Raw genomic sequence first — 115,343 nt, forward strand, 5'->3', positions numbered from 1 at the left:
GTAGGGTTTAAGTCCGGCCGCGTGATGTTCAAAGACATCATGAGCCAGACGGTATCCGGAGTTACCGCACCGGTTGAAGATGCAAACGGCGGTATCAATGCCAAGCAAATCGGCCTTGGCTCGCAGATCGGCTCTATCGATACGATGCATACCAGCGGCAGTGCGATGACGACCAACTATCCGCTTGATGTGCGTATAAACGGAGATGGTTTTTTCATGGTCACAATGGGCGACGATGGCCCCGTTTTTCTAACAAGGGCTGGGGATTTCCATGTTGACGCACTGGGCCAGTTGGTTACTTCCGATGGTTTTCTGGTTTGCGGTACTGGCGGAGAAGCGCTCGGTGCTGTTGCTGGGGAAGGTGTGGTGTCCATTTCCATTTCTGCGGATGGTACGATCTTACAGAAAAATGCTGACGGATCGACCGGTACTGCCGGCCCAATTGGCCTCGCAATGATATCGAATCCCGAAGGGCTGGAAAAAGTCGGCGGCAATCTTTACCGTGTGACAGGAAATGCGATTGAAGACGGAGATCTTGAAGAGGCCTATGCGACCCCGAACAATAACGGCGCTGGAGCTCTAGTCCCGGGCCAACTCGAAATGTCCAACGTAGATCTAACCGGTGAATTTACCGAAATGATCGTCGCACAGCGCGGTTTCCAAGCGAACTCGCGCATCATCACGACTTCCGACGAAGTGCTGCAGGAAGTCGTTAACCTGAAACGTTAGTAAACGTCAGCGGGGGAGCGTAAGCTATGTGCCTCCCCCGCATCCCTAACTTTCCCGTTACCGCGTAGGAGGGGTACCATGATTTCAGTAACACGCCTAAACGGTTCGCAGATGTGGCTTAACGCCATCATGATCGAAACCGTCGAAGAAACGCCGGATACATATGTCACTCTCGTAACGGGCAAGCGGATTATCGTGCTGGAGAAGGCGGCCGATGTGATCGCAAAGATCGAGGAGTATTACCGGGATATCGGCATCCACGCAGCGACTATTAAAGTGCAACAAACGGAGGAATGGTCATGAAAAAAATGTTGCCCTGGCTAATTACGATTTTGCTTGCGATTACGTTGATTGTGATTGCCGCCGGCTTTTTGATGAACTTAATGAACAAACCGGATTCAGGCAACGCAGCGAAGGCAAATGTCGAAACAGTGGCAGAGCCCCAAATGATGTCGGCCGACGAAATCGTAAAAGTGACTTCGACGATCGATGACGTCAAGACGAATTTATCCGACCCGAACTACGTCGTCGTCATGAATTTTGCCTTCCAGTTGGATAAGGAAACGTCCAAGGCGGCGTTCGACAAGATCAAGGATTACAAAATCAAGCCGATTATCATCAAAACGCTTGCGGATACGAAGCCGGAGGATCTGACAGGGGCGCAGGGCAAGGACAATTTGAGCTCCAAGCTGCTGAACCTGATCAATAAATCGCTGCCGGAAGGGAAATTGATTCAAATCGATATTACCAATTTCATTATGCAGGCGATCTAGGCATACCCGAGCGAAACTGATTTTTCTAAGGGGGTGAGATGTTTGGTAGATGTATTGTCGCAGAACGAGATCGATGCGCTGCTCGCTGCATTGTCATCCGGTGAAATGGATGCCGAAGAACTGAAAAAGGAAGAAACGCAGAAGAAAATCCGCTCTTACGACTTTAAAAGAGCAGTGAGATTTTCCAAAGACCATATTCGCAGCTTAACCCGGATTCATGAAAATTTTGCCCGTTATCTCACCACCTACTTTTCGGCGCAGCTGCGCACCTTCGTGCAGATCAACGTGGTTCAGGTAGAACAGCTTCCTTACGACGAGTTCATTCGCTCCATTCCGAAAATGACGATTCTGAACATTTTCGAAGCGGAGCCGCTGGAAGGAAGAATGGTGCTTGAGGTCCACCCCAACGTTGCTTTTGCCATGCTGGACAGACTCCTTGGGGGGATCGGGACGGCGCCTTCGAAAATCAGCTCCTTGACCGAAATCGAAACGATCATCATGGAGCGGATTTTCAGCCGGGCCTTCGAAAGCTTGCAGGAAGCCTGGAAAACCGTCGTGGATATCAATCCGCGGATGGAGGGGCTGGAAACGAACCCGCAGTTCATGCAAATCGTTTCGCCTAACGAAACGATCGCGCTCATTTCGCTGAGTACCAAAATCGGAGACACCTCCGGGATGATCAACCTTTGTATCCCGCATGTGGTCATTGAACCGATCATGCCGAAGCTTTCGGTTCACCACTGGTTCGTCTCCCAGAAAAAGTCGCGTGTCCCCGAAGAGGTCGATGCGCTCCGCCACCGGGTCAATAAGGCGATGCTGCCGATTGTAGCGGAATTGGGGGAATCGCAAATCACCGTTCGCGAATTTTTGGGCTTATCGGTCGGCGATGTGATTTCCTTGAACAAACCGGTCCAGGAAGGATTGCAGATCCGGATCGGAGACAGATTGAAGTATATCGGCAGCCCGGGAACCATCAAGGACCGAGTTGCGGTGCAAATTAACGATATTGTCAGCGAAGGAGTTGAGGAACTTGACGAGTAAAGATTATTTGTCCCAAGAGGAGATCGACGCCCTGCTCAAACAGGCCAACCAGGAAACGGCGTCCGAGCCTACGGTGGACGACGTATTGACCCCGCTTGAGCAGGACGCGCTTGGCGAAATCGGCAACATTACGTTCGGCAGTGCGGCTACCGCGCTCTCGACGCTACTCAATAAAAAGGTGGACATTACGACGCCGAAAGTTTCCGTCATTACACGGGCTCAATTCGAAGCCGAGTTTCCTAAGCCGCATGTTGCCGTTCACGTTGAATACGTTGACGGGTTTGAAGGGATGAACTCCCTGGTGATCAAGACGAGAGACGCTCAGGTTATCGCCGATCTGATGCTCGGGGGGGAAGGAAATCCGGCCGAAGAGGAATTGAATGAAATTCATATCAGCGCCGTACAGGAAGCGATGAACCAGATGATGGGTTCCTCCGCGACGTCGATGTCGACCATATTCAACCGGTTTGTCAACATCTCGCCGCCTGGGATCGATATTTTGAACATGACCGACGGGCATGGGGTGGGAAGCCTGCCGCCTGCGGATCCGCTGATTAAAATATCGTTCCGGCTGACGATCGGCGATTTGATCGATTCCACGATCATGCAGCTTTTGACCGTAAAATTCGCCAAGGAGATGGTAAACAGCCTGATCAGCGGTTCGGCAACCGACTCGGGGTCCAAGGAGAGCGCCGCGGCGGCAGCCCCGACACCGGCAGCAGCTCCGCAGCCTTCGGCACCGGCTTATCACGAATCACCGGCAGCGCCTCAGCAATCGTATCAAGCGCCGCCGATGCATCAGCCGGATCCATATCAGCAGCCCTTCGCGTACGGACAGCCAGGTGCGCATCCTTATCCGCCGCAAGGCCAGCCTTACGGGGAACCGCATCATTACGGCGGCGTTCCGGGCCGGAATGTGAATGTGCAGCCCGTGCAGTTTGCGAACCTGGGAAGTCCGTCCTTCGGGCAAGTTGATGAAAATAATTTAAACTTACTGATGGACATTCCCCTTAAAGTGACCGTAGAATTAGGAAGGACCCAAAAGCAGATCAGGGATATCCTGGAATTATCGCAAGGCTCCATCATCGAGTTGGACAAGCTTGCCGGCGAGCCCGTCGATATTCTGGTGAACAACAAATTGATCGCCAAAGGCGAAGTTGTCGTCATCGATGAGAATTTTGGCGTTCGCGTAACGGATATCGTCAGCCAGTGGGACCGCATCCAAAAATTACAATAGTAGAAGTTTAGGGAGGATTTTAAATCAATGGCAAACCGAATTCTAATCGTAGACGATGCAGCATTTATGAGAATGATGATCCGCGACATTTTGACCAAAAACGGCTTTGAAGTGGTAGGGGAAGCACAAGACGGCGCGCAAGCGATCGAAAAGTACAAGGAACTGCATCCCGATCTGATCACGATGGATATTACGATGCCGGAAATGGACGGTATCGCCGCGCTCAAAGAAATTAAAAAGCTGGATCCCAACGCCAAAGTGATCATGTGCTCCGCCATGGGGCAACAAGCGATGGTTATCGATGCGATTCAGGCCGGAGCCAAGGACTTCATTGTGAAGCCATTCCAATCCGACCGGGTTATCGAAGCGATCAACAAAACGCTGGGACTGTAGGCCTATACGATGAATCCGAATCAGCCGGCTCCCCAGTTCGGTTCTGGGGATGCGAGTCTATGGGGGAACCTGATAACGGTCATCGTTGTCCTTGGCCTCATCCTGGTTTTAATCGTTGTATTGCTCCGTTTTATCGGCAAAAGAAATCGCATCATGTCCCAGAGCCGGTCGGTCCGCACTTTGGGAGCCGTGGGTCTGGGACCGAACAAATCGCTGCAGGTGATTGAAATCGGGGGCTCCATTTACGTCGTCGGAGTAGGAGAGGACATATCCCTGGTCGATAAAATCTCCGGCCCGGCTGAAGTCGAGGCGCTGCGGCAGGCCTTGGCGGAGGAAGAGACGGAGTTTGCCGGACTTTCTTCCATTCTGTCCGGCGTAATCTCCCGCTTCAAAAAGGAACCCCCTCAGGAAGAGGAGCTGGAAGGTACGGCTTTTCATGAGGTGTTCCAATCTCAGCTGCGGAAAATGCCAAACCGGAAACGGCAAATGGAGGAATTGTTGCAGGATCCGGAAGAACAATCTACAGATCGGTCGAGGGATTCATGAAGAAAAAAGTCATACTCGTCAGCTTGCTGTTGGCTTTATGTAGCGTGCTTGCCGTCTCCGTAGCTTCCGCAGCACCGGCGGATCCGATTCCGAACATCGGCATTCAGATCGGTGGCACGGGAGGGGAATCGGGCACCAGTTCGTTGTCCATTATTCTGCTCATCACCGTGCTCAGCCTTGCGCCGGCCATCCTGGTGCTGATGACGAGTTTTACGCGGATCGTCGTTGTGTTGGGTTTTGTCCGCAGTTCCCTGGGGACGCAGACGATGCCTCCCAACCAGGTGCTGATCGGGCTTGCGCTGTTCCTGACGCTGTTTGTCATGAGCCCGACGCTCTCCACGGTGAATGAGGTAGCGCTTCAGCCCTATATCAAAGGCGAGATTACCCAATCGGAGGCGCTGGAAAAAGCGGCGGTGCCGATGAAGAAGTTCATGTATACCCATACTCGAACCAAAGACCTTCAGTTGTTTATGGGTTACACGAAAATGGAAAAACCGAAAAGCTATCAGGATATCCCGCTTTCGGTCATGGTTCCGGCGTTTGCCATCAGCGAACTCAAAACGGCTTTCCAAATGGGATTTATGATTTTTATCCCATTTCTTATTATCGATATCGTCGTTTCCAGCGTGTTGATGGCGATGGGGATGATGATGCTGCCGCCTTCCATGATTTCGCTGCCGTTTAAAATACTGTTGTTTGTACTTGTAGACGGTTGGTATTTGGTCGTCAAGTCGCTGCTGGCAAGTTTCAATCCTTAGAGGCAGTTCAAAAAGTCATCTTTTGACCCTTCTCGGTGCTGAAAACCTGACTTTTTGAACTCGATTCGACTTATTTATAGGAGAGGAAGACGGTTTATGAGTTCGGAATTTATCATCGGTTTGGCCGGACAAGCCGTTTATACCGTTTTGAAAGTCAGCGCGCCGATGCTGATATTAGGGCTGGCCGTAGGTCTTTTGGTCAGTATCTTTCAGGCTACGACGCAAATTCAGGAGCAGACGCTGGCCTTTGTTCCGAAAATCGTCGCCGTTTTGGTCGCGCTATTGTTGTTTGGCCCCTGGATATTAACGACTCTGGTCGATTTTACTTACGGGATCTTAAACAACCTATCTAGTTTTATCGGTTAGGCCGTATAGATTATGGATACTTTATTGCACGGATTTTCTGTCTTTTTGCTTATTTTTTGTCGAATGACAGCTTTTTTTGTAGTTTCACCGGTGTTTTCATCGCGAGCGGTGCCGACAACGTTCAAAGTCGGTTTAGCGGGCATTCTCGCTTTTATGGTTTTATTTATCATCGGTCCGGGTCAACCCGTTCCCGGCGATCTGGGATACATATTGTACATCCTCCGCGAGGTGCTGGTAGGACTTTTGATGGGGTATGTCGCGTTCCTTATTTTTTCCGTCATTCAAATGGCCGGGTCCTTTATCGATCTGCAAGTCGGCTTCGGGATTGCGAACGTGCTTGATCCGATGACGGGGGCGACGGCACCGGTATTGGGGAACCTCAAGTACGTTGTGGCGATGCTGGTGTTCCTCAGCATGAACGGGCATCACTACTTGCTGGATGCGATCATTCGCAGCTATGACTGGGTTCCGTTGTCCAACGATGTGTTTCAGCGGATCTACAACGGAAATTTGGCGGATTTTTTGGCTCAAACGTTCGGACAAGCGCTGCTGCTGGCGTTCCAGATGTCGGCCCCGTTAGTCGTCGCCATATTTATCACCGACGTAGCCCTCGGCTTATTGGCTCGTACGGCTCCGCAATTCAACATTTTTGCCGTCGGGATTCCGGTGAAGATTATCGTCGGGCTGCTTGTGATGCTGTTGCTTGTGCCTAGTTTCATTTATGCTTTTCAAGCTTTGTTCGAGGTGCTGTTTGACGCGCTGCACGACCTGCTCAGCACGATCGGGCAAAGACCGACGTAGGATGGGGGATTGAAGGTGGCGTATCGCTATTCGCTTGACTTGCAGCTTTTCGCCGGCGAGAAGACGGAAAAAGCCACGCCCAAGAAGCGGCAAGATGCCCGCAAAAAAGGTCAAGTGGCCAAAAGCCAGGATCTGTCGGGAGCGCTCGTCCTATTATCGGGGTTTTTATGTCTGCTTTTTTTCGGCGGATTCATTAAGGAACGGCTGGTCGGATTGTTTGTGGACGTGTTCTATAATCGGCTTACAGCCGAGGTGACGAAAGAGAACGTCATGACGATGCTGGGCGATTACGCGGTGCAGATCTTACTGCTGATTGCTCCGATCTTGCTTGTCGTTATGGTCGTCGCGGTCGCCACCAACCTGGCGGAAGTCGGTTTTATGGTGACGGGCGAGCCGCTTAAGATGAAGCTTAGCAAGCTCGACCCCATCAAAGGGTTCAAACAAATTTTCTCGATGCGGTCGCTGGTTGAATTCGCAAAAACATTATTTAAGCTCACGGTGATCGGTTATATCGTATATTCGACGATTTGGGGCTTAAGGGGAAGCATTTCCGCACTGGCGCATCTTCCGGCGGAGGGGATTTTTCATTTTGCCGCGGAGATGACGACGAACCTCGGAATCAAGATCGCCGCCGCCCTGCTTGTACTTGCGGTGCTCGATTACATGTACCAGAAATACGAGCACGAAAAAAGCCTAAAAATGTCCAAACAGGACATTAAGGACGAGTACAAAAACCAGGAAGGCGATCCGCTGATCAAAGGAAAAATCCGCGAGCGGCAGCGTCGGATGGCGCTGCAGCGGATGATGCAGGAAGTGCCGAAAGCCGATGTCATTATTACGAACCCGACGCACTTCGCGGTGGCTTTAAAATACGACAACTCGAAGATGGATGCTCCCCAGGTCGTCGCCAAAGGCCAGGATTACGTGGCCTTGCGGATTAAAGAGATCGCCAAGGAGCACGGCGTCATCACGATGGAAAACAAGCCCCTCGCGCGGGCGCTGTTTCAAAGAACGGAAATCGGCGACACGATTCCCGCCGATCTGTTTCAGGCCGTCGCCGAAGTGCTGGCCTATGTATATAGAATAAAAGGCAAAGTGAAATAAGGAAGGGACGGAGGGAACTCCCCGTGAAAAAGTATAGAGATTTATTCATTCTTGTTGGCATTATCGGCATCGTTCTGCTCATGATCGTCCCGATCCCGACGTTGCTGCTGGATATTCTTCTGATCGTAAATATTTCTTTGGCTCTAATCATTTTGCTGGTCGCGATGAACACGAAGGAAGCATTGCAATTTTCCATCTTCCCGGCAATGCTGCTGATTACGACATTATTCCGGCTGGCGCTGAACATATCTACCACCAAGCTGATTCTGGGACAGGCCAAAGCCGGCGACGTTGTCGCCACGTTTGGCTCATGGATATCGCAGGGACAACCCGTGGTCGGCTTTGTCGTCTTCCTGATTCTGGTGGTTGTGCAGTTTATCGTCATTACCAAAGGTTCGGAGCGCGTGGCCGAAGTAGCGGCCCGTTTCACCTTGGACGCGATGCCGGGGAAACAGATGAGCATCGACGCCGATTTGAACGCCGGGCTGATCAATGAGCAGCAGGCCAGGGAGCGGCGCTCCAAAATCGAACGGGAAGCCGACTTTTACGGCGCGATGGACGGTGCGAGCAAATTCGTGAAAGGCGACGCCATCGCCAGCATCGTCATTCTCCTGATCAATTTGATCGGCGGTTTTATCATCGGGATGTCGATCCATGGCATGCCGTTTGGCGAAGCGTTGTCAACTTATTCCATACTGACGATCGGGGACGGTCTGGTCAGCCAGATTCCTGCGCTGCTGATTTCCACGGCGGCCGGTCTGATCGTGACGCGGGCTTCTTCCGAAGGCAACCTGGCCGAAGATATCACCGGGCAGTTGTTCCATTATCCGAAGCTGCTTTATATCGTTGCCGGAACGATCGCCATGCTCGGCCTGTTTACGCCGATCGGCATTTGGACCACGTTCCCGTTTGCGGGACTGATGATTTTTGCGGCCATACGGATGCAAAAAAATATGAACCGCAAGCAAATCGAGCAAGAGCAGCAAGAGGAAGAACAGCAGATCGAAGAAGTCCGCAGTCCCGAGAGCGTCATCAACCTGCTGCAGGTCGATCCGATCGAATTCGAGTTCGGCTACGGGCTTATTCCATTGGCCGATACGAGCCAAGGCGGGGATTTGCTGGACCGGATCATCATGATCCGGCGCCAGTGCGCGCTTGAAATGGGGCTCGTCGTTCCGGTTATCCGCATTCGCGACAATATTCAACTAAAACCTAACGAATATGTCATCAAAATAAAAGGAAATGTCGTAGGCGGCGGTGAATTATTACTTAATCACTATTTGGCGATGAGTCCGGGGATGGATGACGAGTCGATCACGGGTATTGAGACCCGGGAACCCGCCTTCGGACTTCCGGCCCTTTGGATCGACGAAACGATCAAAGACCGGGCCGAATTGTCCGGGTACACGGTCGTGGATCCGCCTTCCGTCGTAGCCACGCATTTGACGGAGCTGATTAAAAAGCATGCGCACGAACTGCTCGGACGGCAGGAAACAAAGGCGCTGGTCGACAACCTCAAGGAACATTACGCGGTTCTTGTCGACGAGCTGATTCCGTCGATCCTGTCGATCGGGGATGTGCAGAAAGTGCTGGCCAAGCTGCTCCGCGAAAAAATTTCCATCCGCGACATGGTCACGATTTTCGAGACGCTGGCGGATTACGGGACTTACACCAAGGACCCCGATGTCTTGACCGAATATGTCAGACAGGCGCTGTCGCGTCAGATTACGCAGCAGTTCACCCGGCCGGGCGAAACGATGCGGGTCATTACGGTAGGTCCGTCGCTGGAGAAAAAAATCGCCGAAAGCGTCCAGCAAACGGAACAGGGCAGCTACTTGACGATGGATCCCCAATCGACGCAAACCGTGTTCCAGAAGCTTACGGAACAGATCAACCGGCTTGTGCAGATGGGGCAGCAGCCGATCTTGCTGACCTCCCCGACCATTCGCATGTATTTGCGGCAAATCATTGAGCGCAGCATGCAAGATATCCCGGTATTGTCCTACAGCGAGCTTGAACCCAATGTTGAAATCCAAAGTGTCGGGGTGGTGAATTTATGAGAGTGAAGCGCTATATCGTCGACGCAATGCCTGACGCGATGCTGAAGATCAGGAGCGAGCTTGGGGCGGACGCCGTTATTCTGAGCACCAAAGAAATGAAGGTCGGGGGGTTCCTCGGATTGTTCGGAAAGAAGAAGATCGAGGTCATCGCCGCGACGGAGGGGAATGAAGCCCCCTCCCCCAAGGCCAAAACGGCTAGGCCAACCCCAGTGGCGCCTGCTCCGGTGGCAAGGGGGGCCGTTCCCGAGGCGTATCGTAAAACTTCGCAGCTCGGATCGCCGGCGGCAAGTCCGTCTTTGTCATCCGCGGCAACCGCGGGCCTCGCGGCCATCGCATTGCAAGAGCGGGAGGAACCGCCGGTCATCGGAACCTCTCTTCCAGCCGCTCCCGAGCGGACGCCGTTCTCCCCGCCGGCGGCGCCTGCCGCCGATGCCTGGCCTGCCGCGGACGTGCCGAATCACGGCGCACAGCCTGCCCGGCTGAGCCCGGCTTTGGAGCACACAAGTCCGGCCGCCGCTTCGGCCGCGGACTCCAAGGAGGAACGGCTGCTTGAAGACATCCGGCAGATGAAGATGTGGCTCAGCCAGCTTGCCAAAAACCAGGAAGGCGGCCGCGAGCTGCCGCAGGCCCTCCTGTCGATTCAGAATCAGCTGTTCGGCCAGGAGGTGTCGGCCGATCTTTGCGATTCCTGGATCGAGGAAGTGTATCAGGAGTGGAGCGAATCCGGAAAGTCGCTCAGCGACGAGGAGCTTACCGCACAGTTCCGCGGCAAAGCCGGCGCGTTTTTGGAGGGGCGGATCGGCTCAGGGATCGAAGAGGGGACGCGCATCGTCTATATTGCGGGGCCGACGGGCGTCGGCAAAACGACGACGATCGCCAAACTGGCGGCCGATCAGATTTTCCGGGCCCGCAAAAAGGTCGGTTTCATCACGGCGGATACTTACCGGATATCGGCGGTCGAGCAGCTTCGCACCTACGCCACGATCCTGAACGTGCCGCTTGAAATCGTACAATCTCCTGGGGATGTGCAGCGGGCGATGCAGCGGCTTGAACATTGCGATTTGATTCTGATGGATACGGCCGGCCGGAACTATTTGAACGAAATTTTTGTGGCGGAGCTGCACAGTTTGCTTGCGCCTTCGGATGTCAGCGAAATGTATCTGGTGCTCAGCTTGACGTCCAAAACGCAGGACATGAAAAAAATAACCGAGCATTTCAGCAAATACGGCCTGGATAAAGTGATTTTCACCAAGTTGGACGAAACGGAAAGCGTCGGGCCGATTTATAATTTGCTGAATGCTTATCCGCTCAAGGTTTCTTACATTACCAACGGCCAGAACGTCCCGGATGATCTGCTTCAAGCGGACCGGGAGCTGCTGGTCGACATCCTTATGGGGGAACGGAAGATATGAATGATCAGGCCCAGTCACTCAGACAACTGGTTTCGTCGCGGGATGATTCTGCGGAATCGGTCCCCAGAAAAGGTTCGGCCCGGATCATTACCGTCAGCAGCGGCAAAGGCGGGGTCGGCAAATCGAATTTTACGCTCAATTTTGCCTTGGCCCTAAAGTCGTTTGGAAGCAACGTGCTGCTGTTTGACGCCGATATCGGCATGGCCAATATCGACGTATTGATGGGCGTGAGACCGAGGTACAACTTGTACCATCTGCTCAAGGGCGAAAAAAGCATCTCGGAAATTATTGAACTGGGAACTCATTCATTGCCGTTTATTGCCGGGGGATCGGGATTGGCGGATCTGTTCGCGTTATCCGATGCGGATTTGAACTACTTCACCTCGCAAATCGAATCCGTCTCGGAGGGGATGGACTACATCATTTTCGATACCGGTGCGGGCTTGTCCAAAGAAACGTTGAAATTTATCGCCGCCGCCGACGAATGCCTGGTGGTGACGACGCCCGAACCGACGTCGATCACCGATGCGTACGCTTTGATCAAAGTCGTGCACGGCTTGGACGAACATGTGCCGTTCCGGTTGGTGATCAATCGGGTTACCGGGGAACGGGAGGCCCGTCAGGTTGCCGATAAAATATCGCTGGTAACCCGCCGTTTTTTGGGGATGGACATCCCTACTCTTGGGTTTCTGAGCGACGATGCGCGCGTCGTGCAAGCGGTCAAGAAGCAGGTGCCCTTTACCATCGCTTTTCCGGGCTCTGCGGCGGCGCGCGATATTGAGCGTTTGGCTATCGCTTATATGAATGTTCCACAAATCAAGCCAAGGGATTCTATGTCAGGAATCAAGGGATTCATGCAAAAGTGGTTGAAACTAGCAAAATGATTCTGGAACAGGAGTGGAACAATCGATGCCTTATCGAGTATTGGTGGTAGACGATTCAGCGTTTATGCGGAAAATCGTGTCCGACCTCGTCGAGCAGGATCCGGATTTCAAAGTGGAGGCTACGGCCAAAAACGGCCGGGAAGCGATCGAACAAATCGCGGGGCTGAAGCCCGACCTCGTCACCATGGATGTGGAGATGCCGGAGATGAACGGGCTGGACGCGCTCAAAGTGATTATGAAGGAGCATCCGCTCCCGGTCATTATGCTGTCGGGAATCAATGAACAGGGAATGAGGGAAACCATCATGGCCCTGGAGCTGGGGGCTTTCGACTTTATCCGCAAGCCGTCGGCCTCGACCAGCTCGCACGACATCGCGCAGGTTGGGCGCGAGCTGCGGGAGCAGATGCGCGGCGCGATGCTGGCTGCGGAGCGGAAAGCGGCCCGCGAGGAAGCGCTGCGCTCGGCCATGGCGCCGCCTGCGGGCGGCAAGGCGGGCGCGGACGCGGGCAGTAAGGCGGCTGCGCCAGGCCGGACGAAGCCGGCCCGGCCGTCGGCGGCCCCTGCCGGCAGCGCCGCGTCCGCGCAGGCGCCCGCGCCCGGGGCGCCGGGCAGCGGCAGCGAAGGCGCGCGCCGCCCGGAGGCGCGCCTGCCCCGGCCGCAGCCCGGGCGTGCCGCGACGCAGCCCCCGGCCGCGCCGCACGCCGGCCGGGGCGAACCGGACCGGCGCCCGCCGCAGGACGGGGACAGCGCGCGCCCTGCGGGCGGGCCGCCGCGCCGGGAGCCGCAGGCTTCGCCTGCCGCGGCAGCGCGGCCGGCAGCGCGCGCGGCCTCCGCGCGGCAGGACGCGCCTGCGGCGCCGCCGAAGCCGCCGCTGGAGCCGGCTCAGGCGGAGACCGCGGCGGCCCGGGAAGCGGCCGGCGGCAGCGCCGCACGGTCCCGCCCGCGGAACGCCGCCGCCAAGAGCTTTACCGATCTGGTTGCGATCGGTACGTCGACGGGCGGCCCCAAAGCGCTGAAAGCCGTGCTGGAGAAAATTCCGGCGGATTTTCCGGCCCCGATCGTTATCGTGCAGCATATGCCGCCGAATTTCACCAAATCGCTGGCCCAACGCCTCAATAGTTTGAGCGAATTGAACGTGGTCGAAGCGGAAGAGGGCATGGAGCTGCTCGGCGGTACGGCCTATATTGCTCCGGGAGGTTTCCATTTAAACGTGGTGCCTGGTCCGGCCGAAAGCTACAGATTGCATCTGTCGCAGGAAGAGCCCTGTAACGGACACAGGCCGTCGGTGGATGTCTTGTATAAATCGCTGTTCCCGCTGGAATCGCTAAAACGGCATATCGTGCTTCTCACGGGAATGGGCAGCGACGGGGCGAAAGCCATGAAGCGGCTGTATGACGCCGGCGTGACCTCCACCATTGCCGAGAGCGAAGAGACCTGCGTGGTGTTCGGCATGCCGCGCTCGGCAATCGAACTGAATTGCGTCAGCCACGTTTTGCCGCTGCATGAAATCGGCCCCAAGCTTGTACAAGTTGTGAAATAAACGGAATCTCTTGGAGGAGGTGCCTCACCATGGACATGAATCAATATTTATCCATGTTTATCGATGAGTCGAACGATCATTTGCAATCACTGAACGAAAAGATGCTGGAGCTGGAAAGCAACCCGGACGATATCAGCATCGTCCAGGTTATTTTCCGGTCGGCGCATACCTTAAAAGGGATGGCGGCAACGATGGGGTTTGAGGATCTGTCATCCCTCACCCACCAAATGGAGAACGTGCTCGATTTGGTTCGCAACGAGAAGCTGAAAATGCAGGAATTCATTTTCGATACGCTGTTCCGCGGCCTCGATGCTTTGCAGTCGATGGTTGAGGACATAACCCAGGGGGGCGAAGGGAAGGCCGACGTCAGTTCCATCGTGGCCGATCTGCAGTCGATCGTGCGCGGCGATTTTGGGCAGGGCGGCGGCTCCGACGCCAAACCGGCGGCGGAAGCTCAAGGAGCGTCCGCTGCCGGTGCGATCCAATTGGACCAGTACCAATACTCCGTTTTGGAGCAGTCCATCGCCGAAGGGCACCAAGTGCTGTATGTCGAAGTCGCGATTTCCGAGGATAGCCAGTTGAAGGCGGCGCGAGCTTACATGGTGTTCGACCTGCTGGAACGCTTCGGGGAAATCGTGAAGGCTTACCCTTCGGTGCAGGATATTGAACAAGAGAAATTCGACCGCAGTTTCTCGCTTTATTACATAACGCAGAAAGAGGCTGCTGAAATCCAAAGCATGATTCTGAATCTCTCGGAGATCGGTTCGACTCAGGTTGCGGCATTGGATCACGAGACGCTCGCCCAGCTTGCGGCCGGCGCCAAGGAAACGGCGGCATCCGCCGCGCCTGCGCCGGCTCCGGAGACGAAAGCAGCCAATCCCGCGCCGGCAGCAAAAACGCCGGCGCAGCAAGGGGAACATAAAAGCGGCGCTCGCGCCGGCGGCGGTACCCCCGCTCCGTCGCGGACGATCCGCGTCGATATCGACCGGCTGGACGTGCTGATGAACCTGCTCAGCGAGCTGCTCATCGACCGCTCCCGCCTGGAGCAGTTGGCGAATGAAGTAAAACGCGCCGATTTAACGGAAACGGTGGAGCACATGAGCCGGGTCGGCAGCGATTTGCAAAATATCGTGCTGAAGCTGCGGATGGTCCCGATCGATACCGTATTCAACCGGTTTCCGCGGATGGTCCGCGATCTGGCCAAATCGCTCGACAAAAAAATCGATCTCGTCATCGTGGGAGCCGAAACGGAGCTTGACCGGACCGTGATTGACGAAATCGGCGATCCGCTCGTCCATCTGCTGCGGAACGCCGTCGATCACGGAGTCGAGCCGGTGGCCGAACGGGTGGCCGCCGGCAAACCGGAGACGGGAACGGTCAACCTCCGCGCTTTCCACAGCGGCAACCACGTGTTTATCGAAATCGAAGATGACGGGCACGGCATCGACCGTGACAAAGTGCTGAAAAAGGCGCTCAAAAACGGGGTCGTCAAGGAGAGCGAGGCGGCTTCCATGACCGATGAACAGGTGTACATGCTGTTGTTCGCTCCAGGCTTCAGCACGGCGGAAGTGATTTCCGACATTTCCGGACGCGGCGTCGGCCTCGATGTCGTCAAATCCAAAATCGAATCGCTCAGCGGGGTGGTTTCGGTACAATCCAAGCTGGGCGCTGGCACCAAATTTTCGGTTCAGATGCCGCTGACCTTATCGATCATATCCGCGATGCTGATCAAGGTCGGGGCGGAGAAATACGCGATTCCGCTCTCCTCTATCGTCGAAACCGGACTGATCAAGCGGGAGCAGGTCCGCGAGCTGCACGGCTACATGATGATTCCGTACCGGGACACGCATATTCCGCTGATGTCGCTGGCGCAATTGTTCGACATTCCGGGCTTTTCGGAAAGCGATGAGGAAGAGACGGAAATCGTGGTCATCCGCAAAGGCGACCGGATGGCCGCGCTTGCGGTGGAGAGTTTCATCGGACAAAGCGAAATCGTCATCAAGAACCTGGGCAAATACCTCCCTGCGATTCAGGGCGTGGCCGGGGCCACCATTTTGGGAGACGGGCAAGTGGCGCTAATCATCGATCCAAATGCATTCATTAAATAAGGTTTGAATCATTAAGGAGGGATTTCCACATGGGACAGGAATTGAAAGTCATCGTTTTTAAGTTGGGGCATGAGGAATACGGCATCGAAGTGGACAAAGTGCAAACGATCGAGCGGATGATGCCGATCACGCGCGTGCCTAAGACGTTTTCCTTCGTTAAAGGGGTTATCAACCTGCGCGGCGTCGTTATTCCCGTTATCGATCTTCGCGGCCGCTTCGGTCTGCCGGAAACCGAGTACACCGATCAGACCAGGATCGTCATCGTTGCGGCCAACGATTTGGAAGTCGGCTTTATCGTCGATTCCGCCAACGATGTCATCGATTTGGATTCCGATTTGATCGATTCGCCGCCGGATGTCGTCGGCGGAGTCAAAGCCAAATACCTGGACGGAGTGGCCAAAATTTCCGAGGAACGTTTGCTCGTGATGTTGAACCTTTCCGAAGTGCTAAGCCGGAAAGAAATCATCCAGCTGGAAAGCTTAGAGGACTAGATCGTGGAGCTCTTTAAAGACTTTGAGGATTTGAAGCTTGACATTTTAAAAGAAGTCGGCAACATCGGGGCGGGCAACGCGGCGACCGCGCTGTCGAAGCTGCTGGACAAGCCGATCGATATGGCGGTGCCGAAGGTGCAGATGCTGCCTTTCGAAGCGGTAGCCGAACGCGTCGGCGGCGCCGAAAATATCGTGCTTGCGGTATTTTTCCGCGTGGAGGGCGAAGCTCCGGGAAACCTGTTTTTCATTCTTAGCCCGGAAGCGGCCAAAAAATTGCTGCATCGCCTGGCGGGGATCGAAGTGGAAAGCGAGGACAGCTTTTCGGAAATGGAATGGTCGGCGCTTTCGGAAATCGGCAACATTTTGGCGGGCTCTTATTTGTCCTCGCTGGCCGATTTTACGTCTCTGTCGATGGCGCCCACGGTACCTGCGCTGGCGCTGGATATGGCGGGGGCGATCCTGAGTTACGGGCTCCTGCAGTTTGGTGAGATGGGAGACTCCGCCCTGCTGATCGATACTACGTTTATCGAAGGACACCATGAGGTAGAGGGACAGTTTTTCCTGATTCCCGATCCGGATTCATTCGCCAAAATTTTCACTGCGTTGGGAGTACCGGCCCAGCATGATTGATGAACAACGTGTCGTAAAAGTGGGCATGGCCGAGTTGAACGTCATAACGCAGCAGGGATTGATACGTACGACTGGGCTAGGCTCCTGCGTTGGGCTTACGCTATATGATCCGCAATTGAAAGTGGCCGGCTTGGCGCACGTCATGCTGCCCTCATCGGAGATCGCCCGGGAAGGGGCTTTGAACGTTGCGAAATACGCGGATACGGCCATTCCTGCGCTGTACCAGAAACTAATCGGTCTCGGAGCCTCTCCATCCCGGCTGGTGGCCAAAATGGCCGGAGGCTCCCAGATGTTTTCCTTTGGGGGGAACAGTGATTCGATGCGAATCGGTCCGAGAAACGTGGAATCTTGCAAGTTGCAATTGGAAGCATTGAAGATCCCCTTGTTGGCGGAGGATACCGGAGGAAATTACGGCAGGACGATCGAGCTGGATAACGAAACGGGGATATTATATGTGCGAAGTGTACAAATGGGGATAAAGGAATTGTAGCCATGGCAGGAAAAACGCGATATTACTTGTTGTTGGGCTTTATCGGTTTTCTTATTACATTTGCGGTATCGGCGGGGAACAATTTGTTTATGACCAGCTTTATCCGGGGACTAATCGCCTTTGTCGTCTGGTTTGTGCTTGCCTTTGCGTCAAGCTGGATGTTCGGTTTTCTGAAGGAGCTTCCGGGAAACGGAACGGTCGAGCCGCAGGAAGCCTTGCTTTCTGAACAGGGGAAAGGGGGCAATCTCGACTTGACGACGCCGGACGAAAGCGAGCAGCTTAATGAACTGCTGAAGCCGCCCTCGAATTCGCCGGGCGAAGCCGCGGATTTTACGCCGCTGAGTCCGCCGAAACTCGTGAAAACACCTGACGACAAAGATCCTGAAGAGCTGGCCAAGGTCGTTCGTCACCTGACAGAAAAATAAGGAGGGTGAAGGCAATTGAACGAGCGGAAGACATCAACTCTGAATTATGCCGAGGTTTGGGAAAGATGGAAAGAGCACGGCGATTTGGAGGCCAAGAAACAACTTATCGAAAAATATCTGCATATTGTCGACTACGTTTCGGGACGTCTCGCCGTTGGCCTTCCCAAGAACGTTTCCAAAGATGATTTAGCCAGCAATGGGGTGATGGGGCTGATCGATGCGGTCGAAAAATTCGACTACAAACGCGGCCTTCAATTTGAAACCTATGCATCCTGGCGGGTACGGGGAGCGATTCTGGACGGCCTTCGGCAGGGGGACTGGGTTCCCCGTTCCGTGAGAGAGAAAGCCAAAAAAATCGAAGAAGGCTATCAGCACTTGGAACAGAAATATCTCCGCTCCGTAACGGACGCCGAGATGAGCGCCTACTTGAATATCAGCGAGAAAGAGTTTCAGAGCATGCTCCAAGAAGTCGCCGTCATGACACTTTGTTCCCTTGAGGACCCGATTCGCGAAGAAGAGTCGGAAACTCGTCTCACATTACTCGTTGACGAAAAAGCAAAAAACCCGGATTATAAAGTCAGGGAGTTTTATTTAAGGGATTCATTGGCAAAAGGAATCGAAAAACTGACCGAAAAGGAAAGAACGGTCGTCTCCCTGCTTTATTATGAAGATTTATCGTTAAGCGAAATCGCGGAAGTGATGTCGCTTTCGCCTTCGCGAATTTCCCAGCTTCACTCCAAAGCGATTTTACGGCTTCGCGGCAGTTTGGAGAAGCAGCGGGAATTGCTGATGTGCGAAGACTGACGGGTAAATCATGAACGAGTGAATCGGAAGAGAGGAGGAACGACTTCTTGGAGCTTATGGACGATTTAAGGCAGATCTTAAGCGTCACGTTAAATGATGACAAGACGGTAGCCTACCTGCAGTTTTTAAAGAAGGAAGACGATTTTTCCTGTACGGAGGACGCGCTGCGTCAATTTTTACATAGCGAAGGGCTTAAATTCGGGCTACAGGAAGACATCGTCAGACGTTTTGCGTCGAATCCGAAGGAGTACTTTTTCAGTAGAACGCCGATTGCCATCGGGCAAGAGCCGGTGCACGGGCAAGACGGTTCAATCCGCTACGCGCTTTCCCTCGATGACGACAACCGCCATCAACCGGCGGAAACCGAAGACGGCAAAGTGGACTTGAAAGATATTACGAGGCTGAACAATATCCGTAAAGGCCAAATCATCGCCGAACTTGTCCCTCCTGTGCCCGGACGCCCGGGAACGGCCGTGACCGGGGAAGTGATTCCCTGCAAAGACGGGAAAGCCGCCCGTTTCAAAATCGGGAAGAACGTCGTCCTGAACCCGGAGCAAACCGCCCTGTATGCGGCGATTGACGGTCTGGTGACGCTTACCGACAAGGGGAAGCTAAACGTATTCCCGGTATACGAGATCAACGGGGACGTCGATTACAGCATCGGCAATATCGATTTCGTAGGAACAGTCGTTGTCCGCGGTAATGTACTGACCGGCTTTAGGATCAGTGCGGCCGGGGACATTCGCGTTGTTGGCGGGGTTGAAGGGGCGGAACTGTACGCCGACGGGTCTATCGAAATCACCGGCGGGATCATCGGTTACAACAAAGGTTTGGTCAAAGCCGGGCAAAACGTGAAAAGCTCGTTTATTCAGGACGGAAACGTTCAGGCGGGGGAGGACGTCATCGTTTCCCAAAGCATTATGCACTCCAATATCCGCGCCGGGCGCGACGTTTTGTGCAGCGGGGCGAAAGGGCTCATCGTCGGCGGCAGCGTCCAGGCCGGGGAAAAAGTGATCGCCCGGATCATCGGCAACCCGATGTCGACGACGACCTCGATCGAGGTGGGGGCGCTGCCGGAGCTGCGCAACGAGCTTCAGGAATTACGCCAGCAGGTGAAGGATCAGCTGGCGAATCTCGACAAAACCGAGAAAGCGCTGACACTTTTGGATCAACTCGCCTCGCTCGGAAAGCTGACGCCGGACAAGGTGGCGATGCGTTCCAAACTGAATTTGACTAAAAAATCGAATATGCAGGAATTGGATTTGATGAAAGAACGCATGCTTGCGATCGAAAAAGCGCTGGAGGATACCGGCAAGGCGCGCGTTGACGTACTGAAAATGATTTACGGCGGTTCCAAAATCGTGATTGGCCGCTATACGAAATATATCAAAGAGCCCATTTCGCGCATGTCTTTTTACTACAGCGAAGGGGATATTTCCATGTCGGCTTACATCTAACAACGGCTCCTATTAGGAAGGAATCCTGGTTCTTATCGAAGTATTTTCCTTCATTTCGGATGAGGTGATCCCATGAATATGAAACCCGTGGAATTGCAAATCGCGGTCCCGCGTACCAGCGAAGCCGGCCGCGTTCAGCATGATCAGCAGCATCGCCCTCTTCTCGATCAGAATCTGCTTTCGCAGCAAGCCGTCAAAACCGGGGAAGCGGACCGCCAGCGGACCGCTGAAATGGACGAGAGCAACCGCAATAAGAATGTAAGGCGGGAAGGAAATGGCTCCTCCGGCCAGGAGCAGGAACCGGAACGCGGGTCCGGCGGCAAACCGGATGAGCCGGAGACGAAGCCGGAGCACTTGGCCGAGCATCCGTATAAAGGGCGGCATATCGATTTCTCTCTGTAATTCGGGGAACTTACTTCAGGGATCGGGCGAGGATGCAAGCCGGCCTTAAGTTAGGCACTTCAATTCAACAGCAAAAAGGTGAGGATTACATTGTCATTTGGAGACCCCTGGTTCTATGTTGTACTTCTGGGGGCGGCGGCGCTTGTATACGCCCTGCTATTGCCGGGACGCCAAGCCTCAAGCCCGAAGAACGACGCGGCGAAAGAGATGGAAGCCACGCTGGAACAATACATGTCGGAAATCGAAAGAGAAAATCAGGAGCTTATCGATTTGGTGTCCCAGATGAAACAGGAGTTTGCCTCCAAACAGCTGGCCCAGCAGGAGCAGATCGCCGAGCTGCGCAAGCGGCTTAGCGATGTGGAGTTTTCGGCCCGGCAGAGCGAAGCGCGCTTGGAAAGCTTGGCGACTTCCGCAGGGGAGAACGTCTCCGCCGTTTCCGTTCCGGCAGCAGCCGCGGCGGAAGCAAGCTTGACGATCGCAAGCGCCGCCGTTTCCGGACAAGCTTCCGAACCGGCCGCGCTTGCGGCCGGGCCCGCCCCGGAACCGGCGTCTGCACCGGAGGATGACGGAGATCATGTCCGCGGCAGGTATCCGGAACTGTTTGACTTATATGAAAAAGGAAAGTCGATCGACATGATCGCAAAGTCGACGGGACTTCAACGGGGCGAGGTGCAGCTCATCCTGCAGTTGGCCAAAAAGGAGGAGTCCCGATGATTAAAAACCGCCATTTTATGCTGGGGCTTGGCTGCGGTCTGATTGCCGGAGCGCTCCTTTTGCAGTTGATGATCCTTGGACAAGGGGGCGGCAAGATTTATACGGCGGAGCAGGTGAAGCAAGCCGCCGAACAACTCGGCCTGAAAGTTGTCGCTGCGGATGAAGAGTTGCTGACCGAAGAGCAGTGGCAGGAGAAAGCCGGCACCGGCCAGGAGGATGGGGGAGAAGGAGTTGAGCCGGATGTTCCGGCGTCACCCAAGAATCCCGATGCTCCGCAAGCTCCGGCCGCGCCGGCCAAGCCGAGCTCGGCAGAAAACAAGCCGCCGGCAAGCGCGGATGCGGAGAAGCCGCAAACGCCCGCTAAGCCGGCCAAGCCCGCGGCGGTTTCCGTCGAGTACAAAATCGCTTACGGCAGCACGCTTGCCGGCGTGGCGGAAGGCTTGTATAAGGCCGGCGTGATTACGGAGAAGGAAGCTTTTTTGAAGGCGGCCAAAGCGAAAAAAATCAATAACAAAATCCGAACCGGAACGTACACGTTTACCGAGGGTGAAGATTACGACTCGATTATTGCCAAAATTTCGCCAAAGGCTTCGGGAAAATAAACCGGAGCCCATCCGCAAGGCACCGAAAGGTGCCTTTTTCGCGTGTACTCGTCCGAAAGGCGAAATAAGGGAAACATCGGTTGCATCCGTTTTTCACTTATGGTATATTAATTGACGGTGTTATAACGCACGCCGGCTGATTTCGACAAGGGTGCTCTCTCAATAAAATGTGTGTTCAAAAAGGTTGGTTTTCAGCACCGAGAAGGTTGGATGAAGCCAGGGACGAAAGGAGCGGAGCGTACGTTTTGGGTACGTGAGCAACGGAAGGCCCGGCTGAATTCAAGATTCGACGTCGAATCCGCTTCTTGACCTTCTTCGTGATCAAAAGCGGACTTTTTGAACTACCTCTTTAAGCAAGGGAGTCTTGTCGGGAAATGAAACCTGCGGAGGAAGCATCATAAAAAAACCAAACTTAGGAGGTGCGTGAAGATGGCAGTAATCTCCATGAAACAACTGCTTGAAGCAGGCGTTCACTTCGGTCACCAGACTCGTCGCTGGAACCCGAAAATGGATCGTTATATCTTCACCGAAAGAAACGGCATTTACATTATCGACCTGCAAAAAACGGTCAAGAAAGTCGAAGAAGCTTACAACTTCGTAAAAAGCATTGCGGAAGAGAACGGAACCATTCTGTTCGTGGGCACGAAGAAACAAGCTCAAGATTCCGTGAAAGAAGAAGCGGAACGCGCTGGCCAATTCTACATTAATCAACGCTGGCTGGGCGGTACTTTGACTAACTTCCAAACGATTCAGAAACGGATCGACCGTCTGAAACAATTGGAAACTTGGGAAGAAGACGGTACGTTTACCGTATTGCCGAAAAAAGAAGTTATCATTCTCCGCAAGGAGAAAGAACGTCTTGAGAAATTCCTCGGCGGGATCAAGAACATGAAAGGCCTGCCAAGCGCTTTGTTCGTCATCGACCCGCGCAAAGAGCGCATTGCGGTTGCGGAAGCCCGCAAACTTGGCATCCCGATCGTAGGTATCGTTGATACCAACTGCGATCCGGACGAAATCGACTACGTCATTCCGGGCAACGACGACGCGATCCGCGCGGTTAAACTGTTGACCAGCAAAATGGCGGACGCCGTGATCGAAGCTAACCAAGGCGAACAAACGACGGCGTAAGCGGCTAATTGCCGACAATAAGCGATAAATTAAATGAAAAGGGTGGTTGGTAGGTGTCAAACCTCTCACTACCCTTTTTTTAAAGAGGAAGTTTAAAAATCGGATTTTGATCACGAAGATATTTCGTGGGAGAGATTTCGGCGTCGAATCTTGAACTTGGGCCGGGATCTCCGGTGCTCACGTAGGCCTTACCTACGCTCCGCTCCTCAATCCCTGGTTTCGTCCAACCTTCTCGGTGCTGAAAACCCGATTTTTAAACCTTGATTTTAAAGAGAAGTTTAAAATCGGCTTTTGATTTTTATAACAATAACGGAGGGAATTAAACAATGGCTGTTGACGCTAAAACGGTTAAAGAACTACGTGAAAAAACGGGCGCAGGGATGCTCGATTGCAAAAAAGCGCTGGAGGAAGCCGGCGGCGATCTGACGAAGGCGATCGAGTTGCTTCGCGAAAAAGGTCTTGCCGCTGCCGCCAATAAAGCTGGCCGCATCGCTACGGAAGGCGTGGTTGAGTCTTACATACACGCCGGCGGACGGATCGGGGTTTTGGTGGAAATCAACTGTGAAACCGACTTCGTTGCCAAAACGGATCAATTTAAAGATTTCGCCCGCGATATCGCCATGCATATCGCTGCGATGAGCCCGCGTTACGTTCGCCGTGAAGAAGTGCCGCAGGAAGAAATCGAAAAGGAAAAGGAAATTTTAAAGGCACAAGCCCTTAACGAAGGCAAACCGGAAAAAATCGTGGAAAAAATGGTGGAAGGCCGCATCGGCAAATATTTCGAAGAGTTCTGTTTGCTGGAGCAAGCTTTCGTTAAAGACCCGGACAAAACGATCTCCCAGCTGGTTAATGAAAAAATCAGCACGATCGGCGAAAACATTTCCATCCGCCGCTTCGTTCGTTATGAACTTGGCGAAGGTATGGAGAAGAAAGTGGACAACTTCGTAGAAGAAGTAATGTCCCAAGTAAATAAATAATCTAAAGACCAATCATAAACGCAAGGAAAGTTGGAACACGCCGTGTTCCTTCTTTTTTAAGATCAAAGGCGTTGGTAGACGTTTTTCTTTATTGTTTGTCGCGAATGAGTTCGATGTGGAGGTATACATTTGGAACAGCCAGTGTTTAAACGTGTTGTATTAAAGGTCAGTGGGGAGTCGCTTGCCGGTCAAAACGGGTACGGTATCGACGCCGACACCATTTCATCCATCGCCGAACAGGTCAAGGAAGTGGTGGAACTGGGCGTTCAGGTAGCGATCGTTTGCGGCGGGGGCAATATTTGGCGCGGAATTGCCGGGAGCGCCAAGGGCATTGACCGGGCTACGGCCGATTACATGGGCATGCTCGCGACGGTGATGAATTCCCTGGCCCTGCAGGACGCGCTGGAGCAGATCGGGGTTCCGACCCGGGTGCAAACGTCCATCGCGATGCAGCAAATCGCCGAACCTTATATCCGGCGCCGGGCGATTCGTCACTTGGAGAAAGGCCGGGTCGTCATCTTTGCCGCCGGCACGGGCAATCCGTTTTTCTCTACGGACACGACTGCTGCGCTGCGCGCCGCCGAGATCGAAGCGGAAGTGATCCTCATGGCGAAAAATAAAGTGGACGGTGTTTATTCCGCCGATCCGTTTGTAGATCCGAATGCGGTGAAGTACGAATCCCTCACTTATTTGGATGTGCTGAACAAAAACTTAGGTGTTATGGACTCCACGGCTTCATCGCTGTGTATGGACAATGACATTCCGCTGATCGTGTTTGCCATTACGGAACAAGGAAACATTAAGCGGGTCGTGCTCGGTGAAAAAATCGGGACGATCGTTAAAGGGAGTGTTGAATAATGCCACAGTCAGTTAAAAAGCATGCCGAAGAACGCATGGACAAAGCAATCCAGGCGCTGAAAAGAGATCTTGCGACGCTGCGTGCGGGAAGAGCAACTCCATCGCTTTTGGATCGCATTCAGGTGGAGTATTACGGGGCGCCGACTCCGGTCAATCAATTGGCCAACATCAATACGCCGGATTCCCGGACATTGTTGATCCAGCCTTGGGACAAATCATCGCTGTCCGATATCGAACGCGCGATCCAAAAATCCGATCTCGGGCTGACCCCGGCGAATGACGGATCGTCCATCCGGTTGACGATTCCGCCGTTGACGGAGGAACGCCGCATTGAACTCGTGAAGATGACGAAGAAGCATGGAGAAGAGGCGAAAGTCGCCATCCGCAACATTCGCCGCGATGCCAACGACGAGATCAAGAAGCTGGAGAAAACGGATATTTCGGAAGACGAGTCGCGCCGGCATCAAGAGGATATTCAGAAAACGACGGATAAATACATCGCGGAAGTAGATAAGGTTCTTGCTGCGAAAGAGAAAGAGATTATGGAAGTTTAAGAGACGATAAGCGGCCCCTCCTTTTACGGTGGGGTTTTGTCTCTTTTTCATCATCGGCTGGAGGAAAAGGAATGATCAAGTTATTTCAACCCTGGTGGAAAAAAAAGCAGCGTCCGGCGTCTGTTGTTTTAGCTCCCGACAACATTCCAAAGCATGTGGCCATCATTATGGACGGGAACGGGCGTTGGGCGCGCAGGCTTGGTTTGCCGCGAATCGTCGGACATCGTACAGGTATGAAAGCCGTCAAGCGTGCGACGATTGCGGCTGACGAACTTGGCATTTCCGTTTTAACGCTGTATGCTTTCTCGACGGAAAATTGGAAACGGCCGAAGGATGAAGTCGATTTTCTAATGTCGCTTCCGCAGGAATTTTTGGCGATTGAGCTTGACGAGTTGATTGAAAAAAATGTCCGGGTGCGAATGATGGGATACACGGACATGCTGCCTCCCCATACGATAGCCGCCATGGAAGAAGCGACCGAGCGTACAAAACACAATACCGGACTTATTTTGAATTTTGCCCTGAATTACGGCGGCCGCCGCGAAATTGCCGAGAGCGTCAAAGCCGTTGCCAGGCTTGTGCAGAACGGTGAGCTGTCTGTGGAAGACATTACCCCCGATTCGATTGATAGCCATTTGCTATCGGCGGGGCTGCCTGAGCCGGATCTGCTCATCCGGACCGGAGGCGAACTGCGGCTCAGCAACTTTATGCTTTGGCAAACGGCTTACAGCGAACTGTGGTTCACGGATGTTTACTGGCCGGAATTCAAGCAGGAGCATTTGATCGAAGCGGTGGCCGAATATCAGCGGCGCACGCGGCGCTACGGCGGATTAAGCTAGCGATGGAAGGTGTAAACTCTTGAAACAGCGGTTGATAACAGGGATCGTCGCCGGCGTTTTTTTTCTGGGCATGTGCTGGCTGGGCGGACTAACCTATCATGTACTCATCTTAATAATGGCTCTGATCGGCTACTATGAATTCGTCCGTATGACCGGGCTGCCGGCGTTTGGCGGAACCGCCGTTTTGGGATATTTGAGCGTTTTGTATTTGGGTTTTCCTTGGACTCTTTTACAAATCCCCATGCCGCTCCCGACCTTGGCGATCCTATGGCTGCTGATGCTTCTGTTTTTGGCGGTGACGGTGACTTCCAAAAACGAGGTTCCGATCGCTCAAGCCGCGCTGCTGTTTCTGGGCGCCGTTTACATCGGAATCGGGTTTGCATCGATCGCTGAGACGCGCAGCACGCCGGACGGCCACGGGCTGTTTTGGACATTGCTGCTGCTGGCTGCGATTTGGAGCAGTGACGCCGGGGCTTATTTCACCGGCCGCCGGTTTGGAAAGAGCAAGCTGTGGCCGGCTATCAGTCCGAACAAGACGGTTGAGGGAGCGCTTGGCGGAGTAGCGTTGGCGGTGATCGTTGCGGTCGTTTTTGCCGTGATTTCCGGCGGCTTGTTAAGTATTGGACGAGCTGCGGCGGTTGGGGTATCCGCCGCCGTCGTCGGACAATTCGGCGATTTGATTCAGTCTGCCTACAAACGTGTATACGGTGTTAAGGATACGGGGAAGCTGCTGCCCGGTCATGGCGGGATTTTGGACCGCTGCGACAGTTGGATTGTGGTGTTCCCATTCATACATATCCTTTCTCTCCTCCCGTAGAGGTAGTTTAAAAATCGGCTTTTGTTTACGAGGCAAGAACTAGTAGACGGTTCTGAGAAATAACGTCAGTATGATGGTAAGTGAAGAATTGAGAAAACGGCAAAATAGTCTTTTGAAAATCCCGGGGACAACATAAAGGAAAAAAAGGGCGCTATTTCAGCCGATGTCCCCCATGTTGCGTGAAATAGAGGAGTTTTATGGCGCTATTTTCACGATCTAGTGGCAAAAGGCAGCATTTTCGACCTGTTCATCGGAAATAAGACCCAAAAGTTCCCTTATGGTGATGAATTGGCTCAAATTCGGGAAATAGGCCCCTAAAGTTCCTCTATTTTATGGGGACGATGCTGAGCACAAGACTAATGTAGAATAAAGTGATCCATGGCCCCTGTCCGCAGATAAGCTATATTATTTCCGGATCATTCTGCTAGATGATGATTCGATATCGAATCTTGAACTCAGCCGGGCTTCCGTTGCTCACATAGGCTTTACCTATGCTGCGCTACTCAGTCCCTAGTTTCGCCCGACCTAAAGCGGTTTGAAAAAACGCACATCGGAAGCATATGCTTCGGTGCTGAAAAGCCGATTTTTAAACATTGATTGAAATGAGTTTGAAAATCACAAAACTCCATTGTTTAGAGGTGCGAGATGAAAAAAATAGCGTTGATCGGATCGACGGGGTCGATCGGTACCCAAACGCTGGATGTCGTACGGCAGCATCCCGGGCAATTTGAAATTACGGGGCTTGCGGCCGGCGGAAATATCGGGCTGTTTGCCGAACAGGTAAGCCGGTTTCGGCCGAAAAAAGCTTCGGTGGCCACGAAAGAGCTGGCCGAGCGGGTACGCCCTCAGCTTCCGGAAGATGTGCAGCTGTATTACGGGGAGGAAGGACTGATCGAGGTGGCTGCGGGGACGGAGGCGGAAACGGTAGTCACCGCCATCGTGGGCAGCGCCGGCCTCCCGGCGACGATCGCGGCGATTGAGGCCGGAAAGCATATTGCGCTGGCGAACAAGGAAACGCTGGTAACGGCGGGCCATCTGGTTACCGAAGCGGCGGGGCGCAAGGGCGTCGCTTTGCTGCCGGTCGACAGCGAGCATTCCGCTATTTTTCAATGTTTGAACGGGGAGCGAATCGAAGAGGTGCGCCAAATTACGCTGACGGCTTCCGGCGGCTCGTTCCGCGATTTAACCCGTGAAGAGCTGCGAAACGTTACGGTCAAGGATGCGTTAAAGCATCCCAATTGGTCCATGGGCGCCAAAATTACGATCGATTCGGCCACGATGGTCAACAAAGGACTGGAGGTCATTGAAGCGCATTGGCTGTTTGGCCTTCCTTACGAACAGATCGGAGTGCTGCTGCATCCCGAGAGCATTATCCACTCTTTCGTTGAATATCGTGACGGCAGCGTAATCGCCCAATTAGGAACACCGGATATGCGGGTTCCGATCCAATACGCGCTTTCCTATCCGCGCCGCTGGCCGTCCGAAGCCAAAAGGCTGTCTCTGGCGGAAGTGGGCAAGCTGCATTTCCGGGAGATGGACTACAACCGGTTCCCTTGTTTAAGACTAGCCTTCGAGTGTGGTAAAATAGGGGGGACAGCCACTTGTGTTTACAATGCTGCCAATGAAGTGGCCGTCGCCCGCTTTCTAAGCGGAAACATTTCGTTTCTGCAGATTGAGACGATTATTGAAACGGTGTTGTCCAAACACGACGTTCAGGAGGAGCCGGATCTGGAAGGGATTCGCTCCGCCGACCGCTGGGCCCGGAACATGGCCGAATCTTTATAGAGCCCGCCCGCTTGGGCGGAACCTCTATAAAATTCCTCTTTTGCACCGGAAAAGTCCGGCGGCGGTATTCTCTTGTGCCTGATCGGAGAATAATGTTAATCTAAGAAGACGCCCTAGGACGATCCGTGGCCAAAAGGAGGATGCTTACGCTTGGAATTGCTTAAAATCATATTTTTGACGGTGCTCATGTTCTTCATCATCGTCACGGTGCACGAATGGGGGCACTATTACTTCGCGAAACGCGCAGGTATTTTGGTGCGTGAATTCGCGATTGGCTTTGGACCGAAACTGCTTTCTTTCAGAAGAGGAGAGACGCAGTTTACATTGCGCCTGCTTCCGTTCGGCGGGTATGCCCGCATGGCGGGGGAAGAGCCCGAACTGGTCCAGATCGCCGAAGGACAAACCGTCGCGCTGCGCCTGGATGGCGATACCGTACGTAAAATTTATTTGGACCGGCTGGACAGCCGCAAAAATGTTATCCGCGGCGAGGTGCGGCACGCTGATTTGCAGGACGATCTTGCAGTTCGTCTGGATGTGGATGGAGAGGTGGTCTCTTACCCCGTTCATCCGCAGGCGATGCTGGTGACCAAAGGCAAAGAAACACAAATCGCGCCGAGGGATCGGCAATACGGAAGCAAGACGGTCGGGCAGCGGGCGTTGTCGATCTTCGCCGGGCCTTTTATGAACTTTGTTTTGGCCTTTGTGTTGTTTGCCCTGCATACGCAAATGGCGGGGATTCCGCTGGAAACGCCAAGCCATCTGCAGATCGGCGAAGTTGTGAAAGGGATGCCGGCGGCGGAAGTCGGGCTTCAGCCTGGAGATATTATCGAGACGATCAACGGTCAGCCGGTCGGCACCGATGCGAACGCAATGATCGGGAAGATTCAAGCTTCCAAGGGCAAACCGATGCAATGGACGGTCAAACGCGGCGAAGAAACGCTGAGCTTTACGATTACCCCGCGCGGAGCCGAAAATGAAGACGGAAAAGTGGGCAGCACGATCGTGACGGTTTTCCCGACCCGCAGCGCCTCCTTCGGCGAGACGTTCCAGGTGGCCGGACAGAAAATGGTGTCCACGACCGAGGGGATTTTTCTCGGCTTTAAGCAGTTGATCAACAAGTTTTCCATGGACGATCTGGGCGGGCCGGTGCGCACGTTTGAAATGACGGGGCAAATCGCCAAACAAGGGTTAGCCCAGCTTACGTATTGGGCGGCAATCCTGAGCCTTTACCTTGGCATATTCAACCTGCTGCCGATTCCGGCGCTGGATGGCAGCCGCCTCGTGTTCCTTGGAGTCGAGGCACTGCGCGGCAAGCCGATCGATCCGAACCGCGAAGGCATGGTGCATTTCATCGGCTTTGCGATGCTGTTCCTGCTGATGATCGCGGTCACCTATAATGATATATTGCGTTTGTTCCACGGCTGACCGGTTGCCCGAACCGTGCGAATCACGCGGTGAAATAAAAATTGTTGTTTTTTAACGGGAGGACAAGGGTTCTTATGGCAAAAGAGGAGAAACAATTCGTTACGGAGATTACCCCGCAGGGAGAAGACTTCTCCAGATGGTACATCGACGTGATTAAAAAAGCGGATTTAATGGATTACTCGCCGGTGCGCGGCTGTATCGTTTTTAAGCCGGACGGTTACGAAATCTGGGAACACATTCAGGAGGAGCTGGATCGCCGTTTTAAGGAAACGGGGCATCGCAACGCTTATTTTCCGCTCTTCATTCCGGAAAGCTTCTTCCAGAAGGAGAAGGAACATGTCGAAGGCTTTAACCCGGAGCTGCCTTGGGTAACCGAAGCCGCCGGCGAGAAATTGGAGGAGCGGCTGGCCATCCGTCCGACCTCGGAAACGATGATCGGGCATATGTATGAGAAATGGATTCAATCCTACCGGGATTTGCCGGTGCTGATCAACCAGTGGGCGAATGTGGTCCGTTGGGAGAAACGGACGCTGCCGTTCCTGCGCACTAGCGAATTCCTTTGGCAGGAAGGCCATACCGCCCATGAAAACGAGCAGGACGCGCGGGAAGAGACGATGCGCATGCTGGAGATTTACCGCGATTTTGTCGAGAACTACTTGGCGATTCCGGTCATTGTCGGGCAAAAAACGCCGTCCGAAAAATTCGCCGGCGCGGTGGACACCTATTCTATCGAAGCGATGATGAAGGACGGCCGCGCCGTGCAAGCCGGAACCTCTCATTATTTGGGGACGAATTTTGCTTCGGCCTTTAATATTCAATATTTGAACCGGGAGAATGTCCGGGAATATGTGCATACGACTTCCTGGGGGGTAAGCACCCGGCTGATCGGCTCGCTGATCATGGTTCACGGCGACGACCGCGGCCTTGTTCTGCCGCCGAAGGTTGCGCCGAAGCAGGTGATGATCATTCCGATCGGCCCGCCGAAAACGTGGGACGCGGTGGTGGGAAGAGCCGACGAATTGTTCGCTGAACTGAAGCAGGCGGGGATTCGCGTCGGCATCGACGACCGCTCCGATCTTCGTCCGGGGTGGAAATTCAACGAATACGAAATGCGCGGCGTGCCGGTGCGCCTGGAGATCGGACCGCGGGATATGGAGAACGGCGTGTGCGTACTGGTTTCCCGCATCAGCGGCGAGAAAAAAGTCGTGCAGCAGGCCAATCTGGTCGTAGAAGTCCGGGCGATGCTCGAGCAGGTGCATCAGGAAATGTACGATCGCGCCAAGGCGTTCCGCGAGGAGCATTTCTACTCCGTGGACACGCTGGATGAAATGAAGGCGAGCATTGAAGAAAAACGCGGCTTTACGCTGGCCGGCTGGTGCGGTTCGGAGGCTTGCGAACGCCAGGTGAAAGAGGAAACCGGCGCGACCAGCCGCAACATTCCATTTGAACCGAAAGAGAAGAAGCACACTTGCCTTGTTTGCGGGGAACAAGCCAAACATACCGTCGTTTTTGCCAGAGCCTATTAAAACTTGAATTATTTGTCCAAGCCATAAGAGGTTGATCAAAAAGCGATAAAGCCGACTTTTTGAACACGCATGATACGGGGAAACCCCTGTGCGGGCAAACCAACACAGCCAAAAGAGGGCTTTCGGCAGTAAATTGTCGGGCAGGTTCATTGCCTGCCGGTTTTCTCGCCGGAAGCCTTTTTCATGCAAGCGGACGTGGAGTCATCGACCTGGCTTTTATAACGGAGCGTTCCAAAAGTCGGGTTTTCAGCACTTAGATGGGGGAGGAAGACATGACGGAGACTCAGGACAAGAGAAACCGGCTTGAACTGTTGATGAAGCAGGCGGAGCTTCCCGCCTCGTTAATCGATCCCTATTTTCTCGAAGGTTATATCGAGCGGGTTGAGGTTAGCCGCAGCAACAAGGAATGGAAAATCACGATCAGGAAGGATACGTTGGTGCCGGCTCAGGCTTACCGCACTTTTTGCCTTCGCATCAAGGAAAAAATGGAGCACATCGCGGCAATTTCCTTTGAATTCAGGTACGGCGGCGAAGTGTCGGCCAAAGATATCGTTGGAGAGTATTGGAAGTTGTTTTTGGAATGGGTGCAGCGTCAGGTTCCTTCCGTCAACGGCTGGATGGTCCGGGCCGGATTTGAAGTCGAAAACGATCTCGTTACCGTAACGTTGGGCGATTCTACCGCACTGGAGCTGGCCCGCAAGAAAAATATCGACCGGGCGATCGTGACGTTTTACGAAACTTATTTTGCTCTGCAGCTGCGGGTCAAGCTGCAAACCGGCGAAACGAGCGCCGAAGCGTTCGAGGAGTTCCAACAGCGGATCGTGGAGGAAGAACGCGAGGTCATCCAGAAAATGATGGAAAGCATGACGGTGGAAGCGCCGCCTGAAGAGGTGGACGGCGAAGTCGTCAAACTGCAAATCGGATACGACATCAAGGAGCCGCCGGTGCCGATTCAGGACATTCAGGATGAAGAGAAGAAAATCACGATCCAGGGAACGATTTTCGGTCTGGACCGCAAGGAGCTGCGCAACGGAAATACGTTGTTTACGTTCAATTTGACGGATTTTACCGACTCGCTGGCGATGAAGCTGTTTGCGAAAAACAAGGAAGATTTGAAAGTGATGGGCCAGCTGGCCAACGGCAAGTGGGTAAAAGCCCGCGGCAAAGTCGAATTCGACCGCTTTATGCAGGTGCCCGAGCTGGTGATGATCCCTTCCGATCTGACGGAAATTACGGCGCCTCCGGGACGCAAGGACAATGCTCCCGAGAAGCGGGTCGAATTCCATCTGCACACGACGATGAGCACGATGGACGCCGTCACCCCGATCGGCGATTACGTGAAGATGGCCGCCAAATGGGGGCATAAAGCGATCGCCATCACCGATCACGGCGGGGTGCAAAGTTACCCCGACGCGGCTAAGGCGGCGAAGAAAAACGGCATAAAAATGATCTACGGCGTTGAAGCCAACGTGGTGAACGACGATGTCGCCGTGGTGCTGAACCCGCGCGGGGACGATTTGAAAGACGCTACATATATCGTATTCGATATCGAAACCACCGGTCTCTCCGTCACCCAAAACAAAATCATCGAGCTTGCCGCCGTTAAAATGCAGGACGGCAAAGAAGTGGACCGTTACGCTACCTTCGTCAATCCGCATGAACGGATTCCTTACAATATCCAGCAGCTCACCAACATCAACGACGAAATGGTCAGGGACGCTCCGGATGTGGAACCCGTGCTGCGGCGGTTCGTGGAGTTTGCCGGAGACGCGGTGCTGGTCGCCCATAACGCCCGGTTTGACGTCGATTTCGTCAACGCGAAGCTGAAAGAGCTGGGCCTGCCGCAGATGAACAACCCGGTGCTCGATACGCTCGAACTAGCCCGGATGCTGTTTCCGACCCTGAAGAATCACCGGTTAAATACGCTTGCCGCCAAATACAAGGTGTCGCTGGAGAACCACCACCGGGCGATCGACGATACGCTGGCGCTCGGGGAAATTTTGAACGGCCTGCTCGAAGATGCGATCAAAATCGAAGGGTATACGACGCTGGACCGGCTGAACGATAAGGTCGGCAAAGATCTGTCCAATACCCGGCCGTTTCATTGCGGCGTCTACGCGCTCAACGCTACGGGCAAGAAAAATCTGTTTAAGCTCGTGTCCCTGTCGCACACCGACTATTTCAAACGAGTGCCCTGCATTCCCAAATCGAAGCTGGTGGAAATGCGCGAAGGCCTGCTCATCATGTCCGGCTGCGAAAAAGGCGAGTTTTTCGAAACGGTGCTCAACAAATCGGTGGAGGAAGCGGAAGCTGTGGCCGAGTTTTACGATGTGCTGGAGATCCAGCCGCTGACGATGTATATGCATCTGGTGGACAAAGGATTGGTCGGCAGCGTGGCCGAGCTGGAGACGGCGATCCGCAAAATCGTCGAGATCGGGATGAAGCTGAATAAGCCGGTGGTGGCTACCGGCAACGTGCACTATCTCGATCCAAAGGACAAGCTGTTCCGCGACATCACGATTCACGGCATCACCGGGTTTAGCCCGCTGAAGGATATACGCAAGCCGGATGCGCATTTTCGGACGACGGAGGAAATGCTGGAGGAATTCGCTTTTCTCGGCGGGGAGAAGGCTTACGAGGTAGTCGTTGCCAACACCTCCAAGCTGGCCGACGAATTTGAGGAATACGAGCTGTTTCCGGATAAGCTGTTTACGCCGATCATCGAAGGCGCGGAAGAGGAAATCCGCCGGACTTGTTACGATACGGCCAAAAAGATTTACGGCGAGGATCTGCCGGAAGTCGTCGTCAAGCGGCTGGAGAAAGAACTCGAGCCGATTATCAAATACGGGTTCTCGGCGAACTATCTGATCTCCGAACGTTTGGTCAAAAAATCGAACCAGGACGGGTATCTGGTCGGTTCCCGGGGGTCCGTCGGCTCCTCGGTCGTCGCCATGTTCCTCGGCATCTCCGAGGTCAACCCGCTGCCGGCGCATTATATATGCCAAAACCCGGAATGCAAGTACAGCGAATGGTTCCTTGACGGCAGCGTGCCAAGCGGTTTCGACCTTCCGGACAAGACGTGCCCGAAATGCGGGCAAACGCTGAAGGGCGAGGGGCACGACATCCCGTTCGAAACGTTCCTTGGGTTTAAGGGCGACAAAGTTCCCGATATCGACCTTAACTTCTCCGGGGAATATCAGCCGCACGCCCATAACTACACGAAAGTGCTGTTCGGCGAGAAAAACGTGTTCCGCGCCGGCACGATCGGCACCGTGGCGGAAAAGACGGCGTACGGTTTCGCCAAAAAATACGAGGAAGAGCATCACAAGCATTGGCGCGGAGCCGAGCTGAGCCGGCTTGCGGCGGGGTGTACCGGCGTCAAGCGCAGCACGGGCCAGCATCCCGGCGGGATCGTGGTCGTGCCGGACTACATCGAGGTGGAGGATATCACCCCGGTGCAGTATCCGGCCGACGACACCGAGGCGGAATGGAAAACGACGCACTTCGATTATCACGCCTTTGACGCGAACCTGCTGAAGCTCGATATCCTCGGGCACGATGATCCGACGATGATGCGGATGCTCCAGGATCTCACGGGCGTCGATCCGACGACCATCCCGATGAACGATCCGAAGGTGATGAGCATTTTCAACTCGACGGAAGCGCTTGGGGTGACGCCGGAACAGATCCGCACGCCGGTCGCCACGTACGGCATTCCCGAGATGGGCACGAAGTTCGTCCGGCAGATGCTGGTGGAATCGCAGCCGTCGTCGTTTGCCGACCTGCTGCAGATTTCCGGCTTGTCGCACGGAACGGGCGTCTGGCTTGGCAATGCCCAGGATTTGATCAAAAACGGAACCTGCAACATCAAAACGGTGATCGGCTGCCGTGACGACATCATGCTGTTTTTGATTTACAAAGCGGGTATGGACGCCGGCCTCGCCTTCAAAATCACGGAAAGCGTACGGAAAGGGAAAGGGCTGACGCCGGAATGGATCGAGGAGATGAAGAAATGCAAGGTGCCGCAATGGTACATCGACTCCTGTCTGAAGATCCAGTACATGTTCCCGAAGGCCCACGCCGCCGCATACGTTATTTCCGCGGTGCGCACCGCCTATTTCAAGCTCTACCATCCGATCGAATTTTACGCGACATATTTCTCGGTTCGCGGCGAGGATTTCGACATCGAGCTTTGCTGTCAGGGATATGAGGCGATTCACCGCAAGATCGAAGAGATCGAGCAGAAAGGCTTTCAGGCGCTGCCTAAAGAGAAAGCGATGCTGCCGATTCTGGAAATGGCGCTGGAGATGACCGCGCGCGGCTTCCATTTCAAACCGATCGATTTGTACCGTTCCGACGCGACGAAGTTCATCGTGGACGGCGATTCGCTGATTCCGCCGTTCTCGGCGCTGGCCGGGATCGGGGAGAACGCCGCCAAAAATATCGCCGCGGCCAAGGAGCAGGGCGAATTTCTGTCGATCGAGGACTTCCAGCAGAAATCGAAGGCGAGCAAAACGATCGTCGAGCTCCTCGGCAACATGGGCTGCTTCCGTGGACTTCCCGAAAGCAACCAGTTGTCGCTATTTTAAGTGTGAGTTTAAATATAAGTTCAAAAATCAGGTTTTCAGCACCGAGAAGGTTGGATGAAGCTAGGGACATAAGGAGCGGAGCGTACGTTTTGGGTACGTGAGCACCGGAAATGTTTCCGTAGGAAACATGCTTCGAAAGCATATGCTTGGCCCGGTTGAATTCAAGATTCGACGTCGATTAAGCTTCTTAACCTGCTTCGTGATAAGAAAAACTCTATCGATGAACAATCAAAGAAGACAGACATGCCCTAAGATGAAGTTTTTCTTGCGATTTTAAGGAAGAGAGACTCCGGCGACTATTCATTCTTAAATCTTCAAAAGCTGATTTTTTGAACTACCTATAGTAGTAAAGGTGTTTTACTTGTCACTGTTGGCGGACTATGTTATAATTTTTTTGGCAATCATGAAGATAGAACCGTTGTTTAAAGAGTGGGGAAACCCACTCTTTACTCTTTGGTATACAGGAATGAACGCGATGGAGGGAATGTACGCTTGAGCACACCGAAGATCAAAGCGACCGTAGAGCAAATGGTCACGCCTTATTTGGAGGAACACGGCTTTGAATTGGTTGACGTGGAATACGTCAAGGAGGGAAGCAACTGGTTCCTTCGCGTATTCGTCGACAAGGACGGCGGCATCGACATCGATGACTGCGGCCGGATCAGCGAATACCTTAGCGAAAAGCTCGATGAGAATGATCCGATTCCATCGGCTTATTTTCTGGAAGTGTCCTCGCCGGGCGCGGAGCGTCCGCTCAAAAAAGCCGAGGATGTATCGAAAGCCGTCGGCAAAGACGTATTTGTCACTACATACGAACCGGTAGGCGGCCTGAAGGAGTTTGAAGGCCGGCTTCTTTCCTTCGAGAACGGCGAATTGGTCGTTGAAGTCGGAAAGAAGAGTCACACGATTCCATACAGCAAAGTAGCCAGCGCAAGGTTGGCCATTATTTTCTAGAACAGCGGATGTTTGGTTAAGCGTGACCTGCAGGGAACTATGAAAGGGGGAACTCGAGGCAAATGAGTATGGATTTTATCGAAGCCTTGAATGAATTGGAAAGGGAAAAAGGAATCAGCAAAGATATTTTGTTCGAAGCGATTGAAGCCGCGCTCATCTCCAGCTACAAGCGGAACTTCAATACGGCGCAGAACGTTCGCGTGGATATGAACCGCCATACCGGCGCGATTAAAGTATACGCCCGCAAGCTCGTCGTGGAAGAAGTGCTGGATCCGCGCACGGAGATTTCGCTGGCGGCCGCGCGCGAGATCAACCAGAACTATCATCTTGACGATATTACCGAGATTGAAGTTACGCCTCGCGATTTCGGCCGCATTGCCGCGCAAACCGCCAAACAAGTCGTGACCCAGCGGATTCGCGAAGCCGAGCGCGGACTGATCTACAACGCCTTTGTCGAGAAGGAAGAGGATATCGTAACCGGCATCGTGCAGCGTCAGGATCTGCGCAACATCTATGTCGACCTCGGCAAAATCGAAGCGCATCTGCCCTTGAACGAGCTGATGCCAAACGAGAAATTCAAGCATGGGGATCGCATCAAGGCCTACATTACGAAGGTGGAAAATACGACGAAGGGGCCGCAAATTCTGCTGTCCCGCACGCATCCGGGCCTGTTGAAACGCTTGTTTGAGCTGGAGGTGCCGGAAATTTTCGACGGGGTGGTGGAGATCCGTTCCGTCGCCCGCGAAGCGGGATTCCGTTCCAAAATCGCGGTATACTCCCGCAACAGCGAGGTCGATCCGGTCGGCTCCTGCGTAGGGCCGAAAGGCACCCGGGTGCAAACGATCGTGAACGAGCTGCGCGGAGAGAAGATCGATATCGTCCGTTATTCGGAGAATGTCGAGGAATATGTGGCGAATGCGCTCAGCCCGTCCAAGGTGCTGGAAGTGCAGGTGTTTGAGGCCGAGAAGATGGCGCGCGTCATCGTGCCGGATTACCAGCTTTCGCTGGCGATCGGCATCAAAGGCCAGAACGCTCGCCTGGCGGCCAAATTGACCGGTTGGAAAATCGATATCAAGAGCGAAACCCAAGCGGAAGAGGAATTCGGAAGAGAAAAAACCGATCAGGACGAAATGCCTCAGGATTCCATCTCCGTAGATTGATCGGGGGCGGTTGAAGGATGAAACAGAGAAAGGTACCGCTGCGCAAATGCGTGGCCTGCCAGCAAATGATGCCCAAGAAATCGCTGATCCGCATCGTCCGTTCGCCGGAAGGCGAGGTGTCGATCGACCTCACCGGCAAAAAATCGGGGCGCGGAGCATACTTGTGCGGTAAGGAAGCTTGCTTCAAGCTTGCCCACAAAACCAAAGCGCTCGACCGCGCGCTGAAAGCGCCGGTCAGTCCGGAGGTTTACGAGCAGCTTGCCCGCGATTTTTTGAAAGTGGAAGAGGAGTTCCGCGCCGGCCAGGGGCGTGAAGGGGATGGCGATGAATAAAGCGTTGTCCGGGCTTGGCCTTGCCATGCGGGCGGGCAAGCTGGTGACGGGGGATGAAGTCGTGCTGAAGGCGATCCGCTCCGCGGAAGCCAAACTGGTGATTGTAGCCGGCGATGCGTCGGCCAATACGCAAAAGAAGTATCGCGATAAATGCGGTACGTACAAAGTTCCTTTGATGGTCGGATTTGACAGGGATATGCTCGGATCGAGCGTAGGAAAGCCGGAACGGGTCGTTCTGGCCCTTACCGATCAGGGGTTTGCCGATATGGTTCGTAAAGCGATCGCGAAAACGTCGGAGGTGGAGTATATTGAGTAAACAAGAAAAACAAGATAAGCTCAGGGTATATGAATATGCAAAATCGCTCAACATGAGCAGCAAAGAAATCATTACGATTCTTAAGCGACTTAATATCCCGGTGAATAACCATATGAGCGTGATGGAGAATGATGCCGTAACGCGCGTGGAGCAATTTTTCAAGGATATTAAGACGAACGCTGCCGCCAAGCGGGAAAATTCGGGCCGCGCCGAAACCCCGTCCAAATCGCCGGCGCCGGCTTCCGCAGGAGGAAGCCAGGCTGCGAAAAATCCGGCCCCGGAAGGGGCGGGAAATCGCGGAGAACAAGGCCGTGAGGCGAAGATTCACGGAAATCCCGGCGGTCAATCCAAAAAAAATCAACATGAAAAGCAGGTAAGTATGAATAATAAACCTAATCAAAACCAAAACGCAAAAGGCGGAACTACCGCTGTACAGGAAAGAAACCAACGTCCAAACGGAGGCCATCAGCAAGGCCCGCGCGCTTCTGCGCAAAACGCCGGCAATGCCGGAGGCCGCAACCCTCAAGGAAACCGGGGGCAAGGCCAAACCGGGGGCGATTCGCAGCGCCGTGACGGCGGCGGCAACCGCCAAGGAAACGGTCAAGGAAACGGCGGAGCAAACCGCGGCGGGCAAGCGCCAAACCGCAATTTTGTTTCGGCCGGAAGCAATAATAACAATGGCGGAGGCAAAGGCCAAGGTCAAGGCAGAAAAGGCAATCATGGCGGGAAAAATCAAAAAGGTTTTGACGACAACCGTAGCGGCAACTTTAAAAACAACAACCGCGGCGGCAAAGGCGGCCGGGGGGGCCGTGGCGGATATCAGCAGCCGCCGCGCGAAAAAATCGACAATACGCCGAAGAAAATCATTGTCCGCGGCACGATGACCGTTGGCGAAACCGCGAAACTGCTGCATAAAGACGCTTCCGAGGTGATCAAAAAGCTGATGCTGCTCGGGGTCATGGCCACGATCAACCAGGAGCTCGACATCGAGACGATCCAGCTTTTGGCCGGCGATTTCGGCGTTGAAGTCGAAGTGAAAATTCCGGTCGAGGAAGACCGTTTTGAAACGATCGAAGAGGTTGACGATGAGGCGGATTTGAAAGAGCGTCCGCCGGTGGTGACGATTATGGGGCACGTCGACCACGGGAAAACGACGCTGCTGGACGCGATCCGTTCGACGAACGTGACCGGCGGCGAAGCCGGCGGCATTACGCAGCATATCGGCGCTTATCAGGTCGAGATCAACGGCAAGAAGATCACGTTCCTCGACACGCCGGGTCACGAGGCGTTTACGGCGATGCGGGCGCGCGGAGCGCAGCTGACCGACATTACGATCATCGTCGTTGCGGCTGACGACGGCGTGATGCCGCAGACGGTTGAAGCGATCAACCACGCCAAAGCGGCGGGGCTGCCGATCATTGTGGCAGTCAACAAAATCGACAAACCGGAAGCCAACCCGGATAAAGTCAAGCAGGAATTAACAGAATATGAGCTTGTACCGGAAGAATGGGGCGGCGATACGATTTTCGTCAACGTGTCGGCCAAACAAAAAATGGGTCTGGAAGACCTGCTCGAAATGATCCTGCTCGTGGCGGAAGTCAACGAGTACAAAGCCAACCCGGACAAACGCGCCCGCGGTGCGGTTATCGAAGCCGAGCTAGACAGAAACCGCGGACCGGTGGCCCGCGTACTGGTGCAGCACGGCACGCTGAAAGTCGGCGACGCTTTTGTGGCCGGCAACTGCTTCGGCCGCGTCCGCGCAATGGTGAACGACCGGGGACGCCGCCTCAAGGAAGCGGGGCCTTCGACGCCGGTGGAAATTACCGGCCTTACCGAAGTGCCGCAGGCGGGCGATCCGTTTATGGTGTTTGAGGACGAACGCAAAGCCCGCTCCATCGCCGACAAACGTGCGATTACGCAGCGCCAGTCCGATCTGGGCGCGAATACGCGCGTGACGCTCGACGATTTGTTCCGCCATATTAAAGAAGGTGAAATCAAAGAGCTGAACGTGATCATCAAAGCGGACGTTCAAGGTTCGGTGGAGGCGCTGAAGGGCGCGCTCGAGAAAATCGACATCGAAGGCGTGCGCGTGAAAATCATCCACAGCGGCGCCGGGGCGATTACCGAATCCGACGTTATTTTGGCCGCGGCTTCCAACGCGATCATCATCGGCTTTAACGTACGTCCGGACAACCAGACGAAAGCGACCGCCGAGCAGGAAAAGGTCGACATTCGTCTGCACCGCGTCATTTACAATGCGATCGAGGAAATCGAACAAGCGATGAAAGGGATGCTGGATCCGGTATACAAGGAGTCCGTCATCGGGCATGCCGAAGTCCGCAATACGTTCAAGATCAGCAAGGTCGGCACGATTGCGGGCTGCATGGTCACCTCCGGCAAAATTACCCGTTCGGCGGAAACGCGCTTGATCCGCGACGGCATCGTTATCTACGAAGGCAAAATCGATTCTTTGAAGCGGTTCAAGGATGATGCCAAAGAAGTTGCGCAAGGGTACGAATGCGGGATCACCCTCGATAACTACAATGATATTAAAGAAGGCGACGTGATTGAGGCCTTCATCATGGAAACCGTTGAACGGAAGTAAGGTGGTGTCATAAATGGCCAAAAATCGGACCGGCCGCGTAGGCGAACAGATTAAAAAAGAACTCAGCGTTCTTATCCAGAAGGAACTGAAAGATCCGCGCATCGGTTTTGTCACCGTGACCGGGGTGGATGTGACGAGCGATTTGTCGCAGGCCAAAGTCTACTTGAGCGTTTTCGGGGATGATGAGAAGAAAAGCGAATCGCTGAAGGGGCTGGAGAAGGCAAACGGATTTTTGCGCACCGAGCTCGGCAAGCGGATCCGGCTGCGCCATACGCCGGAGCTGATCTTTAAAATCGACGAATCGATCGCTTACGGTAGCCGGATCGAGCAGCTTCTGGGCGAAATTACGCACGAGCACGACAAATGAATTAAAATAGGGATCAAAAAGTCAGGTTTTCAGCACCGAAGCTTATGCTTCCGATGTGCGTTTTTTCAAAACGCTTTAGTTGGATGAAGCTAGGGACGCCAGGAGCGGAGCGTACGTTTGGGGTACGTGAGCACCTGAAATGTTTCCGGAGGAAACATGCTTCGAAAGCATATGCTAGAGCCCGGCTGAATTCAAGATTCGATGCCGAATTTATGTCATGATTTGCTTCGTGATCAAATTCTGAATTTTTGATTACCTCTAAAAGGAGACCGGCAATGCAATATGAACGGGAGCTGCGTCAGAGCCAGGCTTTTTTGACGGAGCATGATGATTTCCTCGTGGTGGCGCATGTTCAGCCGGACGGAGACGCAGTCAGTTCCACCCTTGCGGTGGGCTGGCTTCTGTCATGTCTGGGTAAAAAATACGTAATGGTCAACGAAGGGCCGATTCCGAAGCGGATGGGTTATTTATGGCAGGCGGATCAAATTCGTGACCTGTCGGCAGAGCCCTTGAATCGGAAATTCGACAACGTGATCTGCGTCGATTGCGCCGATTTCAAACGGGTCGGGATGACCAAAGAGCTGTTTGCGGAAGGAGCCAAACTGCTGAACATCGATCACCATCCGACCAATGACGGATACGGCACGGTCAATTTGATTGTCCCCTCTGCCGCAGCCACGGCGGAGATTTTATTCGACCTTATCCAATTTATGGGTCTGGAGTTGAACGAGGCGATCGCTACGGCGCTATACACCGGACTGCTGACCGACACGGGCGGGTTCCGCTATTCGAACACGTCGCCCAAAGTGATGGCAACCGCCTCCAAGCTGCTGGAGTACGGTGTTGAAGGACCGGGCTTGTCCGAACTGTTGCTGGAGCAAATGACTTTGCCGCAGCTGCGCCTGCTGACGAGAGCCTTAAACGGGCTGCAGCTGACCGAAGACGGTAAAATCAGCTGGGTGGTCGTGACGGACGAAGACTTGAAATCCGCCGGGGCGGTTCATGAGGATATGGAAGGCATCGTCAACTATCCCCGCAATATTCAAGGGGTGGAGGTCGGCCTCCTGTTTAAGGTGATCGATGAGCAAGCCGTAAAAGTGAGCATGCGTTCCGCCGGCAAAGTGGACGTGGCCAAGGTGGCGCAAAGCTTTGGCGGGGGCGGGCACGTCCGGGCCGCGGGAGCGCGCGTTGAAGGAACGCTGGAGGCGATCGTGCCCCGCGTGGTGGAGCAGGTGAGGCTGCAGCTATGACCACGTATGAAGGCATCCTGCCGGTTTTGAAACCCGCCGGTTTTACCTCCCACGACGTTGTGGCCAAATGCCGCGGCATCCTCAAAATGAAGCGGATCGGCCATACGGGCACGCTCGATCCGGCTGTCACCGGAGTGCTTCCGCTTTGCTTGGGACGGGCTACCCGGATGGTCGAATATTTGCAGGAGCTGCCCAAGGAATATGAGGCCACGCTGATTTTGGGGGTGGCCACGGACACCGAAGACATGTCGGGTACGGTCGTGGAGCGGCTGGATCAAGTTTCGGTGACGGAAGAGGCCGTAAGGCAGGTGCTTCAGCGATTCGTCGGCACGATTTCCCAGGTTCCGCCGATGTATTCCGCCTTGAAGCACGATGGAAAGCGCCTCTACGAGCTGGCGAGAGAAGGAAAAACGGTCGAACGCAAAGCCCGCGAGGTGACGATTTATGGGCTGGAGCTGCTGTCCTTTCAACCGGAGGGACCGCATCCGAAGATCAAGTTCCGGGCGCTCTGCTCGAAAGGAACTTACATCCGCACGCTTTGCGTCGATATCGGCCGGGCGCTTGGCGTGCCGGCGGCGATGGGGCAGCTGAAGCGGACGGTGTCGGCCGGGATCGCGGAAGAGAGCTGTTTAACGCTGGAAGAAATCGCCAGGCATGCTGCGCAAGGGGACCTGGCTTCCTATTTGCTGCCGGTCGACCAGGGAGTCCGGCATCTGCCGGCACATACGATCGCCGGGGACAAAGTTAAGGCGGCCCTGCAAGGTCAGCGCCTGCCCGCCGCCGCGGTACATCCGCGGGCAAACCGGGGGGAACTGATCCGGCTTTATGATCCGCAGCAGCGGTTTTTGGGGATATTCCAGGCGGATGAAGAAATGCCTGCCGTGAAGGCGGTCAAGGTGTTCCTTCCCGACTGAATCATATGAACGATTGTGCCAATCCGAGGGAATTGCAGGTGAGACTTTAGATGGAAACGATAAGCTTATCATACCCTTTAACCGAACAATTTATTGCAACGTGCGCGAGGCCGCAGGTGCTGGCCATCGGCCAGTTTGACGGCCTCCATCTAGGGCACGCCAGCGTGATTGAGACGGCCGTCAAGCTGGCGGCCGAGCTTGGTCTGCCCGCATCCGTCATGACTTTTCACCCTCACCCGAAGGAAGTCATGAAAAAAGGCGATTACGACGGATATTTGACTCCGCCCCGGGAGAAGGAACGCCTCCTTCGCAGCATGGGCGTGGATTTTGTATATATTGTCGAGTTTAACGACTCGTTCTCGCGGGTGAGCCCGCAAAATTTCGTCACCGGCATTTTGGTTCCCCTGCAGGTGCACACCGCTGTGGTCGGGTTTGACTTCCGCTACGGCTACCGGGGAGAAGGGCACGCCGGAATGCTGCGCGAGCTGAGCGATAACGTCCTGGACGTAAGCACGGTTCCGCCGTTCCTGATCGACGGCGAGAAGGTGAGCAGTTCGGGCATCCGCAAAGCGCTCCAGGAAGGCGACATCCGCTTGGCCAACCGCTGGCTCGGACGAAGCTATTCGCTGAAGGGCGCGGTCATGCACGGGGAAAAGCGGGGGAGATTGCTCGGCTTTCCCACAGCCAACCTGAAGCTCACCGAGCATTATGTGATCCCTGCGAGCGGCGTTTACGCCGTGCGTGCGCATCACGGCGGCCACTCCTACGAAGGCGTGATGAACGTTGGGGTCAAGCCGACCTTTCACAACGATGCGACCGTCCCCTCGTTCGAGGTTCATCTGTTTGACTTTTCCGGAGAAATATATGATGAAAGCCTGTCCGTCGAAGTGGTTCATTTCCTCCGCGAGGAACGCAAATTCGGCTCGATCGATGAGCTGATCGCGCAAATAACCAAGGATGCCGAAACCGCCAAAAGCTTGCTGAAAGCGGAAAAAGCGTAAACGGGAAAGCGGCATTTACTTTTATCCGGGTTGTATGGTATACTGATCTACGTTGTTATGCCCATGGGTTTTCTTTCCGGGCGTCAACTATAACCTTGGCTTGGTTGTGCGGTTTCACCGCCGGCGACGAGGCTAACGGCGATTGAGGAAAAGGAGGTGAACAGGATGGCATTGACTCAAGAACGTAAGCAACAATTGATCGAAGAGCACAAAACTCATGAGTCCGATACCGGATCCCCAGAGGTGCAAATTGCTATCCTTACGGAGAACATTACGAACTTGACGGAACATTTGCGCACGCACAAGAAAGACCATCATTCCCGTCGCGGTCTTTTGAAAATGGTCGGTCAACGCCGTAAGCTGCTGGCTTACTTGAAGAACAAAGACGTGAAGCGTTACTCCGCATTGATCGAAAAACTCGGATTGCGTCGTTAATTTGACATCTTTACGAAAAAGCAGCCTGGTTGCCGTCGGACGCTTTCAAGCGAACGATGTGCCGCCGGGTTGCTTTTTACAAATGAACGGGTATTTCGGCGGTGTTTTGAATAGCGTAAACGAAAGGCTCCGTCAGGAGCTTTTGTTGTGAAGGGACAAGTTCATTGCTCCTTAATGATTTAAGATAAAGCAGGAAATAATGAACTTTGTACCGAACTTTTAATGTGATAAGGAGGGATTACATGGAGAATCATGTGAAAATGGATCTGGGGGGAAGACCTCTTATCCTCGAAACGGGCCGATTGGCCAAGCAAGCCAACGCAGCGGTCATGGTGCGTTATGGGGATACGGCTGTGCTGTGCACGGTAACGGCCTCCTCGGAACCGAAGGACCTGGACTTTTTTCCGCTTACGGTCAATTATGAAGAAAAGCTGTATGCGGTCGGAAAAATTCCCGGCGGCTTCATTAAACGCGAGGGCCGTCCCAGCGAAAAGGCCATTTTGGCCAGCCGGTTGACGGACCGTCCGATTCGTCCGCTGTTCCCGGAAGGGTTCCGCAATGATGTGCAAATCGTCAATCTGGTCATGAGCGTGGATCAGGACTGCGAGCCTGAAATCGCCGCGATGATCGGAACGTCGGCCGCGCTGAGCATTTCGGATGTTCCGTTTAACGGGCCGATCGGCGGCGTGGCGGTGGGACGGGTGAACGGCGAATTTGTGATCAACCCGAATATAGCCCAGCAGGAAGCCAGCGATATTTACGTCGTGGTGGCAGGGACGAAAGACGCGATTATGATGGTTGAGGCGGAAGCGAACGAAGTTCCGGAAGAAGTTATGCTGGAAGCCATCATGTTCGGCCATGAGGAAATCAAAAAAATCGTTGCCGTAATCGAAGAGCTTGTCCAAGTTGCCGGCAAAGAGAAAATGCAGGTGAAGCTGCACGCGGTCGACGAAAACGTGAACCAGGAAGTTCGCGCCTATGCCAAGGATCGGCTCGTGGAAGCCGTAAAGATCGCCGAGAAGCATGCGCGGCAGGATGCGATTGACGCCATCAACGAGGAGACGGTTGCTTATTTCGAAGAGAAATACATAGAGTCTCCGGAGCTCATTGCCGACGTCAAGGAAGTGCTGCACGATATCGTTAAAGAAGAAGTCCGCCGCTTGATCACGCATGAGAAAATTCGTCCGGACGGCCGTAAGCTCAGCGAAATCCGGCCGATCGAATGCGATATCAGCCTGTTGCCGCGTACCCACGGTTCCGGTTTGTTTACGCGCGGCCAGACGCAAGCTCTAAGCGTTTGTACGCTCGGCGCGCTGGGCGATGTGCAAATTCTCGACGGCATCGACCTGGAAGAGTCGAAACGGTTCATGCATCATTACAACTTCCCTCCGTTCAGCGTAGGCGAAGCCCGTCCGCTGCGGGCACCGGGCCGCCGCGAAATCGGTCACGGCGCGCTTGGCGAACGGGCGCTTTCCAAGGTCATTCCGCCGGAATCGGAATTCCCTTACACGATCCGCCTCGTGTCGGAAGTATTGGAATCGAACGGTTCGACGTCGCAAGCCAGCATTTGCGCCAGCACTTTGGCGATGATGGACGCGGGCGTGCCGATCAAAGCGCCGGTAGCCGGGGTGGCGATGGGCCTGATCAAAGACGGAGAGCATGTCTCCATTTTGACGGACATTCAAGGGATGGAGGATCATCTCGGAGATATGGACTTTAAAGTGGCCGGAACCGCGGAGGGCGTAACCGCCATTCAAATGGACATCAAGATCGACGGCATCGACCGGCAGATTTTGACGGACGCTTTGAAGCAGGCGAGAGAAGGCCGGATGTTTATTTTGGCCAAGATGATGGAGCGCATCCAAAAGCCGAAGGAGCACTTGTCTCCGTATGCGCCTAAGATCCTCATCATGAACATCAATCCGGACAAAATCCGCGATGTTATCGGGGCCGGCGGCAAGATCATCAACAAGATCATCGAGGAAACCGGCGTGAAAATCGATATCGAACAGGACGGCCGCGTCTTTATCGCTTCGGCCAACGAAGAGATGAACAACAAAGCCCGTTCGATTATCGAAGGCATCGTGAAGGAAGTGGTTGTCGGCGAAATATATGTCGGCACTGTAAAACGGATCGAAAAATTCGGCGCTTTTGTGGAAATTTTGCCGGGCAAAGACGGGCTGGTGCATATCTCCCAGCTTTCGACGGAGCGTGTAGGCAAAGTGGAAGACGTCGTCGCCATCGGCGATACGGTAACCGTCAAGGTGACCGAAATCGACAGCCAAGGACGGATCAATCTTTCCCGCAAAGCGGTTTTGACTGCCCAAACGGAAAAAGCTCCTTCATAAACGATGAACGGCTGCATGTGAACTTAAGATGTGCGGGAAAAGAGACAGAATGAATCAATTCTGGCTCTTTTTTAATGCGCATGCCCCGATGGGCCGTTAAAAGGTGCATAATCCGGGTCTTGTCTACATATGATGGGGACAAAAACCGGTTGAAGGGATGAACCTGGCATGGGGCGGAACAAATTTGTGATCATTGCGGTCTGTATCGCATTTGTCGTGATTCTCGGGCAATTGGCGGGAATTCGCACATTTGTCGAGAACGGCGGCGGGCAAGACGGAAGTTTTGCCTTCCGTCTGTTTAGCGACTTTTATGAAAGCAATGAGTTGGGTCAAGACGGGAACAAACAAGACGATCTGCTGCTAAAAATACGCGAGGAAGCCGCCAAAAGGCGGATCGAGCCGGTCAACGCCACCGTCGATCGCGTCTGGAAGGCGATTCCGGGATATAATGGACGGGAAGTGGACATCGAGCGCACTTATCAGAAGGCGAAGCTGCTGCCGGCCGGAGCGGAGATCGAATACATATACCGGGAAATTAAGCCGCAGGTGAGCCTTGATGATTTGGGGGCGCAGCCCATTTATCGGGGGAATCCGAACAAACCGATGGCGGCGCTGATGATCAATGTGGCTTGGGGAGAAGAGTACCTCCTCCCGATGCTGGACACGCTTGACGAAGCGAAGGTGAAAGCGACTTTTTTTCTGGACGGAAGCTGGCTCAAGAAAAATACGGAGCTCGCCGCGGAAATTCAAAAACGGGGGCATCTGTTGGAAAATCACGCCTATTCCCATCCCAACATGAGCCAGCTCGAGGCGTCCCGGGCCCGCTTGGAAATCTCCAAAACGAAAGGGTTGCTGAAAGAGAAGCTGGGCGTAAACAACCGCTGGTTCGCCCCGCCTTCGGGAGATTATAACAGTCAAACCGTCAAGCTGGCCGCGGAGCAGGGCCTTAAAACGGTGCTGTGGACAGTGGACACGGTGGATTGGAGGAAGCCTCCGGCCTCAAGTATTGTAAGCAAGATCGCCAACCAGGTAGGTCCGGGCTCATTGATTCTCATGCATCCGACGGCGCCAACCCGGGACGCGCTGAAGGACGTGATCCGGGTTATCCGCGGCAAAGGCCTGGTTCTCGGCACGGTGGAGGAGACGCTGTCGCCGAATCGGGTGGAAGTTCCGGAGAGTTGAGCGGAGCGCCTTTTTTTGGTAGGATAGGAACTGCGTTTATTGAAATTTTAGGAGGGCCTTTCGTGAAGAGAACGCAATTAAAAAACGGCCTCCGGGTGGTTATGGAACAGATTCCGACCTGCCGCTCGGTCTCGTTTGGCATTTGGGTCAAGACAGGCTCGCGCAATGAACAACCCGAAGTCGGCGGGATTTCGCATTTTATCGAACATATGCTGTTTAAGGGGACGGATCGCTTCAGCGCCAGGGATATCGCCGAGCAATTCGACGCCATCGGAGGCAACGTAAACGCGTTTACGTCCAAGGAATACACATGTTATTATGCGAAGGTGCTCGACGAGCACTTGCCGATCGCGGTGGATGTTTTGGCGGATATGTTTTTCCGTTCGCTGTTTGACGCCGAGGAGCTGCGAAAAGAGAAAAACGTCATCGTCGAAGAAATTTCCATGTACGAAGATACGCCGGACGACATGGTGCACGATCTGGTGTCGCAGGCCGCTTACGGAGACCATCCGCTGGCTCTCCCGATACTGGGAACGGAGGAAAAGCTCCGGGCTATGGAATCGGACCATTTGCGCGCGTATATGCGCGAGCATTATACGATCGAAAATACGGTGATCAGCGTAGCCGGCAATATCGATGACCAAGTGGTCGAGCTGCTGGAAAAATATTTCGGCGATTTCGCGATTCGGGGAGACCGGGGTTCGCTGGCCGCGCCCGATTTTCTCGGAGACCTCAAATTTTACCGCAAAAAAACGGAACAAAATCACATCTGCTTGTCCTTCCCGGGGCTGCCGATCGGCGACGAGAAGCAGTATGCCATGACCCTGCTGAACAACGCGCTTGGCGGCGGCATGAGCTCGCGGCTGTTTCAGGAGATCCGCGAAAAACGCGGCTTGGCCTATTCCGTCTACTCCTATCACAGCTCACATGCCGATAGCGGGTTGTTTACCGTGTATGCCGGTACGGCGCCGCGGCAAACGAAAGAGGTTCTGGAGCTGACGAAGGAGATTCTGCACGATGTGTCCGTCAACGGGATTAACGAAAGCGAACTCGGCAAAGGCAAGGAGCAACTCAAGGGCAGCCTGATTTTAAGCTTGGAAAGCACGGGCAGCCGCATGAACCGGCTGGGTAAAAACGAGCTGATGCTTGGCCGGCATTATACGCTGGATGAAATGATCGCCCGCATCGAGGCGGTGACGATGGACGATGTGAACGACGTGCTGGGGCGCATGTTCAGCCGGCCGTTCGCACTGGCGATGGTCGGCGGGGCCGATCGCGCCATTACGGGATTAAGGAGAGATGAACTTGTCATTTGAAGTACAAATCAAACGTTTTGCCGGAAATGAAGATATTGAACTGCCGCGTAAGATGTCGGAACTGGCTTCCGGCTTTGATCTGTACGCCGCGGTAACGGAGGACCTGGTCTTGCAGCCTGGGGCGAGGGCGCTTGTCCCGACCGGGATCGCGATTGCGATGCCGGGCGGTCTGGAGGCCCAGATCCGCCCGCGCAGCGGCCTGGCTCTGAAGCATGGCATCACTTGTCTCAACACGCCGGGCACGATCGATGCCGATTATCGCGGCGAGATCAAGGTGCTGCTCATCAACCTTGGCCAGGAGCCCTTTGCGATTAAACGCAATGAGCGCATCGCGCAAATGGTCTTTCAAACCGTGCCGGAAGTGGCTCTAACCGAAGTGGACGAGCTTTCCGAAACCGAACGTGGAGCCGGCGGTTTTGGCCATACCGGCACGAAATAAAACGGCAAAGCCCGGATACTTTTGAGATTTCGCCCAGGTGTTCTAATCGAAACTATCGTCCGTCTGGAATCTAACGGTTGCAGCAGCTGTTATTTTACGAAAAAAGATTTGACAACTGGCTTTTGGAACAAGAAATGCCGTCTTCCTGCAAAATAGCGGAACTTTATGTTCTTATAATCCGAAGACTAGTATGTTTATCCCCAATAGTGGAATATTTTGTCCTTATTTACCTGCGAACGCTCCTGAATACGGGCATTTCCTTGCAACGGGGGAAAATAGCGCCATGAATTTCCTCTATTTGTCTCAAATGGACGGATACCGCCGGAATAACGACGTTTTTTGCCCTTATAATTTTCGCTGGAGTCAAAGACCACCCGACATATTTGATCGGGTGGTCTTTCCTGCTTGATAGGGGGAATTTAATTCCCTTCAGGTGGCCTTTTACATCCTTCATGAATGACGTTTCGTCTCTTTTCACCACTTTTTAGGCTGCGGCATAAGATGGTCTATACTGTGTTGCTTGGAAGGAGTGCCGTCTAAGAATGCTGACGGGAATCACGATTGTATTCCTTGGTGGAGACGCCCGCCAGGTGGAGGTCATCGACAAATGTTTGGAGCTGGATGCCACGGTGCGCATCGTCGGCTTCGACCGGTTGGATATGCCGCTTCCCGGAGTCTCGAATGAAGCGCTGACCCCCGGCTTGCTGGCCGGGGCTGATATCATCATCCTTCCGGTAATCGGTTGCGATGATCACGGTGTCGTACCGGCCCCGTTCTCTGCGGAAGAGCTTGTCATCAAGCCGGAAGGGTTTGAAGCTGTACGAAAAGATACGTTGGTATATACGGGAATCGCCAAAAGCTTTTTGAGGCAAATGGGAGACAGGGGCGGGTTCCGGATTATTGAACTGCTGGAGCGCGACGACGTAGCGATCTACAACTCGATACCGACGGCGGAAGGGGCCGTGATGATGGCGATCCAGAATACGGACATTACGATTCACGGATCGACCTGCATCGTGCTTGGGATTGGCCGTACGGGATTTACGCTGGCAAAAACACTGCAGGGTTTGGGAGCGACCGTGAAGGTGGGAGTGCGCCGGGAAGACGATATGGCCAGGGCGGTGCAAATGGGCTGGAAGCCTTTTGCCACAAGGGATTTGGCCGCTAATGTCGGCGATGTTGACTTGATTTTTAATACGATACCGACTATGATAATCACAGCGCAAATCATCTCAAAACTGCCGCGCAGGGCGGTTATTATCGACCTTGCGTCCGCTCCCGGCGGGACGGATTTCCGTTTTGCCGAGAAGCGCGGCATCAAGGCGATCCTTGCCCCCGGCCTCCCCGGTATCGTCGCTCCCAAAACGGCTGGAATCATCATGGCCAATACGATCTGTCAGTCGATTTTGGATGAGTTTCAAATACGGGGGGATGAAGAGTGAATTGGCAGGGCAAAACGGTAGGATACGCCATTACGGGCTCGCATTGTACGTTCGCTGAGGTGATGCCTCAGATTGAGCGTTTTGTCGATGGAGGTGCTAAGGTCATCCCGATCATTTCCCAGTCGGTGCTGACGACGGATACCCGTTTCGGAAAATCGGAGGATTGGCGGAAACAGTTGAAAGATATTACGGGGAATGATATTATTTCTTCAATTGTCGAAGCGGAGCCGCTGGGACCCAGCAAATTGCTCGATGTGCTTGTCATTGCTCCTTGCACAGGCAACACGACAAGCAAGCTGGCGAATGCCGTCACGGACAGTCCGGTGCTTATGGCCGCCAAAGCCCAGCTGCGGAACGGGCGCCCGCTCGTGATTGCCGTGTCGACCAATGACGGCTTAGGCTTCAATCTGGCGAATATCGCCAAGCTGATCGTAGCCAAAAACGTATATTTCGTTCCGTTTGGTCAGGACAATCCGACGGGGAAACCGAATTCGCTGGTGGCCAGGATGGAACTGGTGCCGGAAACCTGCTATGCGGCGCTGGAAGGCAAGCAGCTGCAGCCGCTGATTATCGAGCGTTTTCATGGATGAGCCCGCCTGCTGGCGGAAACATACTCGTATTTTAGAATATAATCGTTCGATTTAAGAGGTTGTTCAAAAAGTCATCTTTTGATCACGAAGCAGGTCAGGAAGTGGTTCTCGACGTCGAATCTTGAATTCAGCCGGGTGGGGCTTATTCTTCCGAAGCATGTTTCCTACGGAAACATCTCAGGTGCTCGCGTACCCAAAACGTGCGCTCCGCTCCTCAGGCCCTAGCTTCATTCAGCCTGAAGCGTTTTGAAAAACGCTCATCGGAAGCATAAGCTTCGGTGCTGAAAAGCCGACTTTTTGAACACGCACTTTAAGAGAATGGGAGACTTGCTGGATGAGCAAGAGAGAACGGAACGTCGCTGATCCGTCGGAAATCGTTTTGGATCATTTGCTCAAGGCGCGTCATGGAACGCTTTGCAATTCGCGGAGAGGACTGCAGTGAAGGTTTAGCTTCCGGCTTTTCGTCCGCTCGGGGTGCCCGGGCGATGGATAGGAGTTAAGCTACACTCCGCATTTACTTAACTGGAGGAATACCCATGCGCATTTTGGTGCAAAAATTTGGCGGCACATCTCTATCGACCGCGGAAGCGAGAGATCATGTCGTCTCACACATTCGCCGGGAACTGGAAAATGGTTTCCGGCTCGTCGTGGTGGTTTCGGCCATGGGCCGGAAGGGCGATCCATACGCCACGGATACTTTATTGGAATTGGCTTCTGCAGGAAGCGGCCTTTTACCATCGCGCGAACAGGACTTGCTGATGGCTTGCGGCGAAATTATTTCCGCGGCGAAGCTGTGCAGCCTGCTCGCGGAAAGCGGCATTTCTTCGGTCGTTTTAACCGGCGCCCAAGCCGGGTTTCGAACGGACAGCCACTTTGGAAATGCCAGAATTTTGGACATCGTGCCCACGAGGGTGCTTGAAGGGCTCGAGCAGGACAAAGTGGTCATTGTGACCGGGTTCCAGGGCCAAAATCAAATCGGTGATTTCACTACATTGGGGCGCGGCGGCAGCGATACTTCGGCAACGGCGCTGGGTGCGGCCCTGCATGCCGAAATGGTAGACATTTATACCGACGTGAACGGGATTTTAACCGCCGATCCCCGAATCGTGGAGGACGCAAAGCCTCTGGAATATGTAAGTTATGCGGAGATTTGCAACATGGCCCATCAGGGAGCCAAGGTGATTCATCCCCGGGCGGTGGAGATCGCCATGCAATCGGGGATACCGGTGCGCGTACGTTCCACCTTTTCGGAAGGAGAAGGGACGCTGGTGGCCAATCCCGAAGGCTTTAAAGACGTTCAGTTGGGCATTGTGGACCGCTACGTGACTGGGATTGCTTATGTGGCGAACGTGACGCAGATTCGCGTCGAAGCCGCCGGCAAAGGGGCCGACAACCTGCAGCTTCAGGTCTTTAAAGCGATGGCGGGAAACGCGATCAGCGTTGATTTTATTAATGTGACCCCGACGGGCGTCGTTTATACGGTATTCGACAAAGATGCGGCGAAAGCCGAAGCGATTCTGAACGACTTGGAGCTGTCGCCGGAGATTTTGTCCGGCTGCGCCAAAGTATCGGTCATCGGCGGGGGCATCAACGGGGTTCCGGGCATTATGGCGAAAATCGTCGAGGCTTTGACGGAGCAAAATATTCAAATTCTGCAATCCGCAGATTCGAATACAACGATCTGGGTGCTGGTCCATAAGGACGACATGGTTCAAGCGCTTCGCGCTTTGCACGACAAATTCGAACTCGGCAGGTAAATCGAACGCGCGGAAAATGGGAGGAGGATAAAGTGTGGCAGAGTTTGGAAGATTGATCACAGCTATGGTAACGCCTTTTGACGAACAAGGGAATGTTGATTTAAACGGAACCGCTCGCTTAATGGATTATTTGATTGAGGAGCAAAAATCCGATGCTTTGGTCGTTTGCGGAACGACGGGGGAGTCCCCTACTTTAAGCGATGAAGAGAAGCGGGATTTATTCGAATTTGCGGTGAAGCACGCCGCGGGCCGCTGCAAAATCATCGCCGGCACGGGGAGCAACGACACGGCCCATTCCATCCGTTTGACGCAGGAGGCCGAGCGGTGCGGCGCGGACGGTGTTTTGCTGGTCGTTCCCTACTACAACAAACCGAATCAGGAAGGGCTTTACCGGCATTTCGAAGCGATCGCGGCTTCGACCTCCTTGCCGGTTATGCTGTATAATGTGCCGTCCCGGACCATCGTCGGCATCAGCGTGGAAACGACTCTCCGGCTGGCGCAAATTCCGAATGTTGTGGCGACCAAGGAATGCGCGTCCCTGGACCAGGTGGCCGGAATTGTGAGCGGCGCTCCGGACGGATTCCGCGTGTATTCGGGAGAAGACGCGGCAGCGCTTCCGGCGATGGCCGTTGGCGCCCACGGGGTCGTCAGCGTGGCCAGCCATCTGGCCGGCAGCACGATGAAGGAAATGATCGAGCTGTTCCTGAGCGGCCGGGTCGGCGAAGCGGGCAAGCTGCATCGCCAGCTGCTGCCGCTGTTTAAAGGCTTGTTCGAATGCCCGAATCCGGTTGCGGTGAAATACGCGCTGAATGAAATCGGCTGCCGGGTCGGAACGGTACGGCTGCCGCTTATTCCGCCGAATGCGGAGGAAGCGGCGCGGATACGCGAACTGTTGAAGTAAGCGTTCAGCCAAATATGCGCTCAATTTCCAAAAACCGATGCCTCGTTATGAGGCATCGGTTTTTTTGCTGCGGCGCAAGGTAACGTTAAAAGCGCGTAAAACGCCTGACTTGTTTTTTGCCAATTTAATCATGTATAATGATCTCAAGTGACTGGGTGCGGTGATTTTTTTAAAAAATAGCAATATTGAGAAACGGCTGGACCGTCCGGCGAGGCGGTCGTTTATTCCTGCGAAACATATGTGGTCTGCAGTGATCGGAGCCATTTCCATATGAAAAATACGACGTCCAAACTTATAGGAGGGTTAGATTCACTTGTCCAAAAAAATGAATAATGAAAAATTGACGATCTTTGCATTGGGCGGCGTCGCAGAAATCGGAAAAAACATGTATGTCGTTCAATATGCCAATGATATCGTTGTCATCGATTCCGGGCTTAAGTTTCCGGAAGAGGCTATGCTCGGCATCGACATCGTCATTCCCGATATCACTTACTTGACGGAGAACCGCGACAAAGTAAGAGGTATCCTGCTTACGCACGGCCATGAGGATCATATCGGCGGATTGCCTTATGTGCTCAAGAACTTGAACGTTCCGGTTTACGGGACGAAATTGACGCTTGGCCTTGTCGAGAACAAGCTGAAGGAAGCGGGGTTGCTCGGCGAAACGAAACGGGTGCTGATCAACGCCGATTCGGAAATCGAGCTGGGCTCGACGCTGAAGGCGACGTTCTTCAGGACCAATCACAGTATTCCGGATTCGGTGGGCGTGTGCATTGAAACGCCGGAAGGAAATGTCGTTCATACCGGGGACTTCAAATTTGATCATACCCCAGTCAATGATCAATATGCGGATTTGCATCGGATGGGCGAAATCGGTAAAAAAGGCGTTCTAGCTCTTTTGTCCGACAGCACCAACGCGGAAAAACCCGGCTTTACGCCATCGGAAAGAAATGTAGGACTCGTGCTTAGCGATATTTTCCATAAAGCGCAGCAGCGCGTCGTGGTGGCAACGTTTGCTTCCAACGTGCACCGGATTCAGCAAGTGATCGATGCGGCCTACGAGACCGGACGCAAAGTCACGATCATCGGCCGCAGCATGGTGAACGTGGTGACGATCGCCGATGAATTGGGTTACTTGAACGTGCCGGACGGTATTTTGATCGAGCCGGAAGAAGTCAACAAAATGGCTGCGGATCGCGTGGTGATTTTGTGCACCGGCAGCCAAGGCGAGCCGATGTCGGCGCTGACGCGGATGGCCCGTTCGACGCACCGCAAGGTCGATATTTTGCCGGGAGACACCGTCATTATCGCGGCGACGCCGGTTCCGGGCAACGAGAAGTACGTGGGACGGACGATTGACGAGCTGTTCCGCCTCGGAGCGGAAGTCATTTACAGCGGCTCCAATTCGGGCGTTCACGTGTCCGGGCACGGCAGCCAGGAAGAGCTGAAGCTGATGCTGAACCTGATGCGGCCGAAATATTTCATTCCGATCCACGGCGAATACCGGATGCTGCGCAAGCATGCGCTGCTTGGCGAATCGGTGGGCGTGGAACCCGACAATATTTTCCTGATCGACATCGGGGAAACGATCGAGATTCAGAACGGCGTTGCCCGCAAAGCCGGCAAAGTGCCGGCAGGCAACGTGCTGATTGACGGCCTAGGCGTCGGCGACGTCGGCAACATCGTACTGCGCGACCGTAAGCTGCTGTCTCAAGACGGGATCCTGGTTGTCGTCGTCACGCTTAGCAAGCAGGACGGCACGATCATCTCCGGTCCGGACATTATTTCCCGCGGGTTCGTGTATGTCCGCGAGTCGGAAGGTTTGCTGGACGAAGCGAACCGGATCGTCTCCAGCACCTTGGAGAAATTGATGAACGAAAACGTCAACGAGTGGGCGTCGCTCAAGACGAACGTCAAAGACGCGCTCGGCCGTTTCCTGTACGAGCAAACGCGCCGCAGACCGATGATCCTGCCGATCATTATGGAAGTATAAAAGACGAATAGCACACAGTCGCCCCTTTTCCCGCAGGCAATAATTGGACGGTTCCTGACGGGGAAAGGGGCTTTTTTTATTTTTTGAGACCGGACACGTACTTTATGGGTTTTTGCATAGACCAGCGAAGGTTGTCGGCATACTAGTTGTATGCTTAAAACCGAAAGGATGGCTATAGCGATGAACAAGGATTCCAGCAAAACGCCCGATCTCCGCGAAAATGCGGAACTGCCTCCGAACCAACAACCGGATTCCGAAAAAAAAGAACCTACCGTGCCCGACGTCATTCAGCAACTGGGACAAACGGCCGTGCCTACTCCGGGCGAGTCGAATGTGTATTGCCTGACGATCATCGGGCAAATCGAAGGCCATTTGGTGCTGCCGCCGCAAAATAAAACGACGAAATACGAGCATTTGATCCCGCAGCTGGTAGCTGCCGAGCAAAACCCGCGGATTGAAGGCCTGCTCATCATTTTAAATACGGTGGGCGGCGACGTAGAGGCGGGGCTGGCGATCGCCGAAATGATCGCATCGTTGTCGAAGCCGACCGTCACCGTCGTTATCGGGGGAGGACACAGCATCGGCGTCCCCATCGCCGTGGCTTCGGATTATTCGCTGATCGCCGAAAGCGCCACGATGACGATCCATCCGATCCGCATGACCGGCCTTGTCATCGGCGTTCCGCAGACCTTCGAATATATCGAAAAAATGCAGGAAAGAGTGGTGCGGTTTGTCACCACCCACTCGCGTATCTCGGAGCAGCAGTTTAAGGAGCTCATGTTCAAAACCGGAGAGCTTAACCGGGACATCGGCACCGCGGTGGGCGGCACCGATGCGGTGAAATACGGTCTCATCGATGCGATCGGCGGGATCGGCGAAGGCTTGAGCAAGCTGAATTCGCTGATCGAATCGCGCCGCAGTGAGAAAACGGCGGGAGGGATCACGCAGTGACCCATTATACCATATTGCCTGATGGAATCTACTGGGAACAAGAGGAACATGAGGAGTCTTACGGTGAGATCGAGCTGGGCGGCGTCCTGATGCAGGTCCGGCTTGAGCCGGGAAACCGGGCGACGATCGTGAGGCTGCTCCGCTGCAACCTGGAAGATTACTTAAATCCGGATTTCGCTCCGGGCAAGCAAATCACCTTTTATCCCGCACTGCTGAAATAACCATTGCAAAAGTTAGCAGGTTCGTAAAGCTAGGCCCCCCTTTGGTGAATATGGTATAATATTCATCTAGGGGGTGTTTTCGTTTGGCACGCAAACGGAAGAAAAAGAAGGCTGCCCTCGGCAGCATGCTCAAATATGAAATCTACGGAATCATCCTGATCACTTTATCGGTTATTGCCTTGTCCGGGGAAGCGGCGGTGGGAAGAACGTTATCGAAAATGTCCGCGCTGATCCTCGGCAAGTTTTATTTTGTGATCCCTTTGATCGGCATCTACATAGGCCTGGCCGTTATGATCAACCGGAAATGGCCGTCCCGGTGGAATTCGCGGCGCAGCGGGCTGCTGCTTGCGGTGCTGGCCTTTTCGCTGATGAGCACGATTTCGGCGGTGCAGCACAAGCTTGTTCCGGCCGTTTCTTTATCCGCGGGCAATATTTTCGGACAAATCCAACGCGATCTGCAGGGAGCATTGTTTCAGACGGCTGCGGGCGACGCCGGATTCAGCCTGCTCGGCATGGACATCAGCGGCGGTTATATCGGCGCGCTGGAATTCGTCCTGCTGTATTCCTTGTTCGGCATGGCCGGGGCCAAGCTGATTATGATCGTGATGCTGGCGATCAGCTTCATGCTGGTAACAGGGCTGTCGTACGTCGACCTGTTTCGCTTGCTCCGCTCCAAATTGGGCGGGCTCAGCGAAAGCTTCGGCAGAAAAATGCGGCTGCTCCGCCCGGTGCCGGTGCGGGGCAAAGGGAGACGGCCCGAGCCGAAGATTCCCGCCGTTACGGAATATGATGCGGCGTATGATGCCGGCGAGTCGGAAGAGGAGGAGCTGCCCGAACCTTCCGCAAAGCCGCGAAAAAAGCCGGTGTTCTTTCAACTGCTCGGGTATAAGGGACGTTCCAAAGAACCGGCCGCGGAAGTGCCGGAACCTTTCGGCCCGGATGACGAAGCCGACGATTACAATGAATCCCCGGTAGCAAGCATTAACTGGAACGAACTGGATTACACCGGCCGCGGAGCGGACGGCGGCTCCGTGGGCGTACCGCACGGCAGCGGCGAGACCGCGGCGGATACCGGGCCGATCATCCGCGATTTCTTCGACCATATTCAGCGGGAAGGGCTGGGTGACCGGGAGGACGAAGACGAGAACGAGAGTCCATTATATACGGCCGCGGATGATGCGGACGCTGCCTACGGGGGGCGGGGCGAATCCGGGGTTGCGGATGACCTGCGCGGCGCTGCGGACGGAGAGCCGGATATGCCGCCGGGAAGCGGAGCGTCAGGTGAGGAGGGCGCCGACGGCGCCGCGGCTGGAGTTCCGAATGACGGCTCCGAAGCGGCGGCGGAAGTGCCGGCGGCCCCGCCGAAACCGGCCCCGAAACCGTACAAGCTTCCGCCTTTCCGGCTGTTGGCCAAGCCGGCGGGGGCCGGCAAATCCGGCGACCAGGCCGATTATATGCAGACGGCCCGCAAGCTGGAGGCTACGCTGGAGAGCTTTGGCGTAAGGGCAAGGGTGCTTGAAGTCGTCCGCGGTCCGGCGGTGACCCGCTACGAAATTCAGCCGGACATCGGGGTCAAGGTTAGCCGGATCGTCAATTTGACGGATGATATCGCTCTGGCTTTGGCCGCCAAAGACATCCGCATGGAAGCCCCGATTCCGGGCAAATCCGCGATCGGCATCGAGGTGCCGAACAACGAGGTTTCGCTGGTGACGATGCGCGAAGTGATGGAGACGCCGACGTTTATGGAGGCCGAATCCAAGCTGTCGATCGCTTTCGGCCGCGACATTTCCGGGCAGACGATCGTCGGCAATCTGGCGAAGATGCCCCATTTGCTCGTCGCGGGGGCGACGGGTTCGGGGAAATCCGTCTGCATCAACGGCATCATCACGAGCATTTTGTTCAAAGCCAAGCCGGATGAAGTTAAGTTTATGATGGTCGACCCGAAAATGGTCGAACTGAACGTATACAACGGGATTCCGCATTTGCTCACGCCCGTCGTCACCGATCCGCGAAGAGCCTCGCTGGCGCTGAAGAAGATCGTCGTCGAAATGGAGAAGCGGTACGAGCTGTTCTCCAAATCGGGGGCCCGCAATGTGGAAGGGTACAATCAGATGATGAAGGACAATCCGGAGGCGATCCTCCCGTATATCGTCGTCATTGTGGACGAGCTTGCCGACCTCATGATGGTCGCCGCAAGCGATGTGGAGGATGCGATTGCCCGCCTGGCGCAAATGGCCCGGGCCGCCGGCATCCATCTGATCATCGCCACGCAGCGGCCGTCGGTCGACGTCATCACCGGGGTGATCAAAGCGAACATTCCGTCGCGGATCGCCTTTGGCGTTTCGTCCCAGGTCGACTCGCGGACGATTCTCGACATGGCCGGCGCGGAGAAACTGCTTGGCCGCGGTGACATGCTGTATATGCCGATGGGGGCTTCGAAGCCGACCCGGGTGCAGGGGGCGTTCATGAGCGACCAGGAAGTGGAGACGATCGTGAATTACGTTCGCGCCCAGGGGCAAGCGGAATATGACGAAAGCCTTGTTCCGGAAGTCGACGATGAGGTCCAGGAACCGGAGGAAGAATTGGACGAGCTGTACGATCAAGCCGTGCAAATCGTGCTGGAAGCCAAGCAGGCCTCGGTATCGCTGCTCCAGCGCCGCATGCGCGTCGGATATACCCGGGCGGCGCGGCTGATCGATTCCATGGAGGCGCGGGGGATCGTCGGTCCGTACGAGGGAAGCAAACCGCGCGAGGTGCTTATGTCCATAGAGCAATACAAAATGGGAAGAATATCTTCATGACCTTTGCGGTCAAGGGATGTTCTTCCCTTTTTTTCGGCCGTATCCGGCGAGCCAGGCCTTGAAACTTTAGGGTGCATAGGAAGGGAGTCCGCTTGTCATACTAAAGTTACCCATCCTTGTTAATCCACTAAAGAAAGGTAGAGCTAAACGTATGAATAAAACTAAGATATGGTTTGCCGCCGGTTTAGTGCTGCTTTTGTTGGGAATCGGTTACGGGGCCAACGTACTCCGGCATTCGCTTGACGTCGAGAACAAGGAGGCTCCGGACAAAGCCAAGGCCGTATTCAGCGAGCAAGTCATCGATTACGGGGCTTTCGGCAAAGACGTATACGAATTGCAGGGCCGGCTTGCTTTTCTCGGTTTTTACCACGGAAAGCTGGACAGCTATTTCGGTCCGAAAACCCGCGATGCGCTGAAATGGTTCCAATCGGAGTTCGGGATGAAGGCGGACGGGTTGGCCGGGCCAAAAACCAAGCTTAAGTTATATAATGCCACCAAAGATTGGAAGCCTGGCATGGAATACGTCAACGCGGACCAGGGAAACCAGCAGACGAACGCCGGAAACCAGCAGACGAATACCGGAAACAAGCAAAATACCGAAGCCGCGAAAAACAATTCGGATAATCTGGCCCCTTCCAACAGCATGGGCTTAAGCGAAAACGATCTGCGCATTATGGCCAACGCCGTTTACGGGGAGTCCCGGGGCGAGCCGTTCGAAGGGCAGGTGGCGGTCGCCGCGGTGATTTTGAACCGGGTCAAATCGCCGAGCTTCCCTAATACCGTTTCCGGCGTCATTTTTCAACCGGGCGCTTTTACCGCAGTGGCTGACGGGCAAATCTGGCTGGAGCCTAACGAGACGGCCCGCAAAGCTGTGCAGCAAGCGTTGAACGGCTGGGATCCGACCGGCGGCTGCATCTATTATTTCAACCCGAGAACGGCAACCTCCAAATGGATCTGGTCCCGCCCGCAGGTGAAAACGATCGGGGAACATATTTTTTGCATGTAAATATGATTTGGATGAAGGAGCAGCCGCTGGTGTCAGGTTGCTTCTTTCCTTTGGATTGGTATAGAATGGAACGCAGGAAATGAACGCGCTATTCAAAAAGTCTACTCGCAAAGGAGTTTTGGTTTTGAACAAAACGGTATTTGAGCGCGGCAGCGTGGGCCAAATCCGCATTCACGTGCTGCCTACAACCCGATTCAAAACATTTGCCGTTTCTCTCTACGCAGGTTTGCCGCTGGGCGAGCAAACGGTTACGACTACGGCGCTGACCCCTTTTGTGCTGCGGCGGGGCACCGCGTCTTATCCCGAAACGACGTTGTTCCGGGAACAGCTCGAGCATCTGTATGGCGCCGGCTTCGGCTTTGACGTCTATAAACGGGGCAATTACCAGATTGTCCAGTTCCGCATGGATACGATCAACGATTCTTTCGTGCAAAGCGACGATTCGCTGCTCGGTCAAACGTTCGCTTTTCTCGGCGAAGTCGTCACGAAACCGGCCACGGAGAACGGAGTTTTCCGTTCGTCTTATGTGGCTTCGGAACGCGAATCCGTACGCAAAAAGCTGGAAGGGATCATCAACGATAAAATCCGCTATGCGGCCGAGCGCTGCATGGAGGAGATGTTTAAGAACGATCCGTACCGGCTGCACCCGCTTGGGGAACGCGCCGATCTTGACGGCATCACGCCGCAGTCGCTTTTTGCCGCTTATCAGAACTGGCTGCAGCAGGCGAATTTGGACCTGTACGTGGTGGGAGACACATCGCTTGCCGAAGTGGAGGAGCTGGTCGCAAGGCAGTTCAGCTTAAACCGGACGGCTTCCCCGGAATATAAGCCGGAGCACGTCGAAATGAAGACCGCGGAAGTGCGCACCGTCAAAGAGGCGCTCGACGTCAATCAGGGCAAATTGAATCTCGGTTTGCGCACGCCGATTACGTACGGGGACGACCGCTACGCGGCCGCTTTGGTGTATAACGGCATTTTGGGCAGTTACCCGCATTCGAAGCTGTTCATGAACGTGCGGGAAAAAGCCAGCCTGGCTTATTACGCCGCTTCCCGGTTCGATGGGCACAAGGGGATCGTGGCGATTCAATCGGGAATCGAAATCGAAAACTACGACAAAGCGCTGGAGATTATTCAGGCCCAGCTGGCCAGCTTGCGGTCGGGGGAGATCAGCGAGCTGGAGATGTCGCAGACCAAAGCGATGATCCGCAACAGCCTGCTGGAAATGCAGGACTCGGCCTTCGAAATGATCGCCTACGATTTCAACCGGGTGCTGTCCGGCAAGGACCGTCCGGCCGAAGAGTTGCTGCGCCAGGTAGAGCGGGTAACCCCCGGGGACGTTGTGCAGGCGGCGGAAACGGTGCAGCTTGATACGATTTACTTTTTGACAGGTAAAAAGGAGGTTTAGCCGCTTGGAAACGCTTCGCTATGATGCTTTGCAGGAAACGTTATACCGCGAAACGATGGATAACGGGCTTCAGGTGTATGTGCTGCCGAAACCGGGTTTTCAAAAGACATACGCCACGTTTGCCACAAAATACGGTTCGATCGACAACCATTTCCGGGTCGAGGGTCAGGAGGAGATTTCCGTTCCGGACGGGATCGCCCATTTTTTGGAGCATAAAATGTTCGAGGAGCCGGAGGGCGACATTTTCGCCACGTTTGCTTCCCATGGGGCTTCGGCCAACGCTTTTACCAGCTTTGATCAGACCGTGTACCTGTTCTCCGCGACCGAAAACATCGCGCTTAATCTGGAAACGCTGATCAATTTCGTGCAGCATCCGTATTTCACCGACCAGAACGTCGAGAAGGAAAAAGGCATCATCGGCCAGGAAATCGGCATGTACCGCGACAATCCCGATTGGCGGGTTTATTTCGGCCTGATCGAAGCGATGTACAAGGTGCATCCCGTTCACATCGACATCGCCGGTACGGTCGAATCGATCGGCACGATTACGAAGGAGACGCTGTACACGTGCTACAACGCGTTTTACCACCCCAGCAATATGCTTCTGTTCGTCGTTGGCGGGGTGGATCCGGAAGAGGTGATTACGCTGGTTCGGAATAATCAGGCGAAGAAGCAGTACGGCAAGCAAGGCGCGATCGAGCGGTTGTTTGACCCCGAGCCCCGCGAAGTTCATGAGCAGCGGCGGGAGTCGCGGCTGCCGGTATCGCTGCCGAAATGCCTGTTCGGATTCAAGGAAACGGATCTTGGGTTGACCGGTGAAGCTTTGCTGCGCCGGGATTTGACGACGAAACTCGCGCTCGATCTGCTGCTTGGGCCCAGCACGAAGTTGTATCAGAAGCTGTATGACATGGATTTGATTTCCGACAGCTTCGGGCATGAGTACAACAGCAATCCGAATTACGCGTTTTCGGCGATCGGCGGGGACACGCCCGACCCGGACCGGATGCTGGCGGTGATCAAAGAGGAAGCGAAGGCTGTGCTGGCCGCAGGTTTCCGCGGGGAAGATTTTGAACGGGCGCGGAAGAAAAAAATCGGCGGCTACCTGCGGATGCTTAACTCCCCGGAAAATATCGCCCACGAATTCACGCGCTTCCGCTTCCGGGGCAGCGATCTGTTTGCGGTGCTGCCGATGTACGAATCGATGACGCTGGACGAAGTGAACGCCCGGCTGAGCGAGCACTTGAACTGGGAGCAGATGGCCGTGTCGGTCGTGGTGAGCCCGTAACATGAACGAAGAGCATGGGATTGGAAAAAACATTGCGGACATGACCGTACTCATTACCGGAGCAAGCCGGGGGATCGGCGCGGATACGGCGCTGCGGTTTGCGGCGGTGGGCATGAACGTGGTTATTCACTATAGGAACTCGCTTGAAGCGGCGAATGAGGTGGCCCGCAGATGTCTGGAGGTTGGGGGCAAAGCCTATACGGTGGCGGCCGATCTGCGCAGCAAGGAGCAGATTTTGCGCATGAAGGAACGGCTGGACCATTACGGGCTGCATCCCGACATTCTCGTCAACAATGCGGGGATTTCCCATTACGGGCTGCTTTCGGACGTTACCGAAGAGGAATGGGACGACGTGATGAACGTCAATTTGAAAAGCGTTTTTATGTGCAGCCAGCTGTTTATGCCCTACATGATCCGGCAGCGCTTCGGGCGGATCATCAACGTATCCTCCGTATGGGGCATTTCCGGCGGCTCCTGTGAAACGGTTTATTCCGCCGCCAAAGGCGGGGTCAACGCTTTTACGAAAGCGCTGGCCAAGGAGCTTGCTCCGTCCGGGGTGACGGTAAACGCGGTAGCCCCGGGAGCCGTCCGGACCGAAATGATGGAACGTTTCGACGAGGGGGAACTAAAGCAGCTGGAGGAAGAAATTCCCGCTGGAAGGCTCGCCTCCCCGCAGGAAATTTCTTCCCTTATTTATTTTCTCGCCCTGCCGGAATCGGGCTACATCACCGGTCAAATCATCAGCCCCAACGGGGGCTGGATTACCTGAAAATTTCCGGTCGGGCCCGGGGGAGTCTTTCGCTTTGCCCGTCAGGAGCGCATAAAACCCGCGCAAACTTCACATATTACGACTGTTGATTTTAAATCGCCAAGCAAAGGAGGATTTAAGGATGTCAACCGTACTCAAAAATTTTGATACATGGAAGAAGTTTTTGGGCGACCGTGTGGAGCATGCGGAAAAAGCGGGATTCAGCGAAGAAGCGATCACCAACCTGGCTTATGAAATCGGCGGATTTCTCGAAGATAAGGTCGATCCGCAAAACGATTCCAACCGGGTACTCAAAGAGATTTGGGAAGTAGGCAGCGAAGACGAGCGCAAAACGATCGCTCGCCTGATGGTAAAGCTGGCGAAGAAAAACTCATAGTTTTTGCTTGAAAAGCTCCCGCGTTATGGGAGCTTTTCAGCCATTTTCCGCCAGCTGCTTGCCTTTCATTTTCATTTTATATATCATAAAACACATATGATTATTGTCGGGCTAAGGAAAGGGTACTAAACTTTTTGAAGCCGTAAGAAGGATTCAAGGTTATTTTGTCGAAAATGGGTGAGTAGGATAGAGAAGGTGTCTTCGGATGGAATTAAAACAATGGTATTTGGAGTACAAAATACATAAAAACCGCCCGGGACTATTGGGCGATATCGCCTCGATGCTGGGGATGCTGGAAATCAACATTTTGACGATCAACGGTGTCGAAGGCAAAACCAGGGGGCTGCTGCTGGAAAGCGATGACGACGGAAAGATCGACCAGGTCAGCAAAATGCTCAGCAAGGTGGACAGCATCACCGTTACGGCGCTGCGCTGTCCGCGGCTTGTCGATCTGCTGGCCGTAAGGCACGGAAGGTACATCGACCGCGATTCCGACGATAAGAAGACGTTTCGCTTTACGCGCGACGAACTTGGGATTTTGGTGGACTTTCTCGGCGAAATTTTCAAGCGGGAGGGCCATCAGGTCATTGGTCTTCGGGGGATGCCGCGCGTCGGCAAGACGGAATCGATTATCGCCGGCAGCGTCTGTTCGATGAAGCGCTGGACGTTTGTGTCCTCCACGCTGCTGCGCCAAACGGTAAGGAGCCAGCTGTCGGAGGATGAAATGAATCCGCACAATGTTTTTATCATCGACGGTATTATCAGTACGTTGCGTTCGAACGAGAAACATCATCAGCTGCTCCAGGAATTGATGTCGATGCCTTCCACGAAGGTGATCGAGCATCCGGATGTTTTCGTCAAGGAATCCGAATACAGTTATGACAATTTTGATATTATTATCGAATTGCGTAACAATCCTGAGGAGCAAATCGTTTATGATACGTTTACGACGATTTACACGGACGATGTGTAATTCGATAAAGCATAACCAATAAACACAGGAGGTGATGGTCATGTCGGAATTGGGCCAGAAGTTGAAGGAAGCCCGCCTTGCCAAAGGTTTGTCGTTAGATGACATACAGGAAATGACGAAAATTCGCAAACGATATCTGGAAGCCATCGAGTCGGGAGATTATAAAGTGCTTCCCGGGAGTTTCTACGTCCGGGCTTTTATTAAGACGTATGCCGAAACGGTGGGCGTGGATGCGGATGAACTCCTCGCCGAGCACCGACAGAACGTGCCTGATGCCGTACCGGAGCAAACGATGGAGCCCGTGATACAAAAACGCCGCAGCCGCCAGCACGCCGAGCGCAATTCGAAGTGGCTCTCCACCACGCTGATGTGGTCTTTTGCCGTGCTGATCCTGATCGTCATTTACATGTATTTTACGATTTGGGGGAAAACGAACCAGTCGGCCGGAGAGAAGCCGGACCCGACGCCGGTAACGCCGGCCACGCAAGCGGAAGGACAAGGGACGAACGGATCGGGGAACGCCAAAAACGGCGGACAAAGCGGCCCCGGAAACAATCAAACCGGCACGGGCGACGCCGTGAACGGCGGCAGCAACACGGGAAATGCCGGAACAGGGAGCAATGCCGGAACGGGGGCAAATACCGGTGCTGGCACGGGCGCTAACGGTGGGACGGGTACCGATAACACCGGCGGAACGGCCAGTCCGCAAGACATCGTAGTCGTTCCCGACGGCAAAGAGGGCAGCACCACGAAGTTCAAGGTGCAAAATGCCGGCGGCCAGCCGGTGCAGGCTGTCATTACGGCTTCCGGCGAAAGCTGGGTCGAGGTTCGCAAAGGCGGCAGAAAGGGCGACAAGCTTTACTTCGGCAAAACGTCCGACGGCGATGTGCTGACGTATGATATCGCGCCGGAGGGACTGTTTATTTTGTCGGGGGCTTCCAACAAAACGGCGATTACGGTAGCCGGGCAAACGGTGGAAGACGGCAAAGCAACCTCGCGGATTTTGCTTACCCTGGATGACGGCACCGGTGCGGATACCGGTTCCGCGGGCGACGCCGGCGCAGGCGGAGATACATCCGGAGACAATGTCGAGAGCGTCGAGAGCGGAAACGGAACAAGCGGGCAGTAAGGATCGGCTTTGTCCGCTTGGGCCTCTGTTAAAGGCGGGATTTGGACCTGACAAGGGTTTGGATCTCGCCTTTTTCGCATCTTTTACCCGCCGCGGTTATGGCTTGGAAACAGCTCGGAAATGGCGGGTTGGCTCGACTTCGGGAAAACTATTACATATAATGAGTGATAGAAGAAAAGATTGGGAACCAGAAAGGAACGTGAAGTATGGCTTCGGAAAGTTCATTTGATATCGTCTCGAAAATGGACATGCAGGAATTAAACAATGCGATCGATCAGACGGAACGGGAGATCGCCAGCCGCTTTGATTTTAAAGGAAGCAAAAGCGAACTTAAACTGGAAAAGGACGTGCTGGTGATCGTGGCGGACGATGAGTATAAGCTCGGCGCCGTGATCGATATCCTGCAATCCAAAATGATCAAGCGCGGGCTGCCGATCAAAAATTTGGATTACGGCAAAGTGGAGCCCGCTTCGATGGGTACGGTGCGGCAGCGCATCAGCTTGAAACAGGGCATCGACCAGGAGAACGCGAAGAAAATCAACGTGCTGATCCGCGACTCCAAGCTGAAGGTTAAAAGCCAAATCCAGGGCGATCAAATCCGCGTCACCGGCAAAAGCAAGGACGATTTGCAGCAAATCATTCAGCTGTTGCGCAAAGCCGATTTGTCGCTCGATTTGCAGTTTACGAACTTTAAATGACTCCGGAAAGGTCTCCTGCGGCGCTTCCCGCGCCTGCTTGAGACCCTTTTCATATTTTTGACAGCCGCCTTTTCCGAATATTATACTTGTAGAGGCTGTTCAATCGATGAACAATCACGGCTTGAATTATGGGGGAAATCGTCATGACTGAAAAGGTGAAAATCGTTACACTTGGCTGCGAGAAAAACTTGGTTGACTCCGAAATCATGTCGGGGCTGATCGACCGGCGCGGCTATTCCTTGGTGGACGACCGCGATGACGCCACGGTCATCATCGTCAATACGTGCGGTTTTATCGACGCCGCCAAAGAAGAGTCGGTAAACACGATTCTGGAGCTGGCCGAGCTTAAAGAAAGCGGAAAATTAAAGGCGCTGATCGTGTCGGGGTGTCTGACGCAGCGCTACAAACAAGCGCTCATGGAGGAAATGCCGGAGATCGACGGAATCGTCGGAACGGGCGATTTCCATAACATCACGCAGATCGTCGATGAGGCGGTGAAGGGCAAGAAGCCGGTATATGTAGGCAATCCGGTGTTCAACTACGAGCAGGTGCTGCCGCGCAAGCTGTCGACGGCCCGTTATACGGCGTATGTGAAAATCGCCGAGGGCTGCGACAACAACTGCACCTTCTGCAGCATCCCGCTGATGCGGGGCAAATTCCGCAGCCGTTCCATCGAATCGATCGTGGAGGAAGTCAAAGGCATGGCTGCGCAAGGGGTCAAGGAATTCAGCCTGATCGCCCAGGATTCCACCAATTACGGCACCGATCTGTACGGGGACTATAAACTGCCTGAGCTGCTGGACCGCGTCAGCCGGGTGGACGGTGTGGAATGGGTGCGGCTGCATTATGCGTATCCGGGCTTTTTTACGGATGAATTGATCGATATGATCGCGTCCAATCCGAAGATTTGCAAATACGTGGATATGCCGCTGCAGCATAGCGAGGACGCGATCCTGAAAAGAATGCGGCGCCCCGGACGCAACCGGGATATCCGCGAACTGATCGCCAAAATCCGCTCCCGCATCCCGGACGTTTCTTTGCGCACGTCGCTGATCGTGGGATTCCCGGGCGAAACCGAGGAAGATTTCGAGCGGCTATGCGATTTCGTCCGGGAGATCAAATTCGACCGGCTGGGCGTGTTTACATACTCGCAGGAAGAGGATACGCCGGCTTCGCGGCTGCCGGATCAGGTCGCCGAGGACGTCAAGGAATGGCGGGCCAATACGTTGATGGAGATTCAGCGCACCGTGGCGAACGAAAACAGCGGCAAATACATCGGCAAAGTGCTGGATGTCCTTGTGGAGCGCTACGATGGGCGGAGCGACGTTTATGTGGGGCGCTCGCAATTCGACGCGCCCGAAATCGACGGGGAAGTGTTCGTGACGAACTGCTCCGGGAATATCGGCGATATTGCCAAAGTGCGGATTACGCACGCATTTGAATATGATTTAACCGGGGAGGCTGTCCTGTGAATTTGCCCAACCGCATTACACTGACGCGTATTTTTATGATTCCGGTGATGCTGCTTTTTTTGCTGCTGGATGCGGGCTGGCTGTCTTATGAGCTCGTTGCGGGCACATACGCGCTGCCGGTCCATCAGTTGATTGCCGCGGTGCTGTTCATCGTCGCCGCCAGCACGGACGGAATCGACGGATACATCGCCCGGAAATACAATCTGGTGACGAATCTGGGCAAACTGCTCGACCCGCTTGCCGACAAGCTGCTGGTGGGCACCGTGTTGATCGGGCTCGTGTCGCTTGGCAAATGCAACGCCTGGATCGCCGTCATCATTATCGCGCGCGAATTTGCGGTAACCGGCCTGCGGGAGGTAGCGCTGCTCGAAGGTTCCGTGATCGCCGCCAGCAAATGGGGTAAAGCGAAAACAATCATCCAGATCATCGCGATTACCGTGCTGCTTCTGAACAATTTCCCGTTTGCCTGGCTGAACATCCCGTTTGACGATATCGCGATCTGGCTGGCGGCGATCATTACGATTTATTCGGGCATCGACTATTTCGTCAAAAATAAAAGCGTGCTTTCTTTTTCGAAAATGTAGTGCCTTGAGTGCGATGCTTGGGGTGTGATCCATTGAGTGTGATCCTTGGGGTGTAATGCTTTGAATGCGATGCTCTGAGTGAGATGCTTTGAATGCGATGCTTTGCGTGCTATATGTTTTGAAGCGAAGTATTTAATGCTCAGGCAGAGGCTTGTTTTGGATTGCCGGAAGGAGACGTGAAAGCAAATGAAAGCGGAAATTATCGCGGTGGGGACGGAGCTGCTGCTCGGGCAAATCGTAAACACCAATGCGCAATATTTATCCCAGGAGCTGGCCGCGCTTGGGATTGACGTATATTTTCAGACGGTGGTCGGCGACAACCGGAAGCGGTTTGCCCAAGCGGTGGAGACGGCGGCTGCCCGCGCCGATTTGCTGATTTTTACCGGGGGGCTCGGGCCGACGCAAGACGATTTGACCAAGGAGGCGCTGGCCGAGGTGCTTGGGCGGCCGCTCTATGTCGACCCGGAAGCGATGGCGAATGTCGAACGCTTTTTCAAGGACAGGGGCGTGCTGATGACGGAAAACAACCGCCGCCAGGCGCTGGCGATTGACGGCGGGACCCCGCTTCCGAACGAAACCGGTCTGGCGGTTGGGGATGCGGTTGCGGCCGGCGGCAAGTTTTATATCGTTTTGCCCGGTCCGCCGAAGGAAATGAAACCGATGTTCGAGCGCCAGGCGAAGCCGTGGATTTTGAAGCATGCGCTATCCGAGGAAATGCCGATCTATTCGAAAATGCTCAAGTTTGCCGGGATCGGCGAATCGGCGCTGGAGACGAAGCTGCTCGATTTGATCAAGGAGCAGTCGGACCCGACCGTGGCCCCTTACGCCAAGGAAGGCGAGGTCACGATCCGCGTTTCCACCAAGGCGGCGAGCGAACGGGAAGCGATGGAGAAGCTGGGTGCTATGGAGCGGGAAATCGCTTCCCGCTTGCCGGAGCATCTGTACGCGAACGTCGATGTGCCGATCGAGCAGAAGATTTTGGAGCTGATGGCCCAGCGCGGGCTGACGCTCAGTGCGGCCGAGAGCTGCACCGGCGGGCTGCTGATGGAGATGATCACCGCGATTCCGGGGAGCTCGGCCGTGTTTATGGGCGGCATCGTCTGCTATTCCAACGCGATGAAGGAGAAGCTGCTGAACGTTCCGCATGAACTGCTCGAAGGCGATGGCGCTCCTGGCGCCGTCAGCGCGGAAACGGCGCGGGTGCTGGCTGAGCAGGTGCGGCTGACCGCCGATACCGACTTTGGCCTTTCGATCACCGGCGTTGCCGGCCCAGGCGCTTCCGAACGCAAGCCGGCCGGGCTTGTCTATATCGCGATCTCCCGCCGCGGCGGGGATACGGCCGTATACGAGCTGAACCTGAAAGGCAACCGCGATGCCGTCCGCATGCGCTCGGCCAAAACGATTTTGTACCGGTTGTGGAGAGCGTTGATGGAGTCGTAAGCTTAGTGCATGTGCATGTGCATGTGTGAGAGCGATGAGTTCCCGCAGCTTAATTGACACCGCGTTCTGATTGGAGTTATCCAATAGAATTGAAATTTAGCGGCAAACCCGGCAGTTTGATTGGATATTTCCAATTGATTAGATTCAGCAGGAGCATAACGGGCGATTTTGAGCGCGATCTATTGGATATTTCCAATGAGAACTCCAAAAATCGAGCGAGTTCCGACAATCTATTGGATTTTTCCAATGAGTGGTGAAGGGACAACCGGATTGCAGAGGCTCTGGTCGTATGGCGCACGATGCTCACCGTCTCAGCATGCTTCTTGCACTTTTCGGCCGCTTGGCATATAATCAAGACACGGAAGAACCGTAGCAAACGAACAGTTGTGCTGCGGTTCTTTTTTTGTTTGGAAATTTGTTTGGGAGGAGGAGCGAAGTTGTACGTTTTGGCGAACGTTGGGTCGATGTCTAGTTGTGTCTAATCAATTGACTAGTTAAAGCCCTGCACCGAAGTATAGCCGAATCCCGGAGGGAGAGCGGCTGCAAGCACAAAAGTCACTATAGGAGCACCAAGCAAGGGATAAACAAGCTAAAGCCTTGCGCCAAAGTAAAGCGAATCCCGGAGGGAGAGCGGCTGCAAGCACAAACATTGCAGAATAAACAGCTTACGTAGCAGTTCACCCCCGCAGGAGCGCCATAAGCAGAGCGTGCCCGAAGGGCGACAAGCGGCAGTCTTCCCCATAGCTACCCGGGTGCACGTGAAAGCAGCAGTGCCTGCAGCGTGTTTTCAGGTAGCCCTGGAGCACCAATAGTAAGACGTACCCCGAAGGGGAGAAAAGCGTTCCAAGCACGAAGTAAGCGAATCCCGCAGGGAGAGCGCCAAGGGAGCGCCTCAGAACCTCCCGCGTTAGTTCAATTTGAGGGAATCCAAAGGGCAGCAGGCTCTTGGGGCCCTCCCTTACGGTAAGGGAGGGTTTGGGAGGGTTGAGATCCCGGTTTGAGAGGGTTGAAAATTTACGCGAATATATGTTCGAAAAAGTGCTTGGCAAACATTCCAAAACAAGGTACAATTATAGACGTTGGAAGTAATCGTGTTATTATCTCATTTAAGGATGTGAGCTGATTGTCAGATCGTAAAGCTGCGCTGGAAATGGCGCTTCGGCAAATAGAAAAACAATTCGGTAAAGGTTCGATCATGAAACTGGGCGAGTCGACGCACATGCAAGTGGAGATCGTCCCAAGCGGATCGATCGCTTTGGATATTGCTTTGGGTACCGGGGGATTGCCCCGCGGCCGTATTATTGAAGTGTACGGACCGGAGTCTTCGGGTAAGACGACGGTAGCGCTGCACGCGATTGCGGAAGTTCAGAAAATCGGCGGACAAGCCGCATTTATCGACGCGGAACATGCTCTGGATCCTTCCTATGCAAGCAAGCTTGGCGTAAACATCGACGAGTTGCTTTTGTCCCAGCCGGATACGGGCGAACAAGCGTTGGAAATCGCCGAAGCGCTCGTGCGCAGCGGTGCGGTTGACATCATCGTTATCGACTCTGTTGCCGCGCTCGTACCTAAGGCGGAAATCGAAGGCGAGATGGGGGATTCCCACGTCGGTTTGCAAGCCCGCTTGATGTCTCAAGCGCTGCGGAAGCTGTCGGGGGCGATCAGCAAATCGAAAACGATCGCGATCTTCATTAACCAGCTTCGCGAGAAAGTCGGCGTAATGTTCGGGAATCCGGAGACAACGCCGGGTGGACGGGCCTTGAAATTCTATTCGACGATCCGTCTGGACGTTCGCCGCGTGGAAACGATCAAGATGGGCAACGATATGGTCGGAAACCGGACGCGGATTAAAGTCGTGAAGAATAAAGTCGCTCCGCCGTTCAAACAAGCCGAAATCGACATTATGTACGGCGAAGGTATTTCCAAAGAGGGCAGCATCATCGACATCGGCGTGGAATTGGATATCGTGGATAAGAGCGGTGCATGGTATTCGTTCGCGGGCGAACGCCTCGGTCAAGGCCGGGAGAACGCGAAACAGTTCTTGAAAGAGCATACGGAAATCGCCAATTCGATTGAACAAAAAATCCGGGAATCGAGCAATTTGACCACTGCGGTTGCTCCTGCGTCGCCAAGCGAACTGGAAATGGAACTCCAAGAGGAGCAAGCGCTTTTCGGAGATGAATAAGGCAGCAGCCATGAAGCGCTCTGACCCCGTCGGTAAATAGCCGGGGCAGGGCGCTTTTGCAGTTTGGGGGCGGTTGGCCGAAAACGGTAAAAATACAGCTTGACCTAAAAATCCGTGTTGACAGCTGGCTACTGGAACGACAGAGCGTCGGCATTCAAAATAGCGGCACTTTATGTGCTTATTATCCTGAGTCAGGCATGTTCATCCTCATTAGCGGCATTTTTTGTACTTATTTTTCTATGAATGGCCCAGAACGTGAGGATTTCCTGGCGACTCGAGAAAATAACGACATAAATTGTCTCTATTTCCCTCAAATGGACGGAAATCGCCGGAATAACGCCATTTTTTACTCTTGTGTTTTTCGCTGGAGTATACCAGGCAGCCTGGGTTTGCAGGTTTTCTTATAGTTTTATCGAGCGGCGTATTTTTTTGGACACACAAAGCCGAATCTACACCTGGTACCAGTCCGGTCCGGGTGTGACACAGGAGGAACGCAGTTGAATCAATGGGAGAAAAGCCGTGGAAAAGATCAAAGCGGCGGGCACGATATCGTTGACATATCCGATGAGATGTTTTGGCAGGAAAGATTGCGGACGCCTGACCGAAAGGGATTCAGACAACTGGAAGGATCCAGACAAGTGGAGGGATCCAGGCAAGTGCAGGATTCCGTCCAGGTAGAGGACTCCGTCCAAGTGAAGGAATCCGGATTATCCGCTTTTCCGGAAGACGCGGAGCTGGTCATTACTTCGGTGCAGGTGCTGAAGCGGCCGAAACATCGGTACCGGATTTTTTTCGGAGCGTACGCGTTTGAGGTTCATGAGGATGTCATGATCAAATACCGCATGATCAAAGGGGCGGTTTTCACCAAAGCGGAGCTGGAGGAGATCGTTTCGGCGGATGAGCGGCAGCAGGGGTATGCGGACGCTCAGACGTATTTGAGCCGGAAGCCGCGGACCGCGTATGAAATCTCCATGCGCCTAAAGGAAAAAGGCTGGGGAGAGGAAACGATAAACGATGTTATCGGCCGGCTGCAAGCCGAAGGTTATCTCGATGACGCCGCATATGCGCAGGAATGGGCTGCACAGCGGGTGAAACTGCGGGGGAAGGGAAAACTATGGGTGCGCCACGAACTGCGCCAGAAAGGGGTCTCCAAGCCTCTGATCGAGGACGCGCTGGGCGAAGTCAGCGAAGACGACGAATTCGCGAGCGCGATGCTGCTGGGGGCCAAGAAATGGCGCGGTACTTCCGGCGAACCGTTAGATAAAAAACGCAAGACAGGAGCTTTTTTGCAGCGCAGAGGTTTTTCCGGAAAAATCGTCTCAAAAGTGCTTCGGGAGCTCGGCCGCGAAGACGGAATGAGCGCTGAAGACGAGTGGGACGCGGAATAGCCGGACAAGACCGGAACGGGAGGGAACTCTTGTCATTTGCTTGACAATTTCTTTCATCAAATAATAAAATGATACTTGAATCCATATCGCTGAAGTCCCTTTTTTTCCTTCCAAAATTATGGGCTCCGAATGTGATTCTTGTTCTCCAATCATGAGGCCGATACTTCCGTATTTTCTGCGGAACCGTCATGCATAAGCATGAACCAGCTGAACTGAATGGGCATGTCATGTATTCTTAGTACGAATGATGAATGAGAAAAGTAACTAACAACTGCAAACATCCCAAGGAATGCCTTGGAGGAAACAACGGGGAGGTGAACAGATGAATCCTGTAATCTGGTTCGTTCTCGTTGCAGCCGCTTTATTCTTTGGGTTCGTGATCGGGTATTTTATTCGCAAATCTCTTGCAGAAGCTAAAATTTCCAGTGCGGAACACGCTGCAAGCCAAATCTTGGAAAACGCGAGAAAGGAAGCAGAGGCACTGAAAAAGGAAACGGTTCTGGAAGCGAAAGATGAAGTCCATAAGCTAAGAACCGAAGCTGATAAAGACATTCGTGAACGTCGGAATGAAATTCAACGACAAGAAAGACGATTGTTGCAAAAAGAAGAGTCGCTGGATAAAAAATTAGAATCGCTTGAACGTAAAGAAGAGCAAGTGGTCAGCAAGGAGAAACGGATCGAAGAAACCCAGCAGCAAATCGAGTTGATTTACAAAAATCAGGTTCAAGAATTGGAACGCATCTCCAATCTGACGATGGAAGATGCTCGCACGATTATTTTGAACAACGTTGAGCAGGAAGTCCGCCACGAGACGGCACAGATGATCAAGGACATCGAACAGCAGGCGAAGGAGGAAGCGGACAAGAAATCCCGCGAAATCATCACGCTGGCGATCCAACGCTGCGCTGCCGACCATGTGGCGGAAACGACGGTGTCCGTCGTGACCCTGCCGAACGAAGAGATGAAGGGACGGATTATCGGACGCGAAGGACGTAATATTCGTGCGCTCGAAACGTTGACGGGAATTGATCTCATTATCGACGATACGCCGGAAGCGGTGATTCTGTCGGGCTTTGATCCGATACGCCGCGAAATTGCCCGCACCGCGCTGGAGAAACTGGTGGCGGACGGACGGATTCACCCGGCGCGCATCGAAGAGATGGTCGAGAAGTCGCGCCGGGAAGTGGACGAACGCATTCGCGAATATGGCGAACAGGCTACCTTCGAGGTCGGCGTGCATGCTCTTCATCCCGATTTGATCAAAATCCTGGGACGCCTCAAGTTCCGGACAAGCTACGGTCAAAACGTGCTGAAGCACTCGATGGAGGTTGCGTACCTGGCCGGATTGATGGCCGGAGAACTCGGCGAAGATATCGCGCTGGCCAAACGGGCGGGCTTGTTGCATGATATAGGTAAAGCGCTTGATCATGAAGTGGAAGGATCTCATGTCGAAATCGGCGTGGAACTGGCTAAGAAATACAAGGAACATCCGGTGGTCATCAACAGTATTGCCTCTCACCACGGCGATTGCGAAGCGACTTCCGTCATCGCCATGCTGGTTGGCGCCGCAGACGCTTTGTCGGCGGCAAGACCGGGGGCGCGGCGCGAGACGCTGGAAACGTACATTCGCCGTTTGGAGAAACTCGAAGAGATTTCCGAGTCGTTCGAAGGCGTCGAGAAATCGTTTGCCATTCAGGCGGGCCGCGAGGTTCGCGTGATGGTGCAGCCTGATAAGATCGACGATGCGGAAGCGTTCCGCTTGGCGAGAGACATTACCAAGAAGATTGAAAGTGAGCTGGATTATCCGGGTCATATCAAAGTTACCGTCATCCGCGAAACGCGGGCGGTTGAATACGCCAAGTAAAGGATATGCTGAAAAGTGGCCCCCTGGGGGGGCCGCTTTTTCATTGCTTGACAACGCGGCTTGCGTTGCGCAAGGCATTCGGAGATTTTATCGCAAGATGGCGAACGCCGGATGCTGCATAGGGGTAGTCATGCCTAAGGAGGGAGCATTATTAAAGTTCTGTTTATCGGAGATATCGTAGGGAATACGGGGCGAAAGGCGTTGAAGGCGACGCTGCCTCATCTGAAGTCCAAGTACAATCCGCACATCATTATCGCCAACGGCGAAAACGCGGCGGCCGGCCGGGGAATCAACGCCAATATCGCCAAGGAATTTTTTGAGCAGGGCATTCACGGATTAACGATGGGCAACCATACGTGGGACAATAAAGAGATTTTCGATTTTATAGACGAGGAGCCGCGGATGATTCGTCCGGCCAATTATCCCCCGGGCACGCCGGGCCGGGGCTCGATGGTCATCAAGGCGGGCGGCAAGGAGCTGGCGGTCGTAAACCTGATGGGCCGCACGTTTTTGCCGCCGCTGGACGATCCGTTCCGCAAGGCGGACGAAATCATCGGGCAGTTGTCCAAGAAGCACAAATGCATTCTGGTCGATTTCCATGCCGAAGCCACTTCGGAGAAGATCGCCATGGGCTGGTATTTGGACGGCCGCGCTTCTTTGGTGGTCGGCACGCACACGCATGTGCAAAGCAACGACGACACGATTTTGCCCCAAGGCACCGCTTATTTGACGGATGCCGGCATGGTCGGCTCCCGGGAAGGGATTCTCGGCATGGAGCGGACGGCCGTGCTGCGGAAATTTACCACCCAACTGCCGGTCCGGTTTCAAGTATGCGAAGGCAAATGGCATTTTCACGCCGTGTTCGTGGAACTGGACGAAGCGACCGGCCGGGCGCTGAAAATCGAAAAAATCCGTTTGCTCGAAGACGAGTGGCGGATGGATTGAAACCGGCCGATCAAGGCCTCCCAAAGTACAGCAAGGGAAAAAGAAGGAATTATTTGAGCTCTCACGAATATGTTCTAAGTAGTGGAATCAACCGATTATTCCCAGGGAGGTACTTGACCATGGAAGTATTAAAAGTTTCAGCAAAATCCAACCCCAACTCCGTTGCCGGGGCGTTAGCTGGAGTTCTTAGAGAACGCGGCGCTGCTGAACTTCAAGCCATTGGGGCTGGTGCACTAAACCAAGCCATTAAAGCTGTAGCGATCGCCCGGGGATTTGTCGCGCCAAGCGGTGTAGACCTCATTTGCATTCCGGCATTTACCGACATCGTGATCGATGGTGAGGACCGTACCGCTATTAAACTTATCGTAGAACCCAGATAAATGAGAGTTATGATGACATGATGCCTGTTTACGACGTAACCCGACGTAGACAGGTTTTTTTGTTATTTTCAGAAAATGGGACAGGAGGAATCCGCTTTGAAATATCCGGTGATTGACTTTCATTGCGATGCTTTAAGCAAAATGATGCTTGACCCGGCGCTTGATTTTGCCAGCGATGAACGGCTGGACGTCAATTTGCGGCGAATGAAGGACGGGGGCGTTGCCCTGCAGTGCTTTGCGATTTTTCTTTCCGAACGTTTGGGGACACCGAAAATGGAGCATGTCCTGGGGCAGCTTGACCTGTTTCGGCAAAAAATAAAAACCCTAGGCGTGTCCGAGATCCGTACGGCGGAAGAGTTTGAGGCATTGGAGCGGAAAGGCGGAATCGGCGGCTTTCTGTCGCTGGAAGGAGCCGACGGGCTGGAAGGCAACCTGCATTATCTGCGAATATGCTATGAGCGCGGGGTTCGGTTTCTCGGCATTACGTGGAATCATGCCAATTGGGCGGCCGACGGCATAATGGAGCCCAAAGGCCGCGGGTTTACGCCGCAAGGCCTGGAGTTGGTCAAGGCCTGCCATGAACTTGGAATTATCCTCGACGTATCGCATTTGTCGGTCAAGGGGTTTTGGGAACTGGCGGAGCTGGCCGATCGGGCGGGAAAACCTTTTATCGCTTCGCATTCGAATGCTTATAGCGTCTGCGGGCATGCGCGGAATTTGCGCGACGATCAGATCAAGGAGATCGTCCGACTCCGCGGACGGATCGGAATCACCTTTGTTCCCTGGTTCGTCAAAGAGGGCCGAAACGTTTCGAGCCGGGATATTTTGCCGCATCTGGACCGGATTTGCTCGCTTGGGGGAGCGGGGACGATCATGTTCGGCTCCGACTTCGACGGCATCGAATCGCATTTGAGCGATCTGCGGCATGCCGGACATTACGCCCAATGGCAGGAAACATTGCTGAAATATTACCCGGAGGAGCTTGTCCGCGGATGGTTGTACGGCCATGCGGCCGCGTTCCTGCGGGCCTGGCTGCCCAAAGGCGAGAAAGCGCTTTAATCCATCCAATTGCGAGATCGAATTAATCGAAAACTACTATACGAAAAAGTCGAGAAAACGCTTGCTTTTTGTCCGGTGGAGACATAAAATTGACATGACTCTGAAACAGAATGTTCACAAAATGCGAGGCCAACAGTGAGGTCTCACACGTCTACATTCTATGAGTGTGATTTATAATTTTAGTTTCCATTGCGATACGATTAAAGGGGTGGGCGATCTTGATTAGTCAATTGTCTTGGAAGATCGGTGGACAGCAAGGCGAAGGGGTTGAAAGTACGGACCGGATTTTTTCGACGGCCTTAAACAGGTTGGGTTATTATTTGTACGGGTACCGTCACTTCTCGTCCCGTATCAAAGGCGGACATACAAACAACAAAATCCGGATCAGTACCAAGCCGATTCGTGCGATTTCCGACGACTTGGACATCTTAGTCGCTTTTGACCAGGAAAGTATCGACTTGAATGCCAAAGAACTGCGCAGCGGAGGGGTTATCGTTGCCGATGCCAAATTTAACCCCACCGTTCCCGAAGGCGTGGATGCCGGATTGTTCCCGGTTCCGATTACGAGCATTGCCGAAGAACTCGGGACTTCGCTAATGAAAAACATGGTGGCGTCGGGCGCATCCTGGGCGCTGCTCGGACTTCCGCTCGAGGTGTTCAACAAAGCCGTGGAGGAAGAATTCGGGCGCAAGGGGCCGGCCATTGTCGAAAAAAATATCGAAGCGGTTAAACGGGGCGCGGACTATGTGCTGGAACTGGCCGGCGGTCCGTTGGAAGAATTTAAGCTGGAGCCGGCCGACGGCAAGCAGAAACTGTTCATGATCGGCAACGATGCGATCGGCCTCGGCGCCGTAGCCGCGGGGTGCCGGATCATGAGCGCGTACCCGATTACGCCTGCTTCCGAAATCATGGAATATTTAATCAAGAAATTGCCGAAATTCGGCGGCACCGTCATTCAGACGGAAGACGAAATCGCGGCCATTACGATGGCGATCGGCGCCAGTTATGGCGGCGTGCGGGCGATGACGGCCTCGGCCGGACCGGGCTTGTCTCTGATGATGGAGGCGATCGGCCTCGCCGGCATGACGGAAACGCCGGTCGTGATCGTCGACACGCAGCGCGGCGGTCCAAGCACGGGCCTGCCGACGAAGCAGGAGCAAAGCGATATCAACGCGCTGATCTACGGCACGCACGGCGAAATTCCCAAAATCGTGCTGGCGCCTAGCTCCATTGAAGAGTGCTTCTACGATACCGTTCAGGCCTTCAATCTGGCGGATAAATATCAAGTGCCGGTCATTTTGGCCACGGATCTGCAGCTGTCGCTCGGCAAACAGTCCTGCGAGCTGCTCGATTACAACAAAATTACGATCGATCGCGGCTACCTGGTCAAGGACATTCCGGACCGCGAGGATTCGAGCATGTTTAACCGGTACGCCTTTACCGAAAACGGCATTTCGCCGCGGGTTCTGCCCGGGGAGAAAAACGGCATCCACCATGTGACCGGGGTGGAGCACGACGAGGCGGGACGCCCGTCGGAAAGTCCGGTCAACCGGAAAAAGATGATGGAGAAGCGGCTGCGCAAGCTGGCGAAGGTGGAAGTGAGCGATCCGATTCACCTGCAGGCCCCGCACGCCGAACCGGATCTGCTGATCGTCGGCATGGGTTCGACCGGCGGCACGATCGATCAAGCGCGTAAACAGCTTGAAGCGGAGGGCATCAAAACGAATCACATGACGGTTCGCCTGCTGCATCCATTCCCGACGGAGCTGGTGCTGCCGCAAGTCGCCAAAGCGAAAAAAGTCGTCGTGCTGGAAAACAATGCGACAGGGCAGCTGGCCAATCTGATCAAACTGCATGTCGGCCATCACGACAAGATCGCGAATGTGCTGAAATATGACGGAAATCCGTTCCTTCCTTCGGATGTTTACGAAGAATGCAAGAAGGCGGCCGGAAACAAAGCGCAGGAGGAGTTGGTGAAAAATGGCAACCTTTAAGGAATTCCGAAACAACATTAAACCAAACTGGTGTCCGGGATGCGGGGATTTCTCCATTCAAGCCGCTATCCAGCGCGCCGCGGCGAATGTAGGCCTGGAACCGGAGAACCTGGCCGTCATCTCCGGGATCGGCTGCTCCGGCCGGATCTCCGGTTATATCAACGCCTACGGCCTGCACGGGATTCACGGCCGCGCCCTTCCGATTGCGCAAGGCGTCAAACTGGCCAACCGCGATCTCACCGTGATCGCTTCCGGCGGCGACGGCGATGGCTTCGCCATCGGGATGGGGCACACGGTGCATGCGATCCGCCGCAACATCAACATTACGTACATCGTAATGGATAACCAGATTTACGGATTGACGAAAGGGCAAACCTCCCCGCGCAGCGGCGAAGGATTCAAGACCAAAAGCACGCCGGAAGGGTCGGTGGAATCGACGTTGTCCCCGCTGGAAATCGCTTTGGCGTCGGGCGCAACGTTTGTCGCCCAGTCCTTCTCCAGCGATCTGAAGCAGTTGACGTCGCTGATCGAGCAGGGCATCCAGCATGAAGGCTTTTCGCTGATCAACGTGTTTAGCCCGTGCGTCACCTTCAACAAGGTGAACACGTACGACTGGTTCAAGGAAAACATTATCAACCTCGATACGATTCCGGATTACGATCCGGCCAACCGGGCGATGGCGATGGCGAAGCTGATGGAAACGGGCAGCATGATTACCGGCCTGATCTATCAGAACAAGGAGAAGAAGAGCTACGAAAATCTGGTTCACGGCTTTAAGCAAGAGCCGCTTGCTTACCAACAGCTGGCAATATCCGAAGCCGAGTTTGACAATCTTGTAGCAGAATTTAGATAATATTTCGAAAGACGTCCTTTTTTGGTGGACGTCTTTTCCTTTTTGTACACAATAGGTGTATAATGGGTAACGATGTGAATCGTCATCGACATAGAGAATATACGAGGAGTGTTTGCAAAGATGAGTATGACAGTACCTGTCGGCGTTTCTGCACGTCATATCCACTTAACCCAGGAGCACATCGAAATTTTGTTTGGCCAAGGCTATCAGCTGACCGAGTTCAAGCCGTTGTCCCAACCGGGGCAATTTGCCGCCAATGAACAGGTGGCCGTGATCGGACCGAAAGGACAATTCGATAAAGTTCGTATTTTGGGACCGGCCCGTCCGGCTTCCCAGCTGGAAATTTCCCGTACGGATTCCTTCGCGATCGGAGTGAAGGCGCCGGTTCGCGAATCGGGCAACATCGAAGGCACGCCGGGCATCAAAGTCAAAGGGCCGGCCGGCGAAATCGAATTGGACAAAGGCGTCATCGTCGCCGCCCGCCATATTCACTTCCATACCTCGGATGCGGAGAAATGGGGCATTAAAGATAAGCAGCTGCTGAAAGTCCGTTTGGGCGGGGAACGCGGTTTGGTGTTCGAGAATGTGATCGCGCGCGTTTCGGACAACTTTGCGCTCGACATGCATATCGATACGGACGAAGCGAACGCCGCCGGAGCCAAAACGGGGGACACGGCGGAGTTCATCGACTAATCGCTTTGCTATGATCATAGATACACCAATGGAGAAGGGCTTGCTCCCGGCAGAAGATGTGCCGGGAGCAAGCCCTTGACGTTTTCCCATAGATTTAGCCTTCGGAGCGTTCGATCGCTACGGCGTGAGCGATGCACGGAACGCTTTCCCCTTGCTGGTAGGAGAGCGGAGAGAGCAGCGCGCCGGTGGCGACAACGAGAATCCGGTTTAGTTCGCCGCGCTTCATCTTGTTCAGCAGGTGCCCGTAGGTCACGACGGCCGAGCAGGCGCATCCGCTGGCCCCCGCCTGCACCTGCTGCTTTTCGTAATCGTAAATCATCATCCCGCAGTCTTTATATGTTGTCTCCTGAATGGGCACATTATGGCGTTTAAACAGATCGTTGGCGATCGCGTAACCGACTTTGGACAGGTCGCCCGTCACAATGAGATCATAGTAGGAGGGGGCGATTTCCAAATCCCGCAAGTGCGCTTGAATCGTGTCGACGGCCGCCGGCGCCATCGCCGCTCCCATATTAAGCGGATCGGTAATGCCCATGTCGACCACTCTGCCGATGGTGGCCGCCGTCACCGAAGGCCCTGTCCCCTTCAGCGATACGACGGCCGAACCGGACCCGGTGACGGTAAATTGCGCTGTCGGCGGTTTTTGCGAACCGTATTCCGTCGGGTAGCGAAATTGCTTCTCAACGCTGGCGTTATGGCTGCACGTGCCGGCCAGCGCGTATTTGGCGCCCCCCGCGTTCACGACAAAGGAAGCGAGCGCCAGGCTTTCCATCGAGGTGGAGCATGCCCCAAACATGCCGACATAAGGAATGCTTAACGTCCGGGCGGCAAAGCTGGTGCTGATGATCTGGTTCATTAAATCGCCGCCGAAATGGAAAGAAATCTGCTCTTTCGTCAGGCCGGCATTTTCGATCGCCAGCTTGGCCGACTCCTCCATCAGCGTTTTCTCGGCTTTTTCCCAAGAGTCCTGCCCCAAATACAAATCGGCGTGGATGATGTCGAAATCTTCGGCGAGCGGTCCCTGGCCTTCGAACGGGCCAACGACGGTGGCGGTGCTGATGATTTTCGGTTTGTTCTCAAACACCCAGCTTTGATGTCCCTTCAGCATGTCAATGACCTCCTCCGGCGTAGCCCGGAACGAAGATGGCGTAGATGATCCCGACAATAAACGCCGCTACCGTGCCGAACACGACGACCGAACCGGCCAGCTTGAACATCCCGGCGCCGACGCCAAGCACCAATCCTTCGGCGCGGTGCTCGATGGCGCAGGAAGCCATCGAGTTAGCAAAACCGGTCACCGGCACGGCCGTCCCGGCCCCCGCCCATTGGGCGATCTTGTCGTAGACGCCGAGGCTTGTCAGCAGAACGGACAAAATAACGAGCACCGCCACCGTAGGGCTCGCCGCCTCTTTTTCGCTCATTCCGGCGAAATGAATAAAAGCCTGGCGAATGCATTCGCCAAGCAGGCAGATCAGCCCGCCGACCAGAAACGCCCGGACGCAGTTGAGGGCCACCGGGCGCTTCGGCTCATGCGAATTGGCCAGCCGTTGGTATTGCTGCTGCGTTGGCGTCAGTTTTTTGTTTTGTTTCTTGGCCATGATCCCATTCCTCCTTCGTTTACGATGATAAGAGCGGCTTGACGCCTTCGATGACCTTTTGCAGGCGGTTCGAGCAATCGCCGTACAGCTTTTTGGCTTCGCCCTCCTCCGACGAAAGGGCAAACATTTCCAGATCGGCTTCGCATTTTTTCAGTTCCGCCAGCAATACCGCCTTTTCTTGCGGCTGCGGCACCATCAGCTGATCATCGTACAAATCGGCGTAAAATTGACCGTACGCATCCACTTGCCCCAGGTTGACATTGTCGAGCGAGACGCCGAGCTTCTCCAGCTGGGTGTTCAGCCAATGCCGGTTCAGCCCCATCGTGGCGAGCGGCTCGTCCATGATTTTTCCGTCGATGATGACCGTTTGCGGTTCGGGTTCGGGGGAAACTTTGATGCCCAGATCGGAAGGGGTCAGCGGCAGGTATTCCTTTTTAGGCAGCGCGTTGATTTCCCCGTCGGGCTCGATTACGGCGAATTCGACCTCGGCGACTTTGAAAATGTTCTTTTTGCGCAGTTGGGCCATCAATTCCTCGTTGGTGAGCCTTTCTTTTTTCAAATTATCCTCCATCACCTTGCCGTCTTTGATCAAAACGGTGCCTTTGCTGTCGATCAAATCCCTGGCCTTTTTGCTCTTGAGCTGCAGAAATTCGATGCCAAAGGACACGGCAAACCAAACGGCGACGGCAATGATCCCCAAATACCAGTGGGTCCCGATATCGAGGGAGATGTAAGCCGTGATGCTGCCGATGGTGATTCCGGTGATATATTCGAAAAAGGAAAGCTGGGAAACCTGCCTTTTCCCAAGCAACCGAGTAAGCACATATAAAACGACGACAGCCACCAGCGTTCTAACTATGACTTCCAGCCATACCGGCATGCGGATACTCCTTTCGGCTTAGTGCTTTTGTCAAAAATCGGGTTGAACTAAACCCATTATGCGCGAGCCAAACCACTTTTACTAAATACAAAATATGGAAAAATAAAAGCCGCATGAAGATTCAGTTAGCAGGCAAAATTATGCTGTGTCTTAACGATTTTGCATTTCAAAGGTGGTGAAAAACATGACGGTGGCAGCACAAGTCAAAACGACGCTGGCTTCTTTGAAAAGCGCTCAGGCCAACCTTGAGCAATTTGCGCTGAACACGCAAAACCAACAAGCCAAAAACCTGTTCACGGATGCCGCTAAACAGACGCAGCAAATCGTGACTCAAGTGGAAAGCCGCGTACAGCAGCTGGAAAGCGAAGAGCCTCAATATAAAGGGTTCTAAATTGAATTTTGCGAAGGAAGGCCCGTTCTTTCATAGAGCGGGTCTTTTTCTGGATATCGGCAAGGAACCATGCTATAATTTAGTGTAATGCCTTTTTCTAGATATGAAGAATCGTCCATTGGGACCGCAAATAGATAGATTGAAGGAGTGAGCGGGCATCATGGCTAAGGAAACGAAAGATTATTCCAAGTATTTTGATTTTTCGGACGCCCGGGTGATATCCGAGGATGAACGGGGCAAGAAGATTAGAATCCGCGGAAGAGACATTCAGATTTTATCCGAACCGAATCACCGGATGGAGAAGCAGCGGGGCAAGGAAAACGTTCAAGTGCTGTACGAAAATGCCGTTCCGGAGGAGCTGAAGGGCCTCGGCACGGGCAAACGGTACATTGTATATACGTTTGGCTGCCAAATGAACGAACACGACACCGAAACGATCAAAGGCCTGCTGGAGCAAATGGGATACGCGCCTACGGAAGACCGCAAGGAAGCCGACATTATCCTGCTGAATACCTGCGCAATCCGCGAAAACGCCGAGGATAAAGTGTTTGGCGAACTGGGCCATCTGAAGGGCTTAAAGACGGAGAAGCCCGATCTGCTGCTCGGCGTCTGCGGCTGCATGTCGCAGGAGGAAGGCGTCGTCAACCGCATCCTGCATAAGCACGGGTTTGTCGATATGATTTTCGGTACCCATAATATACACCGTTTGCCGCATCTCATTCAGGAAGCGCTGTTCAGCAAGGAGATGGTCGTCGAGGTTTGGTCCAAGGAAGGCGACATCATCGAAAACCTGCCGAAAAAACGCGAGGGCATGCGCGCTTGGGTAAACATCATGTACGGGTGCGACAAGTTCTGCACCTATTGCATTGTGCCGTTTACGCGCGGCAAGGAGCGCAGCCGCCGTCCGGAGGACGTGATCGCCGAGGTGCGCGAGCTGGCGCGTCAAGGGTATAGAGAGGTGACCTTGCTCGGGCAGAACGTCAACGCTTACGGCAAGGACTTTACCGACATCAAGTATACATTTGCCGATTTGATGGACGATATCCGCAAAATCGATATTCCGCGCGTTCGCTTCACGACGTCGCATCCGCGCGATTTCGACGATGCGCTGATCGACGTGCTGGCCAAGGGCGGCAACCTGGTCGAGCATATCCATTTGCCGGTGCAGTCGGGAAGCAGCGAAATCCTGAAGAAAATGAGCCGGAAATATTCCCGCGAGCATTATCTGGAGCTCGTCCGCAAAATCAAGGCGAAGATTCCAAGCGTCGTGCTGACGACGGACATTATCGTCGGTTTCCCGGGCGAAACGGAGGAGCAATTCGAAGAGACGCTGTCGCTCGTGCGCGAGGTCGGCTACGACTCTGCATATACGTTCGTTTATTCACCTCGTGAAGGAACGCCGGCGGCGGTGATGGAAGACAACGTGCCGCTCGAAGTGAAGAAGCAGCGGCTGGCGCGGCTGAACGACACCGTAAACGAATTCAGCCGGCGCAGCAACGACGCACTACGCGGCCAAATCGTGGAAGTGCTGGTGGAAGGCGAAAGCAAAAACAACCCGAACATGCTGTCCGGCCGCACCCGCAGCAACAAGCTCGTCCATTTCGAAGGCGGCCCGGAACTGATCGGCAATTTCGTCGATGTGGAAATTACGGACCCGATGACATGGTTTACCAAAGGGGTCCTCGTATCGCAAACCGCCAAGATGGCGTAAGTCCCAAAGAACTGTTAGGAGGTAATCAAAGGTGGAGCAGCATACCGAACATACCGATTGCGGAATTCCGAAATTTGACTCCCGGGATCTGGTGATCCGCGCGGACATTATGGCCAAAGCGAAAGAACTGGCCGAGTTGATCGGAACAAGCGAAGAGGTAGAGCAGTTCAAAAAGGCCGAAAAGCTCATTCAGGAGCATGAGCGGGTGCAAACTTTGATCAGCGCGATCAAGAAGAAGCAAAAGGAAATCGTCGCTTTCGAGACATTCCAAAACAAGGCGATGGTAGAGAAGATCGAACAAGAGATCGCGGCGCTTCAGGACGAACTCGACGAAATTCCGCTGGTGACGGAGTTTCAGCAAAGCCAAAGCGATATAAACTACCTGCTCCAGCTGGTCGTTTCGGTGATCCGCGACACGGTGGCGAACAAGGTAAACGTGGAGTCCGGCAGCGAACCGGCCGTGACTTCGGGATACGGGGAATAGGCTGATTATGGCGGTGCGGAGGCATGTTCCTCCGCACTTTTTGAATAGAAAACGCCGCTTTGCCCGACTGAACGCAGGGCATCTTCGGAATATTATATAGAGAGCATAGGAGGCTAATCCATGAGTTGGAGTGAGGAAATCATGCGCCGGGATGAGCAGTCGTTCTGGGGGTTATTGGGGCTTCGGCTTATTTCGGCGGACGCAAGCCGCGTAGAGCTGGGTTTAACGGCGGGAACCTCGCATTTGAATGCGATGGGGATTGTGCACGGGGGCGTATTGTCTTCGATGATGGACCAGGCGATGGGCATGCTGGTGGGCGCCGTTAAAGGACGTTTGGGGGTCACGACCCATCTGAACGTCAACTTCCTGAGCCCGATGCGGATCGGCGAACTTGTCGCTGCGGCGTTTCCGCTGCATGAGACCCATCGGACCATGACGCTCCGTTCCGAGGTCCGGGATGGAGCAGGAACGCTTGGCTGCATTTCGACAGCGACGTTCCGGCTGCCCAAATAAGGGATGGTGAATATGGGATGAATGAAAAAGAAGAGCAGAAAAAACCAATTAATGAGGTTAAGAAATATCGCACCCCGGACGGCATTCCCGCCGATATCGTAATGTTTACGCTGACCAGGCAGGAACGCAAAGCGGCGACGAAATCGCTGCCGCGATTCGATCTGAAGGTGATGCTGATCAAGCGCCGCAGCTGGCCTTTCGCCGGAGCCTGGGCGCTGCCCGGAGGCTTTTCGCAGGAGGACGAATCCTTGTATGAAACGGCGCGAAGAGAGCTGAAGGAAGAGACCGGGGTCGACGGGTCGCATCTGGAGTATTTGGGCGTATACAGCGCGCCGGGGCGGGATCCGCGGGGCTGGATCATCTCCCACGCTTTTTTTGCGCTGGTGGAGGAGTGGGTTCTGGAAAAACGCCAATCCGCCGACGATGCACAGGAGGTGGGCCTGTTCACCGTACGCGAAGCGCTGGAGGAACTGCAGTTGGCGTTTGACCACCGTGAAATTTTGCAGGACGCCTACAAAAGAATCCAGCAGCAAATGCTGCAGACGACGATCGCCAAGCAGTTCCTCCCTCCTCATTTTACGCTGGGCGAATTGTATCAGGTCATTCAAACGGTCGTTCCGGATTTTGCCGAGCTTAATTTTATCCGTAAAATCACTTCGACGCGCAGCCGGCAGGGGATTCTGGAGGAAGTGCGCGATGAAAACGGCAAGCCGATGCTGTCCAACCAGTACTCGCAGCGGCCCGCGCAATTGTACCGGTTTACCGATTATACGCCGCAGCTGTCGATTTACACGTAACCCAAGCTTTACTTTTACATATCTTGCAACCCGGGCGTAATCAAACAGGAGAGGGGAAGAGACGATGAAAGCTTTGATCGTGATCGATTATACCAACGATTTTGTGGATGGGAGCCTGCCGGTAGGAGAGCCGGCGGTGGCGATCGAGCCGGCGGTTTGCCGGCTTACGGAGGAGTTCGCGGGCAGAGGGGATTTTGTCGTGATGGCCGTCGATCTGCATGAACAAGGGGACCCGTGGCATCCGGAAACAAAGCTGTTCCCGCCCCATAATCTCCGCGGTACGGAAGGGCGCAACCTGTACGGTCAATTGGCGGATGTGTATAAGCGGAACGCCGAGCGGATTTATTGGATGGACAAAACGAGATACAGCGCTTTTTGCGGAACCGATCTGGAGCTGAAGCTGCGGGAACGCGGCGTTCGGGAAGTCCATTTGATCGGGGTTTGCACCGATATCTGCGTGCTGCACACAGCGGTGGACGCTTATAACAAAGGATTTGCCATAACCGTATATGAAGATGCGGTGGCCAGCTTTAATTCGGAAGGCCATGCCTGGGCGCTTGGCCACTTCCGCACCAGTTTGGGAGCACATGTAATCAACAGCCAGAGAGGATGAGAAAGATGCCGACCGAAGGGTTAGCGCTGCATACCGATAAATATCAGATCAATATGATTTACGCCCATTGGGCGAACGGAACGCATGAGAGACAGACGGTGTTCGAAGCTTATTTCCGCAAGCTGCCTTTCGGCAACGGGTATGCGGTGTTTGCGGGCCTGGAACGGATCGTGGAGTATATTCGCAATCTGCGTTTTACGGAGAAGGACCTGAACTATCTAGCCAAGCAGGAGGAAAACTACAAGCCGGAATTTCTCGAGCTTTTGCGCAATTTCCGGTTTGGCGGCACGCTGCTGTCGATGAAGGAAGGGGCGCTTTGCTTTCCGAATGAACCCCTGATCCGCGTGGAAGGGACGATTATGGAGACACAGCTCGTGGAAACGGCGATGCTTAACTTCATGAACTTTCAGACGCTGATCGCCACTAAAGCTTCGCGGGTGAAGCGGGTGGCGGAGAACGACGTGCTGCTGGAGTTCGGGACCCGCCGGGCGCAGGAAGCGGATGCCGCCATTTGGGGCGCGAGGGCCGCGTATATTTCCGGCTTCGACGCCACCTCGAATTTGCTGGCCGGCGAAATTTTCGGCATTCCGACCAAAGGAACGCACGCCCATTCATGGGTGCAAATTTTCGATTCCGAGCAGGAGGCGTTTGAACGGTACGCCAAAGCGCTGCCCGACCAGGTATCGCTGCTGGTCGATACGTTCGATACGTTAAAGAGCGGGGTGCCGCACGCTATCCAAACGGCCAAAATGCTTGAGGCGCAGGGGAAGCGGCTGAGCAGCATCCGGCTGGACAGCGGCGATTTGGCGTATTTGTCGATCCAGGCGCGCAAAATGCTTGACGAAGCCGGTTTGCCTTACGTGAAAATCGTGGCCTCCAACGATTTGGACGAGAATACGATTTTCAACCTGAAAGCCCAAGGGGCGAAAATCGATATTTGGGGCGTCGGCACGCAGCTGATTACCGCGGCGGACCAGCCGGCGCTCGGCGGCGTATACAAGCTGGTGGAGCGGGAAATCGGCGGCCGGATGGAGCCGACGATCAAAATTTCCGGCAACCCGGAAAAAGTGACGACCCCCGGCAAAAAAGACGTGCTGCGCATCGTCAGTAAGGAAAGCGGCAAGGCGATGGCCGATTACGTTTGTTTTCCGCATGAGCAGCAGGCTAGGAGCGGCGGCAACCTGCGGCTGTTCGACCCTGTCCATCCTTATATCAAGAAATCGGTGAAAAACTACGAGGCCGTGTCCATGCTGCAGCCGATTTTCGAAGATGGCGAGCTGGTTTACGAGCTGCCGTCGCTGGAGGAGATCCGGAAATATCATCAAACGCAGCTAAGCCTGTTTTGGCCGGAGTATTTGCGCAAGCTGAACCCGGAAATCTACCGCATCAGCTTAAGCCAGGAAGCTTGGGAATTGAAGCAGAAAATGATTGAGGATTATTTGGGGCATCAGGAAGACTAGGGCGAAAAAAAGATTGCTTTGCGGCGGTGTTGCCGTTAAAGCAATCTTTTTTTGCATGGGCACCCGCGGGGAATATTTCTCGGGAAAGCGCAAAAACCGCTATAAATCGGCGTTCTCCCGGTTTTGATTCGACACGTCCTGTTCGCAGTATCTGGCGAAATAATGCTTAAACAATATATCGATCTGCCGCTCGACCGCATCGCGGTCGGGATCGCCGGCGATATGCTTGATATGCTGCATCATGATGATCGGAAACAACACGGCGGCGTTGATTTGCAGCATCATGATGTTGAGGATCTCCGGATCCGCCTCCCCGGTAATTTCCCCCACCGTAGATCTGATTTTGTTGAAACCGGTCGTCTTTAAGAAGCTGCTGAACTCCTGATTGGATTCAAACGTGATGTTTCCTTTGCCGAGAACCTCCTGAAGCAGCCCGGGATACTGGGAAATGTAGTCGACATATTGAAGCATAAACGCTTTCAAGCGGTCTTTCGGATTCAGGGCGGTGTCGTCAAGTACGGTAAAGTTGGCTTGAAACGAGGTTAGCAGCATTTTCAGCGCCTCGTTAATCAACTTGTCCTTTGAACCAAAATAATAGTTGACCAGCGCCAGGTTGACATTGGCGGCCGCGGTGATTTTGCGCAGCGTGACTTGATCGGCACCCTCCGTTTTAATGAGCTCCAGCGTTGCGTTTAAAATATTTTTTTTGGTGGTCAGCCCATGATCGGCACAGTAGCCCATAGTTCCGCTCCTTTATGGCGTAAATCATCTCAGCCTAAGTATACCAAATGTCAACGCGGGATTAAATCCGCGAATCCGAGTTAAATTAAAATCTGTTCGCTTGACAAAACCGGGGGAGGGATATTTAATATTAAATTAAACAATGTTTAAAACGTTGTTTAAACCATAGATAGAAAGTTGAGTGAGAGAGTATGCCGAATACTGCGGGAAACCCGGCCAACGCCCAAGAGTTTTCCATCCGCTCCATCATTGCGCCGATGTTAGCCGTCATTGTCGGCATGATTATGGTCATATTGGATAGTACGGTGGTCAATGTCGCCGTTCCCCGGCTGGTGGATTATTTTGCCACGGATTTGAAGACGGTGCAGTGGACGATCACCGGATACACACTCGCGTTATCCGCCGTGATCCCCTTGGCCGGCTGGATGACCGATAAATTTGGCGAGAAGCGGATCTTCCTGATTACGATCGCCTTGTTTACCATTGGTTCGGTCTTATGCGCTTTGGCCGAGACGCCGGCCCAATTAATCGTGTTCCGCATCATTCAAGGCTTGGGAGGCGGGATGGTCTCGCCGATCGGTTTTGCGATGGTGTTCAAGCTTGCCCCTCCGGATAAGCGCGGCGCGGTCATGGGCGCGCTCGGCGTGCCGATGCTGCTGGCGCCGGCCCTCGGTCCGGTTTTGTCCGGCTGGATGGTCGAAAATTTAAGCTGGCACTGGATTTTTCTGATCAATTTGCCGATCGGCATCATCGCTTTATTGGTGGGCCTGCGTTTTTTGCCGAAATCCGAACGGCGGGAAGCGCCGCGGTTGGATATGTTCGGGATGATTTTAGCCCCTATCGCCTTTGCGATGCTGACCTTTGGGGTCGGCGAAGGAGGCGCAGGCTGGACTTCCGCGGCTACGATTACGGGGCTCAGCGTTGGCGCTATGGCTTTGCTTCTCTTCATCATCGTTGAATTCAGACATAAACAGCCATTGCTGGAGCTGAAGGTATTCCGTTCCTCCCATTTTACGCGGGGGATCGTGCTGGTCTGGATTGCCCAGGCGGCGTTGTTCGGCTCGATGATTTTAACGCCGCTATACTTGCAGCAGGTAAGAGGCTACAGCGCCTTCGAAACCGGGATTTTCCTGCTTCCTCAAGCGCTGGCCTCGGCCTTCTTCATGCCGATCAGCGGACGGCTGTTTGACCGGGTCGGGGCCCGCCCGCTCGCATTTATCGGCCTCGGCATCGTATCCGCCGCCTTGTTCCTGCTGTCGCGGATCACGGCGGACACCAGCCTCGGCATGGTTTTGCTTCCGCTCGGGCTGCTCGGCAGCGGTATGGGGCTAACGATGATGCCGCTGAACACCCATATCCTGAACTCCGCGCCGCGCCATTTGGTCGCCCGGGTCACGCCGCTGATGACCGCCGCGCAGCAGGTGATCGTCTCCTTTGCGGTCGCCGGGTTAACCGGGTATTTAACCTCGCGGATCAACAGCCATATGGCGGAGGCGGCGCTGATGGGAGGAAGCGATTCGCTGCAGGCCGCTGCGGCCGGGTTCGGCGATACTTACTTTGTGGCGTCTTGCCTGGCCGCCGCCGGTTTTGTGCTTACCCTGATGCTGTCCAGACCGAAAAAGCAGGCCGAACCTGCCGAAGCGCAGGCCGGCGAAGGGGCTCAGGCGGACCCTGGAGTGATGATCGGACATTAGATGAAGTAAGGATGCAATGAAAACGGGATATAGGTTGAAGCGAGAGCATCTCCGGCAGATCGGAGGGCTCTCGCTTTTTGTTTATTTGGCGGCGCAAATCAAGAATGTATATATGACATTTGTTACATAAGTCACACGTCTTCTGTGATATTTTAAAAATTAACAAAGTCATGCTGTATTGTCATTCATCGATAGTTTGTTTTAACGCTGTTAATAAACTCGCTATGCGAGAAGGAGGGGGCCAAACGCGTGGTACAGTTGCCGAAAGTAAATGAGCTTGGTTTTTTTGAAATTCGTTTGGAATCCATTGGAGGCTTGGGAGCCAACCTGGCCGGCAAAATGCTGGCGGAAGCCGGGGTGGAGGGAGCTGGCTTCAACGGGGTCAGCTTCTCGTCTTACGGCTCGGAGAAAAAAGGCTCCCCGGTAAAGGCGCATATCCGGTTTTGCGACTTAAATACGCCGATCCGCGATACGTCGCCGGTGGAACGGCCGCATATCGTCGGCATTTTTCAGGAGGCGTTGTCCAAAACGGTGAACGTCATCAGCGGAATTTACGAGGACAGCACCGTACTTGTCAATTCGCGCAAAACTCCGCAAGAGCTCAAGGAAAAAATGAAGCTTGTCGGCGGGACGATCGCCGTCATCGATGCGACCGGGATCGCGCTTGAGGAGAAGAACCGGGTCAATATGGCGATGCTCGGGGCTTTGTTCCGGTTATGTCCGTTCCTTGATCCGGAAACGATGAAAGACGTTATCCGCAAATCGCTGGAGAAGAAATATCCGCAGACGGTGGCGCCCGCTTTGGCGACGTTTGACCGCGGATACAAAGAGGTTGTGTTTGAAACGTTTGCGCTGCCGGAAGGCGTCAGCATGCCCGCTTTCGTACGCGCCGATACGCCGATGCTCGGGTATGAAACCCAGCCGATCGGCGGAATTGTCGTCAATCCGGGCAACAGCATTCTGAAAGATCTCAGCATTTCCCGCTCCGGGATGATGCCGCATTTTAAAGCGGAAACTTGCATCAATTGTGCGGCTTGCGACAATGTTTGTCCGGACAATTGCTTTGTATGGGAAGAACAGCCGGATAAAAAAGGGCGGCCGCAGATGTTCCTGAAAGGCATCGATTACCAGTACTGTAAAGGCTGCCTGAAATGCGTTCACGCTTGTCCGACGGACGCTTTGTCCGGGGAGCGGGAAGAAGACGGTTATGCGGAGGAGCATCGGGTTCCGCATCTGTTCGATTTGGCGGTTCATTAATATTAAGGGGAAAGGTGGTACAAACATATGGCGATCGATATTGAAACAGAACGCCGCGCCGGCACGGTCGAACAGCGCGTCGTGTATGAGTCGGGCAACGAAATGGCCGCTTATGCCGCGAGCCAGATCAATTATCATATCATGGGGTATTTTCCGATTTCCCCGTCCACGGAGGTCGCGCAGTTTCTCGATTTGATGAAAGCGAACGGCCAACATGACATCAAGCTTATTCCTTCGGACGGCGAGCACAGCTCCGCCGGGATTTGCTATGGTGCTTCCACCGCCGGCGGGCGGGTATTTAACGCGACCAGCGCGCAAGGCTATTTGTATATGCTGGAGCAGATGCCGGTGCAGTCGGGAACCCGCTTCCCGATGGTCATGAACCTGGTTTGCCGGGCGATCTCCGGGCCGCTGGACATCCACGGCGACCATTCGGACCTGTACTTTGCGCTGAACACCGGCTGGCCGATTCTGATGTGCCGCGACCCGCAGGCCGTTTACGACATGAACATCATGGCGATCAAGCTAGCCGAGGATCCGGAGGTAAGGCTGCCGGTGCTCGTCGCTTCGGACGGCTATTTTACGTCGCATCAAAAACGCCGGGTGCATACCTTCGCGAAACAAGAAGACGTGCTGAAATTCATCGGGGAACGCCCGCCGGCGGGGTTTGCGCACACGCTTGACCGCAACAACCCGATTACGGTCGGCCCGTATATGAACGAGCCCGATTATATCAACAACTGCTACCAGCAGTCTGTGGCGATGTACAACGCGGAACGCGTTTTCGAGCGCATTGCCGGCGAATACGAGGCGCTGACCGGCCGGGAATACAAGGTGCTTGATCTGTACCGGATGGAGGATGCGGAAGTCGCGGTCTTCCTGATGAATTCGGCGTCCGAAATCATCAAGGACGTGGTTGACGACTTGCGCCGCCAAGGCATCAAAGCGGGCTCGATCGCGCCGAACATGATCCGCCCGTTCCCGCAGAAGCAAATCGCCGAGGCGCTCAAAAACGTCAAGGCGATCACCGTTGGCGACCGCGGCGATTCCTACGGGGCGTACGGCGGAAACATGGTCAACGAGATCAAGGCGGCGCTGTTTACGCACGGCAACCATACAACGAAGGTGATCAGCCGGATCTACGGCCTCGGGGGCAAAGAGTTTTACGCCGAAGACGGACATCACTTTTTCAAGCTGGCGATCGATGCCGCGGAGAAGGGACATGTTGAGGTTCCGTTCGATTATTACGGCCATACGCCGGGCGATCCGGACAAAACGCCGAAGCGGGTGCTGAATCCGCTCAAATTCGAAGATTTGAAGACCGGGCTGATCACCGTTACCCGGAACGAAGAAACCGGCAAACTGGGCGTGCGGATTCCGCCGCTGCGCTCGCTTACGAAGAAGCCGAAGCGGATCGCTCCGGGCCACGGCGCTTGTCCGGGCTGCGGGATTTTCTCCGGTTTGGAGCTGTTTTTCAAAGGGATCGAAGGCGATATCGTGGCGCTGTTCCATACGGGCTGCGCGATGGTCGTAACGACAGGGTATCCGTATTCCTCCCACAAGGCGACCTATATTCACAACCTGTTCCAGAACGGCGCGGCCACCCTGTCCGGGGTCGTCGAGATGTTTTGGGAAAGAAAACGCCGGGGCGAACTGGACGATCTTGGCCTGAAGGACGACTTTACGTTCGTGATGGTCACCGGCGACGGCGGGATGGATATCGGCATGGGACCGGCGATCGGGGCCGCGCTGCGCAATCACAAAATGATAATCATCGAGTACGATAACGAAGGATACATGAACACCGGGGCGCAATTGTCCTATTCGACACCGCTGGGCCACCGGACTTCCACGTCCAATATCGGCAAGGTGCAAAAAGGGAAGGCGTTCCAGCATAAAGACACGGCGCAAATTATGGCGGCGACCAACATCCCTTACGTCTTTACGGGCAGCGAGGCTTATCCTCAGGATTTGGTGAAAAAGGCGGCCAAAGCGCAGTGGTATGCGCAAAACGAAGGGCTGGTTTATGGTAAAATATTGATAGCCTGTCCGCTCAACTGGATCAGCCCCGACGACCAGGGCACAAATATCGTCGATGCGGCGGTGAACTCCTGCTTTTTCCCGCTGTACGAAGTCGAGCATGGACAGACGACGATTACGTACAACCCGGAGGAGAAGGGTAAACGTGTGCCGTTGACGGACTGGCTGAAAACGATGGGCAAAACCCGCCATTTAACGAAGCCGGAAAATGCCGAAGCGCTGGCCGAATTTGAACGGGAGGTCGAGCGCCGCTGGCAGATGCTGCTGGCCAAGCATGAGCATCCTTATCTTTGATGTAAAATGAGTGTTCACAGCACTTTTTGAACTACCTCTTAAAGGAGGAAAAACAATGGAACAACAATTTCGCGCCTTCCGCGTGCATCAGGACGAGCAGGGATTTCGCGCCGGGCTGGAGACGATCGGCTTGTCCGACCTGCCCGATGCCGAGGTCACGATTCGCGTCCACTATTCGGGCGTCAACTATAAAGACGGACTGGCGAGCATTCCGGACGGCAAAATCGTGAGAAAGTATCCGTTTATCCCCGGGATCGATTTGGCCGGAGAAGTCGCCGAATCGCGCGATGCGCGGTTTCGGCCCGGGGATCTGGTGCTGTGCACCGGCTACGGGCTGGGCGTAACGCATGAAGGCGGCTTTGCCGAAATCGCCCGGGTGCCCGGGGACTGGCTCGTGCCGCTGCCGCAGGGGCTGACGGCCCAGGAGGCGATGGCGATCGGCACCGCCGGCTTTACGGCGGCATTGTCCGTACAACGCCTGCTCGATAACGGGCTGGCGCGGGAGGACGGCCCCGTCCTTGTCGCGGGGGCGACCGGCGGCGTCGGCAGCATGGCCGTGGCCATTCTCGCCAAACTGGGGTTTGAAGTCGTTGCCGTCACCGGCAAAACCGGTGTAAGGGAAAAACTTCTGGCGTTTGGCGCGTCCGACGTGATCTCGCGGGAAGAGGCATCGTCCGGAGCCAAAGGGGCGCTCGGCAAGGAACGCTGGGCAGCCATCGTCGACCCGGTTGGCGGCGCGATGACGGCCGATTTGCTTAAAGCGGTCAAATACGGCGGTTCTGTCGCCTTGTCCGGACTGACTGCGGGCGGTAACGTGGAAACCACCGTTTATCCGTTTATTTTGCGGGGCGTGAATCTGCTTGGCATCGATTCCGTCTTTTGCCCGACGCCGCTGCGCCTTCAGTTATGGCTGCGGCTGGCCGGGGAATGGAAGCCGGAGCGCGCGCTGAACGAAGGGATTAACGTATATCCCCCTGAGCAGCTTCCGCAAACGCTGGAAACGATCCTTTCCGGCCAGGCCGTTGGCCGGCAGGTGATCGTTTTTAAAGATTAGACCCAGAGGATGGTATAAACTGGGCGCATATGAGACACCCTAACCCCATCGGAGCGGCAAGCGAAAGCTTTGTGCAAAGGTGGGGTATTGACATGAATTGGTGTAAACTCGGTCTTGGCCTGGTATTGGCGGTATCGCTGTCCACGGGCTGCGGTAATGGGATGCAAAAAGTGGCGAAGCAGGAAATGGAAAAATACAATATGAACAGCTACCGGAAGGGCAACCACAGGCAGCTGACGAGCGGAACGACGCTCAACACCTCCTTGCTGCGTTCGTTAAAGGCGGAGTGCGCCGAGCGGGGAATCCGTTTAACGCATGAAACGTATGCCGAAGGGCTTGATGGGAATATCAGCTACAGTTATTTCATTAACGGAGACGCGCGGCATTTCATCATCGTTCACGTTTTCCCCAGCGAGCAGGACCGGATTCGCGAAATGACGGAAATTTACGGCTCCGGCGATGGATCCGGCGATGGAAAGAAGGGGCTTCACGCGGCTGCTGCAGCCAGCCAGGCTTCCGTCATACGGACCCGGGACAACGCGGCGTTGGTTTACGCCTCCACGGCGCAAAAAAACAGTCAATATCGCGAGCAAATGAAAACGATCTTTGACCGTCTTTTGATGCGGATGCAGGACCGCGCCGCCCAATAATTATGAAGCGATAACCAACCTCTTTTTCAGGGCCGCACCCGGTAAGAGGTTGGTTATTTTTTTGGATATTATTTTTTGTAAATTTCCCGCATCACATGGCGCAGTTCGGGGATAATGATCCGCTCCATGGCGAGTTTGACGGCCCCTTGCGAACCGGGCATGGAAAACACGGCTTTGTTGCTGATCGTTCCGGCAATCGCCCGGCTAAGAATCGCGGCGGCACCGATATCCTCGGTAAAGCTGAGATAGCGGAAAATTTCGCCGAATCCGGGCATCTCTTTATTCAGCAAGCTGCGGACCGCTTCATACGTTGTGTCCCGGGGCGCGATCCCGGTTCCGCCGGTAAGCAGCACCGCTTCGATACTGCGGTCGGAGGCCGCTTCGCGCAGCAGCTGGCGAATCCCGTCGTAATCGTCTTTGACGATGACGTACCTGGCAACCCGGTAACCGTTCTGCTGCAGCAGCTCTTTGATCAGCCGGCCGCTGCTGTCCGTTTCTTCCGTCCGCGTGTCAGATACCGTGACCACCAGGCATGATACTTGATCCGGCGCTTCATTCCGATGTTCATCTACAGATCTCATCTTTAAATCGATTCCTTTCAGGTTGAGATAGAGTTAATCCCATTTTATCACTTCCTGGGCAAAACATCTCGGCATGAAATGCGGCGTGAAATAGGGGTTGAAATAAAGTGTGAAACAGCGACTTTAAAAAAGAGTGTGAAACAGCGGCTTGAAACAGGGGGGGGAAACAGCGGCGTGAAATAGGGCTTGAAATAGGGTTGCATGTCCTTGCCGCTTGGTGTAAACTCGCATTCGTACAGATGGAACGAATGCCGCCCAACCATAGCATGGTGGTCAGCCTAGAAGGAGAAGAGGGGAAGTCATGGAGAAAATTACGCAAGTATATATATTGTCCGGATTTTTGGGGAGCGGTAAAACAACGCTGCTGCAGCGATTGCTGCGGTTTTGGCAGGATAAAGGTTTGCGCCCGGCTGTCATCATGAACGAAATCGGGGACGTCAACCTGGACGGCCTGCTCGTCCCGGGCGAAGTGCCGATGGCGGAAATGCTGGGAGGCTGCATTTGCTGCACGATCCGCGGGGATTTAAGCGTACAGATGGCCGAGCTGATCTCGGCGGAAAAGCCGGATCTGGTCGTCATCGAGGCGACCGGGGCGGGCAATCCGCTGGAGATATTCGACGCGGTCACCGAAGTGTCGCTGTATTTGAAGCTGGAGATAAAACCGATGATCACCGTCGTGGACGCGGCGCATTTGGCCGAACTGCACGATTTGCAAAAGGGGAAAACCTACCGTTTAATGCTGGAACAAATCCGCTGCGGGTCCGTCCTTATCCTGAACAAGATCGATATGATCGGCGGGGGGCGGCAGCGGGAAATGATCGATTTACTGAGCAAGCTAAACCCATACGCGCAAATCGTGTCCACCGTGAAATGTGAGGTCGACATTCCCGGTTTGTTGAGCGGAGGACGGTCCGGTTCCGGGGGGCGCGATCTCCGGCTTGGTCATGAAGAGAACGACTATGGGCACGGGCACGAACATGGGCAAGTACTTGAACCTTTACACGAGCATCAACATGAGCACAAGCACGAGCACGAACTGGAGAACAAACACAAGCACGAACACAAACATAAGAACGAACACAGACACGAACATGAGCATCAACACGAGCGCAAGCATGAACGTGAGCACGAATTTGCGTCACATGACCATGAGCATAACCATAACCATGACCACGATCACGATCACCATTACCCCCATACTTCGCATGAGCATGTTACCGTGTATACGCACTATTTTAACGGGCCGGTGGACAGTGAAGAGTTCGAACGGTTTATTGCCGAGCTGCCGCGCGAAGTGTACCGGGGCAAAGGCGTTTTGACCTTTACCGACACGGCCAGCCGCTTTCTGTTCCAATACGCCTACCGGGAAGCGGATTACTTGAAAATTACGCCGCAAGGCGAGGTGCCGGATGTGGCCGTGTTCATCGGCGAGCATTTCGACCGGGAGCTGATCGCGCGGCGCTTAAAAGAGCTTGAACGCAAACAAGCGTAGAAGCGGTGCAGAAAATCGGGCCGGATGGACCTCGATTTCCGAAAGCGGCGGGACGGATAGACCAAGTCGTCCAACCCCCCCGCCCACTGCCGGCACGCGCCGCAGCAAAGCGTTCTGGGAACTGTGAAACAGAGGTGAAAAGTGGGCTCAACCTAAGTATCGGCGCTTGACAGCCAGTTAAATGGAACGGCCTGCCGCCGGCGTTCAAAATAACGGCACTTTATGTGCTTATTATCCGGAGCTGGGCGTGTACATCCTCATTAGGGCATTTATATACTTATATTCCTATAAATGGGGAAGATTACCGGAATTTCCTTACGACGGAGGAAAATAGCGGCATAAATCGCCTCTATTCCTCTCAAATGGGCGGATATCGCCGGAATAACGACATTTTTTGTACTTATTTTTTTCGCCGGAGTTTCTCAAGCAACTTGGCTTATTTGTTCAGCGTCCCTCTCCCCCTTGAGGCCCTGATCCCAATACCATCGTGCTGGAAAACTGAATAGTTAGGATGAAGATGCGTGCCTTTAAGCCTAGTTTGTCATTCTAGCGGTTGTGATCGCCGTTATTTTGATAAAATAGAGGTGAAATTAAATTTAACGGTTGTGACAGAGCTTATTTCGCTTTTCTTCTACGAATTCGAGCCTCTTTCACTGAATAAGATCAACCACAACCGTTAGAAATTGAATTCTCGTCTTTTTGGCGAAATAAGCTCGAGTACAACCGTTAGAAAAAGACTGGAGATCCAGAAAGCAGGGGCTGTTAACTTCAAACGAATAGGTTAGTCAAATAACCATTAAGCCGCACCGTCTACTGTCTACTGTCTACCGTCTGCTGCCGAACAATTACGAGCACACATAAATTTGTGAAACGGAAATTACTGCAACCTTTTGGGCGGGCCTCCCGTCTAGGGGGACAGAGGTGATGAGATATGAAAAAAACGCCAAAATTGAAACTTTCAGCCGCTCTGCTGCTGGCCGGTTCGCTGCTTTTGACGACTTCCGTTTCTGCTTTCAGCGATGTGCAGGGAGATGACGCCGGTATTACCGAGTCACTGCAACAAAAAGGAATCATCCAAGGAATTACGCCGGACAAGTTCGTTCCCATGGGCAAACTGACTGGAGCACAGGCGGTGACGATGATCGTCAACGGGCTTGGTCTCAAAGTGAAGGACGCCGCCAAATCACAGGTTCCCGCCAAGGATGAATGGTATTCCTCCGCGCTGCGGATCGCCGCAGACAAAGGTATCAAGCTGCCCAAAGACTTTGACCCCAATGCCGAGCTGACGCGGGAAGCTTTTGCCGATATTTTGGTGCAGGCCGTAGGTACGACTGGCGACTATCCAATGGTCAAAATGTTCATCGAAATCGCCGATGCCGATCAGATCACCGTGGAATATTCGGGCCACATCCAGCAGCTGCTGCTAATGAAGATCGCCAGCCTGGACGAGCAGGGCAAATTCCATCCGCAGGATACCATAACCCGCATTGAAGCGGCCCGGCTCGTATATAATGCGGCCGAATACATCGATAAATACAAGGAAGCCGAACAGGGGATGCAGGATAACGTAAGCTTTCAAGTCGAAAAAGTAAACGACCAAATCAACAAGGTGGTGCTCACCCGCGCCGAGCAGCCGAACCCGGGATACGGCATCCGTGTAGCTAAAGTGGAGTTCTCCGGCGACAAGGCCACCGTCTATTACGAACTGCTGTCCCCCGAACCGGGCATGAATTATATTCAGGTCATTTCCGATACGAGGGCAGAGACGTACATCTCCAGCCAATATACGGTGGAGGTTAAGAAACTGCCTTGACCAAAACGCACATGTGAAAATTTACAGATTTCTTTAAACTAAAAAAAACTTCAGAACCGCCTAATAAGCGGGTCTGAAGTTTTTTTTGTCAGCGCGGATTAGCCACCGGCGCCCAGGGCTGGCCTGCCGCCGGCGCGCCGGGCGCTTCCGCGCCTCCGTGCTGCAGGCGGTACATTTGATAGTACCGTCCGCCCATGGCGAGCAGCTCATCGTGGGTGCCGCGCTCGGCGATTTCGCCGCGATGCAGCACGAGGATCTGGTCGGCGCTGCGGATCGTGGACAAGCGGTGCGCGATGATGAAAGTGGTCCGGCCCCGCTTCAACACCTCCAGCGCGTTTTGGATCAGCGCTTCGGTTTCCGTATCGATGTTGGCGGTCGCCTCATCGAGAATCAGGATGGCCGGGTCGAAGGCAAGCGCCCGCGCAAACGAGATCAGCTGGCGTTCGCCGGCGGAAAGGGTGCTGCCTTTTTCCACGACCGGTTCGTCCAGCCCTTTGGGCAGATGCGCGAGAATCCGCGTTGCACCGACGTCGCGTAAAGCCTGCTCCGCCGCTTCCCGGGAGATCCGCTCGTCGCCCAAAGTGACGTTGGACAGAATCGTCCCGGTGAACAGGTAAGGGTCCTGCAGCACGATGCCCATATGCCGGCGGATCCACTGCTTGGGCAGGTCCTTCACCGGCTGGCCGTCGATCGTGATCAGGCCTTTTTGCGGATCGTAAAACCGGAACAGCAGGTTGATGATCGAGCTTTTGCCGGACCCGGTATGCCCGACCAGCGCCACCGTTTGGCCCTGCTTCGCTTCGAACGAAATATTTTTCAGCACGTAATCCTGCTTATAAGCAAACGATACGTCCTTGAACTCCACGTTCCCTTTGTAACGCGGCATCGAGCCGTCCGTGACGTCTTCGCCCGGTTCGTCCATCAGGGCAAACACCCGCCCGGCGGACACCATCGAGGTGTCGAGCGCGGCCAATTGGTTGACCATCCCGGTGATCGGCTGGAACAGACGCCCCAGCACGTCGACGAAGGCGTACAGCACGCCGAGCGAAATAACGCTGTCCCCGCCAAGCTGCGCCGAACCGAAATACCAGAGCACCGCGGCAAAAGCGAGGTTGCGGATTACGTTCACCAGGTTATGCGACGTAAAAGCGTTCAGGTTCAGCATTTTGTTCTGATGTTTCATATAATCGTCGTTCAGGTTTTCGAACTCTGCCTTTGTTTTCGCCTCGCGGCGGAAAATGCGGATGATCGACATGCCCTGGATCGACTCGTTGATGATCGCGTTGATCTCGCTAAGCCGCGAGCGGATGATCGTGTTGTATTTGGTGGCGAATTTCCGGTACAGCACCACCCACAGGTAGATGACCGGCACGATGAACAAGCAGATCAGGCCGAGCCGCACGTCGAGAATAAACAACGCCACATAGACGCCCAGCATATTGATAATCCCGGAAAAAAAGTTCGCCAGCACCGCGATAAACAAATCTTTGACCGCTTCCGTGTCGTTCGTCACCCGGGATACGACTTTCCCGGCCGGCAGATTGTCGAAGAAATACACCGGCAGCCGCTGAATGTGGGCGTAGACGTCCATGCGCAGCTTGCGGATGACCTTGTTGGCGGACGATTGCAGCCAATACGTTTTGCCGAATTCCATCACGATGGAGACGGCCAGAAAAACGAAGTACCATATAATCAGCGAAATAATGCCGGGAACCTCGGGTTTGTAAAAAGCGAACAGCCCGGAGGCGCTGAGCTTTTGCGCCGGATATTCGCTAACGGTGCCGTCCTTGCGGGCGATGGTCAGGACGCCGTCCTTAAAGCTGCGGTCGCCGGTGACGTCCGCGACCGGCTCATCGATGAACAGGAAGCTGGTTCCGGCCTGCAGCACGCGCACCTCACCGCCTTTGGCTTCGCTTTCCGCAAAGCGGTCGCCCCGCTTAAAGTACCGGCCGTCGTAAAGGACGGTGCTCTCGTCCTGGCTTGCCGTTTCGTAAAACGGCTGTTCGATCGCCAGCATATGATCGTCGATCATCGCGCGGGCGATAAACGGGCCGGCGAGTTCGGCGGCGACGCCGATCGCCAGCATGACGAGCGCGAGTATAAAGGTATTTTTGGCCGTTAAAGCGTATTTGAATAACGATTTCCCCGTATGGGCGTGCATAACTTAGGACACCTCCTTAGTCAGTCAGGGTCGATTCCACCTGCTGGCGTTCGTATTGTTCGCGGTACCAGCCGCCGCGCGCAAGCAGCGATTCGTGGGTACCTTCTTCAATGATGCGGCCTTTCTCCAGCACGACGATCCAGTCGGCATGCTCTACGGCGGACAGCCGGTGCGTGGAGATGAGCGTCGTTTTGCCGGCCCGGCGGGTGCGGATATTTTCGATGATCCGGGCTTCGGTCCGCGCATCGACGGCCGACAGCGCGTCGTCGAGAATCAGGATGTCCGGGTCGGCGATAAACGCCCGGGCCAGCGACACGCGCTGCTTCTGACCGCCGGAAAGGGCCACGCCTCTCTCGCCGACCAGAGTGTCCAGCCCGTCGGACAACGTACCCAGGTCCTGGTCAAATGCGGCGGTGCGGATCGCTTCCATGATGGTTTCATCCGGCGCGTCTTTGAAGCCGAACTGAATGTTCTCGCGGACCGTTTTGGAGAACAGGATCTGCTCCTGCGGCACATACCCGACCCACCCGTGCAGCTGCTTCAGCGCGATATCCTGGATCGGCACGCCGGAGACGGTCAGCTCGCCGCTGCCGAGCGGATACTCGTGCAGCAGCTGCTTCAGCAGCGTCGACTTGCCGCTGCCGGTCCGGCCGACGATGCCGAGCGTTTCTCCGCGCCGGATCGTCAGGTCGATCTGCTCCAGATTGTTGACGGTCGACGTCGGATAACGGAACGTGACGTCTTTGAATTCGATCGTTTCCGGCGTTTCCACCCGCACCGGATTCGGCACGTCCTGAACGTCCGGCTTGACGTTCAGCGTTTCGTTGACGCGGTCGAGCGAAGCGCCGCCGCGCTGCATAATGTTAATCAGTTCGCCGATCGCAAACATCGGCCAGATCATCATCCCCAGGTACATGTTGAAGGACACGAGATCGCCCAGGGTTAATTCGTTATGAAAGACGAGATAAATGCCGTACGTCAGTCCGATCGCATAGCTTAGCCCGACGCAAAGCCGGATGGTCGGCTCGAAGTAGGCGTCCACTTTGGCGACCGCCAGGTTTTTCTGGTAAACGTCGTTGGTGATGTCGGCAAAACGCTGTTCATCATTCCGTTCCTGCACATAGGCGCGAATGACACGGATGCCGGCGATCGATTCCAGCACCTGATCGTTCATGTCCCCGAACGCATCCTGGGCCAGCGTGTAACGCTCATGGATGATCTTCCCGTAAATCTTCATCGCCAGGGCGATAAAGGGGAGGGGGATGATCGCCGCGAGCGTCAGCTTCCAGCTGATCAACGTGCTCATGGCGATAAAAATGACCGCCAGATACGCCGTCGAGTCGGTGAGCGTCAGCATCCCGAAGCCGGCGGTTTGGGCGACCGAGCGCAGGTCGTTCGTGGCCCGGGCCATCAGATCCCCGGTACGGCTCCGCTCGAAAAACGGCGGCGTCATCCGCAGCAGATGGCTCATAAAACGCGAGCGCAGCAGCCGCTCGACCAAGTTCGAGCCGCCGAACAGCGAATGCATCCATATGTAGGTGGTCAGATAGATGAACAGCAGAAAGCCGATGATGAGCAGAATATATTTCGTGAGCGAGCCCCAAGTTACGGTGCCGCCCACGATTTCGTCGATGGCGCTGCCGAGCAGCCGCGGCGGGGCGAGTTCAGCGATTCCGGCCACGATGAGCAGGAACAGGCCGATGGTGTAGCGCCTCTTTTCACGCTTAAAAAACCAGCCCAAATTTTTCAGAACCGAAAACATGTTGCGATTTCCTCCTTTTTCCATACCAGGTTGTTCTACAGCTTGAAAAACGGCAAAAAAGGCATACCGTCCGTAAACGATATGCCTTAAAGAACCTTAACATATGCCGCGTACGCCGCTTTATTATCAAAAGCAGCCCCGCGTATAATTTCGCCGCCGAATCCGTCCCTTCATAACAATTGGCGGTTAGCGTTCGATTCGTTTCAAGCGGGCAGGGTCTGCCCCGGTATTCGGTTGTAGGCGATCCGTACGCGGACGTACATCGGAATCTTTGAACTTGAACACCGTGCTCACCCTTTCTTCATTGGTAATTACTTGAAAATGCGATTCGTATGTTCCCGATTGTATCACCGGATTCAAGAAGATGTCAAACTTTATTTTTCCGCTTCCGAACAAGGGTTTGGCAATCGGCCCGGTTTGGTCTACAATAAGAGAAAAAGGAGAGGGGAGATTCTGATGATCCACGTTACACAAGAAGCAGCCGAATGGTTTAAACGGGAGTTGGACCTGAAAAACGGGCAAGCCGTGCGCTTTTTCGCCCGCTACAGCTCGGGGGGGAAACTGTATCCGGGGTTCTCGCTTGGCATCGGAGTCGATCGCCCGGTATCGCCGGCCTTGACTTCGGAGGTGGAGGGCATCACGTTCTACATGGAGGACCAGGATAAGTGGTATTTGGACGGCTATCATTTGAATGTGACGTATGACGAGGGGCTTGGCGACATTGAATATAAATACGAGGCGGCACTCCCAAACTGACCGCCTTATCGCCGGAAGCGCAAGAAGCCGCATGCCATAACGAAACAAGGCCCGTTCTTTACGGGCCTTTTCTGTCTTTTTCCTCATCAGATAATGCTGTCTTCCATGGCAAATTCAAAATCGCCGATATCAAACACTTGAACCGGCATTTCCGCTTCGATGATCCGCCGGATCAGCTCCAATTGATCGGTTAGAATCGGGGCGTTCTCCCGCTGGGCGGTAAGCACGATTTCCGTTTCGATCGGGTCGAGAAATTCGCCGTATTGCTCATTGTCGACCGCGTTGATGACGGTCCAGGATATTTTATCGCCGAACAATATGGACGGGCTTTTGGACCAGGGCACGCCTAACGCGCGTTCAAGCTTCTTGCGGTTTAGCGGCTCCTCCAAATAAGCGATCAGCTCGGCTATTTTTTGTTTGACGTGGAAATCGTCGGCCGGATCGTTCATCAACGGTTCCGGGCTGTTTTGAAATTCATAGAGCTCCATGACGGTGGTGTAGGGTACAATATATTCAACAGGTGCCTGGGGCACCAGCAATTCTCCATAAATCGCCACCATCACGGCTTCAATGACAAATCGGCGTGACATGGTCATCCTCCTAAACCGGCCTGTGCCTCGTTGCTATATTATTTTCATAGTGAGTTATCAATTATAATGGAGTATACCACAATCGGTTTATAAATTCAGCTTTGCTTGACGAAAATCGGCGTTTATCCCCAAAATCGGGATATGTTGCCATTTCAGGAGAGGGATGTGTACGCAAATTGAAATATTGGAAAGCCTATTTTACGTTTGTCCGGCCTTATACGAAGTGGATTATATTAACCTTGTTCATCGGCATGCTGAAGTTCGGCATTCCGTCGCTGCTCCCGCTCGTGCAAAAATACGTGGTGGACGATATATTGCTGAACGGGAGCATGGCGGCCGGGCAAAAGGTGCCGCAGCTGATGATGGTACTGGGAATTACGCTGTTCCTGTTCGTCATCGTCCGCGGACCGGTGGAATATGCGCGGCAGTATTTCGCCCAGTTTATCACGGCGCGGATATTGTTTGACTTGCGGAACCGGCTGTACGGGCATCTGCAGCGGCTATCGCTAAGGTATTATCAGAACACGAAGGTGGGGGAGATCATTTCCCGCTTCATCAACGACGCGGAGCAGACGAAAAACATCGTCGAAGTCGGGATGATGAATGTCTGGCTGGACACGTTTACGCTCGTGTTCGTGTTGGGATTTATGTTTTATTTGAACCCGCTGCTGGCGCTGGTGTCGATCGCGATTTTTCCGCTGTACGCCATCGCGGTCAAGGTGCTGTATAAGCGGCTGAAAAAGCTGACCAAAGACCGGTCCGCGGCCCTGGCAGGCATTCAGGCTTATTTGCATGAGCGCATTCAGGGGATCTCGGTCATCCGCAGCTTTGCGCTGGAGCGGCACGACCGCAAGAAATTCGAAGGAATCAACGGCAAATATTTGCAAAAAGCGATGGCCCACAGCCGCTGGAACGCCTGGACGTTCGCCATCATCAACACGATGACCGACATCGCGCCGCTGCTCGTGATCGGATACGGCGGCTACCAGGTGATTCAGGGGCATCTGACCTTGGGGACGTTCGTGGCCTTTTTCGGCTACCTGGACCGTTTGTACGCGCCGCTCAAGCGGCTGATCAATGCGTCGACGACGCTGACGCAGGCCTCCGCCTCGTGGGAACGGGTGCTGGAGCTGCTCGAGCAGCCGTACGACATGACCGATGCGCCGGACGCGGCGGCGCTGCCCCGGGGCAGCCACGGCGTGGCGTTCCGGAACGTTTGGTTCAGGTACCAGGAGCAAGGGCAGTGGGTGCTGAAGGATATTTCGTTTGCGGCGGCGCCCGGGCAAACGGTGGCGTTCGTCGGCATGAGCGGCGGCGGGAAATCGTCGCTGGTCGGTTTGATTCCCCGTTTCTACGATATAGAGAAAGGGGAGGTCGTCGTCGGGGGCCGGGACGTCCGGCAGTGGACGATGGAAAGCCTGCGCAGCCGGATCGGCATGGTGCTGCAGGACAATTTCCTGTTCAGCGGCAGCGTGCGCGACAACATTTTGTTCGGCCGCCCGGACGCGAACGAGGAGGCGGTCATCGCTGCGGCGAAAGCGGCCAATGCGCATGATTTCATCATGCAGCTGCCAAGCGGCTACGACACCGAGGTCGGGGAACGCGGCGTGAAGCTGTCCGGCGGCCAAAAGCAGCGGATCGCCATCGCCCGCGTGTTCCTGAAGGATCCGCCGATCCTCATCCTCGACGAGGCGACGTCCGCGCTCGACCTGGAGTCGGAGCATCTGATCCAGCAGTCGCTGCTGCAGCTTGCGCACAGCCGTACGACGCTGATCGTCGCGCACCGCCTGTCCACGATCACCCATGCCGACCAAATCATCGTCATGAAGGACGGCGAAATCGCCGAACGCGGTACGCACGAGGAACTGATGGCTAAACCGGAAGGCGTGTATGCGCAGCTCTACAATATCCAGAATTTAAGCCCGGTGGAGGTAGGGTAATGACGGGCTCGGCAACGATCTCAGGCCGCCTGCTCCGATTGTCGGCCGGTGAGGGAGTTATTAAATAACGGAAAAAAAGTACGTTATTTCAGTTCATTTACCGAAAATGCGGGCAATAGAGGGAAAAAATGGCGTTATTTTTCGAAGAAGAGAGCAATCAGGACAGTTCTTGGCGGCTGGATAGAAAATAAGACCATAATTTTCCCCTATTCTACCAAGCAACCTTCACAACGAGGAAATAGATACAAAAAGTTCCGCTATTCTCTTTCGTAACGGACCTGAACGAAATTATCCGGGCCCAAACAAGCTGATTTTGCCCCTAACGGACTGGGTGGGCGTTATTTGGCCGAATGGCACAAGAGTATGCTCATTGAGAGCAAATAACGCCCGCTGGCCCGCTGAGTCCGTAAGCTTGGGAAATACCGGGAAATGGTGCGAATAGCGGCATCTGGGTCCGTTAGCATCGGAAGCCGTTGCCGGCCGATTATCAGCTTGGACTTACGTGAACTTAAGGTGACTGCCCCTCGTTTAGGTCCTATCGGCAGGGCGGAGGGTGCGGCAGCCTACAGCTTCCCGATCACCAGCGACAAAATCCCGGCGGCGATCAGCGGGCCGACGGGGACGCCGCGGAAAAAGGCGACGCCGAGCACCGTGCCGATGAGTAACCCCGCCACGACGGTCGGCTGGCTGCCCATCAGCGCCGCGCCGCGGCCGCCGAGCCAGGCGACAAGCATGCCGACGCCGATGGCGAGCAGCGATTTCCAGTTGAGAAAAGATGCCCACAGCGTCTGGATCGAGATTTTCCCGCTGGCGACGGGGCTCATGACGCCGATGGTTAAAATGATGATGCCGATCGTCAGACCGTACTTGTCCAGCCAGGGAAACGTGCTGTTCAAATGCAGCACGCGCAGCAGCAGCAGGACGATCATCGCCACCGTGATCGGCATATTGCTGCTGAAGATCCCGAGCGCGGCCAGAAGCAACAGCAGCAGCGCCGTGACATCGATTTGATTCATGGTGCTTTGCACCTCCTCCTATGGAGAAATCCAAACCGGGCCTTGCCCCTTTTGGGGCGTTATTTTTCGGCGGAACGGGAAGCCAAAATATGCTCCGCGATCAGCTTGCCGTGGCCGCGCCCGGTTTCGATAAACACCTCGTTGGCGTTGCGGCCCGAGGCGATGACGCCCGCGACGTACAACCCCGGCACGTTCGTCTCCATCGTTTCCGGATCGAACACCGGCTTCTCCATATCGCCGGCCATTTCCACCCCGGCGCCAAACAGCAGTTTGCGGTCCGGACGGAATCCGGTCAAGGCCAGCACGAAATCGTTGATCAGCGCCGTTGTTTCGCCGCTATCGTTGGCCTCGACGACCACATGATCCGGATGGATTTCTATCACCCGGGAGTTTAGCCGCAGATCGACTTTGCCTTTGTTGACCAGGCTTTCGAAGATCGGCCGCACCCAAGGCTTGATGTTGCCGGAAAGATCGTCACCCCGGTAGACGACGGTGACCTCGGCGTTCACGCGAACGAGCTCCAGCGCCGCGTCCACGGCCGAGTTGCTGCCGCCGATAATCGTCACTTTGGTGCCGGTATACGGATGCGCCTCCTGGAAATAGTGGGACACTTTATCGGTATTTTCTCCCGGAATGCCCAAAATATTGGGGTGATCGAAATACCCCGTCGAAATGATCACATTTCGTGCCGCGTACTCCGTGTGTTCCCCGCCGCGCTTGACGGAGCGCACGATAAACGTACCGTCCGGCTGCCGCTGGACTTCCGTGGCTTCCTCATAAGCCGATACCGGGACGTTGTAGAAGTCGCTCACTTTTCTGTAATATGCCAGCGCTTCATGGCGGAAAGGCTTGTCATTGGGCGTAGCAAACGGCACATCCCCGATTTCCAGCAGCTCGGCCGTACTGAAAAATTGCATATGGGTTGGATAAGAGTAGATGGAATGAACTAAGCAATGTTTTTCGAGAACGAGCACATGCAGTCCGCGCCGCTGGCATTCGATCGCTGCCGACAGTCCGCAAGGCCCTGCTCCGATGATGATGACATCCTGCATGGGTTCCTCCTGTGTTTGTTGTTTTTTTTGGTTTTCAAAAAGAATTTTCAAAACAATACCATCCTACAGCAAATGCCAAAGAATAGCCAGACATTAACGGTTTTTTGGCGAAATCAGGCCTTGTTGTGTCCATTGAGTGACAATTGAAGCGCGGCTGTCTCAAAACGTAAAATTTGGAGTAAACTAATATTGTAAGCGCTTGCCATAAATTTGATAGATTTAGGGAGGTGCCGTACATGCTGTCGTGGTTCAAAAGAAAACCAAAACCAACTCGCGCCGGAGCCCCGGATACCGTTTCGGTTTCGCTCGACGAGGTGAGGCAGGCCGTATTGCGTTTTGAGGCCGACATGCCCGAAGGCGTAAACCGGTTATCGCTGCTGCTTCCTGACGGAAGTCTGGAAATGAAGCGATTGTCGCGTTATTTGGGCGGCATTACGAAGCAACGATTTTTTCTGTCCAGGGAAACCTATGAGATTTTTGATGAAACCGACCGCCTGATTCCCTATTACTTGGACATGGTTCAGCCTGCGGTGGATACTTACATGGATGAACAGGGGAAACTTCCGGTGCTGGAACAGTCCCGCGAGCTCCAGGTGGATTACCGGCTGTTAATGCGGGAGCACTACCTCAAGGAAATGCCGCCGTTTCCGCTGTATGTTACGGAGCAGGAGATGCTGTTAACCCACCGCCCCAGACGTGTTATGTGAGCCTGGAGCGCAGGGCCCGGTCAGGGCCTTGCGCTTTTTTCATTTGACAGCCTGTTTTACAATAGAGAAAGAGAATAAGTGGGGAGAGAGGGAACTTAAAATTGCAGCTAGAAGCGGTGTTGTTTGACTTGGATAATACGCTGATGGACCGGGACCATACGTTTCGCCGGTTTGCGGAACAGTTGGCGCGGGAATGCCTGGTGCCTGTCTTGGAAGAAGAGGAGCGGAACAGGCTGATTGATTATATGATCGAGAGGGACGCCGACGGATACCGGCCGAAAGAGGGCTTCTTCCGGGAGCTGATCGAACATTTGCCGTGGAAGAAGCGGCCCGACCTGGAGGAACTAAAGGCTTATTATGACCGCAACTATATGACCCACGCCAAGGCGATGGATCACGCGGCCAAGACATTGGAAGCCTGCCGCTCGCGGGGCCTCCGGTTAGGCATCATCACCAACGGAATAAGCCGTTTGCAGCACGGAAAAATCGATTTGCTCCACTTGCGGCCGTATTTTGACACGATCGTCGTATCCGGGGACGTGGACATCCGCAAGCCGGATCCGCAAATTTACCGGCTGGCGTTGGAGCGGCTTGGCGTAACCCCGGAGAAGGCGGTGATCGTCGGCGACCATCCCCGCAACGATATTTGGGGGGCGGCGCAGGTCGGGATTCGCGGGATTTGGCTGCGGCGCAAACATGCCTGGGACGCGGAGCTGGCCGGAGGAGAACCTTGGCGTTCCGTTTATGGGTTGGACGAAATTCCCCCTCTGCTGGAGGAACTTGCGGGAACGGAGCAATAACCGGGTAGGGGCATTTTACAAGTGGAAGGATTGACAAAGCCTGCCCGATCCAATATGATGAATACAAAATCTTGAAGGAGGCTGGTAATTATGAAAAAAGTCCATGTGTCTAAGCTTGATGTTCATGAAACTTTTGACGTAAGTACGGCCTGCTTGGCGGAAAAGCATCTAACGCTAACCTTTTGTTAATGAATGAAGGCTAGCCATAAGGTGCAGGATTACCCAGCCGCGGGACCGTATTGTCGTCCCGCGGCTTTTTGCTGTGGCCGCCGGCGAATTTCGCTAGGCGGCCGGGAGAAACTGCGCAGGGAACAGTGCCCTAATTCCGATTGAATGAGCGTGTGCGCGCGGAAATGGGAGCCGGTTTTCCTGCGGCTTCCAAAGCGGGCGCGGGGCGATGAACCTCGCGTCTTTTTGCGCTGTTTTAGCTTGCTGCAGATCCGCCAAGAGACCGCGAA

Annotated in this window: 106 protein-coding genes (1 of these 106 only partly in view); 96 read left to right on the top strand and 10 right to left on the bottom strand. The window is 54.4% G+C overall.

Going from position 1 to position 115,343, the window contains the following annotated elements:
- The 78 genes from flgG to pduL form a co-directional block, all read left to right on the top strand.
- On the top strand, positions 1-729 hold the 3' portion of the coding sequence (gene flgG / locus NYE74_RS17295) for a flagellar basal body rod protein FlgG (protein ID WP_036622260.1). The gene continues 93 nt to the left of window position 1, outside the view; the window shows 729 of its 822 coding nt (coding positions 94-822); the start codon falls outside the window, past its left edge; the stop codon is at positions 727-729.
- 78 nt (positions 730-807) lie between these two features.
- Entirely contained in the window at positions 808-1,032 is a 225-nt protein-coding gene (locus tag NYE74_RS17300; RefSeq protein ID WP_036622262.1) for a flagellar FlbD family protein, read from the top strand.
- Positions 1,029-1,502, top strand: a complete 474-nt coding sequence (locus NYE74_RS17305) for a flagellar basal body-associated FliL family protein (RefSeq protein ID WP_155621503.1) — start codon at positions 1,029-1,031, stop codon at positions 1,500-1,502. The genes NYE74_RS17300 and NYE74_RS17305 overlap by 4 nt, the downstream gene beginning before the upstream one ends.
- Before the next feature lie 42 nt (positions 1,503-1,544).
- Positions 1,545-2,543 (top strand): flagellar motor switch protein FliM, encoded by a 999-nt coding sequence (gene fliM, locus NYE74_RS17310; RefSeq protein WP_036622267.1) that lies wholly within the window; start codon positions 1,545-1,547, stop codon positions 2,541-2,543.
- A complete protein-coding gene (fliY, locus tag NYE74_RS17315) occupies positions 2,533-3,780 on the top strand; it encodes a flagellar motor switch phosphatase FliY (protein ID WP_341005018.1) in 1,248 nt (415 codons plus the stop codon). The genes fliM and fliY overlap by 11 nt, the downstream gene beginning before the upstream one ends.
- A 27-nt stretch (positions 3,781-3,807) precedes the next feature.
- Complete coding sequence (locus NYE74_RS17320) at positions 3,808-4,173, top strand: response regulator (RefSeq protein WP_036622271.1); 366 nt, start codon at positions 3,808-3,810, stop codon at positions 4,171-4,173.
- A 9-nt stretch (positions 4,174-4,182) separates the two neighbouring features.
- Positions 4,183-4,719: a flagellar biosynthetic protein FliO gene (locus NYE74_RS17325; protein ID WP_036622273.1), complete on the top strand. Its 537-nt coding sequence runs from the start codon at positions 4,183-4,185 to the stop codon at positions 4,717-4,719.
- Complete coding sequence (gene fliP / locus NYE74_RS17330; RefSeq protein WP_036622276.1) at positions 4,716-5,477, top strand: flagellar type III secretion system pore protein FliP; 762 nt, start codon at positions 4,716-4,718, stop codon at positions 5,475-5,477. The genes NYE74_RS17325 and fliP overlap by 4 nt, the downstream gene beginning before the upstream one ends.
- 96 nt (positions 5,478-5,573) lie before the next feature.
- Positions 5,574-5,843, top strand: coding sequence for a flagellar biosynthesis protein FliQ (gene fliQ, locus NYE74_RS17335; RefSeq protein WP_036622278.1), 270 nt, complete (start codon positions 5,574-5,576; stop codon positions 5,841-5,843).
- Between the two features lie 12 nt (positions 5,844-5,855).
- Positions 5,856-6,644: a flagellar biosynthetic protein FliR gene (gene fliR, locus NYE74_RS17340; RefSeq protein WP_036622280.1), complete on the top strand. Its 789-nt coding sequence runs from the start codon at positions 5,856-5,858 to the stop codon at positions 6,642-6,644.
- A gap of 15 nt (positions 6,645-6,659) precedes the next feature.
- Entirely contained in the window at positions 6,660-7,748 is a 1,089-nt protein-coding gene (flhB, locus tag NYE74_RS17345; protein ID WP_341005019.1) for a flagellar biosynthesis protein FlhB, read from the top strand.
- A gap of 23 nt (positions 7,749-7,771) precedes the next feature.
- Positions 7,772-9,808, top strand: coding sequence for a flagellar biosynthesis protein FlhA (gene flhA, locus NYE74_RS17350; RefSeq protein WP_036622282.1), 2,037 nt, complete (start codon positions 7,772-7,774; stop codon positions 9,806-9,808).
- Positions 9,805-11,220 (top strand): flagellar biosynthesis protein FlhF, encoded by a 1,416-nt coding sequence (gene flhF / locus NYE74_RS17355; RefSeq protein WP_341005020.1) that lies wholly within the window; start codon positions 9,805-9,807, stop codon positions 11,218-11,220. Before flhA ends, flhF begins: the two co-directional genes overlap by 4 nt.
- The gene (locus NYE74_RS17360; RefSeq protein ID WP_316561027.1) at positions 11,217-12,104 is read left to right on the top strand and encodes a MinD/ParA family protein; all 888 of its coding nucleotides are present in this window, start codon (positions 11,217-11,219) and stop codon (positions 12,102-12,104) included. The genes flhF and NYE74_RS17360 overlap by 4 nt, the downstream gene beginning before the upstream one ends.
- A gap of 25 nt (positions 12,105-12,129) precedes the next feature.
- Positions 12,130-13,644 (top strand): protein-glutamate methylesterase/protein-glutamine glutaminase, encoded by a 1,515-nt coding sequence (locus NYE74_RS17365; RefSeq protein WP_213509519.1) that lies wholly within the window; start codon positions 12,130-12,132, stop codon positions 13,642-13,644.
- Between the two features lie 29 nt (positions 13,645-13,673).
- On the top strand, positions 13,674-15,752 hold the full coding sequence (locus tag NYE74_RS17370; RefSeq protein ID WP_341005021.1) for a chemotaxis protein CheA: 2,079 nt from the start codon (positions 13,674-13,676) through the stop codon (positions 15,750-15,752).
- Between the two features lie 29 nt (positions 15,753-15,781).
- Positions 15,782-16,243 (top strand): chemotaxis protein CheW, encoded by a 462-nt coding sequence (locus NYE74_RS17375; RefSeq protein ID WP_036622292.1) that lies wholly within the window; start codon positions 15,782-15,784, stop codon positions 16,241-16,243.
- A 3-nt stretch (positions 16,244-16,246) separates the two neighbouring features.
- Entirely contained in the window at positions 16,247-16,873 is a 627-nt protein-coding gene (locus NYE74_RS17380) for a chemotaxis protein CheC (RefSeq protein ID WP_036622294.1), read from the top strand.
- On the top strand, positions 16,866-17,363 hold the full coding sequence (locus NYE74_RS17385; RefSeq protein WP_036622296.1) for a chemotaxis protein CheD: 498 nt from the start codon (positions 16,866-16,868) through the stop codon (positions 17,361-17,363). The genes NYE74_RS17380 and NYE74_RS17385 overlap by 8 nt, the downstream gene beginning before the upstream one ends.
- Positions 17,364-17,365: 2 nt before the next feature.
- A complete protein-coding gene (locus tag NYE74_RS17390; RefSeq protein WP_155619484.1) occupies positions 17,366-17,788 on the top strand; it encodes a hypothetical protein in 423 nt (140 codons plus the stop codon).
- A 15-nt stretch (positions 17,789-17,803) separates the two neighbouring features.
- Positions 17,804-18,592, top strand: a complete 789-nt coding sequence (locus tag NYE74_RS17395) for a FliA/WhiG family RNA polymerase sigma factor (protein ID WP_036622300.1) — start codon at positions 17,804-17,806, stop codon at positions 18,590-18,592.
- 47 nt (positions 18,593-18,639) lie between these two features.
- Positions 18,640-20,049 (top strand): DUF342 domain-containing protein, encoded by a 1,410-nt coding sequence (locus NYE74_RS17400; RefSeq protein ID WP_371861068.1) that lies wholly within the window; start codon positions 18,640-18,642, stop codon positions 20,047-20,049.
- A gap of 72 nt (positions 20,050-20,121) precedes the next feature.
- The gene (locus NYE74_RS17405) at positions 20,122-20,451 is read left to right on the top strand and encodes a hypothetical protein (RefSeq protein ID WP_036622302.1); all 330 of its coding nucleotides are present in this window, start codon (positions 20,122-20,124) and stop codon (positions 20,449-20,451) included.
- 90 nt (positions 20,452-20,541) lie between these two features.
- Positions 20,542-21,165, top strand: coding sequence for a hypothetical protein (locus tag NYE74_RS17410; RefSeq protein ID WP_036622304.1), 624 nt, complete (start codon positions 20,542-20,544; stop codon positions 21,163-21,165).
- Positions 21,162-21,767, top strand: a complete 606-nt coding sequence (locus tag NYE74_RS17415; protein ID WP_036622306.1) for an endolytic transglycosylase MltG — start codon at positions 21,162-21,164, stop codon at positions 21,765-21,767. The genes NYE74_RS17410 and NYE74_RS17415 overlap by 4 nt, the downstream gene beginning before the upstream one ends.
- A 429-nt stretch (positions 21,768-22,196) precedes the next feature.
- Positions 22,197-22,895, top strand: coding sequence for a 30S ribosomal protein S2 (rpsB, locus tag NYE74_RS17420; RefSeq protein WP_036622308.1), 699 nt, complete (start codon positions 22,197-22,199; stop codon positions 22,893-22,895).
- 326 nt (positions 22,896-23,221) lie between these two features.
- Positions 23,222-23,872: a translation elongation factor Ts gene (gene tsf / locus NYE74_RS17425; RefSeq protein WP_036622310.1), complete on the top strand. Its 651-nt coding sequence runs from the start codon at positions 23,222-23,224 to the stop codon at positions 23,870-23,872.
- 129 nt (positions 23,873-24,001) lie between these two features.
- Positions 24,002-24,730 carry a UMP kinase gene (gene pyrH / locus NYE74_RS17430; protein WP_036622311.1) on the top strand — a complete coding sequence of 243 codons (729 nt, stop codon included), beginning with the start codon at positions 24,002-24,004 and terminating at the stop codon, positions 24,728-24,730.
- Positions 24,730-25,284: a ribosome recycling factor gene (gene frr / locus NYE74_RS17435; protein ID WP_036622313.1), complete on the top strand. Its 555-nt coding sequence runs from the start codon at positions 24,730-24,732 to the stop codon at positions 25,282-25,284. The genes pyrH and frr overlap by 1 nt, the downstream gene beginning before the upstream one ends.
- Positions 25,285-25,355: 71 nt before the next feature.
- Positions 25,356-26,123: an isoprenyl transferase gene (locus NYE74_RS17440; protein ID WP_036622315.1), complete on the top strand. Its 768-nt coding sequence runs from the start codon at positions 25,356-25,358 to the stop codon at positions 26,121-26,123.
- Positions 26,124-26,142: 19 nt separating this feature from the next.
- Positions 26,143-26,940, top strand: coding sequence for a phosphatidate cytidylyltransferase (locus tag NYE74_RS17445; RefSeq protein ID WP_124332731.1), 798 nt, complete (start codon positions 26,143-26,145; stop codon positions 26,938-26,940).
- 645 nt (positions 26,941-27,585) lie between these two features.
- Positions 27,586-28,725, top strand: a complete 1,140-nt coding sequence (locus NYE74_RS17450; protein WP_341005029.1) for a 1-deoxy-D-xylulose-5-phosphate reductoisomerase — start codon at positions 27,586-27,588, stop codon at positions 28,723-28,725.
- 150 nt (positions 28,726-28,875) lie between these two features.
- Complete coding sequence (gene rseP / locus NYE74_RS17455; RefSeq protein ID WP_036622320.1) at positions 28,876-30,150, top strand: RIP metalloprotease RseP; 1,275 nt, start codon at positions 28,876-28,878, stop codon at positions 30,148-30,150.
- A gap of 74 nt (positions 30,151-30,224) precedes the next feature.
- Complete coding sequence (gene proS / locus NYE74_RS17460; RefSeq protein ID WP_270619055.1) at positions 30,225-31,676, top strand: proline--tRNA ligase; 1,452 nt, start codon at positions 30,225-30,227, stop codon at positions 31,674-31,676.
- A gap of 272 nt (positions 31,677-31,948) precedes the next feature.
- Positions 31,949-36,265: a PolC-type DNA polymerase III gene (locus NYE74_RS17465; protein ID WP_036622324.1), complete on the top strand. Its 4,317-nt coding sequence runs from the start codon at positions 31,949-31,951 to the stop codon at positions 36,263-36,265.
- 492 nt (positions 36,266-36,757) lie between these two features.
- The gene (gene rimP / locus NYE74_RS17470) at positions 36,758-37,219 is read left to right on the top strand and encodes a ribosome maturation factor RimP (RefSeq protein WP_036622326.1); all 462 of its coding nucleotides are present in this window, start codon (positions 36,758-36,760) and stop codon (positions 37,217-37,219) included.
- 62 nt (positions 37,220-37,281) lie between these two features.
- Positions 37,282-38,379, top strand: coding sequence for a transcription termination factor NusA (nusA, locus tag NYE74_RS17475; RefSeq protein ID WP_036622328.1), 1,098 nt, complete (start codon positions 37,282-37,284; stop codon positions 38,377-38,379).
- A gap of 17 nt (positions 38,380-38,396) precedes the next feature.
- Complete coding sequence (rnpM, locus tag NYE74_RS17480) at positions 38,397-38,711, top strand: RNase P modulator RnpM (RefSeq protein WP_036622330.1); 315 nt, start codon at positions 38,397-38,399, stop codon at positions 38,709-38,711.
- On the top strand, positions 38,704-39,027 hold the full coding sequence (locus NYE74_RS17485; RefSeq protein ID WP_051985856.1) for a L7Ae/L30e/S12e/Gadd45 family ribosomal protein: 324 nt from the start codon (positions 38,704-38,706) through the stop codon (positions 39,025-39,027). The genes rnpM and NYE74_RS17485 overlap by 8 nt, the downstream gene beginning before the upstream one ends.
- Positions 39,020-41,632, top strand: a complete 2,613-nt coding sequence (gene infB / locus NYE74_RS17490; protein WP_124332733.1) for a translation initiation factor IF-2 — start codon at positions 39,020-39,022, stop codon at positions 41,630-41,632. Before NYE74_RS17485 ends, infB begins: the two co-directional genes overlap by 8 nt.
- A 13-nt stretch (positions 41,633-41,645) precedes the next feature.
- Positions 41,646-41,999, top strand: coding sequence for a 30S ribosome-binding factor RbfA (rbfA, locus tag NYE74_RS17495; RefSeq protein ID WP_036622336.1), 354 nt, complete (start codon positions 41,646-41,648; stop codon positions 41,997-41,999).
- Positions 42,000-42,274: 275 nt separating this feature from the next.
- Complete coding sequence (locus NYE74_RS17500; protein WP_341005030.1) at positions 42,275-43,249, top strand: DHH family phosphoesterase; 975 nt, start codon at positions 42,275-42,277, stop codon at positions 43,247-43,249.
- Positions 43,246-44,163: a tRNA pseudouridine(55) synthase TruB gene (gene truB, locus NYE74_RS17505; protein ID WP_036622340.1), complete on the top strand. Its 918-nt coding sequence runs from the start codon at positions 43,246-43,248 to the stop codon at positions 44,161-44,163. The genes NYE74_RS17500 and truB overlap by 4 nt, the downstream gene beginning before the upstream one ends.
- A gap of 50 nt (positions 44,164-44,213) precedes the next feature.
- Complete coding sequence (locus NYE74_RS17510; protein WP_036622342.1) at positions 44,214-45,164, top strand: bifunctional riboflavin kinase/FAD synthetase; 951 nt, start codon at positions 44,214-44,216, stop codon at positions 45,162-45,164.
- Positions 45,165-45,329: 165 nt separating this feature from the next.
- Positions 45,330-45,599: a 30S ribosomal protein S15 gene (gene rpsO, locus NYE74_RS17515; protein ID WP_036622344.1), complete on the top strand. Its 270-nt coding sequence runs from the start codon at positions 45,330-45,332 to the stop codon at positions 45,597-45,599.
- Positions 45,600-45,841: 242 nt separating this feature from the next.
- Positions 45,842-47,947, top strand: coding sequence for a polyribonucleotide nucleotidyltransferase (gene pnp, locus NYE74_RS17520; RefSeq protein ID WP_036622346.1), 2,106 nt, complete (start codon positions 45,842-45,844; stop codon positions 47,945-47,947).
- A gap of 168 nt (positions 47,948-48,115) precedes the next feature.
- The gene (locus NYE74_RS17525) at positions 48,116-49,129 is read left to right on the top strand and encodes a polysaccharide deacetylase family protein (protein WP_036622348.1); all 1,014 of its coding nucleotides are present in this window, start codon (positions 48,116-48,118) and stop codon (positions 49,127-49,129) included.
- A 62-nt stretch (positions 49,130-49,191) separates the two neighbouring features.
- Complete coding sequence (locus NYE74_RS17530; RefSeq protein ID WP_316560694.1) at positions 49,192-50,445, top strand: M16 family metallopeptidase; 1,254 nt, start codon at positions 49,192-49,194, stop codon at positions 50,443-50,445.
- Positions 50,429-50,884 carry a dUTP diphosphatase gene (gene dut, locus NYE74_RS17535; RefSeq protein ID WP_373281412.1) on the top strand — a complete coding sequence of 152 codons (456 nt, stop codon included), beginning with the start codon at positions 50,429-50,431 and terminating at the stop codon, positions 50,882-50,884. The genes NYE74_RS17530 and dut overlap by 17 nt, the downstream gene beginning before the upstream one ends.
- A 542-nt stretch (positions 50,885-51,426) precedes the next feature.
- On the top strand, positions 51,427-52,326 hold the full coding sequence (gene dpsA, locus NYE74_RS17540; RefSeq protein ID WP_036622356.1) for a dipicolinate synthase subunit DpsA: 900 nt from the start codon (positions 51,427-51,429) through the stop codon (positions 52,324-52,326).
- On the top strand, positions 52,323-52,916 hold the full coding sequence (locus NYE74_RS17545) for a dipicolinate synthase subunit B (RefSeq protein ID WP_036622358.1): 594 nt from the start codon (positions 52,323-52,325) through the stop codon (positions 52,914-52,916). The genes dpsA and NYE74_RS17545 overlap by 4 nt, the downstream gene beginning before the upstream one ends.
- Before the next feature lie 536 nt (positions 52,917-53,452).
- Positions 53,453-54,673 (top strand): aspartate kinase, encoded by a 1,221-nt coding sequence (dapG, locus tag NYE74_RS17550; protein ID WP_036622360.1) that lies wholly within the window; start codon positions 53,453-53,455, stop codon positions 54,671-54,673.
- 34 nt (positions 54,674-54,707) lie between these two features.
- Complete coding sequence (gene dapA / locus NYE74_RS17555; protein WP_082207746.1) at positions 54,708-55,574, top strand: 4-hydroxy-tetrahydrodipicolinate synthase; 867 nt, start codon at positions 54,708-54,710, stop codon at positions 55,572-55,574.
- 313 nt (positions 55,575-55,887) lie between these two features.
- On the top strand, positions 55,888-57,567 hold the full coding sequence (locus NYE74_RS17560) for a ribonuclease J (protein WP_341005033.1): 1,680 nt from the start codon (positions 55,888-55,890) through the stop codon (positions 57,565-57,567).
- A 180-nt stretch (positions 57,568-57,747) separates the two neighbouring features.
- Positions 57,748-58,518, top strand: a complete 771-nt coding sequence (locus NYE74_RS17565; RefSeq protein ID WP_036622364.1) for a ClpP family protease — start codon at positions 57,748-57,750, stop codon at positions 58,516-58,518.
- The gene (locus NYE74_RS17570) at positions 58,515-58,739 is read left to right on the top strand and encodes a YlzJ-like family protein (protein ID WP_036622365.1); all 225 of its coding nucleotides are present in this window, start codon (positions 58,515-58,517) and stop codon (positions 58,737-58,739) included. Before NYE74_RS17565 ends, NYE74_RS17570 begins: the two co-directional genes overlap by 4 nt.
- Before the next feature lie 83 nt (positions 58,740-58,822).
- The gene (locus NYE74_RS17575) at positions 58,823-61,540 is read left to right on the top strand and encodes an FtsK/SpoIIIE family DNA translocase (RefSeq protein WP_036622367.1); all 2,718 of its coding nucleotides are present in this window, start codon (positions 58,823-58,825) and stop codon (positions 61,538-61,540) included.
- Positions 61,541-61,691: 151 nt separating this feature from the next.
- Positions 61,692-62,546, top strand: coding sequence for a spore cortex-lytic enzyme (gene sleB / locus NYE74_RS17580; RefSeq protein WP_036622368.1), 855 nt, complete (start codon positions 61,692-61,694; stop codon positions 62,544-62,546).
- 124 nt (positions 62,547-62,670) lie between these two features.
- A complete protein-coding gene (gene yfmF / locus NYE74_RS17585) occupies positions 62,671-63,951 on the top strand; it encodes an EF-P 5-aminopentanol modification-associated protein YfmF (protein ID WP_341005034.1) in 1,281 nt (426 codons plus the stop codon).
- A 4-nt stretch (positions 63,952-63,955) separates the two neighbouring features.
- Complete coding sequence (gene yfmH, locus NYE74_RS17590; RefSeq protein WP_341005035.1) at positions 63,956-65,236, top strand: EF-P 5-aminopentanol modification-associated protein YfmH; 1,281 nt, start codon at positions 63,956-63,958, stop codon at positions 65,234-65,236.
- A gap of 1 nt (position 65,237) precedes the next feature.
- A complete protein-coding gene (gene ymfI, locus NYE74_RS17595; protein WP_340927901.1) occupies positions 65,238-66,005 on the top strand; it encodes an elongation factor P 5-aminopentanone reductase in 768 nt (255 codons plus the stop codon).
- Positions 66,006-66,126: 121 nt separating this feature from the next.
- A complete protein-coding gene (locus NYE74_RS17600) occupies positions 66,127-66,381 on the top strand; it encodes a DUF3243 domain-containing protein (RefSeq protein WP_036622376.1) in 255 nt (84 codons plus the stop codon).
- 205 nt (positions 66,382-66,586) lie between these two features.
- Positions 66,587-67,354, top strand: a complete 768-nt coding sequence (locus tag NYE74_RS17605) for a DUF3388 domain-containing protein (RefSeq protein ID WP_036622378.1) — start codon at positions 66,587-66,589, stop codon at positions 67,352-67,354.
- A 40-nt stretch (positions 67,355-67,394) separates the two neighbouring features.
- Positions 67,395-68,483, top strand: a complete 1,089-nt coding sequence (locus NYE74_RS17610; RefSeq protein ID WP_341005036.1) for a RodZ domain-containing protein — start codon at positions 67,395-67,397, stop codon at positions 68,481-68,483.
- Positions 68,484-68,689: 206 nt separating this feature from the next.
- Entirely contained in the window at positions 68,690-69,181 is a 492-nt protein-coding gene (locus NYE74_RS17615; RefSeq protein ID WP_036622381.1) for a YajQ family cyclic di-GMP-binding protein, read from the top strand.
- Between the two features lie 143 nt (positions 69,182-69,324).
- Positions 69,325-70,653 (top strand): 30S ribosomal protein S12 methylthiotransferase RimO, encoded by a 1,329-nt coding sequence (rimO, locus tag NYE74_RS17620; RefSeq protein ID WP_036622383.1) that lies wholly within the window; start codon positions 69,325-69,327, stop codon positions 70,651-70,653.
- The gene (gene pgsA / locus NYE74_RS17625) at positions 70,650-71,237 is read left to right on the top strand and encodes a CDP-diacylglycerol--glycerol-3-phosphate 3-phosphatidyltransferase (protein WP_036622385.1); all 588 of its coding nucleotides are present in this window, start codon (positions 70,650-70,652) and stop codon (positions 71,235-71,237) included. Before rimO ends, pgsA begins: the two co-directional genes overlap by 4 nt.
- A 186-nt stretch (positions 71,238-71,423) precedes the next feature.
- Complete coding sequence (locus NYE74_RS17630) at positions 71,424-72,677, top strand: competence/damage-inducible protein A (protein ID WP_341005037.1); 1,254 nt, start codon at positions 71,424-71,426, stop codon at positions 72,675-72,677.
- Positions 72,678-73,800: 1,123 nt separating this feature from the next.
- Positions 73,801-74,862, top strand: coding sequence for a recombinase RecA (recA, locus tag NYE74_RS17635; RefSeq protein WP_036622389.1), 1,062 nt, complete (start codon positions 73,801-73,803; stop codon positions 74,860-74,862).
- A 56-nt stretch (positions 74,863-74,918) separates the two neighbouring features.
- Complete coding sequence (locus NYE74_RS17640) at positions 74,919-75,269, top strand: hypothetical protein (RefSeq protein WP_124332740.1); 351 nt, start codon at positions 74,919-74,921, stop codon at positions 75,267-75,269.
- A 90-nt stretch (positions 75,270-75,359) separates the two neighbouring features.
- Positions 75,360-76,250 (top strand): regulatory protein RecX, encoded by an 891-nt coding sequence (locus NYE74_RS17645; RefSeq protein ID WP_240534124.1) that lies wholly within the window; start codon positions 75,360-75,362, stop codon positions 76,248-76,250.
- 322 nt (positions 76,251-76,572) lie between these two features.
- Complete coding sequence (gene rny, locus NYE74_RS17650) at positions 76,573-78,114, top strand: ribonuclease Y (RefSeq protein ID WP_036622391.1); 1,542 nt, start codon at positions 76,573-76,575, stop codon at positions 78,112-78,114.
- A 150-nt stretch (positions 78,115-78,264) separates the two neighbouring features.
- A complete protein-coding gene (locus tag NYE74_RS17655; RefSeq protein ID WP_036622393.1) occupies positions 78,265-79,059 on the top strand; it encodes a TIGR00282 family metallophosphoesterase in 795 nt (264 codons plus the stop codon).
- Between the two features lie 119 nt (positions 79,060-79,178).
- Positions 79,179-79,439, top strand: coding sequence for a stage V sporulation protein S (locus NYE74_RS17660; protein ID WP_006286829.1), 261 nt, complete (start codon positions 79,179-79,181; stop codon positions 79,437-79,439).
- 96 nt (positions 79,440-79,535) lie between these two features.
- The gene (locus tag NYE74_RS17665; protein ID WP_213511145.1) at positions 79,536-80,498 is read left to right on the top strand and encodes a dipeptidase; all 963 of its coding nucleotides are present in this window, start codon (positions 79,536-79,538) and stop codon (positions 80,496-80,498) included.
- 218 nt (positions 80,499-80,716) lie between these two features.
- Positions 80,717-82,492 carry a 2-oxoacid:acceptor oxidoreductase subunit alpha gene (locus tag NYE74_RS17670; RefSeq protein ID WP_278738314.1) on the top strand — a complete coding sequence of 592 codons (1,776 nt, stop codon included), beginning with the start codon at positions 80,717-80,719 and terminating at the stop codon, positions 82,490-82,492.
- Positions 82,479-83,345 carry a 2-oxoacid:ferredoxin oxidoreductase subunit beta gene (locus NYE74_RS17675; protein WP_155619478.1) on the top strand — a complete coding sequence of 289 codons (867 nt, stop codon included), beginning with the start codon at positions 82,479-82,481 and terminating at the stop codon, positions 83,343-83,345. The genes NYE74_RS17670 and NYE74_RS17675 overlap by 14 nt, the downstream gene beginning before the upstream one ends.
- A gap of 120 nt (positions 83,346-83,465) precedes the next feature.
- Positions 83,466-84,038: a phosphate propanoyltransferase gene (gene pduL, locus NYE74_RS17680; protein ID WP_278738315.1), complete on the top strand. Its 573-nt coding sequence runs from the start codon at positions 83,466-83,468 to the stop codon at positions 84,036-84,038.
- A gap of 94 nt (positions 84,039-84,132) precedes the next feature.
- On the opposite strand, the gene spoVAD is transcribed toward pduL, so the two are convergent.
- Genes spoVAD through NYE74_RS17695 form a run of 3 tightly spaced genes read right to left on the bottom strand, consistent with a single transcriptional unit; the run spans position 84,133 to position 86,516 of the window.
- On the bottom strand, positions 84,133-85,146 hold the full coding sequence (gene spoVAD / locus NYE74_RS17685; protein WP_278738316.1) for a stage V sporulation protein AD: 1,014 nt from the start codon (positions 85,144-85,146) through the stop codon (positions 84,133-84,135).
- A gap of 1 nt (position 85,147) precedes the next feature.
- Entirely contained in the window at positions 85,148-85,636 is a 489-nt protein-coding gene (gene spoVAC, locus NYE74_RS17690; RefSeq protein WP_278738317.1) for a stage V sporulation protein AC, read from the bottom strand.
- Positions 85,637-85,655: 19 nt separating this feature from the next.
- Complete coding sequence (locus tag NYE74_RS17695) at positions 85,656-86,516, bottom strand: DUF421 domain-containing protein (RefSeq protein WP_278738318.1); 861 nt, start codon at positions 86,514-86,516, stop codon at positions 85,656-85,658.
- A 184-nt stretch (positions 86,517-86,700) separates the two neighbouring features.
- On the opposite strand from NYE74_RS17695, the gene NYE74_RS17700 reads away from it, so the two are divergent.
- From NYE74_RS17700 to NYE74_RS17730, 7 genes are all read left to right on the top strand, one after another.
- On the top strand, positions 86,701-86,907 hold the full coding sequence (locus tag NYE74_RS17700; protein WP_036622410.1) for a DUF1657 domain-containing protein: 207 nt from the start codon (positions 86,701-86,703) through the stop codon (positions 86,905-86,907).
- A gap of 160 nt (positions 86,908-87,067) precedes the next feature.
- On the top strand, positions 87,068-88,618 hold the full coding sequence (gene miaB / locus NYE74_RS17705) for a tRNA (N6-isopentenyl adenosine(37)-C2)-methylthiotransferase MiaB (RefSeq protein WP_278738319.1): 1,551 nt from the start codon (positions 87,068-87,070) through the stop codon (positions 88,616-88,618).
- A gap of 31 nt (positions 88,619-88,649) precedes the next feature.
- Entirely contained in the window at positions 88,650-89,102 is a 453-nt protein-coding gene (locus tag NYE74_RS17710; RefSeq protein WP_278738320.1) for a RicAFT regulatory complex protein RicA family protein, read from the top strand.
- Positions 89,103-89,222: 120 nt separating this feature from the next.
- Entirely contained in the window at positions 89,223-89,615 is a 393-nt protein-coding gene (locus NYE74_RS17715; RefSeq protein WP_278738321.1) for a PaaI family thioesterase, read from the top strand.
- A 17-nt stretch (positions 89,616-89,632) separates the two neighbouring features.
- A complete protein-coding gene (locus tag NYE74_RS17720) occupies positions 89,633-90,412 on the top strand; it encodes an NUDIX domain-containing protein (protein WP_036622418.1) in 780 nt (259 codons plus the stop codon).
- A 64-nt stretch (positions 90,413-90,476) separates the two neighbouring features.
- Positions 90,477-91,025, top strand: coding sequence for a cysteine hydrolase family protein (locus NYE74_RS17725; protein ID WP_278738322.1), 549 nt, complete (start codon positions 90,477-90,479; stop codon positions 91,023-91,025).
- 5 nt (positions 91,026-91,030) lie between these two features.
- Positions 91,031-92,485: a nicotinate phosphoribosyltransferase gene (locus NYE74_RS17730; RefSeq protein ID WP_278738323.1), complete on the top strand. Its 1,455-nt coding sequence runs from the start codon at positions 91,031-91,033 to the stop codon at positions 92,483-92,485.
- 99 nt (positions 92,486-92,584) lie between these two features.
- Here NYE74_RS17730 and NYE74_RS17735 read toward each other — a convergent pair whose 3' ends face one another.
- The gene (locus NYE74_RS17735; protein ID WP_155619475.1) at positions 92,585-93,226 is read right to left on the bottom strand and encodes a TetR/AcrR family transcriptional regulator; all 642 of its coding nucleotides are present in this window, start codon (positions 93,224-93,226) and stop codon (positions 92,585-92,587) included.
- A 191-nt stretch (positions 93,227-93,417) separates the two neighbouring features.
- Here NYE74_RS17735 and NYE74_RS17740 point away from each other — a divergent pair, with 191 nt between their 5' ends.
- The 5 genes from NYE74_RS17740 (at position 93,418) to NYE74_RS17760 (ending at position 100,215) form a co-directional block, all read left to right on the top strand.
- Positions 93,418-94,920: a DHA2 family efflux MFS transporter permease subunit gene (locus NYE74_RS17740; RefSeq protein ID WP_341005040.1), complete on the top strand. Its 1,503-nt coding sequence runs from the start codon at positions 93,418-93,420 to the stop codon at positions 94,918-94,920.
- Between the two features lie 249 nt (positions 94,921-95,169).
- A complete protein-coding gene (locus tag NYE74_RS17745; RefSeq protein ID WP_278738326.1) occupies positions 95,170-96,177 on the top strand; it encodes a 2-oxoacid:acceptor oxidoreductase family protein in 1,008 nt (335 codons plus the stop codon).
- 27 nt (positions 96,178-96,204) lie between these two features.
- Positions 96,205-98,511, top strand: coding sequence for a thiamine pyrophosphate-dependent enzyme (locus NYE74_RS17750; RefSeq protein WP_036622428.1), 2,307 nt, complete (start codon positions 96,205-96,207; stop codon positions 98,509-98,511).
- A gap of 55 nt (positions 98,512-98,566) precedes the next feature.
- Complete coding sequence (locus NYE74_RS17755; RefSeq protein ID WP_124332748.1) at positions 98,567-99,565, top strand: acrylyl-CoA reductase family protein; 999 nt, start codon at positions 98,567-98,569, stop codon at positions 99,563-99,565.
- A gap of 92 nt (positions 99,566-99,657) precedes the next feature.
- A complete protein-coding gene (locus NYE74_RS17760; RefSeq protein WP_124332749.1) occupies positions 99,658-100,215 on the top strand; it encodes a hypothetical protein in 558 nt (185 codons plus the stop codon).
- A gap of 68 nt (positions 100,216-100,283) precedes the next feature.
- Here the strand turns inward: NYE74_RS17760 and NYE74_RS17765 are convergent, their stop codons facing one another.
- A complete protein-coding gene (locus NYE74_RS17765) occupies positions 100,284-100,796 on the bottom strand; it encodes a MogA/MoaB family molybdenum cofactor biosynthesis protein (RefSeq protein ID WP_036622434.1) in 513 nt (170 codons plus the stop codon).
- 301 nt (positions 100,797-101,097) lie between these two features.
- Here NYE74_RS17765 and NYE74_RS17770 point away from each other — a divergent pair, with 301 nt between their 5' ends.
- Positions 101,098-102,288 carry a CobW family GTP-binding protein gene (locus NYE74_RS17770; protein ID WP_341005043.1) on the top strand — a complete coding sequence of 397 codons (1,191 nt, stop codon included), beginning with the start codon at positions 101,098-101,100 and terminating at the stop codon, positions 102,286-102,288.
- A 931-nt stretch (positions 102,289-103,219) separates the two neighbouring features.
- Entirely contained in the window at positions 103,220-104,101 is an 882-nt protein-coding gene (locus tag NYE74_RS17775) for a protease complex subunit PrcB family protein (RefSeq protein WP_036622438.1), read from the top strand.
- 88 nt (positions 104,102-104,189) lie between these two features.
- Here NYE74_RS17775 and NYE74_RS17780 read toward each other — a convergent pair whose 3' ends face one another.
- Complete coding sequence (locus NYE74_RS17780; RefSeq protein WP_124332751.1) at positions 104,190-106,262, bottom strand: ABC transporter ATP-binding protein; 2,073 nt, start codon at positions 106,260-106,262, stop codon at positions 104,190-104,192.
- Between the two features lie 16 nt (positions 106,263-106,278).
- Complete coding sequence (locus NYE74_RS17785) at positions 106,279-108,024, bottom strand: ABC transporter ATP-binding protein (protein WP_124332752.1); 1,746 nt, start codon at positions 108,022-108,024, stop codon at positions 106,279-106,281.
- Positions 108,025-108,477: 453 nt separating this feature from the next.
- Here NYE74_RS17785 and NYE74_RS17790 point away from each other — a divergent pair, with 453 nt between their 5' ends.
- Positions 108,478-108,780, top strand: coding sequence for a HesB/YadR/YfhF family protein (locus NYE74_RS17790; protein WP_124332770.1), 303 nt, complete (start codon positions 108,478-108,480; stop codon positions 108,778-108,780).
- 86 nt (positions 108,781-108,866) lie between these two features.
- Here NYE74_RS17790 and NYE74_RS17795 read toward each other — a convergent pair whose 3' ends face one another.
- A complete protein-coding gene (locus NYE74_RS17795) occupies positions 108,867-109,370 on the bottom strand; it encodes a hypothetical protein (protein WP_036622444.1) in 504 nt (167 codons plus the stop codon).
- A gap of 176 nt (positions 109,371-109,546) precedes the next feature.
- On the opposite strand from NYE74_RS17795, the gene NYE74_RS17800 reads away from it, so the two are divergent.
- A complete protein-coding gene (locus NYE74_RS17800; RefSeq protein ID WP_036622446.1) occupies positions 109,547-111,310 on the top strand; it encodes an ABC transporter ATP-binding protein in 1,764 nt (587 codons plus the stop codon).
- A 563-nt stretch (positions 111,311-111,873) separates the two neighbouring features.
- On the opposite strand, the gene NYE74_RS17805 is transcribed toward NYE74_RS17800, so the two are convergent.
- On the bottom strand, positions 111,874-112,326 hold the full coding sequence (locus NYE74_RS17805) for a DUF441 domain-containing protein (RefSeq protein ID WP_155619469.1): 453 nt from the start codon (positions 112,324-112,326) through the stop codon (positions 111,874-111,876).
- Between the two features lie 59 nt (positions 112,327-112,385).
- Positions 112,386-113,378, bottom strand: a complete 993-nt coding sequence (locus NYE74_RS17810) for a YpdA family putative bacillithiol disulfide reductase (protein WP_124332753.1) — start codon at positions 113,376-113,378, stop codon at positions 112,386-112,388.
- A 236-nt stretch (positions 113,379-113,614) separates the two neighbouring features.
- On the opposite strand from NYE74_RS17810, the gene NYE74_RS17815 reads away from it, so the two are divergent.
- Entirely contained in the window at positions 113,615-114,085 is a 471-nt protein-coding gene (locus NYE74_RS17815) for a DUF3939 domain-containing protein (protein ID WP_036622453.1), read from the top strand.
- Positions 114,086-114,186: 101 nt separating this feature from the next.
- Positions 114,187-114,885 carry an HAD family hydrolase gene (locus tag NYE74_RS17820; RefSeq protein WP_082207747.1) on the top strand — a complete coding sequence of 233 codons (699 nt, stop codon included), beginning with the start codon at positions 114,187-114,189 and terminating at the stop codon, positions 114,883-114,885.
- The last annotated feature ends 458 nt before the right edge of the window (positions 114,886-115,343 follow it).

It is taken from the genome of Paenibacillus sp. FSL P4-0127 (genome assembly GCF_038007325.1).
Taxonomy (GTDB): Bacteria; Bacillota; Bacilli; order Paenibacillales; family Paenibacillaceae; genus Fontibacillus; species Fontibacillus macerans.

Bases quoted from the DNA above. Each gene is read 5' to 3' on its own strand.
- NYE74_RS17305 (WP_155621503.1), top strand. From the start codon at position 1,029: ATGAAAAAAATGTTGCCCTGGCTAATTACGATTTTGCTTGCGATTACG.
- NYE74_RS17675 (WP_155619478.1), top strand. From the start codon at position 82,479: ATGGCAACCTTTAAGGAATTCCGAAACAACATTAAACCAAACTGGTGT.
- fliQ (WP_036622278.1), top strand. From the start codon at position 5,574: ATGAGTTCGGAATTTATCATCGGTTTGGCCGGACAAGCCGTTTATACC.
- NYE74_RS17785 (WP_124332752.1), bottom strand. From the start codon at position 108,024: ATGTTTTCGGTTCTGAAAAATTTGGGCTGGTTTTTTAAGCGTGAAAAG.
- tsf (WP_036622310.1), top strand. From the start codon at position 23,222: ATGGCTGTTGACGCTAAAACGGTTAAAGAACTACGTGAAAAAACGGGC.
- NYE74_RS17300 (WP_036622262.1), top strand. From the start codon at position 808: ATGATTTCAGTAACACGCCTAAACGGTTCGCAGATGTGGCTTAACGCC.
- spoVAC (WP_278738317.1), bottom strand. From the start codon at position 85,636: ATGGCCAAGAAACAAAACAAAAAACTGACGCCAACGCAGCAGCAATAC.
- NYE74_RS17510 (WP_036622342.1), top strand. From the start codon at position 44,214: ATGGAAACGATAAGCTTATCATACCCTTTAACCGAACAATTTATTGCA.
- NYE74_RS17610 (WP_341005036.1), top strand. From the start codon at position 67,395: ATGTCGGAATTGGGCCAGAAGTTGAAGGAAGCCCGCCTTGCCAAAGGT.
- flhF (WP_341005020.1), top strand. From the start codon at position 9,805: ATGAGAGTGAAGCGCTATATCGTCGACGCAATGCCTGACGCGATGCTG.
- fliR (WP_036622280.1), top strand. From the start codon at position 5,856: ATGGATACTTTATTGCACGGATTTTCTGTCTTTTTGCTTATTTTTTGT.
- dapG (WP_036622360.1), top strand. From the start codon at position 53,453: ATGCGCATTTTGGTGCAAAAATTTGGCGGCACATCTCTATCGACCGCG.
- NYE74_RS17755 (WP_124332748.1), top strand. From the start codon at position 98,567: ATGGAACAACAATTTCGCGCCTTCCGCGTGCATCAGGACGAGCAGGGA.
- NYE74_RS17805 (WP_155619469.1), bottom strand. From the start codon at position 112,326: ATGAATCAAATCGATGTCACGGCGCTGCTGCTGTTGCTTCTGGCCGCG.
- NYE74_RS17730 (WP_278738323.1), top strand. From the start codon at position 91,031: ATGCCGACCGAAGGGTTAGCGCTGCATACCGATAAATATCAGATCAAT.
- NYE74_RS17795 (WP_036622444.1), bottom strand. From the start codon at position 109,370: ATGTCACGCCGATTTGTCATTGAAGCCGTGATGGTGGCGATTTATGGA.
- NYE74_RS17370 (WP_341005021.1), top strand. From the start codon at position 13,674: ATGGACATGAATCAATATTTATCCATGTTTATCGATGAGTCGAACGAT.
- NYE74_RS17405 (WP_036622302.1), top strand. From the start codon at position 20,122: ATGAATATGAAACCCGTGGAATTGCAAATCGCGGTCCCGCGTACCAGC.
- NYE74_RS17775 (WP_036622438.1), top strand. From the start codon at position 103,220: ATGAAAAAAACGCCAAAATTGAAACTTTCAGCCGCTCTGCTGCTGGCC.
- rbfA (WP_036622336.1), top strand. From the start codon at position 41,646: ATGGCCAAAAATCGGACCGGCCGCGTAGGCGAACAGATTAAAAAAGAA.
- NYE74_RS17700 (WP_036622410.1), top strand. From the start codon at position 86,701: ATGACGGTGGCAGCACAAGTCAAAACGACGCTGGCTTCTTTGAAAAGC.
- NYE74_RS17325 (WP_036622273.1), top strand. From the start codon at position 4,183: ATGAATCCGAATCAGCCGGCTCCCCAGTTCGGTTCTGGGGATGCGAGT.
- rpsB (WP_036622308.1), top strand. From the start codon at position 22,197: ATGGCAGTAATCTCCATGAAACAACTGCTTGAAGCAGGCGTTCACTTC.
- NYE74_RS17465 (WP_036622324.1), top strand. From the start codon at position 31,949: ATGACGGAGACTCAGGACAAGAGAAACCGGCTTGAACTGTTGATGAAG.
- NYE74_RS17740 (WP_341005040.1), top strand. From the start codon at position 93,418: ATGCCGAATACTGCGGGAAACCCGGCCAACGCCCAAGAGTTTTCCATC.
- NYE74_RS17715 (WP_278738321.1), top strand. From the start codon at position 89,223: ATGAGTTGGAGTGAGGAAATCATGCGCCGGGATGAGCAGTCGTTCTGG.
- NYE74_RS17615 (WP_036622381.1), top strand. From the start codon at position 68,690: ATGGCTTCGGAAAGTTCATTTGATATCGTCTCGAAAATGGACATGCAG.
- pduL (WP_278738315.1), top strand. From the start codon at position 83,466: ATGAGTATGACAGTACCTGTCGGCGTTTCTGCACGTCATATCCACTTA.
- dpsA (WP_036622356.1), top strand. From the start codon at position 51,427: ATGCTGACGGGAATCACGATTGTATTCCTTGGTGGAGACGCCCGCCAG.
- truB (WP_036622340.1), top strand. From the start codon at position 43,246: ATGACCACGTATGAAGGCATCCTGCCGGTTTTGAAACCCGCCGGTTTT.
- NYE74_RS17500 (WP_341005030.1), top strand. From the start codon at position 42,275: ATGCAATATGAACGGGAGCTGCGTCAGAGCCAGGCTTTTTTGACGGAG.
- NYE74_RS17565 (WP_036622364.1), top strand. From the start codon at position 57,748: ATGAACAAGGATTCCAGCAAAACGCCCGATCTCCGCGAAAATGCGGAA.
- NYE74_RS17630 (WP_341005037.1), top strand. From the start codon at position 71,424: ATGAAAGCGGAAATTATCGCGGTGGGGACGGAGCTGCTGCTCGGGCAA.
- NYE74_RS17385 (WP_036622296.1), top strand. From the start codon at position 16,866: ATGATTGATGAACAACGTGTCGTAAAAGTGGGCATGGCCGAGTTGAAC.
- NYE74_RS17770 (WP_341005043.1), top strand. From the start codon at position 101,098: ATGGAGAAAATTACGCAAGTATATATATTGTCCGGATTTTTGGGGAGC.
- fliP (WP_036622276.1), top strand. From the start codon at position 4,716: ATGAAGAAAAAAGTCATACTCGTCAGCTTGCTGTTGGCTTTATGTAGC.
- NYE74_RS17440 (WP_036622315.1), top strand. From the start codon at position 25,356: ATGATCAAGTTATTTCAACCCTGGTGGAAAAAAAAGCAGCGTCCGGCG.
- NYE74_RS17735 (WP_155619475.1), bottom strand. From the start codon at position 93,226: ATGGGCTACTGTGCCGATCATGGGCTGACCACCAAAAAAAATATTTTA.
- sleB (WP_036622368.1), top strand. From the start codon at position 61,692: ATGAATAAAACTAAGATATGGTTTGCCGCCGGTTTAGTGCTGCTTTTG.
- NYE74_RS17365 (WP_213509519.1), top strand. From the start codon at position 12,130: ATGCCTTATCGAGTATTGGTGGTAGACGATTCAGCGTTTATGCGGAAA.
- NYE74_RS17450 (WP_341005029.1), top strand. From the start codon at position 27,586: ATGAAAAAAATAGCGTTGATCGGATCGACGGGGTCGATCGGTACCCAA.
- NYE74_RS17525 (WP_036622348.1), top strand. From the start codon at position 48,116: ATGGGGCGGAACAAATTTGTGATCATTGCGGTCTGTATCGCATTTGTC.
- NYE74_RS17765 (WP_036622434.1), bottom strand. From the start codon at position 100,796: ATGAGATCTGTAGATGAACATCGGAATGAAGCGCCGGATCAAGTATCA.
- NYE74_RS17660 (WP_006286829.1), top strand. From the start codon at position 79,179: ATGGAAGTATTAAAAGTTTCAGCAAAATCCAACCCCAACTCCGTTGCC.
- NYE74_RS17600 (WP_036622376.1), top strand. From the start codon at position 66,127: ATGTCAACCGTACTCAAAAATTTTGATACATGGAAGAAGTTTTTGGGC.
- rny (WP_036622391.1), top strand. From the start codon at position 76,573: ATGAATCCTGTAATCTGGTTCGTTCTCGTTGCAGCCGCTTTATTCTTT.
- NYE74_RS17320 (WP_036622271.1), top strand. From the start codon at position 3,808: ATGGCAAACCGAATTCTAATCGTAGACGATGCAGCATTTATGAGAATG.
- frr (WP_036622313.1), top strand. From the start codon at position 24,730: ATGCCACAGTCAGTTAAAAAGCATGCCGAAGAACGCATGGACAAAGCA.
- rpsO (WP_036622344.1), top strand. From the start codon at position 45,330: ATGGCATTGACTCAAGAACGTAAGCAACAATTGATCGAAGAGCACAAA.
- NYE74_RS17720 (WP_036622418.1), top strand. From the start codon at position 89,633: ATGAATGAAAAAGAAGAGCAGAAAAAACCAATTAATGAGGTTAAGAAA.
- NYE74_RS17780 (WP_124332751.1), bottom strand. From the start codon at position 106,262: ATGCACGCCCATACGGGGAAATCGTTATTCAAATACGCTTTAACGGCC.
- NYE74_RS17760 (WP_124332749.1), top strand. From the start codon at position 99,658: ATGAATTGGTGTAAACTCGGTCTTGGCCTGGTATTGGCGGTATCGCTG.
- NYE74_RS17415 (WP_036622306.1), top strand. From the start codon at position 21,162: ATGATTAAAAACCGCCATTTTATGCTGGGGCTTGGCTGCGGTCTGATT.
- NYE74_RS17695 (WP_278738318.1), bottom strand. From the start codon at position 86,516: ATGCCGGTATGGCTGGAAGTCATAGTTAGAACGCTGGTGGCTGTCGTC.
- ymfI (WP_340927901.1), top strand. From the start codon at position 65,238: ATGAACGAAGAGCATGGGATTGGAAAAAACATTGCGGACATGACCGTA.
- miaB (WP_278738319.1), top strand. From the start codon at position 87,068: ATGGCTAAGGAAACGAAAGATTATTCCAAGTATTTTGATTTTTCGGAC.
- spoVAD (WP_278738316.1), bottom strand. From the start codon at position 85,146: ATGCTGAAGGGACATCAAAGCTGGGTGTTTGAGAACAAACCGAAAATC.
- rimO (WP_036622383.1), top strand. From the start codon at position 69,325: ATGACTGAAAAGGTGAAAATCGTTACACTTGGCTGCGAGAAAAACTTG.
- NYE74_RS17390 (WP_155619484.1), top strand. From the start codon at position 17,366: ATGGCAGGAAAAACGCGATATTACTTGTTGTTGGGCTTTATCGGTTTT.
- pnp (WP_036622346.1), top strand. From the start codon at position 45,842: ATGGAGAATCATGTGAAAATGGATCTGGGGGGAAGACCTCTTATCCTC.
- NYE74_RS17750 (WP_036622428.1), top strand. From the start codon at position 96,205: ATGGCGATCGATATTGAAACAGAACGCCGCGCCGGCACGGTCGAACAG.
- NYE74_RS17605 (WP_036622378.1), top strand. From the start codon at position 66,587: ATGGAATTAAAACAATGGTATTTGGAGTACAAAATACATAAAAACCGC.
- NYE74_RS17810 (WP_124332753.1), bottom strand. From the start codon at position 113,378: ATGCAGGATGTCATCATCATCGGAGCAGGGCCTTGCGGACTGTCGGCA.
- proS (WP_270619055.1), top strand. From the start codon at position 30,225: ATGGCAAAAGAGGAGAAACAATTCGTTACGGAGATTACCCCGCAGGGA.
- nusA (WP_036622328.1), top strand. From the start codon at position 37,282: ATGAGTATGGATTTTATCGAAGCCTTGAATGAATTGGAAAGGGAAAAA.
- rnpM (WP_036622330.1), top strand. From the start codon at position 38,397: ATGAAACAGAGAAAGGTACCGCTGCGCAAATGCGTGGCCTGCCAGCAA.
- NYE74_RS17815 (WP_036622453.1), top strand. From the start codon at position 113,615: ATGCTGTCGTGGTTCAAAAGAAAACCAAAACCAACTCGCGCCGGAGCC.
- dut (WP_373281412.1), top strand. From the start codon at position 50,429: ATGAACTTGTCATTTGAAGTACAAATCAAACGTTTTGCCGGAAATGAA.
- NYE74_RS17485 (WP_051985856.1), top strand. From the start codon at position 38,704: ATGAATAAAGCGTTGTCCGGGCTTGGCCTTGCCATGCGGGCGGGCAAG.
- NYE74_RS17360 (WP_316561027.1), top strand. From the start codon at position 11,217: ATGAATGATCAGGCCCAGTCACTCAGACAACTGGTTTCGTCGCGGGAT.
- NYE74_RS17375 (WP_036622292.1), top strand. From the start codon at position 15,782: ATGGGACAGGAATTGAAAGTCATCGTTTTTAAGTTGGGGCATGAGGAA.
- NYE74_RS17725 (WP_278738322.1), top strand. From the start codon at position 90,477: ATGAAAGCTTTGATCGTGATCGATTATACCAACGATTTTGTGGATGGG.